The 113,939-nt window shown below is 72.4% G+C and carries 105 protein-coding genes and 6 pseudogenes (1 of these 111 running past the window's edge); 66 read left to right on the forward strand and 45 right to left on the reverse strand.

The genetic code is table 11. The features are described from left to right. Positions 1–137: 137 nt before the first annotated feature. Positions 138–809, reverse strand: coding sequence for a hypothetical protein (locus tag AB0I11_RS16955; protein WP_357320492.1), 672 nt, complete (start codon positions 807–809; stop codon positions 138–140). Positions 810–963: 154 nt separating this feature from the next. Further along, on the reverse strand, positions 964–2,340 hold the full coding sequence (locus tag AB0I11_RS16960) for a hypothetical protein (RefSeq protein WP_357320495.1): 1,377 nt from the start codon (positions 2,338–2,340) through the stop codon (positions 964–966). A gap of 147 nt (positions 2,341–2,487) precedes the next feature. On the opposite strand from AB0I11_RS16960, the gene AB0I11_RS16965 reads away from it, so the two are divergent. The 5 genes from AB0I11_RS16965 to AB0I11_RS16985 all read left to right on the forward strand — a co-directional run bounded on the left by AB0I11_RS16965 (position 2,488) and on the right by AB0I11_RS16985 (position 6,920). Next, positions 2,488–3,423 (forward strand): diacylglycerol kinase family protein, encoded by a 936-nt coding sequence (locus AB0I11_RS16965; RefSeq protein WP_357320499.1) that lies wholly within the window; start codon positions 2,488–2,490, stop codon positions 3,421–3,423. 43 nt (positions 3,424–3,466) lie between these two features. Continuing rightward, a complete protein-coding gene (locus tag AB0I11_RS16970; protein ID WP_357320503.1) occupies positions 3,467–4,234 on the forward strand; it encodes a nucleotidyltransferase domain-containing protein in 768 nt (255 codons plus the stop codon). A 54-nt stretch (positions 4,235–4,288) separates the two neighbouring features. Then, positions 4,289–5,395 (forward strand): hypothetical protein, encoded by a 1,107-nt coding sequence (locus AB0I11_RS16975; RefSeq protein WP_357320506.1) that lies wholly within the window; start codon positions 4,289–4,291, stop codon positions 5,393–5,395. A gap of 147 nt (positions 5,396–5,542) precedes the next feature. Further along, the gene (locus tag AB0I11_RS16980; RefSeq protein ID WP_357320509.1) at positions 5,543–6,196 is read left to right on the forward strand and encodes a response regulator transcription factor; all 654 of its coding nucleotides are present in this window, start codon (positions 5,543–5,545) and stop codon (positions 6,194–6,196) included. Between the two features lie 115 nt (positions 6,197–6,311). Beyond that, positions 6,312–6,920, forward strand: a complete 609-nt coding sequence (locus AB0I11_RS16985; RefSeq protein WP_357320512.1) for a response regulator transcription factor — start codon at positions 6,312–6,314, stop codon at positions 6,918–6,920. Here the strand turns inward: AB0I11_RS16985 and AB0I11_RS16990 are convergent. The 6 genes from AB0I11_RS16990 to AB0I11_RS17015 all read right to left on the reverse strand — a co-directional run bounded on the left by AB0I11_RS16990 (position 6,850) and on the right by AB0I11_RS17015 (position 14,474). Beyond that, the gene (locus AB0I11_RS16990; RefSeq protein ID WP_357320515.1) at positions 6,850–8,634 is read right to left on the reverse strand and encodes an ABC transporter ATP-binding protein; all 1,785 of its coding nucleotides are present in this window, start codon (positions 8,632–8,634) and stop codon (positions 6,850–6,852) included. The two genes, AB0I11_RS16985 and AB0I11_RS16990, sit on opposite strands and share 71 nt — an antisense overlap. After that, positions 8,631–10,298 (reverse strand): ABC transporter ATP-binding protein, encoded by a 1,668-nt coding sequence (locus tag AB0I11_RS16995; protein WP_357320518.1) that lies wholly within the window; start codon positions 10,296–10,298, stop codon positions 8,631–8,633. The genes AB0I11_RS16990 and AB0I11_RS16995 overlap by 4 nt, the downstream gene beginning before the upstream one ends. 65 nt (positions 10,299–10,363) lie before the next feature. Further along, positions 10,364–10,483, reverse strand: a complete 120-nt coding sequence (locus AB0I11_RS17000) for a SapB/AmfS family lanthipeptide (protein ID WP_046569449.1) — start codon at positions 10,481–10,483, stop codon at positions 10,364–10,366. Positions 10,484–10,554: 71 nt separating this feature from the next. Then, complete coding sequence (locus AB0I11_RS17005) at positions 10,555–10,674, reverse strand: SapB/AmfS family lanthipeptide (RefSeq protein WP_357320521.1); 120 nt, start codon at positions 10,672–10,674, stop codon at positions 10,555–10,557. Between the two features lie 72 nt (positions 10,675–10,746). Beyond that, on the reverse strand, positions 10,747–13,380 hold the full coding sequence (gene lanKC, locus AB0I11_RS17010; RefSeq protein ID WP_357320523.1) for a class III lanthionine synthetase LanKC: 2,634 nt from the start codon (positions 13,378–13,380) through the stop codon (positions 10,747–10,749). Positions 13,381–13,622: 242 nt separating this feature from the next. Continuing rightward, positions 13,623–14,474: a S1 family peptidase gene (locus AB0I11_RS17015; RefSeq protein ID WP_357320525.1), complete on the reverse strand. Its 852-nt coding sequence runs from the start codon at positions 14,472–14,474 to the stop codon at positions 13,623–13,625. A 188-nt stretch (positions 14,475–14,662) separates the two neighbouring features. On the opposite strand from AB0I11_RS17015, the gene AB0I11_RS17020 reads away from it, so the two are divergent. The 3 genes from AB0I11_RS17020 to AB0I11_RS17030 all read left to right on the forward strand — a co-directional run bounded on the left by AB0I11_RS17020 (position 14,663) and on the right by AB0I11_RS17030 (position 18,554). After that, complete coding sequence (locus tag AB0I11_RS17020; protein WP_357320528.1) at positions 14,663–17,455, forward strand: FAD-binding and (Fe-S)-binding domain-containing protein; 2,793 nt, start codon at positions 14,663–14,665, stop codon at positions 17,453–17,455. A gap of 25 nt (positions 17,456–17,480) precedes the next feature. Beyond that, positions 17,481–17,903: a glutaredoxin domain-containing protein gene (locus tag AB0I11_RS17025; protein WP_357320531.1), complete on the forward strand. Its 423-nt coding sequence runs from the start codon at positions 17,481–17,483 to the stop codon at positions 17,901–17,903. Between the two features lie 135 nt (positions 17,904–18,038). Then, positions 18,039–18,554 carry a nitroreductase/quinone reductase family protein gene (locus AB0I11_RS17030; RefSeq protein WP_357320534.1) on the forward strand — a complete coding sequence of 172 codons (516 nt, stop codon included), beginning with the start codon at positions 18,039–18,041 and terminating at the stop codon, positions 18,552–18,554. Positions 18,555–18,662: 108 nt separating this feature from the next. Here AB0I11_RS17030 and AB0I11_RS17035 read toward each other — a convergent pair whose 3' ends face one another. Further along, positions 18,663–19,040, reverse strand: coding sequence for a VOC family protein (locus AB0I11_RS17035; RefSeq protein WP_357320537.1), 378 nt, complete (start codon positions 19,038–19,040; stop codon positions 18,663–18,665). Between the two features lie 50 nt (positions 19,041–19,090). Between AB0I11_RS17035 and AB0I11_RS17040 the strand changes: the two genes are divergently transcribed. From AB0I11_RS17040 to AB0I11_RS17050, 3 genes are all read left to right on the forward strand, one after another. Next, the gene (locus tag AB0I11_RS17040; protein WP_357320540.1) at positions 19,091–19,651 is read left to right on the forward strand and encodes a hypothetical protein; all 561 of its coding nucleotides are present in this window, start codon (positions 19,091–19,093) and stop codon (positions 19,649–19,651) included. A gap of 154 nt (positions 19,652–19,805) precedes the next feature. Further along, on the forward strand, positions 19,806–20,339 hold the full coding sequence (locus AB0I11_RS17045; protein ID WP_357320543.1) for a toxin-antitoxin system HicB family antitoxin: 534 nt from the start codon (positions 19,806–19,808) through the stop codon (positions 20,337–20,339). 29 nt (positions 20,340–20,368) lie between these two features. Beyond that, the gene (locus AB0I11_RS17050; protein WP_357320546.1) at positions 20,369–21,214 is read left to right on the forward strand and encodes a DUF4097 family beta strand repeat-containing protein; all 846 of its coding nucleotides are present in this window, start codon (positions 20,369–20,371) and stop codon (positions 21,212–21,214) included. A gap of 55 nt (positions 21,215–21,269) precedes the next feature. Here the strand turns inward: AB0I11_RS17050 and AB0I11_RS17055 are convergent, their stop codons facing one another. The 6 genes from AB0I11_RS17055 to AB0I11_RS17080 all read right to left on the reverse strand — a co-directional run bounded on the left by AB0I11_RS17055 (position 21,270) and on the right by AB0I11_RS17080 (position 33,266). Further along, positions 21,270–25,097 carry a S8 family serine peptidase gene (locus AB0I11_RS17055; RefSeq protein ID WP_357320549.1) on the reverse strand — a complete coding sequence of 1,276 codons (3,828 nt, stop codon included), beginning with the start codon at positions 25,095–25,097 and terminating at the stop codon, positions 21,270–21,272. 149 nt (positions 25,098–25,246) lie between these two features. Continuing rightward, positions 25,247–26,497, reverse strand: coding sequence for an MFS transporter (locus tag AB0I11_RS17060; protein WP_357320552.1), 1,251 nt, complete (start codon positions 26,495–26,497; stop codon positions 25,247–25,249). A 31-nt stretch (positions 26,498–26,528) separates the two neighbouring features. Continuing rightward, entirely contained in the window at positions 26,529–27,290 is a 762-nt protein-coding gene (gene narI / locus AB0I11_RS17065) for a respiratory nitrate reductase subunit gamma (protein ID WP_357320555.1), read from the reverse strand. Beyond that, positions 27,287–27,907, reverse strand: a complete 621-nt coding sequence (gene narJ, locus AB0I11_RS17070) for a nitrate reductase molybdenum cofactor assembly chaperone (RefSeq protein WP_357320557.1) — start codon at positions 27,905–27,907, stop codon at positions 27,287–27,289. The genes narI and narJ overlap by 4 nt, the downstream gene beginning before the upstream one ends. Continuing rightward, the gene (narH, locus tag AB0I11_RS17075; RefSeq protein ID WP_357320560.1) at positions 27,904–29,601 is read right to left on the reverse strand and encodes a nitrate reductase subunit beta; all 1,698 of its coding nucleotides are present in this window, start codon (positions 29,599–29,601) and stop codon (positions 27,904–27,906) included. The genes narJ and narH overlap by 4 nt, the downstream gene beginning before the upstream one ends. After that, positions 29,601–33,266, reverse strand: coding sequence for a nitrate reductase subunit alpha (locus AB0I11_RS17080; protein WP_357320563.1), 3,666 nt, complete (start codon positions 33,264–33,266; stop codon positions 29,601–29,603). The genes narH and AB0I11_RS17080 overlap by 1 nt, the downstream gene beginning before the upstream one ends. Positions 33,267–33,667: 401 nt before the next feature. Here AB0I11_RS17080 and AB0I11_RS17085 point away from each other — a divergent pair, with 401 nt between their 5' ends. Then, a complete protein-coding gene (locus AB0I11_RS17085; protein WP_357320566.1) occupies positions 33,668–33,979 on the forward strand; it encodes a hypothetical protein in 312 nt (103 codons plus the stop codon). 282 nt (positions 33,980–34,261) lie between these two features. Here AB0I11_RS17085 and AB0I11_RS17090 read toward each other — a convergent pair whose 3' ends face one another. The 4 genes and pseudogenes from AB0I11_RS17090 to AB0I11_RS17105 all read right to left on the reverse strand — a co-directional run bounded on the left by AB0I11_RS17090 (position 34,262) and on the right by AB0I11_RS17105 (position 36,424). After that, entirely contained in the window at positions 34,262–34,618 is a 357-nt protein-coding gene (locus tag AB0I11_RS17090) for a nuclear transport factor 2 family protein (RefSeq protein ID WP_357320569.1), read from the reverse strand. 115 nt (positions 34,619–34,733) lie between these two features. Next, a pseudogene (locus AB0I11_RS17095) lies at positions 34,734–34,903 on the reverse strand (IS256 family transposase); the annotation flags it as partial. A gap of 376 nt (positions 34,904–35,279) precedes the next feature. After that, positions 35,280–35,525: a DUF397 domain-containing protein gene (locus AB0I11_RS17100; RefSeq protein ID WP_357320572.1), complete on the reverse strand. Its 246-nt coding sequence runs from the start codon at positions 35,523–35,525 to the stop codon at positions 35,280–35,282. Positions 35,526–35,911: 386 nt separating this feature from the next. Then, entirely contained in the window at positions 35,912–36,424 is a 513-nt protein-coding gene (locus AB0I11_RS17105; protein ID WP_357320575.1) for a DinB family protein, read from the reverse strand. A 99-nt stretch (positions 36,425–36,523) separates the two neighbouring features. On the opposite strand from AB0I11_RS17105, the pseudogene AB0I11_RS17110 reads away from it, so the two are divergent. The 11 genes and pseudogenes from AB0I11_RS17110 to AB0I11_RS17160 all read left to right on the forward strand — a co-directional run. Then, a pseudogene (locus AB0I11_RS17110) lies at positions 36,524–36,697 on the forward strand (XRE family transcriptional regulator); the annotation flags it as partial. An 18-nt stretch (positions 36,698–36,715) separates the two neighbouring features. After that, on the forward strand, positions 36,716–36,937 hold the full coding sequence (locus AB0I11_RS17115) for a hypothetical protein (RefSeq protein WP_357320849.1): 222 nt from the start codon (positions 36,716–36,718) through the stop codon (positions 36,935–36,937). A gap of 434 nt (positions 36,938–37,371) precedes the next feature. Then, a pseudogene (locus AB0I11_RS17120) lies at positions 37,372–37,602 on the forward strand (hypothetical protein); the annotation flags it as partial. A gap of 57 nt (positions 37,603–37,659) precedes the next feature. Continuing rightward, complete coding sequence (locus AB0I11_RS17125; protein WP_357320578.1) at positions 37,660–38,712, forward strand: copper oxidase; 1,053 nt, start codon at positions 37,660–37,662, stop codon at positions 38,710–38,712. Between the two features lie 186 nt (positions 38,713–38,898). Further along, complete coding sequence (locus AB0I11_RS17130) at positions 38,899–40,251, forward strand: multicopper oxidase domain-containing protein (RefSeq protein WP_357320580.1); 1,353 nt, start codon at positions 38,899–38,901, stop codon at positions 40,249–40,251. Further along, positions 40,248–40,706, forward strand: a complete 459-nt coding sequence (locus AB0I11_RS17135) for a hypothetical protein (protein ID WP_357320581.1) — start codon at positions 40,248–40,250, stop codon at positions 40,704–40,706. The genes AB0I11_RS17130 and AB0I11_RS17135 overlap by 4 nt, the downstream gene beginning before the upstream one ends. A gap of 218 nt (positions 40,707–40,924) precedes the next feature. Continuing rightward, the gene (locus tag AB0I11_RS17140) at positions 40,925–41,710 is read left to right on the forward strand and encodes a helix-turn-helix domain-containing protein (protein ID WP_357320583.1); all 786 of its coding nucleotides are present in this window, start codon (positions 40,925–40,927) and stop codon (positions 41,708–41,710) included. A 68-nt stretch (positions 41,711–41,778) separates the two neighbouring features. Then, positions 41,779–42,054, forward strand: a complete 276-nt coding sequence (locus AB0I11_RS17145; protein WP_357320585.1) for a hypothetical protein — start codon at positions 41,779–41,781, stop codon at positions 42,052–42,054. Positions 42,055–42,397: 343 nt separating this feature from the next. Continuing rightward, the gene (locus AB0I11_RS17150) at positions 42,398–43,231 is read left to right on the forward strand and encodes a type II CAAX endopeptidase family protein (protein WP_357320587.1); all 834 of its coding nucleotides are present in this window, start codon (positions 42,398–42,400) and stop codon (positions 43,229–43,231) included. After that, positions 43,228–44,403 (forward strand): histidine kinase, encoded by a 1,176-nt coding sequence (locus AB0I11_RS17155; RefSeq protein ID WP_357320589.1) that lies wholly within the window; start codon positions 43,228–43,230, stop codon positions 44,401–44,403. The genes AB0I11_RS17150 and AB0I11_RS17155 overlap by 4 nt, the downstream gene beginning before the upstream one ends. Further along, positions 44,400–45,056, forward strand: coding sequence for a response regulator transcription factor (locus tag AB0I11_RS17160; protein WP_357320592.1), 657 nt, complete (start codon positions 44,400–44,402; stop codon positions 45,054–45,056). Before AB0I11_RS17155 ends, AB0I11_RS17160 begins: the two co-directional genes overlap by 4 nt. Positions 45,057–45,128: 72 nt before the next feature. Here AB0I11_RS17160 and AB0I11_RS17165 read toward each other — a convergent pair. From AB0I11_RS17165 to AB0I11_RS17205, 9 genes and pseudogenes are all read right to left on the reverse strand, one after another. Continuing rightward, positions 45,129–45,431 (reverse strand): annotated as a pseudogene (locus tag AB0I11_RS17165) (ABC transporter permease); the annotation flags it as partial. Positions 45,432–45,914: 483 nt separating this feature from the next. Further along, positions 45,915–46,583 carry an NAD(P)-binding domain-containing protein gene (locus tag AB0I11_RS17170; RefSeq protein WP_357320595.1) on the reverse strand — a complete coding sequence of 223 codons (669 nt, stop codon included), beginning with the start codon at positions 46,581–46,583 and terminating at the stop codon, positions 45,915–45,917. Positions 46,584–46,653: 70 nt separating this feature from the next. Next, positions 46,654–47,598, reverse strand: coding sequence for an SDR family oxidoreductase (locus AB0I11_RS17175; protein WP_357320598.1), 945 nt, complete (start codon positions 47,596–47,598; stop codon positions 46,654–46,656). Positions 47,599–47,666: 68 nt separating this feature from the next. Beyond that, positions 47,667–48,290, reverse strand: coding sequence for an NAD(P)-binding domain-containing protein (locus AB0I11_RS17180; RefSeq protein ID WP_357320601.1), 624 nt, complete (start codon positions 48,288–48,290; stop codon positions 47,667–47,669). A gap of 92 nt (positions 48,291–48,382) precedes the next feature. Continuing rightward, complete coding sequence (locus AB0I11_RS17185) at positions 48,383–48,556, reverse strand: hypothetical protein (RefSeq protein ID WP_357320604.1); 174 nt, start codon at positions 48,554–48,556, stop codon at positions 48,383–48,385. An 88-nt stretch (positions 48,557–48,644) separates the two neighbouring features. Continuing rightward, positions 48,645–48,779 carry a hypothetical protein gene (locus tag AB0I11_RS17190; protein WP_357320607.1) on the reverse strand — a complete coding sequence of 45 codons (135 nt, stop codon included), beginning with the start codon at positions 48,777–48,779 and terminating at the stop codon, positions 48,645–48,647. Further along, positions 48,776–48,967 (reverse strand): LLM class flavin-dependent oxidoreductase, encoded by a 192-nt coding sequence (locus tag AB0I11_RS17195; protein ID WP_357320610.1) that lies wholly within the window; start codon positions 48,965–48,967, stop codon positions 48,776–48,778. The genes AB0I11_RS17190 and AB0I11_RS17195 overlap by 4 nt, the downstream gene beginning before the upstream one ends. A gap of 238 nt (positions 48,968–49,205) precedes the next feature. Next, positions 49,206–49,829, reverse strand: coding sequence for an NAD(P)-binding domain-containing protein (locus AB0I11_RS17200; RefSeq protein WP_357320613.1), 624 nt, complete (start codon positions 49,827–49,829; stop codon positions 49,206–49,208). Between the two features lie 71 nt (positions 49,830–49,900). After that, a complete protein-coding gene (locus tag AB0I11_RS17205; RefSeq protein ID WP_357320616.1) occupies positions 49,901–50,635 on the reverse strand; it encodes an SDR family oxidoreductase in 735 nt (244 codons plus the stop codon). Positions 50,636–50,856: 221 nt separating this feature from the next. On the opposite strand from AB0I11_RS17205, the gene AB0I11_RS17210 reads away from it, so the two are divergent. The 4 genes and pseudogenes from AB0I11_RS17210 to AB0I11_RS17225 form a co-directional block, all read left to right on the forward strand. Then, on the forward strand, positions 50,857–51,768 hold the full coding sequence (locus AB0I11_RS17210; protein ID WP_357320619.1) for a LysR substrate-binding domain-containing protein: 912 nt from the start codon (positions 50,857–50,859) through the stop codon (positions 51,766–51,768). 99 nt (positions 51,769–51,867) lie between these two features. Further along, on the forward strand, positions 51,868–52,014 hold the full coding sequence (locus tag AB0I11_RS17215; protein WP_357320622.1) for a hypothetical protein: 147 nt from the start codon (positions 51,868–51,870) through the stop codon (positions 52,012–52,014). Positions 52,015–52,134: 120 nt separating this feature from the next. Next, positions 52,135–53,533: pseudogene (locus tag AB0I11_RS17220) on the forward strand (IS1380 family transposase). Between the two features lie 145 nt (positions 53,534–53,678). After that, positions 53,679–54,047, forward strand: a pseudogene (locus AB0I11_RS17225) (HAD family hydrolase); the annotation flags it as partial. Here the strand turns inward: AB0I11_RS17225 and AB0I11_RS17230 are convergent. The 5 genes from AB0I11_RS17230 to AB0I11_RS17250 all read right to left on the reverse strand — a co-directional run bounded on the left by AB0I11_RS17230 (position 54,044) and on the right by AB0I11_RS17250 (position 59,103). After that, entirely contained in the window at positions 54,044–54,307 is a 264-nt protein-coding gene (locus AB0I11_RS17230) for a hypothetical protein (RefSeq protein WP_357320625.1), read from the reverse strand. The pseudogene AB0I11_RS17225 and the gene AB0I11_RS17230 overlap by 4 nt on opposite strands. A gap of 221 nt (positions 54,308–54,528) precedes the next feature. Then, complete coding sequence (locus AB0I11_RS17235) at positions 54,529–55,431, reverse strand: PfkB family carbohydrate kinase (protein WP_357320628.1); 903 nt, start codon at positions 55,429–55,431, stop codon at positions 54,529–54,531. Continuing rightward, a complete protein-coding gene (locus AB0I11_RS17240) occupies positions 55,428–56,807 on the reverse strand; it encodes a helix-turn-helix transcriptional regulator (protein ID WP_357320630.1) in 1,380 nt (459 codons plus the stop codon). Before AB0I11_RS17240 ends, AB0I11_RS17235 begins: the two co-directional genes overlap by 4 nt. 740 nt (positions 56,808–57,547) lie before the next feature. Beyond that, positions 57,548–58,519 carry an aminoglycoside phosphotransferase gene (locus AB0I11_RS17245; protein WP_357320633.1) on the reverse strand — a complete coding sequence of 324 codons (972 nt, stop codon included), beginning with the start codon at positions 58,517–58,519 and terminating at the stop codon, positions 57,548–57,550. Then, the gene (locus tag AB0I11_RS17250; protein ID WP_357320636.1) at positions 58,516–59,103 is read right to left on the reverse strand and encodes an HD domain-containing protein; all 588 of its coding nucleotides are present in this window, start codon (positions 59,101–59,103) and stop codon (positions 58,516–58,518) included. Before AB0I11_RS17250 ends, AB0I11_RS17245 begins: the two co-directional genes overlap by 4 nt. A 36-nt stretch (positions 59,104–59,139) precedes the next feature. Between AB0I11_RS17250 and AB0I11_RS17255 the strand changes: the two genes are divergently transcribed. Next, positions 59,140–59,586: a hypothetical protein gene (locus AB0I11_RS17255; protein WP_357320639.1), complete on the forward strand. Its 447-nt coding sequence runs from the start codon at positions 59,140–59,142 to the stop codon at positions 59,584–59,586. On the opposite strand, the gene AB0I11_RS17260 is transcribed toward AB0I11_RS17255, so the two are convergent. Beyond that, on the reverse strand, positions 59,576–60,187 hold the full coding sequence (locus AB0I11_RS17260) for a hypothetical protein (RefSeq protein WP_357320642.1): 612 nt from the start codon (positions 60,185–60,187) through the stop codon (positions 59,576–59,578). The genes AB0I11_RS17255 and AB0I11_RS17260 overlap by 11 nt on opposite strands. A 506-nt stretch (positions 60,188–60,693) precedes the next feature. Here AB0I11_RS17260 and AB0I11_RS17265 point away from each other — a divergent pair. The 7 genes from AB0I11_RS17265 (at position 60,694) to AB0I11_RS17295 (ending at position 65,877) form a co-directional block, all read left to right on the forward strand. Further along, the gene (locus tag AB0I11_RS17265; protein WP_357320644.1) at positions 60,694–60,909 is read left to right on the forward strand and encodes a hypothetical protein; all 216 of its coding nucleotides are present in this window, start codon (positions 60,694–60,696) and stop codon (positions 60,907–60,909) included. Then, a complete protein-coding gene (locus AB0I11_RS17270; protein WP_357320647.1) occupies positions 60,906–61,142 on the forward strand; it encodes a hypothetical protein in 237 nt (78 codons plus the stop codon). Before AB0I11_RS17265 ends, AB0I11_RS17270 begins: the two co-directional genes overlap by 4 nt. Positions 61,143–61,180: 38 nt before the next feature. Beyond that, positions 61,181–61,885 (forward strand): GPP34 family phosphoprotein, encoded by a 705-nt coding sequence (locus AB0I11_RS17275; protein ID WP_357320650.1) that lies wholly within the window; start codon positions 61,181–61,183, stop codon positions 61,883–61,885. A 66-nt stretch (positions 61,886–61,951) separates the two neighbouring features. Beyond that, a complete protein-coding gene (locus AB0I11_RS17280; RefSeq protein ID WP_357320652.1) occupies positions 61,952–63,442 on the forward strand; it encodes an APC family permease in 1,491 nt (496 codons plus the stop codon). Between the two features lie 10 nt (positions 63,443–63,452). Then, positions 63,453–64,109: a GNAT family N-acetyltransferase gene (locus tag AB0I11_RS17285; protein ID WP_357320655.1), complete on the forward strand. Its 657-nt coding sequence runs from the start codon at positions 63,453–63,455 to the stop codon at positions 64,107–64,109. Further along, positions 64,106–64,717, forward strand: a complete 612-nt coding sequence (locus tag AB0I11_RS17290; RefSeq protein ID WP_357320657.1) for a hypothetical protein — start codon at positions 64,106–64,108, stop codon at positions 64,715–64,717. Before AB0I11_RS17285 ends, AB0I11_RS17290 begins: the two co-directional genes overlap by 4 nt. A gap of 533 nt (positions 64,718–65,250) precedes the next feature. Continuing rightward, entirely contained in the window at positions 65,251–65,877 is a 627-nt protein-coding gene (locus AB0I11_RS17295) for a response regulator transcription factor (protein ID WP_357320660.1), read from the forward strand. 104 nt (positions 65,878–65,981) lie between these two features. Here AB0I11_RS17295 and AB0I11_RS17300 read toward each other — a convergent pair whose 3' ends face one another. Next, positions 65,982–66,305, reverse strand: coding sequence for a hypothetical protein (locus tag AB0I11_RS17300; protein ID WP_357320663.1), 324 nt, complete (start codon positions 66,303–66,305; stop codon positions 65,982–65,984). Positions 66,306–66,379: 74 nt separating this feature from the next. Further along, positions 66,380–66,577: a hypothetical protein gene (locus AB0I11_RS17305; RefSeq protein WP_357320666.1), complete on the reverse strand. Its 198-nt coding sequence runs from the start codon at positions 66,575–66,577 to the stop codon at positions 66,380–66,382. 92 nt (positions 66,578–66,669) lie between these two features. Here AB0I11_RS17305 and AB0I11_RS17310 point away from each other — a divergent pair, with 92 nt between their 5' ends. Both AB0I11_RS17310 and AB0I11_RS17315 read left to right on the forward strand, forming a co-directional pair. Further along, a complete protein-coding gene (locus AB0I11_RS17310; RefSeq protein WP_357320669.1) occupies positions 66,670–66,975 on the forward strand; it encodes a hypothetical protein in 306 nt (101 codons plus the stop codon). 145 nt (positions 66,976–67,120) lie between these two features. Further along, positions 67,121–68,731, forward strand: coding sequence for an FAD-dependent monooxygenase (locus AB0I11_RS17315; protein ID WP_357320672.1), 1,611 nt, complete (start codon positions 67,121–67,123; stop codon positions 68,729–68,731). Between the two features lie 306 nt (positions 68,732–69,037). Here the strand turns inward: AB0I11_RS17315 and AB0I11_RS17320 are convergent, their stop codons facing one another. The 3 genes from AB0I11_RS17320 to AB0I11_RS17330 form a co-directional block, all read right to left on the reverse strand. After that, positions 69,038–70,285 (reverse strand): MFS transporter, encoded by a 1,248-nt coding sequence (locus AB0I11_RS17320; RefSeq protein WP_357320675.1) that lies wholly within the window; start codon positions 70,283–70,285, stop codon positions 69,038–69,040. Further along, complete coding sequence (locus AB0I11_RS17325) at positions 70,282–71,646, reverse strand: rhodanese-like domain-containing protein (RefSeq protein WP_357320678.1); 1,365 nt, start codon at positions 71,644–71,646, stop codon at positions 70,282–70,284. Before AB0I11_RS17325 ends, AB0I11_RS17320 begins: the two co-directional genes overlap by 4 nt. Before the next feature lie 144 nt (positions 71,647–71,790). Next, positions 71,791–73,263, reverse strand: a complete 1,473-nt coding sequence (locus AB0I11_RS17330) for a hypothetical protein (protein ID WP_357320681.1) — start codon at positions 73,261–73,263, stop codon at positions 71,791–71,793. Positions 73,264–73,702: 439 nt separating this feature from the next. Between AB0I11_RS17330 and AB0I11_RS17335 the strand changes: the two genes are divergently transcribed. After that, positions 73,703–74,383: a metalloregulator ArsR/SmtB family transcription factor gene (locus tag AB0I11_RS17335; RefSeq protein ID WP_357320684.1), complete on the forward strand. Its 681-nt coding sequence runs from the start codon at positions 73,703–73,705 to the stop codon at positions 74,381–74,383. A gap of 14 nt (positions 74,384–74,397) precedes the next feature. On the opposite strand, the gene AB0I11_RS17340 is transcribed toward AB0I11_RS17335, so the two are convergent. Next, positions 74,398–75,363 (reverse strand): AraC family transcriptional regulator, encoded by a 966-nt coding sequence (locus tag AB0I11_RS17340; RefSeq protein WP_357320687.1) that lies wholly within the window; start codon positions 75,361–75,363, stop codon positions 74,398–74,400. A gap of 5 nt (positions 75,364–75,368) precedes the next feature. Beyond that, positions 75,369–76,319, reverse strand: a complete 951-nt coding sequence (locus AB0I11_RS17345) for a phosphate/phosphite/phosphonate ABC transporter substrate-binding protein (protein ID WP_357320690.1) — start codon at positions 76,317–76,319, stop codon at positions 75,369–75,371. A gap of 298 nt (positions 76,320–76,617) precedes the next feature. On the opposite strand from AB0I11_RS17345, the gene AB0I11_RS17350 reads away from it, so the two are divergent. The 9 genes from AB0I11_RS17350 (at position 76,618) to AB0I11_RS17390 (ending at position 89,705) form a co-directional block, all read left to right on the forward strand. Further along, positions 76,618–77,280: a metalloregulator ArsR/SmtB family transcription factor gene (locus AB0I11_RS17350; RefSeq protein WP_357320693.1), complete on the forward strand. Its 663-nt coding sequence runs from the start codon at positions 76,618–76,620 to the stop codon at positions 77,278–77,280. Positions 77,281–77,588: 308 nt separating this feature from the next. Next, the gene (locus AB0I11_RS17355) at positions 77,589–78,527 is read left to right on the forward strand and encodes a DUF1702 family protein (RefSeq protein ID WP_357320696.1); all 939 of its coding nucleotides are present in this window, start codon (positions 77,589–77,591) and stop codon (positions 78,525–78,527) included. Next, a complete protein-coding gene (locus AB0I11_RS17360) occupies positions 78,524–80,479 on the forward strand; it encodes a CRTAC1 family protein (RefSeq protein ID WP_357320699.1) in 1,956 nt (651 codons plus the stop codon). The genes AB0I11_RS17355 and AB0I11_RS17360 overlap by 4 nt, the downstream gene beginning before the upstream one ends. Further along, on the forward strand, positions 80,476–81,456 hold the full coding sequence (locus tag AB0I11_RS17365; RefSeq protein ID WP_357320702.1) for an enediyne biosynthesis protein: 981 nt from the start codon (positions 80,476–80,478) through the stop codon (positions 81,454–81,456). Before AB0I11_RS17360 ends, AB0I11_RS17365 begins: the two co-directional genes overlap by 4 nt. Next, positions 81,453–87,215 (forward strand): type I polyketide synthase, encoded by a 5,763-nt coding sequence (locus tag AB0I11_RS17370; RefSeq protein WP_357320705.1) that lies wholly within the window; start codon positions 81,453–81,455, stop codon positions 87,213–87,215. Before AB0I11_RS17365 ends, AB0I11_RS17370 begins: the two co-directional genes overlap by 4 nt. 1 nt (position 87,216) lies before the next feature. Continuing rightward, entirely contained in the window at positions 87,217–87,666 is a 450-nt protein-coding gene (locus AB0I11_RS17375) for an acyl-CoA thioesterase (RefSeq protein ID WP_357320708.1), read from the forward strand. A 23-nt stretch (positions 87,667–87,689) separates the two neighbouring features. Beyond that, complete coding sequence (locus AB0I11_RS17380) at positions 87,690–88,265, forward strand: hypothetical protein (protein ID WP_357320711.1); 576 nt, start codon at positions 87,690–87,692, stop codon at positions 88,263–88,265. After that, positions 88,262–88,849 carry a copper resistance CopC family protein gene (locus tag AB0I11_RS17385; RefSeq protein WP_357320714.1) on the forward strand — a complete coding sequence of 196 codons (588 nt, stop codon included), beginning with the start codon at positions 88,262–88,264 and terminating at the stop codon, positions 88,847–88,849. Before AB0I11_RS17380 ends, AB0I11_RS17385 begins: the two co-directional genes overlap by 4 nt. A 172-nt stretch (positions 88,850–89,021) precedes the next feature. Then, positions 89,022–89,705 carry a winged helix-turn-helix transcriptional regulator gene (locus AB0I11_RS17390; RefSeq protein WP_357320717.1) on the forward strand — a complete coding sequence of 228 codons (684 nt, stop codon included), beginning with the start codon at positions 89,022–89,024 and terminating at the stop codon, positions 89,703–89,705. Between the two features lie 86 nt (positions 89,706–89,791). On the opposite strand, the gene AB0I11_RS17395 is transcribed toward AB0I11_RS17390, so the two are convergent. Further along, entirely contained in the window at positions 89,792–91,231 is a 1,440-nt protein-coding gene (locus tag AB0I11_RS17395; RefSeq protein ID WP_357320720.1) for a DHA2 family efflux MFS transporter permease subunit, read from the reverse strand. 535 nt (positions 91,232–91,766) lie between these two features. Between AB0I11_RS17395 and AB0I11_RS17400 the strand changes: the two genes are divergently transcribed. The 11 genes from AB0I11_RS17400 (at position 91,767) to AB0I11_RS17450 (ending at position 104,934) form a co-directional block, all read left to right on the forward strand. Continuing rightward, complete coding sequence (locus AB0I11_RS17400) at positions 91,767–93,236, forward strand: DUF6851 domain-containing protein (protein WP_357320723.1); 1,470 nt, start codon at positions 91,767–91,769, stop codon at positions 93,234–93,236. 53 nt (positions 93,237–93,289) lie between these two features. After that, positions 93,290–95,482, forward strand: coding sequence for a CRTAC1 family protein (locus tag AB0I11_RS17405; protein ID WP_357320726.1), 2,193 nt, complete (start codon positions 93,290–93,292; stop codon positions 95,480–95,482). Positions 95,483–95,559: 77 nt separating this feature from the next. After that, complete coding sequence (locus tag AB0I11_RS17410) at positions 95,560–96,579, forward strand: lipase (protein ID WP_357320729.1); 1,020 nt, start codon at positions 95,560–95,562, stop codon at positions 96,577–96,579. 143 nt (positions 96,580–96,722) lie between these two features. Then, positions 96,723–97,472 carry an ATP-binding cassette domain-containing protein gene (locus AB0I11_RS17415; RefSeq protein WP_357320732.1) on the forward strand — a complete coding sequence of 250 codons (750 nt, stop codon included), beginning with the start codon at positions 96,723–96,725 and terminating at the stop codon, positions 97,470–97,472. Continuing rightward, on the forward strand, positions 97,469–98,356 hold the full coding sequence (gene phnE / locus AB0I11_RS17420) for a phosphonate ABC transporter, permease protein PhnE (protein ID WP_357320735.1): 888 nt from the start codon (positions 97,469–97,471) through the stop codon (positions 98,354–98,356). The genes AB0I11_RS17415 and phnE overlap by 4 nt, the downstream gene beginning before the upstream one ends. Next, entirely contained in the window at positions 98,353–98,706 is a 354-nt protein-coding gene (locus tag AB0I11_RS17425; protein ID WP_357320738.1) for a DsrE family protein, read from the forward strand. The genes phnE and AB0I11_RS17425 overlap by 4 nt, the downstream gene beginning before the upstream one ends. A gap of 13 nt (positions 98,707–98,719) precedes the next feature. After that, positions 98,720–99,880 carry an FAD/NAD(P)-binding oxidoreductase gene (locus AB0I11_RS17430; RefSeq protein WP_357320741.1) on the forward strand — a complete coding sequence of 387 codons (1,161 nt, stop codon included), beginning with the start codon at positions 98,720–98,722 and terminating at the stop codon, positions 99,878–99,880. Positions 99,881–100,008: 128 nt separating this feature from the next. Then, positions 100,009–100,575 (forward strand): 4Fe-4S dicluster domain-containing protein, encoded by a 567-nt coding sequence (locus tag AB0I11_RS17435; RefSeq protein ID WP_357320744.1) that lies wholly within the window; start codon positions 100,009–100,011, stop codon positions 100,573–100,575. After that, positions 100,572–101,750: an NrfD/PsrC family molybdoenzyme membrane anchor subunit gene (gene nrfD, locus AB0I11_RS17440; protein ID WP_357320747.1), complete on the forward strand. Its 1,179-nt coding sequence runs from the start codon at positions 100,572–100,574 to the stop codon at positions 101,748–101,750. Before AB0I11_RS17435 ends, nrfD begins: the two co-directional genes overlap by 4 nt. Positions 101,751–101,755: 5 nt before the next feature. After that, a complete protein-coding gene (locus AB0I11_RS17445) occupies positions 101,756–104,335 on the forward strand; it encodes a molybdopterin-dependent oxidoreductase (RefSeq protein ID WP_357320750.1) in 2,580 nt (859 codons plus the stop codon). Further along, positions 104,332–104,934, forward strand: coding sequence for a molecular chaperone TorD family protein (locus tag AB0I11_RS17450; RefSeq protein WP_357320754.1), 603 nt, complete (start codon positions 104,332–104,334; stop codon positions 104,932–104,934). The genes AB0I11_RS17445 and AB0I11_RS17450 overlap by 4 nt, the downstream gene beginning before the upstream one ends. A 54-nt stretch (positions 104,935–104,988) precedes the next feature. Here AB0I11_RS17450 and AB0I11_RS17455 read toward each other — a convergent pair whose 3' ends face one another. Together AB0I11_RS17455 and AB0I11_RS17460 are read right to left on the reverse strand one after the other, a co-directional pair. Then, positions 104,989–106,206 (reverse strand): acyl-CoA dehydrogenase family protein, encoded by a 1,218-nt coding sequence (locus tag AB0I11_RS17455; RefSeq protein ID WP_357320757.1) that lies wholly within the window; start codon positions 106,204–106,206, stop codon positions 104,989–104,991. A 53-nt stretch (positions 106,207–106,259) separates the two neighbouring features. Next, a complete protein-coding gene (locus AB0I11_RS17460; protein ID WP_357320760.1) occupies positions 106,260–106,928 on the reverse strand; it encodes a class I SAM-dependent methyltransferase in 669 nt (222 codons plus the stop codon). A 287-nt stretch (positions 106,929–107,215) separates the two neighbouring features. On the opposite strand from AB0I11_RS17460, the gene AB0I11_RS17465 reads away from it, so the two are divergent. The 4 genes from AB0I11_RS17465 (at position 107,216) to AB0I11_RS17480 (ending at position 109,488) form a co-directional block, all read left to right on the forward strand. Then, positions 107,216–107,566: a VOC family protein gene (locus AB0I11_RS17465; RefSeq protein ID WP_357320763.1), complete on the forward strand. Its 351-nt coding sequence runs from the start codon at positions 107,216–107,218 to the stop codon at positions 107,564–107,566. Positions 107,567–107,588: 22 nt separating this feature from the next. Beyond that, positions 107,589–107,942 (forward strand): metalloregulator ArsR/SmtB family transcription factor, encoded by a 354-nt coding sequence (locus tag AB0I11_RS17470; RefSeq protein ID WP_357320766.1) that lies wholly within the window; start codon positions 107,589–107,591, stop codon positions 107,940–107,942. A gap of 22 nt (positions 107,943–107,964) precedes the next feature. Continuing rightward, positions 107,965–108,486, forward strand: coding sequence for an SRPBCC domain-containing protein (locus tag AB0I11_RS17475; protein ID WP_357320769.1), 522 nt, complete (start codon positions 107,965–107,967; stop codon positions 108,484–108,486). A gap of 126 nt (positions 108,487–108,612) precedes the next feature. Further along, entirely contained in the window at positions 108,613–109,488 is an 876-nt protein-coding gene (locus AB0I11_RS17480) for an NAD(P)-binding domain-containing protein (protein ID WP_357320772.1), read from the forward strand. A gap of 56 nt (positions 109,489–109,544) precedes the next feature. On the opposite strand, the gene AB0I11_RS17485 is transcribed toward AB0I11_RS17480, so the two are convergent. Further along, entirely contained in the window at positions 109,545–110,876 is a 1,332-nt protein-coding gene (locus AB0I11_RS17485; RefSeq protein ID WP_357320775.1) for an aminotransferase class V-fold PLP-dependent enzyme, read from the reverse strand. Positions 110,877–111,071: 195 nt separating this feature from the next. Here AB0I11_RS17485 and AB0I11_RS17490 point away from each other — a divergent pair, with 195 nt between their 5' ends. From AB0I11_RS17490 to AB0I11_RS17505, 4 genes are all read left to right on the forward strand, one after another. Next, positions 111,072–111,623, forward strand: a complete 552-nt coding sequence (locus AB0I11_RS17490; protein WP_357320778.1) for a carboxymuconolactone decarboxylase family protein — start codon at positions 111,072–111,074, stop codon at positions 111,621–111,623. Positions 111,624–112,060: 437 nt separating this feature from the next. Beyond that, on the forward strand, positions 112,061–112,498 hold the full coding sequence (locus AB0I11_RS17495) for a hypothetical protein (RefSeq protein WP_357320781.1): 438 nt from the start codon (positions 112,061–112,063) through the stop codon (positions 112,496–112,498). Between the two features lie 51 nt (positions 112,499–112,549). Further along, positions 112,550–113,284: a DUF6073 family protein gene (locus AB0I11_RS17500; protein ID WP_357320784.1), complete on the forward strand. Its 735-nt coding sequence runs from the start codon at positions 112,550–112,552 to the stop codon at positions 113,282–113,284. Positions 113,285–113,370: 86 nt separating this feature from the next. After that, a protein-coding gene (locus AB0I11_RS17505; RefSeq protein WP_357320787.1) for a hypothetical protein crosses the window boundary here: on the forward strand, positions 113,371–113,939 show its 5' portion. The gene runs 91 nt beyond the window's last position; 569 of the gene's 660 nt are visible here — the first part of the coding sequence; it begins with the start codon at positions 113,371–113,373; its stop codon lies beyond the right edge, outside the window.

Below are 113,939 nucleotides of genomic sequence, written 5' to 3' on the forward strand. Positions count from 1 at the left end.
CCCACCGCCCCGCGGGGGGGCGGGCCGTTGTCCGGCGCCGGGGGGGGGGGTCGTGGGGCCCGCCCCCCCCCCGGGCGGGGGGCGCCCGGGCCGGGGCGGCGGGGGCGGGCGGCCCCCCCCCCGGCGCCGGGCATCGCTCAGCGCAGCGCCCACCCGGTGGCCCGGCCGTTGCGGGTCCGGGCGGTGCGCCGCCGCGCCGGCCAGCGGGCGTTGCCGCCGGCCGACACCGGGGCCGGCCGCCACATGGCGTGCAGGGTGGTGTCCCCGGGCACCGGGAACGCGTCCCGGTCGGTGTAACCGAGCCGCCGGTACAGGTCCCGGTCGGCTTCTGTGAGCGCCTCGACGTAGCTCGGCAGGTTCAGCGTGTCCATCCACCGCTGCGCGCCGGTGACCAGGGCGAGCGCGCGATGGCCGGCGTGCGGCCCGGGCACGGCCAGCAGCGCCAGGTGGTTGTGCGCCTCGGTCGGCCGCCGGTCGGCCAGCGACCGGTCCAGGCGGCGGAACCGGTCGTGCTGCGCGCCGCAGGCCTCGGCTAGCCGGGCGGCGTACCGGTGCGGTGGTGGCAGCGGCCGGTAGCGGTGGAACCACACGGTCGCCGCCGAGCCGTCCTGGAGCAGGAACACGTCGCCGAAGAGCAGCGCGTGCTCCACCCAGATCCGGGTCACGGCGGCGAGCACCTGCGGCCGGCGCGGCTCGTCGGGAACCAGCCAGGCGGCGAGAGCGGTTGGGGCGAGGGCCTCGCTGACGAGGTCGACGATCCGGCCGGTGTCGCACCACCGGGCCCGGACCACGGGCAGGTTGACGTTCATGGGTGACTCCTGGTCACTCGGTGATCGGGTACGTCGCGGGTGCCGGCGGGACGGGAGGCGTCCGGGCCGGCGGGCCACCAGGGGCCGTCAGGCTGACGGGTACGCGCAGCGGCCGGCGCGGTCCGCGCGGAGCGGACGGCCCGGCGTGTGCCGGTCAGGCGGGACGGGTGCCCGGTCGGGGCGAGCGGGAGGAGAGGGCCGCGCCGGCGCCCGGCAGGTGACGGCGGACGTCCGGGGCGGGCGGCGCCCAGCCGGTGCCGGCGGCGTCGGCCGGATCGCCGTGGGCCGGGCCGGCGGAGCCGGTGCCGCCGGGGCCGGTCGTGGCGGCGCCGGCCGGGGCGTGCCCGGTCGGCGCCGGTCGGTGCGGGTGCGGCGGGGCCGACGCCCGCGCCGCGGCCGGCGCCGCCCGGGTCGGCGTGCCGGCCGGCTGGGCGTCGGCGAGTGGGCCACCCGGGGCGTGGTCGCCGGTTCGGAGGGCGGGGTCGGGCCGACCTTCCGGGCTCGGAGCGGCCGGTGCGTCGGCCGGCGCGGCCACGGGCGGCGCGGCGGGCGGTGGGTCGGTGCCCGGGTCGGGGGCGGCGGGATCGGCCGGGGCAGGGTCGGCCGGGGCAGGGTCGGTCGGGGCCGGCGTGAGCACCTCGGCCAGCCCATGCGTGATCGGGGCCAGCACCCGGCCGACCGGGGCCAGCACCGGGGCGAGCGCCCGGGTCACCGGGGCCAGCACGCCGGCCACCGGGGTGAGCAGGTGGCCGTGGACCGGCCCGAGCACGGGCTCCAGCAGGCGGGCCACCGGCGCCAGCAACCCGCCAGGCGGGCTGCCCGCCGCCCGCCGCCCGGCGTCCGCCCCGGCCTGGCCCGTGGCCGCCCCGGCCTGGCCCGTGGCCGCGCCGCCCTGGCCCGTGGCCGCGCCGGCCTGGTCCGCAGCCGCGACGGGCGGTGTCGCGGCCCGGCTGGTGGCTCCGCCGGGCGGCGGCCCGGTCCGGTTGATGGCCGCGCCGGCCGGGGTGAGGGCCCGGTCGGTGGCCGCGCCAGGCGGTGTCGCGGTTCGGTCGGTGGGCTCGCCGGACGGTGTCCCGGCCCGGGCGGGGGTCGAGCGGGGCCGCGCCGGGCGGGGGTGCGTGGTAGCGGTCCGGCCACCGTCCGGCGCGGTCCTGCCATCCGGTCCGGTGGCGTCCTGGCGTGGCGGGTCAGCCGATGGGGCCGTGCCGGAACGGCTGGTCGGGTCGGTCGCCGCCGGCGGTGCTCCGCCACTGGCCGGCTCCGCGGGGGGCGGCGCGGAGCGGTCCTGCGGCGTCGCGGCGCCGGTGTCGGGCCGGGTCGCGCCGCTGTCGGGCGCCCCGCCCAGGACCGGGCCGAGCACGCTCCGGACCAGGTGGACGGTCGCCACGACCGGGCTCGGAGGCGGCCGGTCGGCGGCGTGCGCGGGCGTCGAGGTGGCGATCTCGTGACCGGCCCAGGCGGCGACGACACCGCCGAGCAGGAGCCCCAGGCGCAGCGTGCACCGCGTCAGCGCCCTGCCCCGTCGAGTCATCCCGGCACCCCTCCGGCAGCCGGCCAGCGCCGGCGCCCGTACTCTACCGAAAGCAGCGCTCCGATCACAGAGCGGCGCTGATCGGATTCGGCCGTGTCGCCGACGGGGCAGGCGTGGCCGATCCGGCGACGGGGTACCAGCCGGAGCATGAGCACACCCACCGTTGCCCGGCCGGCCGGCGCCGCCCCCGCCCGCCCGGCCGGCGTCGTCGCGGTCGTCGCGCACCGGAAGAAGACGTTCGGCGGCGGCCTCGACGAGTTGCGCGCGACCCTGGTCGCCGCCGGGGTCGGCACCCTCCTGTGGTACGAGGTGCCGAAGAGCCGCAAGGCCCCGAAGAAGGTGCGCAAGGCGCTCGACCGGGGCGCCGAGCTGATCCTGGTCTGGGGCGGCGACGGGATGGTGCAGCGCTGCGCCGACACGCTGGCCGGATCGGACGTGCCGATGGGCATCCTGCCCGCCGGCACCGCCAACCTCTTCGCCACCAACCTCGGCATCCCGGCCGACCTGCCTGAGGCGGTCCGGATCGCGTTGCACGGCCGGCGGCGCCGGCTGGACCTGGGCCGGCTCAACGGGGAGCACTTCGCGGTGATGGCCGGCGCCGGCTTCGACGGGGACCTGATCCGGGAGGCCGACCGCAAGCTCAAGGGCCGGCTCGGCCGGGTCGCGTACGTCTGGACCGGGCTGCGCCACGTCCGGGGCGAGTGCGTCCGGACCCGGATCCGGGTCGACGGCGCCGACTGGTTCGACGGTGACGCGAGCTGCGTGCTCTTCGGCAACGTCGGCACGATCACCGGCGGCATCCCGGCGTTCGACGACGCCCGCCCCGACGACGGGGCCCTCGAGATCGGGGTCTCCACCGCCAGCGACGCCGTCGACTGGGCCCGCACGCTGAGCCGGATGGCCGCCGGCCGGTCCGACGAGTCGCCGTTCGTCCGGATCACCCGCGGCCGCAAGGTGACCGTCCGATTCGCCGAACCCAAGACGTACGAGCTGGACGGCGGGGCGCGCACGACGGCCCGGCGGCTCAAGGTGAAGGCGGTGCCGGCCGCGCTCACCGTCTGCTGCCCCGAACCGGCCGGCTGACCCGCGGCGGGGTGCCCGGCGGCCGGACGGCAGGATGGCCGGCATGCACGAGCGGCTGCGCGACTACCTGACCGAACTGGTCGACCGGGCCCGGACGGTGCTCGGCGACAACCTGGTCGGGGCGTACGCGGCCGGCTCGGTGGGGCTCGGCGCGTACCAGCCGGGGCGCAGCGACGTGGACGTGGCGCTGGTGGTCGCCGGCCCGGTGGACCCGGCGGCGAAGCGTGCCCTGGTCGACCGGTTGCGGCACGAGGCGCTGCCCTGCCCGGCGCGCGGCCTGGAGCTGGTCGGCTACCGGCGGGACGTGGCGGCCAGCGGCACCGCCGAGCCCGGCTTCGAGGTCGAGCTGAACACGGGCGCCACCATGCCGTTCCGGGCCACCTACGACCCGGCCGACCGGCCGGTGGCCGACGGGCGGTTCTGGTACGCCCTCGACCGCAGCATCCTGCGCCAGTCCGGCCTGGCCCTGCTCGGCCCGCCCGCCGCCGAGGTGTTCGCCGATCCCGAGCCGGCCGCGCTGCGCCGGCTGATCTGCACCGCGCTGGACTGGTGGCTGACCCTGCCCGCCCCGGACGGGCCGGCCCCGGGCAGCGAGGACGCGGTGCTGGGCGCCTGCCGGTCGCTGGCCCGGGTCCGGTCCGGGACCTGGCTGTCGAAGGTGGACGCCGGCCGCTGGGTGCTCGGGCAGGGCTGGCACGCCGACCTGGTGGGCCGGGCCATCGCGGCCCGGCATGGCGGCCCGCCGCCGACCGGCCGGGAGGCCCGCGCCTTCCAGCGCTGGGTCCGTGCGGAGGTCGCCGGGATGCATTGACGCCGATTGGCATCAGACTGTAAACAAGGCGTACTGATTGATCGGGAGGTCATCATGCGTCGCTCCCTACCCCTGGCCGCCGCACTCCTGCTCACCCTCGCCACCACCGCCCCGGCCGCCGCCGCGCCACCGCCCGGCCCGGCCCCGACCCCGCTGGCCGCCACCCCGATCCAGGTCTACGGCGCCTGGCACTGCGGCAACGACTTCTGCACCTGGAGCACGCCGCGCACGGTCGCGGAGTTCGACAGCCAGAACCACTGGCTCGTCGACCGGGGCGACGGCCGGCCCTCGGTCAACCTGGTGGTGCTGAGCTTCGTCAACCCGCTCGACCTGCTGCACCAGACCACCGACGCGGCCACCCTCGACGGCGTGCCGCGCGGGATGACCCCCGAGATCGTGCAGTACTTCACCGCGCGCGGCGTGCGGGTGATGCTCTCCATCGGCGGCATCACCTACACCGACGACTGGGACGCCGCCCTCGCCGAGAACGCCACCCTGCTCGGCCAGCGCGCCGCCGCCGCGGCCACCCGGCTCGGCGTCGGCATCGAGATCGACTACGAGCAGAACACCGACCCGAACCTGGCCGGCCTGCAGGCCTTCATCGACGCCTACCGGGCGGTCCACCCGTACGACGCCACCGGCGCCCGACCGCAGGCCCGGCTCACCATCGACGTGGCCGCCGGCGACCGCTGGCTGATCGCCCTCAACCGCAAGGCCACCGCCGACTGGTTGCGCACCGGCAGCCCGGTCCTGGACTACGCCAACGCCATGGTGTCGGCCCGGCCCGCCTCGGCCAGCACGGCCCAGGCGAACTGGCAGGAGCACATCGACGGCAAGGCGCAGTACAGCCCGCCGGTGCCGCCGCTGGCGCCCGCCAAGTTCACCGGCGGCATCTATCTCGCCTACGGTGGCAAGCCGCTGCCGGAGTGCGTCGACTACGCCACCTCGGTGCAGAAGGCCGCCGCCCCGTACGTGCAGAGCGTCGCGCCGAACGGCGCGGGCACCAGTGCCGGCCTGCTCGGCTTCATGTTCTGGGCCGCCGAACGCCCCGCCACCCGGGGCATCGGCACGGTGCCGCCGAACACCTGCGAGAAGGGCGCGGGCGCCGGAGCGACCGCCCTGGCCGTCCCGGTGCCGATGCCGGCGCTGCGCCAGAGCTGACCGGCCACCGTCGCCGGCCCGCGGCGGCGGGCTCCGAGGAGCGGGTGGGGTGCCTGTCCATGGCGGTCCCGCCGCGCTGGTGTCCGCACTGCGGGAGGTTCCCGAGCAGGTCGACTAGCGGCTCGTGTCGCGGGGCAAGGTGTGGGCGTGGAAGAGGTACGCGATCAGATGTGGTCCGTGCCCGGGACGGGTTGTGCGCAGCCGGCGGCGGTGCGCGTCGCGGTGGTCGCGGAACCGGGCCTGCTGCGCACCGCCGTGGTGGCGGTGCTGGCCGCCGCGCCGGACTTCGAGGTGGTCGGCCAGACCGAGCCGGGTGGGAACGTGCCGGAGCTGCTGGCCGCCTGCCGTCCGGCGCTGCTGCTGGTGGACCTCGACGCGGTGGACGACCCGGCCGTGGTCACCGGACCGGATGTCGAGGGTTGCGCCGTCGTCGTGCTGACCGCCCGCCGGACCGCCCGAGCGCTGCGCCGGGCTCTCGGCGCGCGGGTGCGCGGGGTGCTCGCCACGGACGTCCCCCCGGAGGAGCTGGTCGAGCTGTTGCGGACGATCGCCGGCGGGCAGCGGATGATCGATCCGCTGACGGCACTGGCCGCCCTCGACGCGGCGGTGAACCCGCTGAGCGAACGGGAGCGTGAGGTGGCCGCGGCGGCGGCGAAAGGCCTGCCGACCGGAGAGATCGCCAAGCTGCTCCACCTCGCGCCGGGAACCGTGCGCAACCACGTGTCCAGCCTGTTGCGCAAGACCGGCGCGCGGAACCGCTGGGAGGCCGTCGAGCGGGCCCGCGAGGCGTGCTGGATCTGACGACACGCGGGACAGGGGTGTCGCGCAGCGGTCATCTTCGATTAGGTTCGTGACGGTCCGTCATCAGACGCCGACGTCTGGTCAGAATCGGGGGGGGTCGTGTCCGGGAGTCGCCATGATACGAACGCTGCTCGCGCTCAAGGGTCGACTGGTCCGGGGGGCCCTCGCCCAGCTGCTGGCCGCCGAGGGCGACATCGACATCATCGGTGAGGCAGCCACCGTTCACGCGTTGCGTGACGCGCTGCGGGATGACCGCCCGGACGTCGCGGTCGTCGACGCCGACCTCGTGCCCCTGCACCAGCTCGCCCGGATCACCGCCGCCCGACCCGCCGGCGGCGGCCGGCTGCTGATCCTGGTCGAACAGCGCCGCGCCGGCCGGGTCCGCCCGGTCCTCGCCGAGCACGGACGCCGGGTCGGCTTCCTCAGCCGCGACGTGCCGCCACAGCGGATCGCCGAGGGGGTACGGCAGCTCGCCGACGGGCAGATGGTGCTCGACCCGGAGCTGGTGGTCGCGGCGCTGGAGGTCGCCGACAGCCCGCTGACCCATCGCGAGCGGGACGTGCTCGACGTGGCGGCCGAGGGGCATCCCGTCCGCGAGATCGCCGAGAAGCTGGCGGTCTCGCCGGGCACGGTGCGCAACCACCTGTCCCGGATCATGGCGAAGTGCGGCGCGCGGACCCGGTTGGAAGCGGTGCGGATCGCTCGCGAGTCGGGCTGGATCTGACCGGCTCCGTCCCGCCCTCCCAGTAGCCCACGAGCTCGCGGTACGCCGCCGAACGGGCCAGCAGCCCCGGATGGCTGTCGAGCAGCGCGCGGTGGCCGTCGAGCAGCAGCACCCGGCGGGCGCGCAGCGCGGAGCTGACCCGGTGCGCGATCACCACGAGCGTGCCGGCACGCTCGGCGAACGCGGTCTCCAGCCGCGCCTCGGTGGCCGGGTCGAGGTGACAGGTGGCCTCGTCGAGGATCACCAGGGCAGCCGGCGAGAGCCAGGCGCGCAGCAGGGCCAACTGCTGACGCTCCCCGGCGGACAGACCGGCCGGGCGCAGCGTCGCCGCCAGCCCGCCGAGCCGGTCCACCAGGTCGGACAGACCCAGCCGGGCCGCCGCCCGGACGATCTCTGGGTCCGCCAGGTCGGGCCGCAGGTAGCGCAGGTTGTCCCGGAGGCTGCCGGTGAAGACGTAGGCCTCCTGCGGGATCAGGACCCGGCGCCGGGCCAGCTCGGCGGCCGCCGCGCCGGCCACCGGCAGTCCGGCCACCTCGACCGTGCCGGACTGCGGGCGCAGCACCCCGGCGATCAACGCGGCCAGGGTCGATTTGCCGATCCCGCTGGCGCCCACCACCACCAGGTGGTCGCCGTCGGGCACGTCGAGGTCGAAACCGTCGAGCACCGGGTCGGCGTGCGGCCCGTACCGGAACGTCACACCCCGCAGGCACAGCGCGGGCGGGTCGGGTCGCCCGGCCCGCCCCGCCCGGGCCGGGCCGGTCGGCTCGGACGTCGGTACGCAGCTGCCCAGCAGCCGGTCCAGCGTGATGGTGAACCGCAGCCCGCCGGCGGCCACCCCCTGGACGAGGGTGTGCAGGGCCGGCTGCACGCCGCGGACGACGTAGACCAGGGCGCCCAGCACGGCGCCCGGCCCGAGGCCCTGCCGGACCAGCCACGGCGTCGCCAGCAGCACCACCGGCACCGGCAGCCAGCCGCCGACGGCCAGGCTCAACCCACGGGTGACGGCCATCGTGGCCAGTCGCCGCTCCACCCGGGCCTGGGCGTCGACCTGTCGGCCCAGCCACCGGGTCACCTGGTCGCCGGTGCCGCCGGCCGCGACGTCGCGGTGGCCGGCGATCGCGGTGACCGCGGCCCGGGTGAGGCGTTCGTCGGTGTGCACGTACTCCCGCTGGCGGGCGATCATCGCCGGCACGGCCAGCGCGAACAGGCCGAGACCGGCCACGACCGGCACGGCGACGAGCAGGGCGACCGGGGCGGCGAGGGAGCACAGCCCGATGATCGCGGCGCAGGCGGCGAAGAGGAAGCCGCGGACCACCGTGAGCAGCCCGGCCCAGGTGTCCCGGACGATCTCCACCTGGTGGGTCAGCCGGCCCACCGCGGCGTCGTCGACCCGGCCGTCGGCCGCGCCGGCCAGCGCGCCGGCCACCACCCGGCGCAGCAGGTCGTCGCGGAACGGCTCGACCACGTCGCCGAGGCAGGCGTACGCCCGGTTGGTGCCGACCGCGCCGACGAGCACGGCGGCGCCGAGCAGGCCCAGCCACAGCAGCCCGACCGCCGGGCGACCGGCCAGGAAGCCGGCGTCCACGGCCCGCGCGGTCAGCAGTCCGGTCAACGCCGCCGGCAGCGCCTCGGCCGCGGACCAGGCGGCCAGCCGCGCCAGCCCCGCCCGCCGCTCCCACAGCGTGGCCCGCAGCAGCGCACCGACCGTGGTCACGACCGGAACACCGCCCGGTAGCCGGGGTCGTCCCAGAGCACGGCGTGCGGTCCGACCGCGCGGATCCGCCCGCCGGCCACCCAGGCCACCACGTCGGCCCGGGCCGCCGTGCCGATCCGGTGGCTCACCACCACCCGGGTACGCCCGTCCGACCGGTCGGTCAGCGCCCGGCTCACCCGGTACTCGGTCACGGTGTCCAGGCTGGACGTCGCGTCGTCGAGGACGAGCAGCCGCTCGGCCCGCAGCGCACGGGCCAGGCCGAGTCGCTGGCGCTCCCCGCCCGACATGGCGACCTCGGTCAACGGCGTGCCGTACCGGTCGGGCAGCCGCTCGACGAAGTCGTCGATGGCCGCGGCCCGGGCCAGCGGCACGGGGTCGGCCCCGCCGCCCACCGCCGCTCCCACCGTCTCGCCGACCAGCACCGGCCGTTCGAACCCGTAGCCGACCGCCGCGTGCAGCGCTGCCGCGGACAGCTCGGGCAGTGGGACGCCGTCGAGGAGTACCTGCCCGGCGTCCGGGTCACGCAGCCGGCCGGCGACGGCGGCGAGCAGCGACTTGCCGGCGCCGGACGGGCCGACCACGGCGAGCAGGGCGCCGCCGGGCACCCGCAGGTCCACCCCGTCGAGCAGCGTCCGGCCGTCGTCGGCCAGCACGCTCACCCCGCGCAGCTCCAGGCAGCCGGGACCGGGCGGCAGGGTGCGCTCGCCGTAGCGGCGGGCTGGTTCGGTGAGCACCTCGGCGGCGCGGCGGCAACCGGCGCGCACCCGGACGGCCTTGTTGAGGGCGCTCACCACGGTGCCCAGGCCCGCGCCGAGCGCGGCGTACTGGAGCGCGGCCAGCAGGTCTCCCGGCGTCAGCCGCCCGGCGGCCAGGGAGAGGCCGCCGACCGCGGCGACCGCCAGTTGCAGCATCGGGCTGAGCACCGCGCCCCGGGTCGCCGCCCCGGCCAACACGGTCCACGTGCGGGTGCCGTGGCGCCGCAGCTCGGCGACCGGGGTCAGGACCCGGTCGACCTCCCGCCCGGCGGTGCCGGCGGCGGCGATGGTCCGGGCGCCGGCGAGCGCCTCGACCAGCAGCCCGGCAAGGTGCCCCTGGGCCCGCTGGTAACCGGCGACCGCCGCGGACGCGTCGGCGACGAACCCGCGCAGCAGCACGCCGAGCAGCACCAACCCGACCACGAAGGTCGCGCCGAGCCAGGGATCGATCATGGTGAGGGCCACCAGGCTGCCCACCGGGGGCAGCAGCACGGTGCCCGCCAGGACGATGGTCGGGGCCGCCTGCCCGGCGTCGGCCACCTGGCCGACCAGTCGACCGACCAGGTCGCCCACCGGGTGGCGGGCCGCGGCCCGGGGATCGAGGGCGAGGATGTGGCGGGTCAGCGTGTGGCGTAGGTCGGCGACGGACCGGGCGCTCGCCGCGCCGGTGCCGTAGTCCCGCACCGCACCGGCGCAGACCAGCAGGACGACCAGTCCACCCACGGCGGCCAGCCAGCGGGTGGCGGACTCCCCGGCGGTGGCGCCGACAGCGGCATCGACCGCCCGGCCCAGCGCCGCGGGCAGCGCCAGTTCGGCCGCCGCCACGGTCACGGTGGCCAGCGCCAGCACCGGGGTCCACCAGCCGGCGGACCCGACGGCCCGCCAGAGGAGCCGGTCGGCCGGGGTCATCGCACCTCCACGCAGGGCGCGGCCCCGGACCGGCGTGAGCCGGCCCGGGGCCAGGCGAACCGAGGTCAGTTGCAGGTGGTGATGCTCAGCGAGCTGTCGCCGCAGAGCAGCAGGCTGGCCTGGCTGCCCCCGCCGTTGCGCTCGATGGCCGGCAGTTCCATGCCCTGGAGGTCGAGCAGTGCCATGATGTTCCCCTTTTCTCTCGTGTCGACTGCTGGTCGGATCTGGTGGCGTGGCCATCACGGTGGCCACCGGGTCAGTTGCAGGTGGTGATGCTCAGCGAGCTGTCGCCGCAGAGCAGCAGGCTCGCCTGGCTGCCCCCGCCGTGGCGCTCGGCGGCCGGCAGCTCCATCCCCTGGAGGTCGAGCAGGGCCATGTCGTTCACCTCCTTCCGTACGCGTCGGGTCGGATTGCCCCGGAGTGACCCCCGGGGAGCTGGGTGGGCCGGTCAGCCGCCGGCCGGTGGGGTGGGCCCGACCGGCGTGGCGCCGGGCAGGGGCGACAGGAACGGCAGGCCGGTGCCCGCCGGCTGGGTGGTCGCGAGGGCGTGCAGCACGCCGGCGGTGCCGGTGGCCAGGTCCATGGAGAGCCGCAGCAACTGGTCGCCGGGGAAGGCGGTCGCCCCCCGGAACGGCAGCGCGTGCCAGCTCAGCAGCCGAGCCTGCCGGCGCGCCGCCTCGACCTCACCGCGTGCGGCCAGGTAGGTCACCATGCCGGCGCGGCCCGCGAAGAGTCCGGACTGGGCGTAGAACGGGAAGTCGGCGCAGCGGCGGATCGCCTCGGCCGCGGTGCGCAGGCCCTCGTCGTCGCGGTGGCGCAGGTACTGGTCGAGGACCAGGCCGATGCCCACGCTGCCCTCGCCGAGGTAGGGCATGGTCCGCCAGCCCTCGTTGACCTCCAGGTGGCCGGCGTCGCGCCGGACGCACCGGCGCAGGTCCTGCCGCAGCGCGGTCTCCGCGTGCTCGAGCAGGCTCCGGTCCTGGTCGAGCTCGTACATCCGCAGCAGCATCAGCGCCACGCCCGCACCACCCCGGAGCAGCCCCGCGTACGGGTACTGGCCGCCGCTGACCTCGGCCACCGACTCGACGTCGCCGAGCCGGTCGACGACCAGGCCGACCGCCCGGCGCGCCGCGTCGGCGTACCGCCTGTCGCCGGTGCGGCCGGCGAAGTGGGCCAGGTTGAGCGCGACACCGGACAGGCCGCTCATCAGGTCGTCGCCGAGTTCGGTCCACGGCTCGTCGAGGCAGCGGTCCAGCAGCCGCACCGCCTCGGTGCGGTGCCCGAGCAGGTCCAGCACGTACGCGACGCCGTGCAGCCCGTCGTAGAAGCCGAGCCGGCTGCCGGACGCCGGTTCCCGTACCCGGTCGAGCAACCATTGCTCGTGCCGGGGGTCGGTGCCGGCGCCGCCGGCGTGCAGCGCCCAGAGCACCCCGGCCGCGCCGTGGGCCAGGTTGAGCCCGCCGTCGGCCCCGGCGAACTGCCGGATGTCGCCGGGGAAGAGGCGGTCGTCGCGGTGCGGGGTGGCGCTCGCGGTGATCGCGGTGGCCAGCCGGTCCCGCAGCGCCGGCCAGTCGTCCGGGTCGATCCGTGGCCGGTCCGGGTAGCGGCCAACGGCCCCGGCTTCCGTCTCCGCCCGGGTTTCGGTCTCGGCCCGGGTCGCGGTCTCGGTCCTGACCTCGGTCGCGGTCCGGCCGAGGATCACGGCCACCGCCTCGTCGAGCAGGTCCCGGGGCACCGGGAAGTGCTCCGCCACCACCTCGGCCAGGTGGGCCGCCTTCTCCGGCGCCAGCCGCAGCATCGCGGTCAGCGGCAGGAAGAGGGCCAGCCGCAGGCACGCCAGGGCGTACCGGTCCACCTCGAAGCCGGTCCGGTCGCGGGGCGCGGCGAATGCCTGGTTGCGCAGCGCCGGCCGGGTGGCCGCCGCGGCGGGGGTCGCCACCTCGAAGTCGATCAGCGTGACGTCCCCGTCGTCGCCGACCATGATGTTGAACATGTGCAGGTCGCCGTAGACCACGCCGTGGGCATGGATGGCCTCCACCGCCTCGGCGACCTGCCGGTGCACCTCGAGGGCCCACCGGGTGTACGCGTCCGGGTCGGCGTCGAGGTGGACCAGCGGGTAACGCTCCACCACGAGTTGGTTCAGCGGGCGGCCCGCGACGAAGGTCAGCGCCAGGAACTCGTGCCCGCCGAAGCTGAACTCGTCGTGCACCCGCACCAGGTGCGGCACGTCGGCGAGCCGGCGCAGCGTCTCGGCCTCCCGGCGCAGCCGGGTGACCGCGTCCGCGCCGGTGGCGTCCAGCCCGGCGTGCGGGCGGGCCTCCTTCAGCACCACCCGGTCCCCGGTGCGGGTGTCCCGGGCCTCGTAGAGACCGCCGCCGTTGGAGAAGTGGATGACCTTGTCGATCCGATAGGGCAGGTCGGTGGTGGTGGCGGCGTTCCGGGCGGCCAGGTGCGGGGCGAGGAAGTCCGGGAGGGTGACCCAGTCGGGCAGGTGGAAGACCGGGTCGCGTCGGTCGGGCACCAGGGTGCCGGTGGCGTCCTCGATCGCCGGCACGACCTGGCCCTCGGGGGAGAGGCAGTACCGGGCGGCGAAACCGCCGTAGCGCAGGTACACCGGGCCGTCGCCGTAGCGGAGGTCGCTCAGGATGTACGGCCCGGTCTCCCCGTCGAGCAGCGCGGCGAGCTCCTTGGCGGTCAGCTCCAGCTCCGCGTCGTCACGGGGGTAGACGGTGATGAACTTGCCGCTGGCCGCCCGGCGGGCGTACTTGCTGTTGCGCATGAGCAGCATCCGCGGCCCGCGCAGGTGCTTGAACGGGATGCCGCGGGGCCGGCAGTAGTCCATCACCCGGGCCAGCACCCGCTCCGCGTTGTCCAACCGGGCCGACACGTGGATCTTCCACCCCTGGGGCGGAAGGGAGCCGCCGACCGGCGCGTGGATCAGCCAGTCATCCTTGATCTCGTGCTCCCAACCGGGCGCCGACCGGCGGTCCGTCAGGTAGCCGGGTGCCTCGGCGGCGGAGCTGGCGAGCGAGTCGTAGAACAGCGGGTCGACCGCGCAGTACGAGTCGTACCGTTCGTCCATGTCGTCTGCCTCCACCGGCTGATCGGGTGAGGTCAATCCTGCGGACGGCGGAGGACGGAGCAAAGTGTGATCGGTCATGACCGGCGCGTGATATTCACACCCCGAATTCGTGACAATGGCGGAGTTTAAAATCGCGAATGCTGCGTCAGCAGTGCGTCGGAGTCCCTCCTGGACACGCGAAGACCCGCACCGGCACGGGGCTGGTGCGGGTCTCGCGGGCCGGCCGCTCGCCGGCGGTGGACTCAGTAGACGGTCACGCCGTAGGCGCTCGCCGCCTCGGTGACCGGCTGGAAGAACGTGGTGCCGCCGCGCTTGCAGTCACCGCTGCCGCCCGAGGTGATGCCGAGCGCCTTGGTGCCGTCGTAGAGCGCGCCGCCGGAGTCGCCGGGCTCGGCGCAGACGGTGGTCTGGATCATGCCCTTGACGGTGCCGCTGCCCTGGTAGCGGACGGTCACGTTGAGCGCGGTCACGGTGCCGCTGTGGGTGCCCGTGGTGGAGCCGGTCCGCTTGACCGCCTCACCCACGAACGCGTTGGCGGCGGTGTAGCCGCCGGGGTGGCTCAGCCCGGCGTTGTCATAGCGGACCAGGGCGTAGTCGTTGCCCGGGAAGCTGGACCCGACCGTCGGGCCGATCAACGTGGACTGGCTGGAGTTGGTGTACCAGGTGTTGGCGACGTCGCCACAGTGCCCGGCGGTGAGGAAGTAGTACACCCCGCCCTTGACCACGTTGAACCCGAGCGAGCAGCGGTAGCCGCCGCCGTAGATGGCGTCACCGGCGGAGAGCAGCGGCCGGAAGACGCCCTTGGCCCGGTCCACCCGGATCGCACCGGCCGTGGCGCCGGCGCTCTTCTTGAGCGTGGCCAGCTCGGCGGCGGAGACGCTCTCGTCGGCGGTCACCACCACCCGCTTGGTGGCGGCGTCCACCCGCCAGGCGATGCCGTCGACACCGGAGGCCGTGACGGCGGCGTCGACCTGGGCGAGCTGGCCGGCGGTGTAGCTCGGAGCGGCCGAGGCCGGTCCGGTGAACGCGCCGGCGGCCACCAGGCCGACGGTCGCGGCGAGCAGGGGAGTCAGTCGGCTGCGGCGGATTCTCACGGTCTTCTCCTCGGACGGTGAAGGCCGCCGGTTGCGTCGGCGTCCATGCCGTGTCGCCGGGATCCGTTCGGGGTGTGACCTCGGCGAACGCTGTAGCCGCGAGTATCCACCAGGGTCGATGTGGGGACAAGGGGTGAGCGGCGTGTCGGCCGGGAGCTGACTAGGGTGGCAGCGCGGGAGGTGGCGACATGGCGGAGCTGAGCGGACCGGCCCGGGCCGGACTGGAGTCGGCGGTGCCGGGCGGGGTGGCGACCGGGGCCGCGGACCGGCTGCGGCTGGCCCACGACGCCTCGCACTACCTGCTGCACCCGAGCGCGGTGGTCACCCCCGCCGACGCCGGGCAGGTCGCCGCGCTGCTGCGGCACAGCCACCGCACCGGCACCCCGCTGACCTTCCGCTCCGGCGGCACCAGCCTCAGCGGGCAGGCGGTCACCGACCAGCTCCTGGTCGACACCCGCCGGCACTTCCGCGACCTCGAGGTGCTCGACGAGGGCCGGCGCGTGCGGGTGCAGCCGGGAGTGGTGCTGCGGCAGGTCAACGCCCGGCTCGCCCGGTACGGCCGCAAGCTCGGCCCGGACCCGGCCAGCGAGTCCGCCTGCACGGTCGGCGGGGTGGTGGCCAACAACTCCAGCGGGATGACCTGCGGCACCGAGTTCAACACCTACCGCACCCTGGAGTCGGTGCTGCTGGTGCTGCCGGGCGGCACCGTGCTGGACACCGGCGCCCCGGACGCCGACGACCGGCTGCGGGCGGCCGAGCCGGAGCTGCACGCCGGGCTGCTGCGGCTGCGTGACCGGGTCCGCGGCAACCCGGACTCGGTGCGCCGGATCCGCGCCCAGTACGCCATGAAGAACACCATGGGGTACGGGGTGAACGCCTTCCTCGACCACGACACGCCCGCCGACCTGCTCACCCGCCTCGTGGTGGGCAGCGAGGGCACGCTCGCCTTCGTGGCGGCGGCGACGTTCCGTACCGTGCCGGTGCACCGGCACGCCGCGACCGGCCTGCTGGTCTTCGACACCCTGGGCGCGGCGATGGCCGCCATGCCGGCCCTGGTGGCCGCCGGGCCGGCGGCGGTCGAACTGCTCGACGCCGCCGCCCTGCGGGTGGCTCAGACCGACCCGAAGGCGGACGCCGCGCTGCGCGGCCTCGCGGTGCGCGAGCACGCCGCCCTGCTGATCGAGTGGCAGGAGTCCGACCCGGAGGCGCTCGCCGCGCGAGTCGCGGCGGCCCGGCCGGTGCTCGCCGACCTGCCGCTGACCGCGCCGGCCCGGCTCAGCGGGGAGCCGGCCGCGCGGGCCGCGCTGTGGCACATCCGCAAGGGGTTGTACGCCGCCGTGGCCGGCGCCCGGCCGTCCGGCACCACCGCGCTGCTGGAGGACATCGCCGTCCCGGTGGGCGCGCTCGCCGACACCTGCGCGGCCCTCGCCGACCTGTTCGCCCGGCACCGGTACGAGCAGAGCGTCATCTTCGGCCACGCCAAGGACGGCAACCTGCACTTCATGCTCAACGAGCGGTTCTCCCACGGCGCGGCGCCGGCCCGGTACGCCGACTTCACCGAGGAGATGGTCGACCTGGTGCTCGGCCACGGCGGCACGCTCAAGGCCGAGCACGGCACCGGCCGGGTGATGGCCCCGTACGTGCGCCGCCAGTTCGGCGACGAGCTGTACGCCGTGATGCGCGAGCTCAAGACGCTCTGCGACCCGGCCGGCGTGCTCAACCCGGGCGTGCTGCTCAGCGACGACCCGGAGATCCACATGCGGCACCTGAAGACTGTGCCGACCGTGGAGGAGGAGGTGGACCGCTGCGTCGAGTGCGGCTACTGCGAGCCGGTCTGCCCCAGCCGCGATCTCACCACCACGCCCCGGCAGCGGATCGTGCTGCGCCGGGAGATCGCCGCCGCCCGCGCCGACGGTGACCTGGCCCTGGCCCGCGAGCTGGAGCGGGCGTACGACTACGACGCGGTGCAGACCTGCGCGGTCGACGGGATGTGCGCCACCGCCTGCCCCGTGCTGATCAACACCGGTGACCTGGTGAAGCGGCTGCGTGCCGAGGGGAACGGCCCGGTGGCGCAGGCCGGCTGGCGGGGCGCGGCCCGGCGCTGGGGTGCGGCGACCCGCGGCCTGGCCCGCGGCCTCGACCTGGCCGGCGCGGTGCCCCCCGCGCTGCCCGAGACCGCGACCCGGGCCGCCCGCGCGGTGCTCGGCGCCGACCGGGTGCCGCAGTGGCGCCGCGACCTGCCGGCCGGCGGCGCGGTCCGGCGTCCGCACCCGGTCGACGACCCGGACGCGGTGTTCGTGCCGTCCTGCCTGGGCACGCTCTTCGCGCCGGCCGAGGGCGGCTCCGGGGTGGCGGCCGCGCTGCTGACCCTCGCCGAGCGGGCCGGGGTGCGGCTGCTCGTGCCGGACGGCATCGCCGCGACCTGCTGCGGCACCCCGTGGTCGTCCAAGGGCCTCACCGCCGGCTACCGCGCGGTCCACGACCGGGTCGCGCCGGCGCTGCGGGCGGCCAGCCGGGCCGGGGCGCTGCCCCTGGTCAGCGACGCCGCGTCGTGCACCGAGGGGTTCGCCCGGCTGCTGGCCGACGCCGGTGACCTGCGGGTGGTCGACGCCGTCGGGTTCGCCGCCACCGACCTGCTGCCCCGGCTCACCGTTCGGCGCCGGCTGGGTTCGCTCGCCCTGCACCCGACCTGCTCGTCCACCCGGCTCGGGCTGGACGAGGCGCTGCTCGCGGTGGCCGGGGCGATCGCCGACGAGGTGGTGGTGCCGGACGGCTGGCAGTGCTGCGGCTTCGCCGGCGACCGGGGCCTGCTGCACCCGGAGCTGACCGCCTCGGCCACCCGGGCGGAGGCCGCCGCCGTCGCCGGGCGCCCCTTCGACGGGTACGCCTCGGTGAACCGCACCTGCGAGATCGGCCTGGCCCGGGCCACCGGGCAGCCGTACCGGCACCTGCTGGAGCTGCTGGCCGACGCGACCGCCTGACCGCCGGCGGGTAGCATTCGCCGGCGTGTGGCGTAGCTGGTGGTTCGCGGGTCTGCTGGTGGCGTGCGGTCTGTTCGTCGCGGCGGTCCAGGACGACCGGCGGGTCGGCGTCGTCGAGCTGATCGTCTTCCTGGTGCTGGCGGTCCTGGCGTCGCCGCTGGTGTTCCCCCGCTCGCTGACCGCCGCGCAGGCGCAGGAGCGCAGCGCCCGCGACGGGCGGCCGGTCGTCTACTGGCGGCCCGGCTGCCGGTACTGCCTGCGCCTGCGCCGTCGGCTCGGCCGCCGGGCCGGCCAGGTGTACTGGGTGAACATCTGGCGCGATCCGGCCGGGGCGGCGGCGGTCCGGGCCGTCACGGGCGGGGACGAGACGGTGCCGACGGTGGTCGCCGGCGGCGAGGCCGTGGTGAATCCGGAGCCGGCCTGGCTGCTGCGCCGGCTCACCCCCTGACACCCCTCGGCGTCCGCCACCGGTCCGGTGGGCCGCGCGGCCGGGCCGGGTCCCGGGACGTTGGGCTCTGCCGCCCCGGCCGCACCTCGGGTTCGATGAACTCCGACGGGTTCGGTGTGGACGTTGGAGGTCGCGATGGGAAGCTGGCCGTACTCGGACGACGACCTGCGCCGGATGTACGCGGGCGGGCGCGCCGACGCCACCGCCCGGCGCTTCGCCCGGGTGTGGGCGGTGGTGCAAGGAGCCGGGCTGCTGCCCCGGCGCTGGGTGACGCTCGAGGTCCGTGGCCGCCGCACCGGGCGACGTACCCGCTTCCCGCTGGGGATGGCCGACTGGCAGGGGGAGTGGTACCTGGTCCCGATGCTGGGCGAGGACTGCAACTGGGTCCGCAACGTCCGCGCGGCCGGGGGCCGGGCCACGATCCGGCACGGCCGGGCCCGGGCCTGCCGGCTGATCGAGGTCCCCGTCGCGGAGCGGGCGCCGATCCTCAAGCGCTACCTGCAGAAGGTGCCCGGGGCGCGACCGCACATGCCCGTCGACCGGCACGCGCCGCTGGCCGAGTTCGCCGCGATCGCGCCGCGCTACCCCGCCTTCCGGGTGGTCCTCGAGCCGCGGGCCGGCGCGCCGGCCGGTCGAGGGGAAGCCGCCTGACGGGGTACCGGTCAGAAGCGTGCCACCAGATCCAAACGGCGTCTCCACCCGCGACCAGGACCCCAGCTCGACAACACCGTGGCTGTCGTCTGTGCGCCAGAGTTCTCGTCAGACCGTCGGGGCTTCCCAGGTGGTCAGGCAGAAGGGGTGGCCGGCCGGGTCAGCGTAGACGAAGCATTGATTACTGTTGGGCTGGAAGTCGTATTTCGTTGCGCCGGCGGCGAGCACGCGCGCCTCGGCGGCGTCTCGGTCCTCGACCATGAAGTCGAGGTGCATCATGCTCGACGCGGTGGGGTCGGGCCAGGTAGGAGGCGTGTATCCGGGCACGGTCTGGAAATTGAGTCGCCCGGCCGGGCTCTGCACGCATGCCCATTCATCGCCGAACTGCGTCATCGTCCCGCCGGTGATGTCGGCGTAGAACTCCGCCAGGCGGATGGCGTCCGAACTGTCCAGAGTGACCGCGCTGAGCCGGATCTTGTCGGACATGTTGCCTTCTTCTGGTCCAGGCCGCCAGTAGCCCCACCGACAGCATTGGCATGACGGACAGCACCTTATCGAAGTCGACAGAACCGGCACTCGAAGGTGCCTTCTGGCGAGCTCTCTCGCGGGATCAAGACGCGGCGATCACCGCCGGCATTCGATGTTCGGCGATACGGCTCGTGCGCAGACCATGGCGGGTGACCGAGACTGTAGCGATGTCGCAAGATGTCGGGGGCGCGCCGCGCACCCAGGTAGCAATCACCGCCCTGCTCATCCTCGCCGGCGTGCTCATCCTCTTCGTCCCCGCCGGTGCCGAGGGCAAGGTCCTCGTGCCCGTCAGCGAAGGTCACGGACTGTCCGCCATGGACGGGGTCGGCGCGGCACTGCTGGCGGTGGGCGGTACCTGGCTGGAAGTGCTCGTGGTACGGCGCCTGCCGTACCTCGCCCTGCCCCCACGGGCCTTGTTCGCCCTCGGCCTGCTGGCCGGCCTCGGCATTGGGCTCCTGATCGCCTCGGTCTTTTCGGGATTCTTCTGGTGGTGGGCTGTCGGCGCCGCCGCACTGGGCCTTGCCGTCCTCGTCCTCGTGCCCCTCACCGCGCGCCGTGGAGATCGCTGACCGAACGTCCGCTTCCGCCGCAGACACGGCGCGCCCGGCTACTGCTGCGCTAGTCACTGTCCATCACCCTTCGCGATCCGTCAGCCGGCGCGGTGCGCCAGAGTGGCATCACTGGCCCTTGCGCATGGCATCATCATGGTGCCATGATGGCGTCATGGAACTCCGCACCTACGTCGACGCGATCCGCCAGCAGCTCGCCGTGGCCGCCGCGGCCGGCGGCGACGACGCCCGGGACCTGGCCGAGCGGCTCACCGCGCCGCTCGAGTCCGCGGTCCGGCTCGCCCTGCTGGACGCGCTCTCCGAGGCGGCCACGGAGATCACGCGTGATCTCGCCCCCGGCTCGGTCGACCTGCGGCTGCGCGACCGGGAGCCCAGCTTCGTGGTGACGCCACCGCCGGCCGAGCAGTACGCCGACGAGGCGGCGGCAGCGGCGGCCCCGCCGAACCCGCTGCCGACGCCCGCCGAGGGCGAGGACGAGGCGACCGTGCGGATCAGCCTGCGCCTGCCGGAGCACCTCAAGGCGCGCGTCGAGCAGGCCGCCGCCCGCGCCGGCGTCTCGATCAACACCTGGCTGATCCGGGCCGCGGCCGCCGCCGTCGACACCGACAACCAGCAGCACCGTCCCGACGCCCCCCGCCGGTCCGGCATCGCCACCGGCGGCCAGCGCTTCACCGGCTGGGTGCGCTAGCCCCACCGACATCCCGAAAGGGGAGCAACATGCCATCCTTCGACACCCCCACCCCGATCACCGCGTCGGTCGAACTCGTCGCCGGCGACGTACGGATCGTCGCCGCCGCGCGCACCGACACCGTCGTCCAGGTGCGCCCGGCCGACGGCGCCGAGGAGCGCGACGTGCGCGCCGCCGCGCAGACCCGGGTGGAATACGCCGCCGGCCGCCTCGTGATCCGCGGGACCAAGCAGCCCGGCTTCGGCGTCTTCGGCAGGACCGGTTCGGTCGAGGTGACCATCGAGCTGCCGGCCGGCTCCAGCGTGGAAGGCAAGCTGGGCGCCGGCACGGTCACCTGTTCCGGCGAGCTGGCCGACTGCCGGCTCAAGACCGGCGCCGGGGACCTGCAGGTCGAGGACGCCGGGACGCTCACCCTGCACACCGGCTTCGGCGCGGCCATCGCGCAGAACGTGGCCGGCAACGCCGACGTCACCACCGGCTCCGGCAAGGTCAGCCTCCGCACCGTCGGCGGGCACGCCGTGCTGAAGAACGGCAACGGCGAGACGTGGATCGGCGACGCGCGTGGCGAGCTGCGGATCAACGCCGCGAACGGCGACGTCTCCGCTGAGCACGCGGCCGGCTCCGTGGCGGCGACCACCGCCAACGGCAGCATCCGCATCGGTGAGCTGGTGCGCGGCCACGCGAGCCTGCGCACCGCGGCGGGGCGGATCGAGATCGGCATCCGGCGCGGCACGGCCGCCCGGCTCGACCTGCACACCCAGTTCGGCAAGGTGCGCAACGGCCTGGACGCCGCCGCCGGACCCGCCGACAGCGACGAGAAGGCCGAGGTGCGGGCCCGCACCGCGTTCGGCGACATCCTGATCCACCGCGCCTGACACCCCGCGGCGGCCCGCCTCCCGCCTTGGCAGGCGGGCCGCCGCGTAGGTTGCGTCAGCCGACCCGGCCGCACCACTCCTCGACGCAGCCGACCTCGAACGCCTTGAGGATCGTCTCGGTCACCTCGCTGCCGTCGAGGGCCACCGCCCGAGTCCGGAGCGCGACCCGGCCCTGCTCCAGCGCCGGGAGCCGCACCGACCAGTGGTCCCCGTCTGCCGCCACCGCGGCGGCGAGCCAGCTCCGGCCGCCGTCGACGGAGTACTCGACGGCGACCTCCCGCACCGGCCCGCCGGTGGCGCCGGCCTGCCGGGCGACGGACACCTCGAAGCTGATCGGCTTACCGACCGCGACCTCCTCCAACCCGTTGAGCGGCAGGTCGTACCGGAGGTCCAGCAACTCCTCGGCCCGCGGCCGGTTGCCGGTCGTGTGCCCGGAGCGGAACCGCCACTCGTCGGTGACCGTGTCGGACATCGGCCAGTTGCTGCCCAGCTCCGGGCCGCCGTCGCGGTGCGCGGTGACCGTCAACCGGTACCAGCCGTCGCCCGGCGGCAGCCGGAACTCGCCCCGACCGGGCACGTCGTTGGCCCCGACGGCGGTGCCGTCGTCCCTGGTCAGCACGGTGCTGCCGGCGTCCATGCCGGGGATCCACTCGGCGCGGTGCCCGGCCGCGTCGGAGAACATCGGCAGCGCGATCGTCAGGTCGTCGCCGGAGCGGGCCACCTGCGGCACCCCGGTCGGGCCGGGCACGGCAAGCGACGGGTTGAACGGCGCCTTCAGCCAGCCGTCGGCGTAGCTGCGCCCCGCCCGGTACACCGTCGGCCCGGCGTACTGGGCCCCCACCACTTGGTCCTCGCCGCTGAGGATGTGGAAGGTCGCCGTGGTCCACGGCACGTCCGGGGTCAGGAAGACGTCGGCCTCGGCGGGTGTCCGGGTGACCGTGTGCTGCTGGAGCCAGACCAGGCCGTCGTGCTCGATCCAGCCGTACAGTGCCTTGATGTCGTTCGGGTAGCCCGGCGCCCAGTGCGTGGTCCGGAGTTTGGCCAGGTCGGCGGACCGGTCCGTCCACCGCACGCCGGCCGGCACCCGGCCGTCGACCTGGTGGAAGGTCAGGTAGTGGTAGGCGCTCGCCCGGGTCCCGGTCACCCGCAGCGTCAGCGGACCGGCGGCCAGCAGGGCCCGCAGCCGCTTGGTGTTGGGGGTGTCGACGCTGAGGATCGGGTCGGTGGGCTGGGAGCCCTGGATGTAGCCGCTGATGATGATCAGCCCCGCCTTGGCCGCCTTGAGGGCCTGGTAGCGGGCGGTCCGCTCGGCCGCGGGCGCGGTCCAGCCGGGCTCGAAGAGGACCAGCTTGCCGGCGAGGTCCCGGCCGGTGAGGTCGGCGCCGTCGCCCACGTCGACGACCGTGCCGGTGACGTCGCCGTACCAACCGGCGAAGTAGTACGGCCGAATCGTGACGTCGATCGGGGTGCCGGTCGAGGTGTCCCGGGCGGTGATCCAGTCCTGCTGGAAGCTGCCCGCGCCGAAGAAGGTGAGGCCGGGCATCTCGGCGCTGCCGACCGCGTACACGGAGTGGGCGGCGGCGTTCAGCGGCGCGACCAGGCCGGTGGTGCCGGCGTCGCCGCCGGCGACGCGGGACACCAGCCCGGTGCCGGCGTACTCGCTGGAGACCGCGTCGTCGCGGTCGACCGCCAGGGTCACCGGTTTCGCGGCGCCGACGTCGATGGTCTGCTCGCGGTCGGCGTCCAGCCGCACCTCGTACGCGTAGTGCACGGCGGCCGAGGCGACCTCGGTGGTGCCGCTGAGCTGCTGCTCCCAGACGACCCCGAAGATCCGGTACGAGCCGTCGGCGAGCACCAGCTTCCGGGTCCTGCCCGGGCCGACGGAGGTCCGCACGGCGGCACCGGTGCCGGTTTCCTGGACCACGACGGTGGCCAGGGAGTTGTCCACCCCGGGGCGGTTGGGGCCGCCGACGAGGGTGAGGGTGTGGGTGGCCGGCTTGACCGTGAGGGCGTACGGGGTGCGGATGCTCTGCCCGGTGCCGGCGGCGGTGACGACGCCACTGTAGACGCCGCTGCCCGGCGCGGCGGCCGGGGTCACGGTGAGATCGACGGTGGCGCTGCCGTGCGCCGGGACGGTCACGTGCGTCCGGTCGAGGGCGGCGAGGGCAGCCGGCGCCCGGGTGCCGCCGGGGCCGGTGGTGTCGGCCCGGACCTGCAGTTGGACGGCGCGGTCGGAGCTGTTGGCGTATGTGATCCGACGCACGGTCGGCTCGGTGCCGGCGACCGGCTGGGCGGCCTGCACGGTGGGCAGCACGGCCGGCTCCGCGGTGACCTGCTGGGCGAGGGCGGCGGGCACGTCGACCAGCCCCGCGCCGACGTCGAAGACGCCCGCCTGCTTGACCGGCCCGGCCGAGGCGACGAGGGCCGCCTTCAGTTGCTCGCCGGTCCAGTCCGGGTGCGCCTGCTTGAGGATCGCGGCGGCGCCGGCGACGTGCGGCGTCGCCATCGAGGTGCCGGAGAGCCGGGCGTACGCGCTGCTGACCGCCTGCTGGCTGAGCGTGCCGGCGGCGCGGGCGGCGACGATGTCGCTGCCCGGGGCGGCGATCTCCGGCTTGACCGCGTCGTCGCCGACCCGGGGACCGCGCGAGGAGAACGCGGACATCGTGGACTGTTTGGTGACCGACCCGACGGTCAGCGCCGCGTCGGCGGCGCCGGGTGCGCCGACGGTGTACGCGGCGCCCTCGTTGCCGGCGGCGACCACGAAGAGGCTGTCCGACTGCGCGGAGAGCCGGTTCACGGCGGCGGAGAGCACATCGGTGCCGTCGGTGGCGGTGCTGCCGAGGCTCATGCTGACCACGTCGGCGCCCTGCGCGACGGCCCAGTCCATGCCGGCCAGGATCCAGTCGAAGTAGCCGCTGCCGCCGTCGTCGAGGACCTTGCCCTCGATCAGCGACACGTCGGGGGCGACGCCGGTGAACCGGCCCGCGGAGGCGGCGCCGGAGCCGGCGATGGTCGAGGAGACGTGGGTGCCGTGGCCGTTGCCGTCCTGCACGCCCGGCGCCCAGGTGAAGTTCTTCGCCTCGGTGACCCGGCCCGCCAGGTCGGGGTGCCCGGTGTCGTAGCCGGTGTCGAGCACCGCCACCGTGACGCCCTTGCCGGTCAGCCCGGCCCGCCACGCCTCGGGCGCGCCGATCTGCGGGACGCTCACGTCGAGCGTCGCCCGTACCTTGCCGTTGAGCCAGAGCCGCCCGGCCGCGGCGGTCGCGGTTCGGGCCGTCCCGGCGCCGCTGCCGGTGAGCCGCTGCCAGGCGGTCGCCGCCCGGTCCTTCTGCACCTGCAGCGCGGTGAGCCCGAGCCCGGGCAGCGAGCGGGTGAGTTTGGTGCCGTCGGGGGTGGACCGCAGGGCGGCGCCGCCCAGGCCGTCGGCGGCCGCGCCGGGCCCGGCCGCGAGGACCGGCACCACGGCGCTGTGCCGGTCGTCGTAGCCGAGCGCGACCAGGCCGGTGACGTCGAAGAGCGCTTCGTCCACCGCGCCCTCGTCGACCAGTTCCTGGGCGTCGGTCGGCAGCACGTACTCGTGGCCGTTGAGGCGGTAGCGGGTGAAGCCGACGTGTTCCCGCTCCGGTGCCGGGACCACGCCGGTCACCTGGACGTTCGCGCCACCGCCGGTGACGGCGACCCGGTCGCCGGTGACCAGGGTGACGGTGGAGGAGCCCGGGCCGGCGGCGGCGCCGGTGGCGGCCAGGGCGCCGGCCCTCGGGCCGGCGGGTGTCGGATCGGTGCCGGCCAGGGCCGGCGGGGATGCGGCGGCGACCACGGCTGCGGCCACCAGCGCGGTGACCAGGCGGCCGGGTGGCCGGAGTGAGGGGCGAGAATTGATCATGCCCGGGACTCTTGCACCGTCGTCCACAGCGGACCACAGGTCGTGGCTGGCGGTTACCGGTCACGACGGTGATCCGCCATTCGCCGTGGTCCATGGGTTGCCCGGGCGGCCGTCGCCCGGCCCTGGTCGTCGCCCGCCCTGGCGCCGGGTCAGGTGTCGCGTGCCACCAGCCGGCCCATCCGCACCGCGGTGAAGACGGCGGCGGCCAGCGCGACGTCGGAGAGCAGCATGAGGCCGATCGCGTAGGAGCCCTGCGATCCGTAGACCCAGCCCATCACCAGCGGCGGGACGAAGCCGCCGAGGCCACCGGCGGCGCCCACCAGGCCGGTGACGGCACCCACCTGGTCGGCCGGGGCGACCTTGCCGACCAGCGCGAACACCGCACCGCTGGCCGCGCCGAGCAGGACCGCCATGCCGAGCAGCGCGACCGTCGCCACCGGCACCAGGGTGGGCTGGAACGCCTGGACCACCGCGAACGCGGCGACCCCACCGAAGCACCACACCAGCACCGGCACCGGGTGCAGCCGGTCGGAGAGCCAGCCACCCAGCGGCCGGGCGGCCACCGCGAGGACCACGAAGCCGGCGGTACGCAACGCGCCGTCGGCGGCGTCGAGACCGTAGGCGGTGCGCAGGTAGGCGGGCAGGTACACGCTGAACGCCACGAAACCGCCGAAGCCCACCGCGTACAGGAAACAGAGCTGCCAGGTGACGGTCAGCCGGCCGACCGCGCGGAGCCGTCGCCACGCCGAGCCGGTCGGCCGGGCCCGCTGCGGCGCGTCGCGCAGCAGCAGGACCGACAGCACCGCGTATCCGGCCAGGATCGCGGCGACGAGCAGGAACGGCGCCCGGGGGCCGTAGGCGTCGGCGAGCCGGACGGTGGTGAAGTTGGCGATCGCGGTGCCGCCCATGCCGACGCCGAACACACCGATGGCGAAGCCCCGCCGGGCCGGCGGGTACCAGCCGGACACCAGGGGCACGCCGACGGCGAAGGCGGTGCCGCCGATGCCGAGGAAGAAGCCGGTGATGATCAGCGCGGGGTAGCTGGAGACCACGCTCAGGGTCAGCACCGGCCCGATGGTGGCGACCGTGACCAGCGGGAACACCACGCGCGCCCCGTACCGGTCGGTGAGCGCGCCGACCGGGATGCGTCCCAGCGAGCCGACCACCACCGGCACGGCCACCAGCAGGGACTGGGCGGCGAAGCTGAGGTCGAGGCGCTCCTTGATGCCCGGGCCGAGCGGGCCCAGCAGCGCCCACGCCCAGAAGTTGACCAGGAACCCGAGGGTCGCCAGGGCCAGCTGCACGGTGGCGCCGGACCGGGCCGGTCCGGGCGGGCCGGCGTCGGCGCTGCCGGGCGCGGGCGTGCTGCCGGGCGCCGGGCTGTCGCGGGCGGTGCTCATCGCTGCTCTCCGGGGGGCGTCGTCGTGCGGGTCAGCGGCGGGTGCGGCGGCGGTCGCCGCTCGGGGCGGGCAGCTGGGGCGGGCCCTCCCAGCCGGGCCGGGCCGGCCGCAGCCCGGGCCGGTCGTCGCGGCTGCGGTAGACGACGTACGGGCGGGTGGCGTAGCCGACCGGGGCGCTGAACGCGTGCACGAGCCGGGTGAACGGCCAGAACGCGAAGAGCGCGAAGGCGGCCACGACGTGGATCTGGAAGCCGACCGGCACGCCGGCCATGACCTCCGGGTCGGGGCTGAGGTAGAACAGCGACCGGAACCACGGGGACACCGTCTCCCGGTAGTCGTAGCCGTCGCCGACCACGTTGGCCCGCACCGTGGCCAGCAGCCCCAGCACGATCACCCCGGCGAGCACCACGTACATCGCCTTGTCGTTGCGGGTGGTGGCGGCGAAGACCGGCCCGGTCAGCCGCCGGCGGACGATCAGGATGGCCAGTCCGATCAGCGTGCAGAGGCCGGCCACCGTGCCGATGAACACGGCCATCAGGTGGTACGTGTGCTCGGTGACGCCGACCGCCTCGGTCCAGGACTTCGGCACCACCAGGCCGCCGACGTGGCCGACCAGCACCATCAGCACGCCGAAGTGGAACAGCGGGCTGCCCCAGCGCAGGATGTTGCTCTCGTAGAGCTGCGACGAGCGGGTGGTCCAGCCGAACTTGTCGTACCGGTGCCGCCAGATCAGGCCGCCGACCAGCACGGCCAGCGCCAGGTACGGGTACACGACCCAGAGCAGGATGTTCATCGGCGGCCTCCCGAGGTGTCCACGAGTCCGAACGGTTCCAGGCCGACCTGCTCCGCCGGTGGTCCGGTGCGGGCCAGCCGGGCCGCGGCGGCCAGGTCCGCGGGCTGGGCCGGCGGCAGCATCTCGCGTACCGCGGCCACCGCGTGCCGGTAGACCGACCGCTCCCGGCCCAGCGCCTCGACCAGCAGGTCCAGGCCGACCCGGTGGTCCCGGAGCAGCCGCCACCCGCCGTCGTCGGCGGCGGCCAGGTCGAGCACCGCCGGCAGGAAGTCGGGCAGCTCACCGTCGACGACGGCCAGCCCGGCCCGCCGGTACGCGCCGGAGAAGCCGACCAGCGCCTCGCCGCGGCGGCGGGTGTCGCCGCAGGTGTAGTACGTCAGGTGCAGGCAGCAGCGGCGGCGGAAGTCGAACAGCTCCACATACCCGGCCCGCAGCTCGCCCGCGGTGCCCGCCGCCCGGTGGGCGACCACCTCGTGCAGCGGCCCGGCCACCGGGGCCGGTACGCCGTCGAGGGCGGCGCGCACGGTGGGCAGCGCGGCGAGCACCTCGTCGTCGGGATAGCGCAGCAGCAGGGACGCCGCGCGGGCGGCCACCCGCCGCCAGGTCGGCTGGCTCACCGGTCACCTCCGTCGGTGCGCTCGGACTCGGGATGGCGGGGCGGGAAGAGCCCTCGGGGGGTGCCCTTGCCGTCCCAGTTGAGCAGGTTGACCCGGCGCGGCTCGTCGCCCGGGTCGGTGAAGCCGTCGGCGGTCTGCCGGTCGCGCAGCATGTGGAAGGTCTCCACCTGCACCGGCACCGGTGTGCCGGAGGACTCCCCGAAGGGTCCCTGGCCGTACGGGCCGCCGCCGCCCATGCCGGGGCCGCCCTCGTAGTCGAGGCTGCACTCGGTGGCGACCTTCTCCAGCCGGTGGGCGTCCTCGGCGTGCGCGGCGGGGATGACGTAGCGCTGCTCGTACTTGGCGATGGCGAGCAGCCGGTACATCTCGTCCATCTCGGCGCCGGTCATCCCGACGGCGGCGGCGATGGACTCGTCGCGGGTCTCACCCAGGTTGATCCGGCGCTGGTAGGCGCGCATCGCGGCGAGCCGGTTCAACACCGCGCGCACCGGCTCGGGGTCGCCGGCGGTGAACAGCTCGGCGAGGTACTCCACCGGGATGCGCAGCGCGTCGATGGCGCCGAACAGGTTGCCGGCCTGCTCCGCGTCGTGGCCGGTGTCCCGCAGCACGTCCGCCACCGGCGACAGCGGCGGGATGTACCAGACCATCGGCATGGTCCGGTACTCCGGGTGCAGGGGCAGCGCCACCTCGTACCGCATGACCAGGTCCCAGACCGGCGAGCGCTGGGCCGCGTCGATCCAGTCGTCGGGGATGCCGGCCTCCCGGGCGGCGGCGACCACCCCGGGGTCGTGCGGGTCGAGGAAGACCGACCGCTGGGCGTCGTAGAGGTCGTGCTCGTCCTCGACCGCGGCGGCCTCGGCGACCCGGTCGGCGTCGTAGAGCATCAGCCCCAGGTAGCGCAGCCGGCCGACGCAGGTCTCCGAGCAGATGGTCGGCTGGCCGATCTCGATGCGCGGGAAGCAGAAGGTGCACTTCTCCGCCTTGCCGGTGCGGTGATTGAAGTACACCTTCTTGTACGGGCAGCCGGTCACGCACATCCGCCAGCCCCGGCAGCGGTCCTGGTCGACCAGCACGATGCCGTCCTCGGCCCGCTTGTAGATCGCGCCCGAGGGGCAGGAGGCGGCGCAGGACGGGTTGAGGCAGTGCTCGCAGATGCGCGGCAGGAAGAACATGAACGTCTTCTCGAACTCCTGCTTCACCTGGTCGGACACCTTGGCCAGCACCGGGTCGCCGGCGGCGATCTCGTTGCCGCCGGCCAGCGAGTCGTCCCAGTTGGCGCTCCAGGAGATCTTCGTGTCCTTGCCGGTGAGCAGGGACTTCGGCCGGGCCACCGGGGTGTCGTCGCCGGCCGGGGCGGTGAGCAGGTGCTCGTAGTCGTAGGTCCAGGGCTCGTAGTAGTCCTGCATGGACGGCAGCTTCGGGTTGGCGAAGATGCTGAACAGCTTCTTCACCCGGCCGCCGGCGCGCGGCTTGAGCCGGCCGGAGCGGGTCCGGGTCCAGCCGCCCTGCCACCGCTGCTGGTCCTCGTAGGTGCGCGGGTAGCCCTGCCCGGGCCGGGTCTCCACGTTGTTGAACCAGACGTACTCGACGCCGGACCGGTTCGTCCACGCCTGCTTGCAGGTGACCGAGCAGGTGTGGCACCCGATGCACTTGTCGAGGTTCATCACCATCGCCATCTGCGCCATGACCCGCATCAGTACTGCACCTCCTGGGAGCGGCGGCGGATCACGGTGACCTCGTCGCGCTGGTTGCCGGTCGGACCGAGGTAGTTGAAGGCGAAGGAGAGCTGGGCGTACCCGCCGATCAGGTGGGTGGGCTTGACCAGCAGCCGGGTCAGCGAGTTGTGGATGCCGCCGCGCCGGCCGTTGACCTCCGCCTTCGGCACGTCGATCACCCGCTCCTGGGCGTGGTACATGTACACGGTGCCCTCGGGCATCTTGTGCGTCACCACCGCCCGGCAGACCACCACGCCGTTGCGGTTGACCGCCTCGATCCACTCGTTGTCCCGTACGCCGATCTTCGCGGCGTCGGCCTCGCTCATCCACATCGTCGGCCCGCCCCGGGACAGCGTCAGCATGATCAGGTTGTCCTGGTACTCGGAGTGGATGGACCACTTCGAGTGCGGGGTGAGGTACCGGACGGTGATCTCCAGCTCCCCGTTGGCGCCCAACCGAGGCTCGCCGAAGAGCTTGTGCATGTCCAGCGGCGGCCGGAAGATCGGCAACGCCTCGCCGGCCTCGTGCATCCAGTCGTGGTCGAGGAAGAAGTGCTGCCGGCCGGTCAGCGTGTGCCACGGCTTGAGCCGCTCGGTGTTGATGGTGAACGGCGAGTACCGCCGCCCACCGTGCTCGCTGCCCGACCACTCCGGACTGGTGATCACCGGCACCGGGCGGGACTGGGTGTCGGCGAAGGTGATCTGCTTGCCCTCGTGCTCGGCGGCCAGGTCGGCCAGGCGTACCCCGGTGCGCTTCTCCACGTCGTGGAACCCGGCGGTGGCCACCCGGCCGTTGGTGGTGCCGGAGAGCGCGAGGATCGCCTCGCAGGCGTGCACGTCGGTGGCGAGCGACGGCCGCCCGTCGGCCACGCCGCCGCGCACCGCGCCGTTCTTGTGCCGCAGGTAGTCCACCTCCGGCCGGACGTCCACCGACACGCCCTTGCCGGTGGTGCCGAGGGAGTCCAGCAGCGGCCCGAGGGCGGCCATCTGGTCGGCCACCGCGGCGTAGTCGCGCTCGACCACCAGCAGTTTCGGCATGGTGCGGCCCGGCACCGGCGCCGTACCCTCGGCCGCCCAGTCGTGGACCCGCCCGTACGGGGTGGCCATCGCGTCCGGCGTGTCGTGCAGCAGCGGCGCCGCGACCAGGTCCCGGCGTACGCCCAGGTGGGTCGCCGCCAGCGCGGAGAACGCCTGGGCGATGCCGTGGAAGGCCTGGAAGTCGGTCCGGGTCTGCCACGGCGGGTTGATCGCCGGGGTGAACGCGTGCACGAACGGGTGCATGTCGGTGCTGCTCAGGTCGTGCTTCTCGTACCAGGTGGCGGCCGGCAGCACGATGTCGGAGAACAGGGTCGTGGAGGTCATCCGGAAGTCCAGCGACACCAGCAGGTCCAGCTTGCCCTCGGGCGCCTCGTCCCGCCAGGTCACGTCCTTCGGGCGCAGCTCGGCGGGCGCCTCCGTCGCGCGCAGGTTGGCGTCGGTGCCGAGCAGGTGGCGCAGGAAGTACTCGTTGCCCTTGGCCGACGAGCCGAGCAGGTTGGCCCGCCACACGGTGAGCACCCGGGGCCAGTTCTCCGGCGCGTCCGGGTCGGTGCAGGCGAACCGCACCGCGCCCGCGCCGACCTGCTCGGCGACCCAGCCGCCCGGGTCGTCGGGCCGGGCCGCGAGGGCCTCGTCGGCCAGGTCCAGGGGGCTGCGGTCGAAGGTGGGTGCCGACGGCATCCAGCCCGACCGGGCGGACTGGGCCAGCAGGTCCATGGTGTGCTTGCCGGCGAACGCGCCGGTGCCGGTCGGCGAGGCCACCACGTCGGCGGAGTAGGTGTCGTAGCGCCACTGGTCGGTGTGCACGTACCAGAACGCGGTGCCGATCATCTGCCGGGGCGGGCGCACCCAGTCCAGCCCGAACGCGAGCTGCTGCCAGCCGGTCACCGGCCGGCACTTCTCCTGCCCGACGTAGTGCGCCCAGCCGCCGCCGTTGACCCCCTGACAGCCGGTGAGCGTGACCAGCGCCAGGATCGCCCGGTAGGTCGCGTCGGAGTGGAACCAGTGGTTGGTGCCCGCGCCGAGCAGGATCATCGACCGGCCGCCGGAGCGCTCGGCGTTGTCGGCGAACTCCCGGGCCACCCGGGCCACCTGCGCGGCCGGCACCCCGGTGATCGGCTCCTGCCACGCCGGCGTGTACGGCGCCGCGACGTCGTCGTAGCCGGCCGGCCACTGCCCGGGCAGCCCGTCGCGGGCCACCCCGTACTGGGCCAGCAGCAGGTCGAACACGCTGGTCACGAGCTGGCCGGCCACCGTCCGGGTGGGCACGCCGCGGCGCAGCACCTGCGGGGTGTCGGTGTCGAAGCGGGGCAGCTCCACCTCCACCGGGTCGCCGGCGCCGAGGCAGGTCAGCGCCGGCTCCAGCGCACCGAGGTCGAGGTTCCACTGGCCCGGCTGCTCGCCCCAGCGGTGCCCGAGGCTGCCGCGCGGCACGGCCGGCGCGCCGGCCGCCGAGTCCCACAGCACCGTCTTGAACGCCGCCTCCGTCCCGGTCTCGCCGAGCTCCGCGGCGGTGAGGAACTTCCCCGGCCGGTACGCGCCGTCGGCGCCCGGCTCCAGGGTGACCAGGAACGGCAGGTCGGTGAAGCGGCGCACGTAGTCCACGAACCGCGGGGTGCGCCGGTCGACGAAGAACTCCTTGAGGACCACGTGCCCCATCGCCATGGCGAGCGCGCCGTCGGTGCCGGGCTGGGCGGGCATCCACTCGTCGGCGAACTTCACGTTGTCGGCGAAGTCGGGGCTGACCACCACCACCTTCTGACCCCGGTAGCGCGCCTCGGCCATCCAGTGCGCGTCCGGCGTACGGGTCACCGGGACGTTGGAACCCCACATGACGAAGTACGACGCGTCCCACCAGTCCCCGGACTCGGGCACGTCGGTCTGGTCGCCGAACACCTGCGGGGAGGCCACCGGCAGGTCGGCGTACCAGTCGTAGAAGGAGAGCATCGAGCCGCCGAGCAGCGACACGAAACGCGCGCCGACGGCGTGCGACACCATCGACATCGCCGGGATGGGGGAGAAGCCGGCGATCCGGTCCGGGCCGTGCTCGGCGATCGTGTGCACGTGGGCCGCGGCGATCATCTCCTGCGCCTCGTCCCAGCCGATCCGCACCAGGCCGCCCTTGCCGCGCGCCTTCTGGTAGCGGCGGCGGCGCTCCGGGTCGGCCTGGATGTCGGCCCAGGCCGCGACCGGGTCACCGAGCCGCCGCTTCGCCTCCCGGTACAGCTCCACCAGCACCCCCCGGGCGTACGGGTAGCGCACCCGGGTGGGGGAGTAGGTGTACCAGGAGAAGGCGGCGCCCCGGGGGCAGCCGCGCGGCTCGTACTCCGGCCGGTCCGGCCCGACGCTCGGGTAGTCGGTCTGCTGCTGCTCCCAGGTGATGATGCCGTCCTTGACGTACACCTTCCAGGAGCACGAGCCGGTGCAGTTGACCCCGTGCGTGGAGCGCACCACCTTGTCGTAGGACCAGCGGTCGCGGTAGAAGGCGTCCGCCTCCCGCCCGCCGATCTGGTGCAGCGTCCGGCCGTCGGCGGAGACCTCCGCGCGGCGGACCAGTCCGCCCACCGCCAGCAGCGCCCGTCCCGCACTCTCGGTCGCTCGCGACATACGCCTCATTCCCTCGATAACTTCTGCCGTAGTGCCCCACCCTCGTGGCAGGCGTGCCGGAGCGCAACACCGAACCGCCCCGTCGCGACGATCCTGACCGGAGACCACCTGCCGGGACCCGGGCCGAAAGTCCCGAGATCACCGCCGGCACCGACCGGCGAGCGGGGCGGCCGGCACCCGCTCGTCGTCCGGCCCGTGCTGGCTCCCCTCGCCGCGAGGGCTCCCGGCCACCGTTCAGTGGAGCAGTCCGGTCACCGCTCCGGAGCGCGAAGCCGAGCCCGACAATCGCTACTCAGACTGTTCGACAACGTCCTGCGCGTCGTCCTGGCCCGGTCGGTAGCGGCACGCACCGTCGGCGGCAGATCAGGACGCCGGCCCGGTGACTCGACCAAGATGGTGGTGTGAAGGCGATCTACCCAGACAACGGTGATGGCGACCGGCCGGCTGACTCGGAGGCTGTGCCCGGCCTACGTGCCGACGTCGAAGGCGCCTCTGACGTCGCATCGCTCACGCTCGAGGTCGACGGAGAGGTGTTCGCCTGCCGCCCGAACGAGTTCGGCGGCACCGACTACACGTGGATCAGCGGGCCGAACCCCGGCTACGGATTCGGGGTGAGTCCGACCCCGAACCCGTCGCTCGACGATCACGTGGAGAACATCCGTGGCTTCCTGGGCGTCGTTGACCCCGCCACGGGATATATCGAAGCCGAATGAGCATTGCGGCGTTCGCGGTCTGCTAAGCCCTGGAGTCGACGGCCTTCGACCTCTCGAGCTGCGGATGCCTGACAAGTGCCTACCCGCACCGCCGCTCCGCGGGTCGGGTCGCGGGGCCTGGCATAACGCCGCCAGTGGATCTGGGAGGCACCGCTTCCCAGCCGGTGCTACAGCCCTTTCCGTTCGGGATGCATCCCGGCGACCATCTCATGGCCCGGCATGCGGACGCAGTGCGACCCTGGCTCGGCGCGCTGCGCCTGTCAATACCCGTGGATGAAGTCTTCAACGTGATGGTTGGTTCTGTTGGTAGGTCCACATCTCGGCCATGAGACCGTCGACGAGGCGGATCAACCAGATGAGGTGGCCGGGCGAGTTGGTGCGGTGTGGCGGCTGGCCGACGGAGCCGATGACGGCGACGAGGTCGTTGTTGCTCAGGATGGTGTCGACGGTGAAGTGCAGGTCCGGGCGGGCGGCCCGGGTGGTCTGCACGGCGTGCTTGACGGCGCTGGGCCCGGTGATCTCGGGGTGGGCGTGGTCGACCCAGTCGGGGTGCAGGATCTGGTCAGCGATCGCGGTGTCGCCGGTGTTCCACATGTCGAAGTAGCGCGTGACGATGGTGCCGGCTGGTCCGTTAGTCATCGGCGTGACCCCGTATCTGATGCTGATGGCGTTGACTGGTTGATCATGCCGCGTTGACGTCGGTCGTGTGGGGGTGGGTGGGTGGACGTTCGACGAAGCTTGCCGCATTCGGGCGTGGTGCGTTGACTGCCCGCCACCGTTGGTGGGTGGCTTCGATCAGCTTGAATGCCGTCGCGGGCCGCCGCCTTCGAACCGGGCCGTTTGGTGACCTTGATTCGGTGCCGGGCCGTGGCGAACGTCGACTCGATCGGGTTTCGTGGTGCGCAGATGCACCCAGTGCTCGGCCGTCGTTCTTCCAACTCCAGGCCGTCCGCTGATCCGCGCGGGCACCCACTACCGGGTGCCAACCCCGCCGATCCTCACCGCGCTACACCTCACCCACAACGCCCCCACCGAGGAAGACGCCGACCCCGACACCGTGAGCCTGCCACCGCCTCAGCCACGCCAACCGGCCGCGCCCGAGCATCGATGACATCGCCCAGAGCACTGTGGCCGCTCTCGTGAGACGCACGGGCGGTTGGCTGGCAGGCGGGTCGGCCGCTGGGATTGGGGTATGTCGGGCTGGGCTTCGACTGCCGTCCCGCCAGGGCGCTCTAATTCTGCAAGATGGAGGAGCGGCCCGTCTTCCATGAGTCCCCGGGCCGCCCCGCCACCCATCCGCTCAGAGGCTCTGGCCAGCCTTCACAGAGTCGACGAAGGTCGACCACTCCTGCGCATCAACCCTGATCGTGACCTCCGGCCGCTGGGAGTTCCGCAGCACCCGGCCTCCGTCGGGTGTGACGGCAACCTCGAGACAGTTCGGGCCAGAGTTATCGCATCGGTTCGGGCGAATCCACTGCATACGGATTTCTCCTTCGGTCGGTTGGACGGCACGTATAGGCCGGCACCACAACAGATGGTCGGCCATCCCGTTCAAGCGACAGAGCCGAGTAAGGCGTCACAAGGAGGGCCGCAACCCCTGGTGAGAAGCGTGGTTAGCTACCTGGCGGCGTCACCCTGGCCCTGCATCGCCGCACCGCATCCAATAGGCTCTCGCGACAGAGCGGCCGTTCCCCCGTGACGGCCGCTCCTTCACCCCTCCCGCCCTGGACCTCCCGCTTACAAGCCCTGTGCGTCCCGTCCGCACGCGTCCGGCAACGGCTGCACGCTCGCAGCTTCGTCCTGCCCGCGCTCGTCAGCGTGCTGCCGTCCGGCGACGTTGCTGTCGACAGCCGTTCCGCCGGCGCGCCAGGCCGACCCCGTTGGCGGAGCCTGGTCGGCGTTGTCGGCCAAGTCGCGGCGAGGGCGCTGAGGTTACGCGGAGTTGACCAGCCAGGTCCGGCCGTCGATGAGTTCCCGGACCGCGTCCAGGTGGCCGGCGTGGCAGGCGGTCTCGCTGATCATGTGCAGGAGCACCTCCCGCACGCTGTCCAGCCGCCAGTCGCCGAACTGGTCCGGCGGCCACCAGGCCGGCCCGGCGTCCAGCGGGGTGGCGGCGATGACGGCGTTGGCGTGGTCGATCTCCTGCCGGTAGCGGTCCAGCACCACGGCGGCCGGGACGTCGGGGTCGACCTGCCAGGCGTTGGCGGTCCGGCTCAGCGTGGCGATGATCTCCGACTCGCCGTGGACGACGCAGCGGAACCAGAACCGCTCGTCGTTCTCGGTGAGGTGACGCACCAGGCCGAGGCAGGACCACCCCGACGGCAGTACCGGCCGGCGGAGGGCGCCCTCGTCGAGGCCCTCCAGGATGCCCAGCACGTGCCGGCGTTGACCGTCCAGGTGCTTGATGAGCAGTTCGTTCTCCGCCGGCATGGCTGGTCGTGACACAGGATCCTCCTCATCTCGCGGTGACGCGCCGTCCATCGCGCGTCTGCCGCTGGGTCGACTCGATACAGCTGACGATCGGCGGCGCCGGTTCCGGACAGCCGGCGCGGAAGCTGTTGGGCGGCGCACCTGCTCGGCCGGGCACTGCGCGAAAGCGTGGACACGGTGCGACACCTGCCGTTCGCCGGCACGGTTGCGCTGGAGTTGGCGAACCGGCCGGGCACCGTCGGAGAGGACGCGCGGAAGTTGGCTCTCGCGATCGGAGTGCGCGGGTAGCCCTCCCTCGGGCACGAACTGTCCCCGCCGCCACCCCCGGCCACGGGGCAGCGGTACCAGGCGCGCGAGCAGGCAGCGGCGCAGCGGCGGCTGCTCGACCAGGCTGAGCGGTTGCGCGGGGACCGGTGGCACCGCGGGCCGACGCAGACCGTGCCGACGGCTCCGGCGGGGAGCAACCGGCCTGCCCGCCACCGCTTCCCAATCAGCCGTGACCACTGGCCGGCGGGGGAGGAGCGGTGAACCAGGAGCAGCAGATCCTTGGCGTGTGTCGGCGTACAGGTTCAAGTGCACAGGCGCGTACGGCTGAATGTGCAGAGATCGCCGTACCCACCCGAATCCGAGAAGATCAGCCAGGCCATCGACGTTCATCAAGTGCGATCACTGACCGTGCCCTACTCGGTCCAGTGGGCGTGGAGTGCGTCCTCGCGGACAGGCTCGCCTGATCCGCCCGGGTGCCGTGAGCGTGCTGCAGCAAATCGGGACCAAGCCGACCCGCACCGCAGCCGCGCAGCGGCGAGGAGCGGAAGCGGCGCGGTAGAGCCTTTCTGGGCCATGCGACTGCAGCGGGTAGGCACTGCGTGCGCCGCGGTCGCGATCTTGAGTAGCAACCTCTGCAAGATCAGCTGTACGCAGCTCTGCACTCCAACGAGTACCCCGACAGCGTGCATCGGTGAGGTCTCGACGGCATGTGCGTCGGGTGGGCGAGGCTCATCCCGTACCCGTGTTGGCAGGTGGAGTGGGCGACCAGCCAGCAGGCGCGGGCGAGCTGCGGTGGCCGCGCCGTGCCGCGCACGGTCCGGCGCAGCTCGGTGCGCACGGCAGGGTCGCCAGCGCTACCGCCGCGAGTACGCGACGTGTTGGCCGTCGGGTTTTCGTGTGGCGACCGTCCCATTCACTTTTACTAACGATGGTAGTAAAAACTAGTGGACTAGTTTTTAAGCGCCCCCAGAGAGGGTGTCATGTTGAGAAAGCAGCTTCTGACGATGGCGGTGGCCTTCGCAACCGCCCTCGCGGTCCCCGTCTGGCTCGCCCCGGCCGGGGCATCGGTCCCGGCCGGGACCACCGACGCCCACGACGCCCACGATGCCCACGGCAGCGCGACCACGTCGCCCTCGACGTCGGAATCGGACCACGGCGCAGCGGTGGACTGGAAGACCATGGACGAGCAGATGGCCAAGCGGGACAAGTCGTTCCCGGCCGCCACCAAGGGCGAAGGTGGCAAGGACCTCGCGCCCACCGTGCTCGCCGACGGGACCAAGGAGTTCCACCTCACCGCCGCGCCGACGAAGTGGGAGGTCGAGCCGGGCAAGATTGTCGACGCCTTCGCATTCAACGGAACGGTACCGGGCCCGACGATCCACGTGAACGTCGGCGACAAGGTCAAGATCGTGGTCGAGAACCACCTCCCCGAGTCGACCAGCGTGCACTGGCACGGCATCCAGCTGCCCAACAACATGGATGGCGTGCCCGACGTGACCCAGGACCCGATCCAACCGGGCAAGAGCTTCACGTACACCTGGGACGCGACGCGCCCGATGGTCACCTGGTACCACTCGCACCACAACGGCACCAAGCAGGTGACCAGCGGTCTGTACGGCGGCATCGAGGTGGGTGACATCCCGACGCCGAACAACATCAAGCCGAGCCAGGTCGTGCTGATGCAGGTGCAGGACGCCGGCACCGTCGGCATGACGATCAACGGGAAGTCGTTCCCCGCCACCAAGCCGATCGATGCGCACCTCGGCGACTGGGTCGAGATCACGTACATCAACGTCGGCACCATGGAGCACCCGATGCACCTGCACGGGGTGGACCAACTGGTGATCGCCAAGGACGGGTTCCCGTTGCCCGCGCCGTACACGGCCGACACCGTCCCGGTGTCGCCCGGCGAGCGCTACACCGTCCTGGTGCACGCCAACGCCAAGGGCGCCTGGGCGTTCCACTGCCACATCTTCCCGCACTCCGAAGGATCGCAGGGGATGTTCGGCCTGTTCACCTTGATGCGCATCTCCTGACCGGGCAGGGACCCTCGCTCGGAGACCAGCTTCCACCATCCCCGCTGTGGCATGTCATGCGACTTGGAGGTTCCTGCCGTGCCCCTCAACTCATCAAGTCCCCCGGTACCAAACTTCCCGGACCCACCGTCTTCGAACCCGACCGGTCGCAGCAGGGCCGCGGCATGGCTCGGCGACCTGTTCCCGATGCTCACCAGCGGTGTCGCGCTGGGCCTACTCATCGGATTCGTCTTTGTCGGGCTCGCGCAGCCGCACAGCGCCCTGGACCTGTCCGCCTCGGGAGCGATGTCCGCCGCGACCGCGGGCGAGTCCGCCCCGGGCGTCGGCAAGAAGCTCAGCTTCGACATCGAACTGGGCGACATGTACGTCAAGCCCGCCTCGATCAGCGTGCCGCGCGGGGCCGATGTGACGGTCAACGTCACCAACAAGGGCAATCAGCAGCACACCCTCTCGCTGGAGGGCGTGGACACCCCGTTGCTCGACCCGGGCAAGTCATCGACCGTCCACTGGGGCGTGATCAGCAAGTCGACCCAGGCGTGGTGCCTGGTGTCGGGCCACAAGGACGCCGGCATGCTGCTGGCGATCAATGTCGAGGGTGAGCAGGCGCAGGCCGCGACGGGCGGCGCCGCGGACACCGCCGGTGGGGGCAACGACGCGACGATCGACGCCAGCGCCAAGCCGTCCGCCGACTGGAAGCCGGTCGACCCGACGCTCCAGCCCGTCGAGGGCGGCACGACGCACAACGTCACGCTGCACGTCCAGGAGAAGACCATGGAGGTCGCGCCGGGCGTCAAGCAGGTCCGGTGGACGTACAACGGCACCGCTCCCGGGCCGGTCCTGCACGGCAAGGTCGGCGACGTGTTCAACGTCCGCCTCGTCAACGACGGCACGATGGAGCACTCCATCGACTTCCATGCCTCGAAGGTGGCGCCCAACATCCAGATGCGGACGATCAAGCCCGGCGAGTCGCTGGACTACCAGTTCAAGGCCCAGTTCGCCGGCATCTTCACCTACCACTGCGGGGCCGACCCGATGATCTACCACATGGGCAACGGCATGTACGGCGCCGTGGTCGTCGACCCGCCGAACCTCCCCAAGGTGGACAAAGAGATCGTTCTCGTCCAGTCCGAGTTGAACCTCGGACCGCTGGGCCAGCCCGGTGACCTGAAGAAGATGATGGCGGGCACGGACGACGCGGTCGTCTTCAACGGGTACTACAACCAGTACGCCTTCGCCCCGATCAAGGTCGCTCCCGGTGCGCGCGTCCGGGTATGGCTCGACAACGCCGGCCCCAACCAGAACATGGCCTTCCATGTCGTCGGCACGATCTTCGACACGGTGTGGAAGGAAGGCGCGTACCGGTTGCAGCCCGGCAACGCGGAGCAAGGCGGATCGCAGACCCTCGACCTGCTGCCCACCCAGGGTGGCTTCGTCGAGTTCACCCTGCCCGACGCGGGGACGTACCCATTCATCACGCACAAGATGATGAACATGTCCCGCGGCGCGCTCGGCATCTTCCAGGTAGGAGACAACAAGTGACCGCCACGACCGACGCCACCGTAACCACCGGCGCAACTTCTCCGGCCGCCCCGGCCGGCACGGTCTCGGCAGTGCGGAACACCGCGCTGCTTGCCATCGCCGCCGGCTGCTCCGTGCTGGCTGGCCTGATCCACTACGGCGTGGTACCGGAGCACCGGAGCGAGTGGGTCGGTTATGGGGTGTTCTTCACGCTGATCGGGGCGTTCCAGCTGATCTGGGCCGCCGCGGTCTGGACCGTCCGACGTCCGTGGCTGGTCAGCCTCGGTGTGGTGGTCAACGCCGCCGCGATCGCCCTGTGGGCGGTCAGCCGCACGGCCGGCCTTCCCTTCGGCCCGGAGACGGGCGAACCTGAGGCGGTTGGTGTCATCGACACGCTCTGCGTTCTCGCCGAGGGGGTGGCCCTCACCGTCGCGGTCGCGATGCTGTGGGGTGCGATCCGCCGACGGCCCAGCTGACCGACAGCACCGGGGGCCGCGGACCACCTCCGCGGCCCCCGGTGCTGTCGCCGCCCGTGTCGACCCATGGATCGCCCGAAGCCCGAAGGGCGGCCTGGCCTGGCCGCGCCGATGCCGGCGGGTCGCGGTGTGTCCTCCGCCACGTGATTTCTACTAGTAGATTCGGCTAAACTCGCTGTGTGCTAGGGCAGCCGTTGACTGACTCGGATCCGGCTACCGTGCTGGGTGCGAGCCGCAGTCGGGTTCTGGAGGTGCTGCGGGCGGCGGCCGAGCCGGTCGCGGTGCAGGATGTTGCGGAGCGTAGCGGGCTGCATCGGAACACCGCCCGCTTTCACCTGGACGGGCTGGTCGATGCGGGTCTTGCCGCGCGGGAGGCCGAGGACCGCAGCATGCCTGGTCGTCCCCGGATCGTGTATCGCGCGCTCGTCAGCCAGGTCCCGGCCGGGCAGCGCAACTATCGGCTGCTGGCCGAGATGTTGACCAGCGTCGTCGCCGACACGCTGCCCGAGCCTGACCGGGCCGCGGTGACAGCCGGCGAGGCATGGGGCCGCTATCTGGCAGACCGGCCGGCGCCGTCGCAGCGGATCGATGCGGCAGAGGCAGTGCGTCGCCTTTCCACCGTGCTGGCCGATGCCGGGTTCGCGCCCGGTGCGGCAGAGGGCGCGGCGGATCCGGTGATCCCGTTGCGGCACTGCCCGTTCCGTGAAATCGCCGAGCAACACCGTGAGGTGGTGTGCTCGTTGCACCTGGGCCTGATGCGAGGGGTGCTCGCGGAGATACGGGCGCCGTTGGCCGCCGACCGGCTGGAACCGTTTGTGCAACCATCCCTGTGCCTGGCTTATCTGGCTCGCGCCCCGCGCTTGCCGGTCGACCCGGCCGGCACGACCCTCTCACCGGTCACGAGCGGGCGAGCCAGCCGGCGACGGTCAGGCCGGGCCGGCCAGGTCGAAGGTGGTCAGGACGGTCACCCGGACGGCGGAGCCGGCCGCCCGGGCCCGCCTTGAGGACGAAGCGGGCAAGGTCGTCGGACCCGTCAGGCAGGATGACGGCATCAGGGCCGCCTGTCGCATCGGTGGCGCTGGCAGAGCGGCCGCCGGAGTGGGAGCTCAACGTGTTCGGGTCGAACATGGCGACGATCAGCCGCTACCGCGACGGTGCACTGCTGATCAACGGTATCGACGTCGCGCCGCTCGTCGAGGCCGAACTCAACCGGCGGCTTCCGGGCCGCGAGCTGAGGCATGCCGCGGATCCCGTTGGCCTGCGCACGGTGTGGGCGGCGCTCGAACGGGCGTGGGCGGCCGCGGTGGACCGGGTTCGAGCCATGCCCGAAGGCACCGTGTTGCGGTAGCCTTCACCCAGCAAGCGCCTTCCGTGACAGGAACATGGGACCTTCGACAAGTCCCATTTTTCCTGATCAGAAGGCGCTTCTTTGTTCCGTGCCCACCCTGTGGCCCGCCCTTGACGAAGGGCCGAGGCTAGTGGTCCGCGTATGGGTCGCAGAACTGCTCGTCGTCGACGCCGAGCCAGTACGTCTGCTGACGTTCGGGCCGTGCTGCCCGGTGCAGCCCAGTCGGTCCCCCGTGCGAGCTACCTGCGAATGTCCACCGCGCGGTGACTACTTTGGGCGGGTAAATCCATAGCGTTCGGGGTACCCCGCGACGCTTCCGCCGCGGCTTCTCAAAGGAGTCATCGTGCGTCTGGTATGGCAGCTCTTGGCGGTTGCGGCGGTCTGGGTCCTCGGCAATCTGGGCACGGCGGCGGTGAAGGACACCCCCTGGCTGGCGCTCGTCGTCGGCCTGCTGACGGCCGTCGTCGGGGTCCTGGTCTACGGCTGGGTGGTGCGGCGAACCGAGCACCGGGCCCCCCTCGAGGTGTCGCTGAAGGGAGCAGGTGCCGGGATCAGCTGGGGCACGCTGCTCGGCATTGCGCTGTTCGGGGCAGTTATCGCGAACATCGCCTTCTTCGGTGACTACACGATCAACGGCCTGGGCTCGCCGGCGAGCGCCGTCAGCCTGCTCGGGATCATGGCGGGTGCCGCTGTGGCCGAGGAACTGGTCTTCCGCGGTGTCCTGTTCCGCAACATCGAGCGCTGGACCGGAACCTGGATCGCGCTCGCGCTGACCGGCTCGCTGTTCGGCCTGATCCACCTGGCCAACGCGAACGCGACCCTGTTGGGTGCCGTCGCTATCGCCATCGAGGCAGGCGGGATGCTGACCGCCGCGTACATCGCCACCCGCAAGCTGTGGGTGCCGATCGGTCTGCACTTCGGCTGGAACATCGCCGCGAGCGCCATCTTCAGCACCGAGGTGTCCGGCAGCAACACCGCGCAGGGCCTGCTGGACGCGACGATCTCGGGTCCCGTGCTGGTCACGGGCGGCGACTTCGGACCGGAGGCCAGTATCTACGCGGTGGGGTTCGGCGTGCTGGCCACCGGCGTGTTCATGTGGCTCGCCTACCGGCGTGGTCACGTGGTCCCCGTCCGTCGCTCGGCCCGGGCGGACGTGGCCGCTAGGCTCTCCCGGTGATCGCTCTCCGGCGGGTCCTGGACCGGTGGCGGCAGCTCGATGTCACGGTCCGGGACCTGCCGCTCGCGTTGCTGCCGGCGGTCGCATCGATCGTGCCGGCGTTGCACGGGCTGGGGACGGAGGTCGGCGCGCTGCCGACCCGTCCCTTCGACGCGCTGGCCGTCGTGGCGATCGTCCTTCAGTGCTTCCCGCTCGCCGTTCGCCGGCGGTGGCCGGCCGCCTGCGTCGTCCTGGTGTTCCTCGGCTTCGCCCTCGACCAGCTCCGGGGTTACCACACGCTCGCGGGCGCCGGGCTCGCTATCGCGCTGCTGAGCGCGGGTGCCTACCTGGAACACCGTCGCCGCACGGTCGCGATCCTCCTCTCGGGTGCCTATGTGGTGCTGGCGCTCGCGATCGACCTGGTCGGCGGTGCCGAGCGGGCGGGCGGGTACCTGACGTTCTACCTGGCGCTGGTCCTCGTGTGGGCCGTCGGCTCCTGGCTGCGCTCCACCCGGGTCGCCGAGACCGAACGGCGCCTCCGGGTCGCCGAGGAGACCCGCACCGCGGAACGCACGCGGATCGCCCGCGAGCTGCACGACGTCGTGACGCACCACGTGACGGCGATGGTCGTGCAGACGGAGGCTGCCAGGTACCTGACAGGCGCCCCCGATCGTCTCGACGAGACACTGAATGCGGTCACCGACACGGGCCGGCGGGCGATCGGCGACCTCCGAAACCTCCTGGACCTGCTCGACCCGGGCCACGACGGCGCGGCCCGGGCACCGTTCCTCCGGGACCTGCACACGCTCGTCGAGCAGGCCCGTCAGGCCGGGCAGCCGGTAGAGCTCACCGAGGAGGGCACGCAGTCGGAATCCGCCGGGAGCGCCGAGCTGGTCGCCCACCGGGTGGTGCAGGAGTCCCTGACCAACGCCCTCAAGCACGCCCACGGCAGCCCGACGGCGGTCGGCGTGCGCTACGACGAACGGGAGATCACCGTGCAGATCAGCACTGCCGGGACCGGACCTGAGCAGGCCCTCGCCGGCGCCCGCCCGCGGTCTCCCGGCGGGAGCGGTCGGGGGCTCGTCGGGCTGCGGGGAAGGGTGGAAGCCCTGGGTGGCGAGTTCAGCGCGGACCGCGGGGCCGACGGCGGATTCGTCGTCCTGGCGCGCATCCCCACCGGGAGCCGGTCGTGAGTGCGATCCGGGTCCTGGTGTGCGACGACCAGGCGCTGATCCGCACCGGGTTCGCGACGATCATCGACGCCCAGCCCGACCTCGAGGTGGTCGGCGAGTGCGAGGACGGGCGGGCCGCCGTCGACCTCGCTGGGCGACTGAACCCGGACGTCGTGGTGATGGACGTCCGGATGCCGGTGCTCGACGGTATCGAGGCGACCCGCCTGCTGGCCGGCGCCGGGGTAGCGCGTCCCGTCAAGGTGCTCGTGGTGACCACGTTCAACCTGGACGAGTACGTCTACGAGGCGCTGCGCGCCGGGGCGAGCGGGTTCCTGCTCAAGGACGCCCCGGCGGCGCAGCTGCTGAACGGCATCCGCACGGTCGCCTCCGGGGCGGCGCTGCTGGCGCCCGAGGTGACCAGGCAGCTCGTCGGCAGGTACGCGACGCGGATCCGGCCCACCGAGGGCGCCCCCGGCGACACGGCGCTGACCCGGCGCGAGCTGGAGGTGCTGCGTCTGATCGCCGACGGCCTGTCGAACGGCGAGATCGCCGCGGCCCTGGTGATCAGCCAGGAGACGGTCAAGACGTACGTGTCGCGCCTCCTGGCCAAGCTCGGTCTGCGCGACCGCGTGCAGGCGGTGGTCTACGCCTACCGCAACGGGCTGGTGACCTGAGGGTGGCGCACGGCGACGCCCGTGCCCAGGCTGTGCACGGGCGTCGCCGTCAGCGTCAGCGACGGGCGGTCGTCACTCCGCCCCAAGCGCTGCCACGGGTGAGGTGCGGGCCGCGGCCCGCGCCGGTAGCACCGAGGCGAGGAGCCCAGCGAGGAGGGCGATGGCCAGGACCGCCGCGAGGTCCGTCCACGGGACGGTGTACCGCACGTCGCCCACGAGGGACAGCGCCGTAACCGCGCCGGCCCAGCCGAACACGAGCCCGAGCACGATGCCGAGGATCGGGCCGACGCCGGCGATGAGCACGCCCTCGACGGCGAGCATGCCGGGTAGCTGTTCCCTGCTCAGGCCGATGGCCCGCAGGGTCGCGGACTCGCGGGTGCTCTGCTGGTGCTGGTAGCCGCCGTCCTCGGCGCTCCAGGGGCGACCTGATCGAGGTAGGCCTGTTCGTCCGGGGTGAGGCTCGCCGGGTCGTACTCCTGGGGTGCGGCGACGGCGAGCAGATGGATACCCACCAGCGCATCCTGATTGGCTTCTTCGAGGCGCGAGGTGATTCCGGCGCCAAGGTCGCCGCGTGGGCTGCGTACCGGTCGAAGCCGAGCTCGACGCTCATGAGCCGGTGCCAGATCTCGTGCGTCTGGTGCCCGGGCGGGAGGGTCGGACGCTGCGGTGAGAACGCATACCAGGCAGCGAGGGAACGATGACCGTGAACGCGTCGGCCGGGTCACGACCGTGCTTCGACGGTTCCGCGAGACGCCGGCCGAGGTCGGCGAGCTCCAGGAAGGTGCTGGGCCAGCCGTGGGTCAGCGGACGGGGCCACAACACGGCCAGGGTCATACTGCGGCCCGCGCCAGCTTGCGGTTATCGCGTTGCGGTGGCCAGTGCCGCGCGGATGGCGTCCGCGCCGGCTGGTTGGCCCTTCTCGTTCGAGGGCGGCCCGTACGGGGTTCCCCACACAGGCGTGCCCGTCGCCTGCCGCCAACTGTCGGCCAGCGGTCCCGCGTCCACCACGCCGTACCCGATGGAGGCGATGAAGTCGGTCACCGCTGCCTTCGCGGGTGCGGAGTCGCCGGCGATCGGCAGGTATGAGCGGTCGGCCACCCCCGCCGGGCGGGCGAGTGAGAGCAGGTGCTTGAAATAGATGGTGTTGAACGCCTTGACGAGCTCGGCGTCCGGGGCGTACCGCAGCAGCAGCTCGCTCGAGGTGAGCGACGTGCCGTCGAGCTCGGGGATATGCCCGTCACGATCGGGGCCGTAGTTGCAGCTGTCGATGACCGTCTTCCCCGCCAGCGGCGCGGCGGGGACGTCGGGGAAAGCCGTGACCGGCACCGTGACCACGACGATGCCACCGGCCGCCGCGGCTTCCTCGCGCGTCGCCGCGGAGGCCCGCGGCCCCAGTTCCGCGACCGTGTTCGCGAGCGTCTCGGGACCGCGTGAGTTGCTGAGCACGACCTGGTGGCCGGCCGCGACGGCGAGCCGCGCGATGATGCTGCCGATGGATCCGCTTCCGATGAACCCCACGGTTGTCATGTTCTCGATGTCCTTCCAGTAGGGCCTTGTCCTTGTCATGCCGGACGCGTTTCGATGGGGGTTCCTGCTGTCAGGTAGCGGAGAAGTAGTGGCCGTTGTCCAGATCGGCGAGGAGGCGGGGCTGAGCGGGTTCCCAGCCGAGGGTGCGGCGGGTGATGAGGTTGGACGTCGGGTAGCTCTGCGTGGCGACGTTCGTGAGGAACCCGAAGTATCCCGGCAGCATCAGCTCGTCCAGGGGGACGCTCGCGGCGGGCACGCCCAGGCGGCTGCCGATGGCCTCGGCGATCTCGCGGAACGGGATGCCTCCGTCCTCGACCGCGTGCCAGTAGCTGCCAGCCGGGCCCTTCTCCAGCGCCAGGCGGAACAAGGAGGCGGCGTCACGGGCGTGCACGGCGTTCCACCGGTTCTCGCCGTCTCCGGGGTAGCCGGCGAAGCCCCTCTCCTTCGCGAGCGCGATCAGGGTGGGGAGGAAGCCCCCCTGGTCGGTCGTGCTGTGCGCGATGTTGGCGATCCGCACGACCGAGGACCGCACGTTCTGCTCGGCGAGCCCGATGACGGCGGCCTCCACGACGTTACGGGCCCGCAGGGTGCCCTTGTGCTCGTCGCCGACGGGAAGGGCCAGGTCGTCCTCGGTGCTCGGACGGCCCAGGTCCCTCCCGCTGCCGGGCGAGCCGATGCTCCCCGCCGCGACCAGCGGCTTTCCGGTCCCCGCGAGAGCCTCGCCGTACGCGAGCATGACCGGAAGCTCCGCGGCGGCGACGGCGGCCACCCCGCCGGACGGGAGCAGGTCCTGCCGGTGCGCGACGTGGATGACGCCGTCGGAGTCCGCAGCAGCCTCCTTGAGCCCCTCGAGGTCCTGGAGGTCGCCGCGGCGTACCTTCGCGCCGAGCGCGGATAGCGCCGCCGCTGCGGTGTCCGAGCGGGCCAGGCCGGTGACCTCGTGCCCGGCGGTGACGAGCTCCGGGATGATGTACGAACCGGAATGGCCGGTCCCGCCAGTGACGAAGACGCGCACGGTACTACTCCTTGTGAGTGATGCGGGGGAGGCGTTGGTGGTGCGGGGTGGGCTCAGCCGGGGTGGGCTCAGCGGGGGAAGTCGACGCCGAGAGCGACGTCGAAGGTCCCCGCGCCGTTCCGGGCCAGGCCCATCAGCAGCGGCCCGACCCCTTCCAGCCAGCGGGCCATCTCCAGGCCGCCGACATCGAGGGGACGCAGCCCGAGGCTCTCGATGAACGCCGACACGCTCGCCTTGGCCCGTGCGTCGTCTCCGGCGAAGAACACGTCCAACGGACGCTCCTGGACCAGGACGTGGCCGAAGACGGTGTTGAACGCCTTCACGACGTGCGCGCTCGCCGGGGCCGCCTTGACGATCTCCTGCGCGCCGGACGTGCCCTCAGGAGTGACAAGCCCGGTGGCGTCGGCGTTGAAGGTGTTGGAGATGTCGATGATGACCTTGCCGGCCAAGGCATCCCCGTACTGGGCGATGACCGGCACGGCGCTGGCGTACGGCACGGCGAGGACGACGATGTCGCCCACCGGGACGGCGCCGAAGGACCCCGCCGTGGCCCCGACGCCGAGCTCGGCGGCAAGGCCTTTGGCCTTGGCCAGGTCGCGGCCGATGAGTTGGACGGAGTGGCCGCGCGATACCGCGCGTGAGGCGATGGCGTGGGCCATGGCCCCCAGGCCGATGAAACTGATGCTGCTCATGATGAATACTCTTTCCTCTGGTCTGAATCGAACGGCTTGCCCGTCCGTCGTTTCTTAGGTGGTCGTTTATTGGCTGGTCGCTTCTTAGGTGGTCACAACCGGCCGGTACGCGCGATCACCTCGCCGGCGAAGTCGAGCAGCTGGTCAAGGCTGGTGAACATCGCGAAGGCATCGAAGTACGCCTCATCAACACCGAACTCGGCGTACCGCTTCAGCTGGTCCGCGACCGAGTCCACGGACTTGCCCGGATCGAGGTTGATCCGCACGGCCGTCTTGAGTGCGTCGGGATCGCGACCGGCGTCCTGCGCCGCTCGACGCGCGATCGACCACAGGCGGCCGGCACCCTCGTCCTGACTACTGATCGACGCAGCTGTCCCAGGACACGGGACTGGTCGTCCACCACGCCTGCAGGAACGCCAGCATGTCATCGAGCATCCTGCCGCGCCGGCTCCAGTCCGCGTTGCGGGCCACGTCGTACTCCTGCTTCATCCACCCCACCCCACCTCGACTCCGACGCCAAGGCGTCCGCCGCTGAGCACGTCGAGCGTGGTCAGCTGCCGGGCCAGGTGCGGCGGCTCGTAGTAGAACGTGCTGAGCGTGCTGGTGTTCAGGCGCACCCGGCTGGTCGCCGCCGCAGCGACGGTCAACAGCAGCATCGGATCGAGGAAGCGGGTCATCTGCGGCCCTCGGTCCAGATCCTCGAGTCCGCGGACGAAAGCGCTCAGGGCGGGGGCGTCGCTGACGGCGGGCCGACAACAGGAATCACGAAACCGAGCTGCATTGCGTTGAGCCTCCTCGGGCGAATTCCTTCGCCACTGTTGATGTCTGACAGCGGCGAGCCGGTGGTCCATCAACCAACCAGAGCGCAGGCATTCTGTTCGCCGACTGCTTGTTGATCCCCAGGGGGCAGCTGGGTCAGCTCGTGAACTCGTTGACGCCTAGGGCGAAGTTCCCGTGGCCGATCCCGTTGCCGGCGAGGCCTACCGTGAGCACTCCCGCTCCTTCGAGCCAGTGCGCCATCTTCAGGCCGCCGACGTCCAGCGGGCGCAGGCCGAGGCTCTCGATGAATGCCGCCACGTCCGCCTTGGCCCGCGGGTCGTCACCGGCGAGGAAGACGTCGGGCCGGCCGTTCTCCAGAACGCCACGGAAGATGGTGTTGAAGGCCTTGAACACGCTGGCGCTGGCCGGGGCCACCTTGGCGACCTCCTGCGCGATCGAGGTCGCCTCGCTGTGGGCCAGGCCGTCGAACGCGGCGTTGAAGGGGTTGCTGATGTCGACGATGGTCTTGCCCGCGAGGGCGTCTCCGTACTGGGCGACGGTCGGAACGACACCGGCGTACAGCACGGCAGTGATGACGATGTCCCCGGCCGGGACGGCGCCCCACTCGCCCGTCGTCGTGCCGCCGCCCAAAGCCTTGGCCAGGCCCTCGGCCTTGGAGCGATCACGTGCCATGATCTCGACGGAGTTGCCGCCCGCCACAGCGAGCGTGCCGATCGTGCGGGCCATGTTCCCCGCACCGATGAACGTGATGCTGCTCATGAGGTGTGCCTCTTTCTCTGTGCTCGAGGCGCCTGTTCTCCAGGCGCCGCTCTGACTTGTTCGTGCGTGGTTCAGATAGCGGTGGTGCCCCCGTCGGCGACCAGTTCCAGACCGTTGACATAGCTGGAGTCGTCGGAGGCGAGGAACAGGGCGATGCTGGCTATCTCTTCGGGACGGCCCATCGTTCCGCGGGGGATGAGGGACTCGAATGCGGCCCTCGTCGCCTCGTCGAACAGCTCTTCCTGCTTGGCGGTGCCGACCTGGCCGGGGGTCAGGACGTTCACCCGGATCTTGCGGTCGCGCAGCTCGTTGAGCCAGACACGGGCCCATGCCTGCTGGACGGCTTTGCTTCCCGCGTAGAGGCTCCAGCCGGGGAAGGCGCCGAGGGACGCGTTGGAACCGGTCATGAGGATCGAGCCGTGGTCGTTGATCAGTGGCAGGGCCTTCTGCACGGTGAACAGGGTTCCGCGTGCGTTGAGCGAGAAGGAGCGTTCGAACTGTTCCTCGGTGATCTCGCCGAGGACACTAGGTTCGCCGAACCCGGCGCTGGCCCACAGCACGTCGATCGAGCCCTTTTCCCGCTTGACGGTGTCGTACATGCGCTCCAGGTCGTCCAGGTCGGACGCGTCACCCTGGACGGCGATCACGTTGCGGCCGATCAGCCTGACGGCGTCGTCCAGCGCTTCCTGCCGCCGGGCCCGGATGAAGACATACGCTCCGTCCTCGACGAACAGCTTGGCCCCGGCCAGCGCCAGGCCGGTGGATCCACCGGTGATCACCGCGACCTTGCCATCGAGCTTTCCCACGGTCACTCCTTTGAATTGATGGGTTTCCGAAACGGGAACGGAAGAGGACCAATTATTGATATGCTCATCCTGGGTTTGGGCCCTGCCATCAAATGCCGATCCCAAATTCCTGTACACATTTCTCTCGGCTGTCATGAACGATGCCATTGGCCGGATCGGGTGTCCAAGACCTGTTTCAGCCGTGGTGATAACCTCGAGGCATTGCCGGACCTGGAGGGCCCATGGATCTGGACCTGCGCAAGCTGCGCTACTTCGTCGCCGTCGCCAACAGGCTGCACTTCGGCCGCGCCGCCGACGATCTGCACATCGCGCAGCCGGCGCTTAGCCGGCAGATCCGCGCGCTCGAACAGGATCTCGGCGCCTCCCTGTTCACCAGGGACAGCCACGGCGTCACGCTGACCGACGCGGGCCGACAACTTCTGGACGACGCCGGTCCGCTGCTCGCCTCCGCGCACGCGGTCCGGCGCCGGGTGTCCGCGACCGCCCGTGGCGGCCAGCGGCTGGTGATCGGTTTTCGGTCCGGCATCCCGGTCATTCCCGCGGCGCGGGAGTTCGGTGGCCGCCATCCGGACGTAATCGTGGACGTGCAGCGCATGGAATGGGACGACCAGGTGCCGATGCTGCTCGACGGCCGCGTCGACCTCGGCTATGTACGGCTGCCCATCGACGAGACCGGCCTGCGCCTGACTCCCCTCTACACCGAGCCGCTCATGGTGGCGCTGCCCGCCGATCACCGGTTGGCCGGAAAGGAGGAGGTCACCGAGGCCGACCTGGCCGGTGAGCCGCTGATCTGGCATGCCGACGCGAGCACGCAGCCCACCAGGCGCCCGCACCCCGACTCCGGGCTCCGGGTGCGCGGGGTGGAGGAGAAGCTCGAGCACGTCGCGGCCGGCCGCGGCATCTCGTTCGTGGGGCGTTCGGAAACCGTGTTCTACTCACGGCCGGACATCAGCTACGTGCCCGTCTCGGACTTGGCGCCTGACCAGGTACTCATCGCGATGGCGGCGTCACGCACCTCGCCGATGGCTGACGACTTCTTCGCCGCGGCTCAGGCGACGGCTGAGATCACTGCACAATGCGGGAACTACGAGATGTGGCAGATTGTTACCGATGCCGCTTCAAAGCGCGGTTGAGCAGCTCGGCTGACATCAGGTTCCTCACTCGACCGGTTGCTTTGTGCTCTGGAGGCCTGCGGGCTACTGCGATCGCCGTGCGGACGGTCACCTACCTGCGTGCTCAAGCCCGAGAAGTGGAAAATGAGCGACGCAGATCGTGTGATGGACGGCGCGGAGCGGTTCGAGGCGGACGCGGTCGCGCGCGGACTCGACGTTGAGATCGTCGAGCATCCGAAGGCGCAGAGTCTCGCAGAGGTAGCCTAGCCTCGGCCCTTCGTTAAGGGCCGTCCCGCTCCTTGATCGAAATGAAGGAAGTGCCCTCTGATCTGGGATGATCCGGCTTGTCGAAGGCCCTGATCGCCCGTCTCGGAAGGCACTTGCCAGGTGAAGAGTACCGGAGCACGCCCGAAGATCATTGTGAGCGGCGATGGGAGGGGCGTGGTCGGTCACGCCGGTGCCCGGTTGCTGGCTGATGTCGCCGACGCCACCGGCCTGACCGGCGCGTTCAGCGAGACCTTGGCCGGGCTGCGGCAGCGGCGGGGCGGCCACGACCCGGGCCGGATCGCGGTCGACCTCGCGGTGATGATCGCCGACGGGGGTGAGGCGATCGCTGACCTGGCGGTGTTGCGGGACCAGGCGGACCTGTTCGGTGCGGTGGCCTCGGACCCGACCGCCTGGCGGCTGCTGTCGACGTTGGACGGTGAGATGCTCGCCGCGCTGGGCGCGGCCCGGGGCCCGTGCCCGCCAGGTGGCTTGGGCGCAGGCGGCAGAGACCCGTGGTGGGCTGCCTCCGGTGACGGCGGCCGGGCAGCAGGTGCCCGGCCTGGTCCTGGACGTGGACGCCTCCATCGTGATCTGCCATTCGGAGAAGGAGTCCGCCACCCGCACGTGGAAAAAGACCTTCGGCTACCACCCGCTGTTCTGCTTCCTGGACAACACCAGGGAGGCCCTCGCCGGGCTGCTGCGCGAGGGCCGGGCCGGATCGAACACCACCGCCGACCACATCCACGTGCTCGACGCCGCCCTGGCGCAGATCCCGGACGTGCACCGGCACGGCACCCCGATCCTCATCCGCAGCGACTCGGCCGGCTGCACGCAGGGGTTCCTGGCCCACATCCGCAGCCTGCGCACCCAGCACCTGGACACTTCCTTCTCCGTCGGTGTCGCGATCACCGAGCCGGTCCGTGACGCGATCCGGCACGCCACCGACTGGATCCCTGCCCTCAACGCCGACGGCGAACCACGCGACGGCGCCGAGATCTGCGAACTCACCGGCCTGGTCCCGGACGACGGCTACCCGGCCGGAACCCGGTTCATCGCCCGCCGGGAACGCCCACACCCCGGCGCGCAACTGTCCCTGTTCGACACCATCGAGGGCATGCGCCACCAGGTCATGGCCACCGACACCCCACCCGGCCACGGCAGCATCCAATTCCTGGAGGCCCGCCACCGCGGCCACGCCCGCGTCGAGGACCGCATCCGCACCGGCAAGGACACCGGCTTCGGCCGCTTCCCGTCCCGAGTGTTCGCCATCAACGCCGCCTGGCTGCAACTCGCACTGACCGGCATCGACCTGCTCGCCTGGACCCAAATGCTGCTACTGGACGGCGACCTCGCCGCCGCCGAACCCAAGAAGCTGCGCTACCGGCTGCTGCACGTGCCGGCCCGCATCACCCGCTCCGCCCGCCGCACCCGACTGCGCATCGCCGAACACTGGCCCTGGGTCGAACACCTGGTCACCGCGTTCACCCACCTCGCCGCGCTACCCCGACCCATCACCTGAACCCCGCCACCCCGCACCAACGAGCACCCGGAGGGACCCGGCCACACGCCGGGCCACAACCATGACCGCACCCGACGGACCGCCAATAAAGATCAACTAACGTTGGAACGATCCATGATCAACCACCGGCGAAAGACCGAGGTTAGGCGTGAGGGTTGGCCTGGCTGGTAACCAGACGGCACGGGCCGAGACGATCCTGCGCGCGCTGCACCTGCCGGTGGATGTCATCGGTACGTCGGACGGTTGGGGCGTGGAGAAGCCGTCGGCTGCATTCTTCGAACGGGTGGTGGCAGAGGCCGGTTGTCCAACCGATCAGGTGCTGTACGTCGGGGATCGGCTGGACAACGACATCCGGCCCGCCCAGGAGGCCGGGATTGCAACGGCGCTGGTGCGGCGCGGCCCGTGGGGACACATCCTCGACGACAAGGCCGTCAGCGAGCGCTGCTTGTTCCGGCTCGACTCGCTGGCTGAGCTGCCCGAACTGGTACGCAAGCACAACGAGGCGGCGGCTTAGCCGCCGGGTAGGGCGGCCCGGCTGGCCGCGAGTGCGGCTATCCGTTCGTCGAGCTGCCTGCCCTGCCGGCTGCCGCCCAGCAAGGGCCAGACTTCCCTGACCCGCTCCAGGCCGGTGCCGTACCAGTCGCTATGTAGGGCGTCCATCGCCTGGTTCAGATATTCGGCGGCGTGGTCACCGTCGCTGCCGTGTGCAGAGGCTAGGTCGGCGAGGATAACGCTGCGTTGCTTGCCCGCCGTGGCCCACGACGCCGTCCTCAACGGCCTGACTCTGCCGAACAGCTCCAGCGTTGTCGAAGGCCACGTCAACCCCCCCCCGACTCAAAATGATCAAACGACGGCTGTGCGGCCGGGCAAACCTCGACCTACTCCGCAAGCGAGTCGAGCCGTTCACGGTCGACTCTCCCGTCAGCAGCGGGTACCGGGTCCATCTGCGGTCGTCCTCTACTTCCATCTCGACTGCCGAGGTCGAGCCCTTGTTTCTATTTGAGGATCTGGTTTGTGGGGGTGTGGGCACCACTGTGCCCGACGGTGTGGGAGCCGGCGTGGACGGCGGTGGTGATGGCGTCGGAAAGCGGGGTGTGGTGAGCGAGGTCGACGGCGAGACAGCCGAGGAAGCTGTCGCCGGCTCCGGTGGTGTCGACGACCGGGACGGCAGGTGCGGGCACGGTGCCGGACCCGTGGGGGTCAGTAAAGGCGGCGCCGCTCGGGCCTGCGGTGACGACGACGATCCGGGGGCCGAGGCGTTGCAACGCGGCGGCGGCGTCGAGCGGGGTGCCGGCGGTGGTGCGCAGGATGGCGGCAGCTTCATGCTGGTTGACCACGAGGACGTCGAGTTCCGCCAACAGCCTGGGATCGAGGTCGGGGTGGGGGACGAGATTGCCAACGACGATCGGCGCGCGGCGGTGGCTCAGCAGTGTGGTCACGGGTTCGGGTGGTAGGTCGAGCTGCACGATCAGGGCCTCCGTGCCAAGGCCGCTGGTGGCGCGGTGGATGTCGTCGGTGGTGAGTTCGGTGGCGGGTGAGAGGGCGAGGGTGATGTAGCTTTCGCCGTCTGGGGTGACCTCGATGATGGCCGCGCCGGTGGTGGCGTCGGGTACGAGCCGGACATGGCGGGTGTCGACGCCCGCGTCGGTCAGCGCTGTGGTGATCTGGTGGGCCCAGGTGTCCGCGCCGACGTTGGCGATCAGGGCGGCGCGCCCGCCATGGCGGGCGGCGGCGAAGGCCTGGTTGAGGCTCTTGCCTCCAGCGCTGGTGGTCACGGGCGAGCCGATGGCGGTGCGGCCAGGTCGGGCGCGGTGAGGTACATGGATGGTCAGGTCGATGTTGGCCCGGCCGACGAAGGCGGCATCGACCCTGTCGCCGGCACCGCTGCTGTCGGTCACGAGGTCGCTGCGGAAGCGGCCAGGGCGGCATGCAACTGCTGCACTCCGGGCTCGGTGGGAAACGCCGCGAGCTGGCGGCCGGCGGTGGCAACCTCGCGTTGGATTCGTGCCGAGCGGGTGAGGTTGGCCAGGTTGAGCGCGGCGAGGGCGGCGGCAGCGGCCAAGCCGGGTTCATCGGCGGCGGCGTGGGCCACGGCGGTGCGTGCCAGATAGCGACCCCGTTCGCGTCGGTACGTTTCCGGCCACGCGTCGAGAGCCTCGCCGAAACACCGGACGGCGGCGCCGGGGCGGCCCAGCCGAAGCCAGCCCTCGCCCTCCTGCGCGCTGATGTATGCCGTGGTGCAGAACGCACCGAGCCCACCGCCCTCTGTTGCGGTGGCGGCAGCGAGGTGGTGGGCCTCGTCGATGGCGGCCCGGAACGAGCCGGCGTCACCTTCGACGGTGTGCCCGTGCGCGCGTTGCACCGCCGCGAACGCGCGCACCTGCTCCTGCGTGCTACCAGCGCGCTCGGCAGCACGGGCGAGCCCGAGTACGCGGTCCTGGTCGGCGGCGTCGCTGGCCCGCTGCGCCATGCGAGCGAAAACGTAGGCGGTGAACTCCATGTCGCCGGCTTCTTGGGCCATGGTCAACGCTTGGGCGAGCCACCATTCGCCGGCGTCGCGGTCGCCCATATCGTCGCTGAGCCAGCCGGCGAATTCCGCCCACCGGGCCTCGGCACTCAACAGCGCGTCGCGGAGGCTGCCTCGTGCGGCTCGGCGGTAGTCGGCGATGTGGCCGAGCTGTTGGCGGGCCGTGGGAAGGATCGCCGCGGCACCGACCCGGTTGTCGGACTCCACGAGCACCGACCGCAGTACCGCGAAGCGCTCCACAACAGCCGGATCAACCTGCGCCGTCCGTGTCGCCGCGACCAGCGGTTCCGCACTCGCGAGAGATGCCACCACACCGCCGGGGACAGCGTGTAGGAGCGCCCGGCGGCTGACCTGAACCTGCCGGCCTCGCCCGTCTGCCACAGTCGTCACGATATCCGTCTCCCTTGCGGGCTGGCCGTATGCGCCGACTACCAGGGCGGTGCCGGCTGTGGTCAGGGCGGTGGTGAATGCTGCTGTTCCCCTGGCCCGACGGTACTTCTGGTCAACAGCAACGACCTGGTCATACCCGGCGGTGAGAGCGCCGCCTGTGTCGAGAGCCTCGTCGCAGCGTTTCCAAAAGGCCCGGTCTGGATGCTGGCGTCCAACTTCGGTGTTCGCGATCGTGCTGCGGCCGGTGAGGATCCTGGGCGCCAGTGAGTGCTGGGTGTGGCCGGCCGCCTTGCGGTACGCAGCCAACTGCTGGCCAAGCGCGCGCCACGCTTCGCTCGCCTCGTTCGGATCTGCCACCGTCGCCTCCCCGGGGCCATCGTGCCTCGGACGGCTGAGTGAGATGACCGAGCGCCGGCCAGAGGCGTGCTTCGATGTGGATTGTTACCCTACCGTGCGGTCGTGGCTGCGTAGGTCGTCCACCCGCCGTTGCTGGTAGAGGCTTCCGTCGCGCGCAGTGGCCCGCCACGGCCGGGCGGCATGCAGGGCGATACGCAGCTCTGGCGCGTTGCGATTGAGGGTGACACGCGCGAGGTCGGTGCTGTCGTCGGTGGCACATCGGGTGGGCCAGGCGCCGTGAGGACCGATGACCCCGGCGGGCATGGCGGTGCTGCACTGGGCGGGGACGGAGACTGATCCACTGGTTCGTGGTGGCGGCGTGTCCGCGGGCGATCACGTCGAAGATCGGTTCGTCGGAGAAGGTGGAGAGCAGGACGCAATCGGCGCCTCGGCGGCCTGGTCGGCGGGTGGTGCCCTTGATCGGCCACCGCCTGGCACATGGCGATCAGGTTGGGATGGACGAAGGGCTCGCCCCCAGTGAGCGTGAGACGTTCGACTCGGGCGTCGAGCAGCCGCGGCAGCACCTGGGTGGTGAAGTCGCCCAGGGACAGGTCGGACCCGACTGTGGTGGAGGAGACAAAGCAGTGGGCGTAGTGCAGGTTGCACCGCTCGGTGATCTGCACCAACGCCTTGCGTCCATCCTCGCCGACGGAGGTTCGGAAGTAGCAGGACGAGGCGTGGGGTATCCACGATGAGGCGCTTCACGAGAATCTTTCCGCAGTAGTGGGTTGCCTGCTGCCTGCGGCGTGGGGTGCTGCCGTAAGCAGTTGCGCGGCTGCGTGCAGTTGGCGGTGTACGACCTGGGTGTGGTGGCTGTCGGTGTGGGGCTGGTGGTGCCCTGCGGTGGCTGTGGTCAGGAACCACCAGGCCGCCCATACGCGGTGCCACCCCAGCGCCCATTGAGCTGCCGGCAGACCGCCGCGGTCCGAGTGGGCGTCGGGACTGCCGCCGGCCGCGACGTAGGCGCGGATCAGGCTCGTGAGTTGGGCGGGGCGGGTGGTAGTGCGGGTGCCGAACCAGGTAGCGAGGTCGAGCAGGCCGGGGCCGGTGAACGCTTTCGCCCAGTCGACGAGACGGCATCCGGTGCGACGGACATGCAGCGAGCTGCGGTGGAACTCGCCGTGGCAGAGCCCGAAGGGCTCTCGTTCGGCGCCGTCGGCACGCCTGCCCGCCACAACTGCCAGCCGCCGCAGCAGTTCCCCGATCAGGCCCGCGTCGAGAAAACGGCCCTGGCGGTGTAGCGCGTCGAGTGCGGCGAGCGCCTGCTCAGGAAGGCGCGCCAGGGTCTGCTGGCCGAACGCGGGCAGCGTGGGCATCGGGGGGATGGCGTGGACCGCGCGGGCGGCGGCTGCGGCCTCGGCCGTGGTCGGTGGGCGGATGGGGTCGCCGAGGTCGTCCATCAGCATGCCCAGCGCCTGCGGACGTAGCGTGTAGCCATGCAGGTGAGGCACCGCGGCACCGTGTTCGTTGAGGGATCGCAGCACGGCGGCTTCGCCGGTGAACGGTGATGTGGCGAGCTTGCAGATCACGCTGCTGCCGTCGCTCAGGTACAGCCGCTGCACCGTCGACAGTTCCCACTCCTGGATGACCTGCCCACCGGTCCGTTGATGGCCGGCGGCAGTGAGCAGGTCGCGGCGTAGCTGGTCCGCCAACGCGGCATCTATGGCGATCACGGTTTGCTCGCCATCTGGATGCCGGTGGCGGCTCGCTCGAGCAGCGCCAGCGCGGTGTCGAGGCGTGCCGACATCCCCGCCGGCACCCGGGGGTGGGCTGCCTGGTGAAAGGCCCGGAAGTGCGGCAGCAGCGTGAGCAGCGCCGGACGCGTGCGGAGGAAGGCGGCGACGTCGCCGCTGGCGTGCGCCCGTCGCAGCAGCGATGTCAGCGCGACGATCTTGTCGGCGGTCGAGGCGAGCAGCACCGGCAGGTCGTCGACGGGGATGGGCGGGTCCGACGTGTCGAGGGCCTGGTGCTCGTCCTGCAAGGCGGCGATGATCCGCGACACCTGCGGGCCGTAGGCGGCGGCGAGGACCTGGTAGATGTCCGGCGTACGGGGCGCGAAGTCGGGGATGTCGTGCAGTAGCGCTGCCGCTATCAGATCCGGGTCCGGGTTGGGCACATGGTCGCCGATGGTCACCGCGACCCGGACCGCGTGGGCCAGTGCCGGGCGGCCGTCGATGGCCTGTCCGGAGCACCATCGCTGGGCATCGCGCAGGGCGCGGTCGACGGCGGCGGCCCGGGGAGGGGATAAGACGGTCATAGCCTGATACCTCCTGTTTGCCGTAGCATCGGCGCCATGTCCGGGCCGCTACCGCAGTGGTGTGAGCAAACGTGCGTCGTGTGCCCCGCTCAGCAGCTCGGGCCGGGCCAGTTCGACGTGGTCGACCGGCCCGGACCCGAGTTCGCCTACAACCCGGACATCGGATGGCGAGTCACCGTCGAGGGTGTCGCGGTGTGTGTGCACCCGTACCGGGTCGGACTGCCACCGGGCCGCTACGCCTCGCGCGGCGAGCCTGTCCCCGCCCGGACGTCACGGCCGGCGCCGACGCCTGCCTCGCTGGTGCTGCCTGCCGACCTGGTGGATCTGGAAGGCTGGCTCGTCGCCGTGCTGCGCGACGCCCCGTCGGAGCAGATCTTCGGCGCCGTCGCCCGCGCTGAGCGCCTCGCCGGCGAGAGGTTCGACCCGAAGCAGGTGGTGGCGGCCATGCGGCGGGTGCTGTCGGTGGAGCTGGCTAACCGCTGACCCCGACGGGCGCGGTCGCCGGGTCTGGCTGGTCGAAGGCGAAGTCGTGGCTGCGTCCGTCGCGTCCCAGGCCTGCGGCCTGGTAGTGGGCGTTGAGCTGGTTCAGCCGACGGGCCACCTCGGCGGAGTCCAGCCAGTACCGCAGCGGCTGGGGCCCCCAGCCGGCGGCGGCGTAGTACGCGTCGGTGAGGCAGCCGCGGGTGTAGGTGAATTCCTCCAACTCTGTGGCGTGCGGGAACGTGACCCCGAGGTCGCGCTGCATCCGGGACATGAGGGTGAACTGGGCCAGCACGGCGTGGATCATCTCGTCGACCGGCGCCGGCACCAGCAGCTCCGCGGCTTCCTCGTCGCCGTCGGAGAGCTCGAACACCGCGGCCTTGAGCGCCAGGACCCGCATCGCCTCGGTCAGCAACGGGCCCGCGTCCCGGTCGATGGACCACCGGCTGATTGCCGGGTACCCGGTGAACGTCGCCCAGCAGCTGGAGTACTTCATCGACGAGCTGCGTAGCCGTTCGGACGACGGGTGCTGCGTGATCAGGTCGAGGATCTCGGCGGCTCGGCGACCGACCGCAGCCGGTTCGGGCATGGTTCGTGGGGCCATGGCACATCCCTCCTACGGGAGCGTTGGGCACAGGCAGGCGAAACCAGCCGGCGGCTGGATCGCCCGTCACCGCGGTCCGCGCCGCTGGCGCTCACGGTGATGTCCCCATTAACGGCCGGGTGCACGGGTGTCGATAACCCATTGCTTTGAACTCTGACAAAGCGCCGACATTGATCGGCCCAGACCATTGACCGGCCCTGGCGGCCGCAAGCCGCGATGCAGCGTGTCAGTACGCGATGCGCGCCGCCCGCTCGACGCGTGGTAGCCGCCATCGGAAGGCGGATTGTCGGCGGATTGTCAGACGTAGACGGGGAGCCTTACCGACATCGACGGTCTTCGCCTTTAGTCACTCTCGTCGCGTGCCGTACCCCGGCCCGTCGCAGACCGCAGCGCGGACTACCGCGCCAATTCGCCGGATTGTGGGAAGGACTGTTGTGCCTGTTGCTCGGAGGCTCGCGCTCCTGCTGATCCCATTGGCGGCGACTCCGGTCTTCGCCTTGTGGGGTGTGGCATCGACGAACCGTCAGGCCCGCAGTGCCGACCGCCCGCAGTCGCTGGTGGCGGTGTCGGCCACGCAGGGCCGGAGCGCCATCGTCAAGCCCGGCGACGAGTGGTTGTGGGTCCTTGGATGCCGCTCGAGCGAGTACCTGGCCGTTGACCAGCACCCGCCCTGCATCGAGCTGCGCGTCAAACTGCCGCGTCACACCGCGAGGCTGCGATGAGCCCTATCGATGACAGCGACCACCCCGTCGATGTTTTCGACTCGGCCCGCCGGACGGCGATCCAGCACGCTGCCGGCGGCACCTGTTTCAACTGCACGGACAGCAAGGACTGCAAGCAGTACGCGTGGGCCTTGGCTCAGCTTCGCCGGAGTCGCGGCGGTCTGCTTGTCCTCACCGAGCTCAACATTCCCGTACCCGCGGACGCCGTGATCGAGGAAGGCCAGCAGCGGTGACCATGACACCTCCTGGCGCAGAGGATGACCGCCCGACCATGTACATCAACCTGGAACCGGCTCCCGCCCAGACCCGGCTGGCGCGGGCTGCCGTCCCGGACGCTGCGGTGTTTCTGGCTGATGAGTTCTTCTTGATCGCTCATCATGACCAGTCTGGCCGGCGCCGGCTGCACCATACGGCGGTCACTCATGGGTTGGCTGCGGCGCTGCTGGGGGAGTTGGCTTTCGCTGGCCGGTTGACCTTCGACGGGGGGCATGTTCGGGTTCTCGACCGCCGGCCGCCGGGGGATCCGTTGCAGCATCTCGTGCTGGATCGGCTGGTCGCTGAGTCGCAGTACACGGCCACCCGTACCTGGCTGGCGTACCTCGCGGCGGACGCCTACGAGCAGGTCGCGCGGCGGCTGTGGCAGGTCGGCAAGGTCCGCCCCCACCAGCAGCGTCGGGTGCTCGGCATGTTCGGCACCGTCACGGTGCACGTGCCGACGGACATGAACGTGGCCGCCTGGTCGTGGGCCAGGTTGTCGACCAAGCTACGCCAGTACGAGGAGTTGAGCCCGTTCGATCTCGCGCTGGCCGGCATAGCGGTGTCGTGCCGGCTGGACCGGTTCATCCTCGACGGCGCCCCCTACGCGGTCGGCGCTCACCTGCGTCGCCTCCTGGCCGCCGCTCCGAAGCCCTTGCACGAGTTACGCGCTGACCTGGACACGGCGATCGGCCACGCCGTTCTGAGTCACCGCACCTGAGTAACAGGCTGAGGCCAACACCCACCCTTTTCGCCCCTTCAATCCCTGAGAGGGGATCGAGTTCCCATGTCCTCATCTCGTCCTGACACCGTGTCCACGGTGCTGGCCCGCGGCCGACTCGGCATACCCGCGGTCGTCTTCTTCGTCGTCGCGGCTGCCGCCCCGTTGACAGCCGTCGCTGGCGGCGCGAGCACCGGGTACGCCGTCACCGGCGTGCGCGGTATTCCGTTGGCGTACCTCGTGGTCGCTGGAGTGCTCGCCCTGTTCGCCGTCGGCTACGTGGCCATGTCCCGCCGCATCGTCAACGCCGGCGCGTTCTACACCTACGTCACCCGAGGTCTCGGAAAGCCGGCCGGCGTGGCCACGGCGCTGGTGGCGCTGGTGGGCTACAACGCCATGCAGATCGGCCTGTACGGGGCTTTCGGCGCGGTCCTGTCCCAGTTCCTCAACACCCGGTACGGCTGGGACACCACCTGGTGGTTGTGCGCGTTCGTTGCGTGGGCGGTGGTCGCCGTGCTCGGCGTGCTGCGCATCGATCTCAACGGCAAGGTCCTCGCCGTTCTGCTCATCGCCGAGTGCGTCATCGCCCTGGTCTACGACGGGGTGATGGTCACCCACCCGGCCGGCGGCCAGATTCGCTTCGACACCCTCGCCCCCTCGCATCTAATCGGCGCCGGCCTCGGCGCGGCCCTCGTGACCGGCATCGCCGGCTTCGTGGGCTTCGAAGGCACAGTCGTGTTCTCGGAAGAGACAAAGGACCCGCGGCGGACGGTGCCCCGCGCGACGTACATCGCCGTGGCGGTCACGGGCCTGCTGTACGGGGTGTCGGCGTGGGCGATGTCCGTGGCCACCGGCCCGGACAAGATCATCGACAGTGCGCGCTCCGACGGCACCGACCTGATCTTCAACCTGGTGTCCCCGCACCTGGCAGCCGGCATCGTCACCGCCGGCCGGCTGCTGTTCATCACCAGCCTGTTCGCCGCCCTGCTCAGCTTCCACCACACGGTCGCGAGGTACTTGTTCGCGCTCGGCCGGGAACGGGTCATGCCGGCCGCGCTCGGCCGCACCAGCTGGCGCACCGGCGCGCCGCAGGCCGGCTCGATCACGCAGACCGCCCTCGCCGGCGTAGTCCTCGCCGGATACGTCATCACCGACGCGGACCCGATCGTGCACCTGTTCTTCTGGCTGACCAGCCTCGGCGCCCTCGGGGTGCTGATCCTGATGACGCTCACCTCCGTCGCCGTGGTCGCCTTCTTCGCCCGCACCGCCCATCGCGACGGCGTGTGGCGCACGACGGTCGCGCCGGCCCTGGCCGCTCTCGCCCTGGGAGCGATCCTCGTGGTCACCGTCGAGCAGTTCGACACCCTCCTCGGTGTCGAGCCAACCTCTCCGCTGCGGTGGCTGTTCCCCGCCGGCTACGCCGTCGCCGCCCTGGCCGGGCTGACGTGGGCACTCGCCCTACGCGCCTGGCGGCCCGACGCCTACCAGGCGATCGGCCTTGGCGCGAACACCGCGGCGGTGCTGCGCACCGTTGACCCTGTCCGACAGCCCATCTGAGGAGGCCCGCATGTCGACGACCCGCACCGACCTCAACATCCGCCCGGCCACCGCCGAGGACCTGCCACGGCTGGTGTCCGTGATGGCCGCCGCGTTCTCGACCGGACCGGTCGCCGAGTGGGTGGCGCCCGAACCCGCCGACCGGCTGGCCGTCTTCACCGGCTACATGAAACTGATGCTCAACCTCGGGATCCGCTACGGCTGGGTCGACGTCACCGACGACCTGTCCGGCGCGGCGATCTGGTACCGACGCGACGACACCCCCTCACACGTGCCAGACCACGTCTACGGCCTGCAGGAGGCCACCGGCCGACACGCGGCGCGGTTCCTGCTGCTCGACGCCATGTTCCAGGCGCGCCACCCCCACGTTCCGCACTGGTACCTCGCCTACATCGGCGTCCACCCGGCCGCGCAGAGCCGACGCATCGGCTCCGCGCTCCTCGCCCACGCCCACGAGGCCCTGGACCGGGAGAACATGCCGGCGTATCTGGAGGCCAGCGACCCACGAAACCGGGACCTGTACGCACGCCACGGATACAAGGCGGAGACCCCCATGCTGCCGACGCCCACGGGGCCTCCCTTCTGGCCGATGTGGCGCGGACAGCTCAACGGCGGCCTCCGCACACCGTTCCCGGCCGTGAGCCCACCGCGCCGGCGGTCGCTGTGAACACCGCCCCCGCCGCCAGCCGCGTACGGCGCGCCGGTCCGAGCGACGTCGCCGCCGTCACCGCCCTGGTCGTCGACGCACTGTCCCGGGACCCGGTCGCGCAGTGGCTGGTACCGGACCCCGCCGAGCGGCCCGACGTACTACACCGGCTCCTCGCGGTCGAGGTCGACCACGCTGTCGAAACCGGCTACGTCTACGTGAGCGTGGACTGGTCGGCCGCCGCGGTGTGGCAGCGCCACGACCTCAACGCGCAACGGTGGGCCCTCGGCGACTACCACCTGACCACGTTCGCTGGCCGCGCCGTTCCCCGCTTCGACGACCTGAACGCCGCCACCCGCAGCTACCGGCCGAACGCGCCGCACCACTGGCTGTCCTGGCTTGCCGTGCAACCCGACTACGGCTGGCACGTCGCCGGTGACCTACTACGCGCCCACCACCAGGTCATCGACCAGACCGGCGACCCGGCGTACGCCGTCGTCACCACCGACGGCGCCCGACACCTGCTGCGCGCGAACGGCTACCGGGAGGACCTGCCGCTGCACCTGCCCAGCGGGCCACGCCTGTGGCCCCTGCGCCGCAGCGGCCGGCCCACCCCACGCAACCCGTGACCACCCCCGGCGTCGTGGCCGCCCCAACGACGCGGCAGCCACGACGCCGGCCTACCGCAGCTCTACCGAGAAATCGACAGGCACATGCCCCGACCACGCCCCACCGTCCGAGTGCTGGCAGCCGCCGACATCGCCGCACTCGCCACCACCCTCACCACAGCCGCCCTACCCGCCACACCCCGCCTGTCGATGCCCGAGCCACTCGACCTCACCGATAGCGGCCGCGCCGCACCAGCCCCGCTACCGCCATCCGAACTCGCCGGCACCCTCACCACGACCGCGACTACCCTCGCCTACCCGCGGCCAGCCGGGAACCGTCCTGAGCACATCGCACCCGCCGAGTGCGACCACGTCAGCGGCCGGTTCGACACGGTTGTGCCACCGCGCCCGCTACGTCGCAGACGGCGGGGAGCAGACGACGCGGGATGTCGTGCGCTGGCATCGCGACGACGTTTCCGCAGCGGAGCCAACCAGCGAGCACCAGCAGGCAACCCTCACCCGCGATCACCAGACACCCGAGCACGGAAGCCCTCATGCCCCGTACCCCGATCAGTCTGATCTCCACCGACGCCATCACCCGCGTCGGCCTGCTCAGCCAGCTGCGCCCCCGCCCAGAGGTGCTGCTACTCGACGACGTCGAAGCCGACCAAGCCGAGGTGACGCTTGTCGTCTGCGACAGCGTCAACGAGCCAACCCTGCGAACCCTCCGCGCGCTGCGCCGCCGGACGGCGGCCCCCGCACTCGTGCTGGTGGTGACCCACGTCGACGACGCCGGGCTGGTCACCGCAGCCGAACACGGTGTCGCCGGGATCGTCCGCCGCTGCGACGCCGACGCGGACCGCCTCGTCACGGTCATCCGCGCCGCCGCAGCCGGCGAGGGCAGCCTCCCACCAGACCTGCTCGGCCGACTACTCCAACACGTCGGAGCGCTGCACCGAGACGTGCTCACGCCACGCGGCCTGACCATCACCGCACTACGCGACCGCGAGATCGAGGTGCTGCGGCTCCTCGCCGACGGCTTCGACACCGCCGACATCGCCGCTAAACTCTCCTACTCCCCACGGACGATCAAGACCATCCTCCACGACATAACCAACCGCTTCCACCTACGCAACCGCTGCCACGCCGTGGCATACGCGCTGCGCAACGGCCTCATCTGACACCGCCACGACCCAGCCGCAGATCTCCGGGCAGCGGCTTGCCTGCCACTGCTCAGCCGAACACCGGCCCGCGTCGACCTCGGGCCTGAGCCGGCGGCTGAAGCTTAAGAGGAGTACCGCCGTCGGGCGCTCCTGTCGGCTGGTGACTCCTGGGCGGGCTCCTGCCGCGCCTCCCCGGCGCCAGAAGCTGGCGGGGGAGTACTGCGGTCCTGCTCCCGCCACTGGCCGGCGGTGTCGGCGCGCAGCAGGCGGTCAACCATCTCCAGGGCTTGGGGCTCCGAGTCGAACTCCCAGCGCAGCACCTTTCCGGACTCCGTGTCCCCGGCCCGGGCCATCACCGTCCAGCGCGTTTCGCGGACCAGCCATACGTCGCGTCGGGTCAGGCGTCCCCAGACGCCGTTACACCAGCGCCGTACCACTTCCTGCACCCCGTGATCGTACATACGTTCGATCTGGTGTGCGGCTCGGATAGCGAGTGTGTCTCGCGCGCCCGTACGAAGGGTTACTCGCAGCGGTCCTCAGCGCCTCGTCCGTAGGGCTCGCAGCAATCCGCGCGGTGCCGGTACACCCGAAGATCACGCCCGCCGCGGCGGGCGAACTCCGGCGTGATCTCGTACAAGCAGGCCTGCCATACGACAGTTTCCCCGCCGCCGGACACCACTTGGCCGTCACCCGGCCCGCCGCGCAGCAGCACCTCCACCTCTCCGACGCTAGGTGATCGACGAGAGCCGGGCACGAACTCGACCGATCACCCCGCCTTGCCTGGGTCGAGAAGGAGCGGGTCCCCGCAGCGTGACGTTCACGCTGCGGGGCCCGGATGTCGGCGGCCTGCTGCCGGGGCTGCTCCACCTGCACGTCGGCCCCCGTGTTGCCGACCGGTACGGCACCACCGCCTACGCCACCATCGCCGGACGACTTACCGCCCCCTTCACCACCGCCAAAGCCGTTGCACCCCTGCTTGCCGCCACGCTCCTAGCGCACGGCGGCTACCACCTACTACTCGCCGCGGTCACTCACGCATGCCTTCTGGCCGCCGCCGGAATGCACTCTATGGGGAGCAGAAGTGGCCGGGACGAGCGCGACGGCAAACGCAGCTGACCGTCCCAATAGCCTGCAGCGTCCCGGCTCGATCATGAGCAGCCCCCGGCTTCGAGCCGCTGACGTTCGTCCCGCCACAACACGCCTGGCGCTACCCTGACCCCGACAGGCGCTGCATCCCAAACCGCTGATGAGGGAGCTGCCGATGACCGGCGCTGCGGGCTCGGACACCGGTGTGCTGGTGGTCGGTGCGGGGCCGACCGGCCTCACCATGGCCGGGCAGCTCGCCCGGCACGGCGTAAAGGTGCGGCTGGTCGACCGGGCACTCGACCGGGTGCACGAGTCGCGAGCGCTCGCGGTCCAGCCCCGTACGTTGGAGGTCCTCGCCGGGTTCGGCTTGGCCGACAAGATGGTGGCCGCCGGCAACAGAGCGGTCCGGCTGATCGTTCACGCGGGACGGCGGCAGCGTTCCGTGCCGCTGTTCGACCTGGGCCTGCCCGACACCGCGTACCCGTATCTGTTGTTTCTGTCGCAGGCGGAGACCGAGCGGCTGCTCGGCGAGCACCTCGCCACGCTCGGGGTGGGTGTCGAGCGCGGTGTCGAACTGGTCGGCCTGGACCGTACCGATCAGGCCGTCGTTGGGACGCTGCGCGACCGCGACGGCCGCGTCGCGCGGGTGTCGGCGCGGTACGTGGTGGGTTGCGACGGCGCGCACAGCGCGGTGCGGCAGTTCACCGGGATCGGCTTCGAGGGGGGCGCCTACCCGCAGACGTTCGTGTTGGCCGACCTGGAGGTCGACGGCGTCGAACCGGGCGCGGCACACGCCTTCCTCGCCGGGCGAGGGCTGCTGTTCCTCTTCCCGCTCGGAAGCCCGGCCAGTTGGCGGATGGTCGCGATGCGACCCGCCAACGACGCGACCCCGCCGACCGCGCCGGTCCGCCTGGCCGAGCTGCAGGCGCTGGCCGACGCGTACGCGGGCGGCGCGCTGCGGCTGCACGACCCGGTGTGGGCGACGAACTTTCGGCTGCACCACCGGGCCGCCACCGCCTACCGGGCCGGACCGGTTTTCCTGGCCGGCGATGCCGCGCACATCCACAGCCCGGCCGGCGCGCAGGGCATGAACACCGGCATCCAGGACGCGGTGAACCTCGGCTGGAAACTCGCCCAGGCCCTGCAGGGCGACGCCGAGCCGGCGCTGCTGGACAGCTACCATGCGGAGCGGGCACCGGTCGGCCGGATGGTGCTCCGGTTCAGCGACCGGGCCTTCACCGTCGCCACGACCACCAACCCGCTGGTCCGCTTCGCCCGCACCCGGCTCGCGCCCACTCTGCTGCCGGCGGTCCTCGCGCCCCGGTTCGTGCGAGCTACGGCGTTCCGCACGGTCGCTCAGCTTGCCATCCGCTACCGCCGCAGCCCGCTGTCCACCGAGGGCCGGCAGGCGCCGCGAACGGGTCCGCGAGCCGGGGACCGGCTGCCCGACGCCTCTCTTGCCGGCGGCGGCTCGCTGCACCGGCTCACCGCCGCTCCCGGCTGGCACCTGCTGCTCTGCGGCCCACCCGAGGGCTGGCCCGCGGACGAGATCGACGACCTGACCCGGCGCCACCGCGGGCGGCTCACCGCACATCACCTCGCCGGCCCGGCGGGGGCGGCGCTTGAGGCCGACGACCAGGTGCTGCGCCGGCTGGGCGTTACTCCCGGCACGCCGGCCGCTTATCTGGTGCGACCGGACGGGCACGTCGGCTACCGCGCGGGCGGCACCGACCTGACCGGTCTACGTGCCTACCTGCGCCGCTGGTTCGGACCCCCGAATGCTTGAGGACGTGCGGGACACCCCTCTACGACGCAAGCGCCGATACTGACCCGGAACTTGCCGTTGCCGGAGCTGGCGAGGCCGGAATGGCACTGGACGCAGCGGGAGGCTGGACGCCGTGTAATCGGCGTGACTGCGCGCTGAACGGTCGAGCGGGACACCGACACCGCCAACCGCTGCGCCAACCGACTGCCCGGTCGGCCGCCCAACGCCACCGCGACCGCTTCCAGGTCACCCGCCGCCAAGACGGTGTGACACGCAGGTCAGAGTCGTTGCGGGGCCCCGCTGGGCGTTGACGGCCCCGCCGCAGGTTTAGGCCGGCCTGCGCGGGTGCGTCTCGTACATCCGGACCCAGGTGAGCAGGCCGGCGGCGGCGGTGAGGGCGGCGACGACCCAGACGGCGGCCCGGATGCCGGCCAGGTCGGCGACCACCCCGGCGAGCAGGGCGCCGATCGCGAAGCCGCCGTCGCGCCAGAGCCGGTAGACGCCGACGGCGCGGGCGCGCCAACTCGGATGGGCGACGTCCCCGACGACGGCGAGCAGCGCCGGGTAGACGGCGGCGGTGCCCGTGCCGAGCAGCACCGCCGCGACCGCCCACCCCCCGAAACTGTCGACCACAGCGACCAGCGCCAGGGCGACGCCCTGGGCCAGCATGCCGACGACGATGAAGGGCTTGCGGCCGTACGTGTCCGAGGCCGGGCCGGTCACGAGCTGGCCGAGCCCCCAGACGGCGGGGTAGAGGGCGCTGAGCACCCCGATCTCGGTCAGTGAGAGGCCGGCGGCGGCGAAGAGGATGGGAAAGAGGCCCCAGGCCAAGCCGTCGTTGAGGTTGTTCACCATCCCGGCGTGGCTGGCCGAGGCGAGCGCTGGCTCCCGCCACGAGGTCAGGGTGACGATCCGGCTGGTCGTCAAACCCTGCTCGTGCGCGCCGCGATGGGTGGCTGCCTCGAACCGGGCGTACCCGTGGGTCTCACGCACGAACGCCAGGGACAGGCCGAGGCCGAGGACCGCGTACGCCAGGGCGAGCAGGAACGGCGCGGGGCGCAGGCCGTGGGCGGCGGCCAGCCATCCGGTGACCAGCGCGGTGGTGGCCACCGCGCAGTAGCCCGCCGCCTCGTTGAGCCCCATCGCCAGGCCACGCCGCGCCGGACCGGCCAGGTCGATCTTCATGATGACGGTGGTGGACCAGGCCAGGCCCTGGCTGACCCCGAGCAGCACGTTCGCGGTGACCACCCACCCCCAGGCGGGCGCCCAGATGATCAGCAGCGGCACCGGCAGCCCGGCCAGCCACCCGGCGACGAGGACCGGTTTGCGGCCGTACCGGTCCGACAGCGTGCCGGCGAAGAAGTTGGTCACCGCCTTGGTGAGCCCGAAGGCGACGATGTACGTCAGCGCGGCCGTGTACGCGGCGAGCCGGAACTCCTGCTCGGCGATCAGCGGCAGCACCGTACGCTCCGAGCCGAGCAGCCCGCCCACCAGGGCGTTGACGACGACGAGCAGGGTGAACTGGACGGCGTTGGCGCGGAGTCCGAGCCGCAGCGGGGCCGCGGCGGCGATCACTTCCCCTCCTCGAGAAGCCGGCCGGTGGCGGCCGCCCAGTCCTGCGGGCCGCCGACCAGCACCGCCAGGTCGGTACGGCCCGCGCGTTCGAGCAGAGTGGCGGCGGTCATGGCGCGCTCACCGTGGCCGCACATCAGCACGGCCGGGCCGGTGGGGGCGAGTTCGGGCGCGCCGGCCAGCTCGCCGAGTTCGAGGTGTGCCGCGCCGGGGAGGTGGCCGCTCGCGTACTCGGCGGCCTGCCGGATGTCGAGCACCGCCGGGCCCACCTCGTGCGGCCGGACCAACGGGGTGCGACTGACCGGGCCGCCGTCGGCGACCCAGGCGGCCATCCCGCCGCCGAGTTCACCGGCGAAGCGCTCGATCCCCACGGTCAGCGCGGGCCAGAGGATGTCCTCCATCGGCTGGTCGGGGTTGCGCACGACCACCACTGGCTGCTCCGGCGCGACCAGCCAGCCCAGCCAGGTGGCAAACTGCTCCCGCAGCGGGATGGCGAGCGTGCCGGGCACGTGCCCTCGCGCCACGTCCGCCACCGGCCGTACGTCCACCAGCACCGCGCCCTCGGCGAGCAGCCGCCGCACTTCGTCGACGGAGCGCTCGGCCAGGGCGGGCCGGCTGGTCACCACCGCCGGGCCGCGCCGGTTCAGCTCCGCCAGCCAGCGGAAGTACGCCGGGTAGGAGCCGAGTGAGGCGAGCAGGCGCTCGGTGAAGGTGTCGACGTCCGGCGCACGCAGCAGCGGGTTCGCGCTCTTCTCGGCGCCGATAGTGGTGGTCCGCGCCGTGCCGGGCGGCGCCGAGCAGAACGACCCGCTGCCGTGGGTCGGCCAGACCGCCGTCGGGTCGGGAAGCCCGGCGAGGCGGTGCAGCGACGCGTACTGGGCGTGCGCGAGCTCCACCGTCCGGTCGTCGCCGAGCAGGTCGGTGCGGGCGACGGACCCGACGATCAGCGACCCGCCTGTGAAGACTCCCACCGGGGTCGACCCGTCGCGCAGCAGGTAGGACAGGTGCTCGTCGGTGTGCCCGGGCGTCGACCACGCCTGCAGGGTCAGCCCGCCCAGGTCGATCTCGTCGCCGTCGGCGAGGCCGCGGTGCGGGAACCCCCGTCGCCCGGCGGCGGAGGCCAGGATCGTCGCGCCGTCGGTGGCGGCCAGCTGCACAGCCCCGGAGAGGAAGTCCGCGTGCAGGTGGGTCTCCGCCGCCCAAGCGACCGTCAGACCTCGCCGGCGGGCGGCGGCGCGCAGCGCCCGCAGGTCCCGGGGGGCGTCGACGGCCAGCGCCCGGCCGTCCCCGACGTCGAGCAGGTACGCGCTATTGCCCAGCCCGTCGTTGACCAGTGGCACCAGCCGGTCCGCTTCGACACCCATCGCAACCTCTCCCGGGTCGCCGCCCTCGCCAGGGTCTCACAGTATTCCATGAAAGCCTGGAGGATGGGGCTGGGTGCCACGGCATCCACCGTGGATCGGCCGGCGCCCGCCGGCCGATCCACGGCGGTCACGTCCGCACCGGGCTCACCGGTGGTAGTCCGGCTGGGTCTGCGCGTTGAACTCGGTCAGCCGCACCGCCGCCGCCGACGCAATGCGCCGGTCCTCGATGGCCAGCACGTCGAGGCCCTTCTGCAGATCACTCGAGTAGATGTAACCGTTGTAGTAGTAGGCCGACCAGGAGCCGCCGGCCGGCAGCCCGCCGGGCGGCAGCGGGCCCCGCTCGAAGTAGCCGATCTCGCGCGGGTGGCGCGAGTTGGTGAAGTCCCAGACGGTGACGCCGCCCTGGTAGAACGCCTGCACCATGATGTCGCGGCCACGGGCCGGGATGAGCGAGCCGTTGTGCGCGACGCAGTTCTCCTCCGGGCCCTGGGCGCGGGGGATCTTGAAGTACGAGGCGAACCGCAGCCGCCGGTGGTCGCCGCTGCCAACGATGTCGTAGACGGCGCTGGCCCCGTACTCCGGCCCCACCTGGGGGTTGCAGGTGGCCGCCATGCCGCCGCCCAGCTCGTCGACGAACACCACCTTGCGTCCGGTGGCGTTGAAGGTGGCCGAGTGCCAGAACGAGAAGTGCTGGTCGTCGCGGACCCGCTGGATCACCCGCGGGCGGTACGGGTCGGCGATGTCCAGCAGCACGCCGTCGCCCATGCACGCGGCGGCGGCCAGGTGCTGCGACGGCAGCACGGTGATGTCGTGGCACCCGGTGGTCTCCGCGACGGGAAAGTCCCCGGGCTGGCCGGGGTTGCCGCCGTCGGGGAAGAGCACCGGCTTGGCGACGACGGCCGCGGCGGCCGGGTTGCGCAGCGGGACCCGGATGACGCTGATGCTGTCGTGCGGCGGCTGGCAGTCCGGAAAGCTCGGATCCGGGCCGTACGAGGAGACGTAGATCAGCACGGCGTCCCGCCGTCGGTCGGGTACCAGCGTGTGGGTGTGCGAGCCGCAGTCCGTCTCCACGGCGGCGACGTACCGGGGCGCGGCCTTGTCGCGGATGTCGAAGATCTTGATGCCCTCCCACGCCTCCTTCCGGCTGGCGCTGAGCGGCGTGCTGGAGCAGGAGTCGTCGCTGCGGGACAGATCCGTGGAGAGGAAGAGCAGGTCACCCCAGACCGCGACGTCGTTCTGCCCGCCGGGGCAGAGCACCTGGCTCACCACCCGGGGCGCCCTGGGCTGCGCGATGTCGTAGACGGTGAAGCCGTCGTAGTTGCCGCTGATCGCGTAGTGGCCGGTGAAGGCCAGATCGGTGCCGATGGAGAAGGATGAGGCGAAAGGCCCCTGCTTCGGCACGTTAGCCACCGGCCGGATGTTGTCGCTGTGCCGGATCTCATCGGGACCCGGGAGGTTCGATCCGGTCACGACCCGGCCGTCGGCCGCGGTCTCCGCGGTGCCGCCGGCCGGGGCCGCGCCGCCGGCGGAGCCGGTGAGCACGACCGCGAGGCCGACCGCCAGCCCCGCGATGACGATGCGGGGCGCGAGCCGCCCCCTGCTGCCGTGTCGTGTCATCGTATCGATCCTTCCTGTGGCTCCGTTCGCCCGATGGCGGCACGACGTCGCCCGTGGCGGATCGGGAGGTGGCCGGGGGCCCGGCCCGGCGGGTGCGTCGGGCGCGGCGCGCGATGCTTCCGAAATAGATGGTGGACTAGCTGTCACGATAGGTGCGCCTCGATCGGCCGGTCAAGCGGGCGAGTCCTGTTCCGCAAGGGGAAAGGAGTCTGGACGGGGGTGCTGGAAAGGCAGCTTTCTTCGGGAGCCGGACTACAGGAAGTTTAAGCGATCCGGCGCGCCGGCGTGCCGCCTCGACCGGACGGCGGAGCCGCCGCTCGCCCCGGCTCCCGGTGTACCTCCGGCTGTTTCCCCGATCCGCCTGCTAGGTGCCCTGGTGGGGGTGGCATGGTGATCCGATAGTTTCTACACTCTTCCGTGGAATTTGGGAGGTCCCGGCATGGCTGATCCGGCCGCCAAGGCGCAGCTGTTGACGTCCGTGGAACGGGTGGGCAAGGCCCTGGGCAGCAGCCGGCGCCTGGAACTGATCGACCTGCTGGCCCAGGGCGAACGCACCGTTGAGTCCCTGGCCCGGGAGGCGGCGCTCGGCGTCACCACCTGCTCGGCGCACCTGCAGATCCTGCGGCTGGCGGGGCTGGTGGCGACCAGGCGGGAGGGCAACCGGATCCACTACCGACTGTCCGGCCCGGAGGTGGCGGCCGCGTACGTCCTGCTGTTCAACCTCACCACTGCCTACAGCGCGGAGGCGGCGGCGGCCCGCGACCGCTACCTCGGACTGCCGGACGTGCCGCAGATTTACCAGGACGACCTGCTCGGCCGGCTGGACGGCGGCCGGACGCTGGTGGTCGACGTCCGCCCCGCGGAGGAGTACGCCGCCGGGCACATCCGCAGCGCGATCTCCATACCCCTGGACCAGATGCCGGCGCGACTGGCCGAGCTGCGCCGCGACGCCGACGTGGTCGTCTACTGCCGCGGCCGTTATTCCACACTCTCCTCCGAGGCGGTACGCCTGCTGCGCGCCGACGGTCGCCGGGCGGCCCGGCTGGCCGACGGCATGACCGAGTGGCGCCTGGCGGGACGGCCGCTCTCGCCCTCCCGTCCAGCGGAGGGCGAGAGCTGACCGGGCACACCCGCTCAGGCGGGCACGCCGAGCAGCAGGTCGAGGCCGGCGCGCCGGGCGCCCGGCGCCTGCCGGGCCGGCCAGCGGTGTGGCGCCGGGTCGCGCAGCCGGGACGCCACCTCGCAGACCCAGTTCAACGGCGTCGCCGCCAGCAGCGGCAGGTCCGTCGCCTGCGGTGGGCGCAGGTACAACTCCGCCGGGCCGCGCAAGTGGCCGGAGGACTCGACCCGGATGCGGGCGGTCCCGGTGAGGAAGCTGCCGGGCAGGTGGTCCACGAGCGCCTCCGCCGCCGTGGCCGCCGGATTCACCAGCACCAGCCGTACCTCGTAGTCGCCGGGAGCCGTCGGCGCGCGCAGGTGCACCGCATGCCCGAGGCTCACGCCGCACGAGTCCGGCGGGTCCGCCCGGTCGTGGCTGCGGCGCAGCTCCCCGGCGAGCAGCCCGGCCGGTGGTGGCGCCCCCGGGCCGCCGCGCGGCAGCTCCCGGACCGGCCGGTCGGTCAACCGCAGCGCCAGGGCGCGGAAGCGCCGCGGCGCGGTGCCGACCAGCCGGCTGAATTGAGTGCCGAAGGTGCCCGAGCTGGTGTAGCCGACCCGGTTGCCGATCGCGGCGACGGACAGATCCGAGTGCAGCAGCAGTCGCCGGGCCTGCGCCATCCGGAGGGTGGCCAGGAACCGCGCCGGGGTGGTCGCGGTGATGCCGCGGAAGATCCGGTGGAAGTGGTACGGGCTGAACGAGCCCGTCGTGGCCAGATCGGTCAGCGACAGCGGGCCGGCCAGCTCCTGCCGCATCCGTCCGATCGCCCGGACCACCGCGACGGTGTGGTCGTGATCGACCTCCGAGCGTTCGACGCCGCGCCGTTCCGCGGTGGGGCGGACCCGCATGCTGAGCGGATGGGCCCCGGCGACGATCACCTCCAGCGCGGGTTGCGGACGGCCGGTGCGCAGCACCGGTCGGTCACCGTGCACGGCGTGTTCCACGTCGCTCACCGTCCCTTGGCCGTGAGCAGGCCGAGCTTCGTGGCCTCGTCGCGCAGCGACGCGTAGTCGGCCTCGGTGACCGGCACGTACCGCTTCGCCCGCATCAGGGACAGCAGGCTGGGGTCGGTGATCGAGGTGAACGCCTCGGTGAGGGTCGTACGCGCCTGGGCGGACAGGTCCGCCCGGGCCACCCACGGATAGCCCATCACCTCGTGGGTCTGCACGACCCGCAGCGCCCCGGTGGGCACGGTGCCCTGCCGTTCGAGGCGGTGCAGGATGCGCAGTTCGAGGCCGGCGGCGTCGGCGCTGCCGTTGAGGACGGCCTGGGCGGCGGCGTCGTGGCCGCCGGTGAAGACCACCCGCGACAGCGGTGGGCAGCTGGCCAGGTCGTCGGGCTGGCAACGGGCGCCCGCGCCGACCAGCATGACCCGGGGGTACAGGCTGCCGGAGGTGGAGCTGACGTCGCCGAAGGCGAACCTTCCCCCCGCGTCCACCACGTCCTTGACGGACTGGTGCGGGGAGTCCTTCTTGACCGCCACGGCGGAGAGGTACTTCGGGGTGCCGGTCTCCTCGTCGACCTCGGTGACCATAGGGGTGACGTCGGTCTGTTCGTCGGCCTGCACGTACGTCAGGCCGCCCAGGTATGCGACGTCCACCTTCTCGGAGACCAACGCCGCCACCACACCCGCGTAGTCGGTCGCGACGAACAGCTCCACGTCGACGTGGAGCCGGTCGGCGAGGTACTTGCGGAACGGCTCGTACTGGGCCTGTTGTTTCTCCGGTGAGATGTTGGGAATGATGCCCACCCGCAGGTGCTGCGGAATGCCCTGACTGTTGCTGTCCGACTCGCTCGAACAACCGGCCGTTCCCAGTGCGGCCAGTGCCCCCGCGAGGCCCATTGCCAACAGTGCCCGTCGTCGGTTCATGCCACCGTCCCCTCCCCAGTTGAAAAGCATGAAACATCGCGCGCACCCGGTCTGCTGAACGGCTGCGCGTCATTTCCCATGGGCCTGACCGAAATCGGCTACGAATCGGTCACGTTCGACTTGCCTGTACGACGAATTCCGTCCATTTCCGGTTCAATGTCGGTCATAGACGTCCTATGCGGAGGGAGGGCTCGCCCGCCTCGGGCCATCGCCCGGTGGGCGCTGGCGGTCGACCTGCTGCCACGTCTGGATCACGAGCGTCCCCCCGACCGTAGCGGTCCTACAGTATTCCTATGATCATCTATTCCGAGAACCTTTGGAGAAGTATATGAGCGGTCACGCTCCGCGCAAGTTCCATGTCTACGACGAGACAGCGCGAGTGGCGAGAGCCCTGGCCAACGGCAAGCGACTGGAGCTGCTCGACCTGCTCGGACAGGCGGAACGGACGGTGGAGGGCGTCGCCCGGACCGCCGATCTGGGCACCGCCCTGGCCTCGGCCCACCTCAAGACGCTCAGGCAGGGCGGCCTGGTCGCCGTCCGCCGCGACGGCGCCCGGGCCTACCACCGCCTCGCCGGCGACGACGTCGCCGACCTGTACCTGCGTCTGCGCACGGTCGCCGTCGCCCACCTCGCCGACGCGGCCGCCGCCGTCGCCGAGTACCTCACCCCCGAGGCCACCCCGCTGCCGCACCCCGACGTGTCGCGCCGGGCCCGCGCCGGCGAGCTCCTCCTGCTGGACGTACGGCCCGAGGCCGAGTACCGGGCCGGACACGTCCCCGGCGCGAGCTCCCTGCCCCTGGAACTGCTTCCCGACCGGCTCGACGAATTTCCCGTCGCCCGGGAGATCGTCGCCTACGGCCGGGACGCCTTCTGCGGCCTCGCCCCGGAGGCCGTCCGGATCCTGGCCGACCACCGACACACCGCCCGCCGCATGGACATCGGGATGCTGGAGTGGCGGCTGGCCCGGCTGCCCGTGGAACGGCCCGACTGATCCGCCGGCCGCCGCCACCTCGCAATTTCCGGCAGCTGACGGCCCGCGCCGCAGAATGCGTCCGCAGCCTCACCACCCGACCCAAACAGGGCCCCGGGCCGACGCAGCAAGGTGAGAGTGGAAATGCGCGCATGACGTCGGTGAGGATGAATGGCGACGGGACCCGAATCGGTTCCCGTGCACCATTCTCGACCCACGCCGACGGGCTGCGCAAAATGCCCGTTCCGCTATCCCGGGTCGTGCCGTGACATCTCGCGTGGGGGTGGGCCGTGTCCAGTGCATTGCGATGGATCCGCCGCTGGGTGCTCATGCCGGATCATTCGGAGACCACCCTGGCGAGACGCGGATTCACCCCGAAAGACGCGCCGTCGCGGGAACTGCTGGAGACGGTCGGCCGGTACTTCCTCACCGGATTCGGCCACGCCCTGGACGCCCGGGACCCGCTCGAGGCCGAGCATCCGCTCGAGCGGACACCCGCCGAGTACCGCGGCTTCGCCTACGAGGGCGCCGCCATGGCCCTCGCGGTCCTCGACGGCCTCGGGCCCGGACGGCCGACCCGGATCCGGCGGTTCCTGCGGGGACGCGCCGACGCGCACGTCTACATGGTGCACGTCGGCGTGGGATGGGCCCTCGCCCGGCTGCCCCGCTGGCGGTGGCGCCGGGTACTGCCCGACGACCCGCTGCTGCGCTGGTTGACCCTCGACGGCTACGGCTTCCACCAGGCCTACTTCCACACCGGACGGTACGTCCGGGCCCAGCACCGGGACCCGGTGCACCGCTGGCCGTCCTGGACCCGCCAGCCGTACACGCCCCGGGCGATCGACCAGGGCATCGGACGGGCCGTCTGGTTCGTCGAGGGGACCGACGCGCGGCGGGTGGTCGAGACCCTCGAACGCTTCCCCGCCGATCGTCACTCGGACCTCTTCGCCGGTGCCGGCCTGGCCGCCACGTACGCCGGCGGGGCCGACCGGGCGGAGCTGGAGTGGTTCGCCCACCGGGTCGGCCCGCACCGACCCGCCGTCGCCCAGGCCGCGGCCTTCGCCGCCCAGGCCCGGGTCCGGGCCGGCCTGGTGACCCCGCACACCCACCTGGCGACCGCGGTCCTCTGCGACGCCGACCCGATGGTGGCGGCCTCGCTCACCGACCGCGCCCTGGTGAAGTTGCCCCCGGACGGGTCGCAGCCGGCCTTCGAGGTGTGGCGGCGCCGCATAGCCGACGAATTCGTGACCCAGGGGAGGCATCAGTGACCGCGATCGTCCGTTGGGGGCGCCGGCAGATATCCGGCGTCATCGCCCTCGTGCTGCTCACCGGTCTGTTCCTGATGGCCCGGCTGCCCGAGGCGTCCGCCGCCGAGCGGGCGGAACTGGCCCGGCCCTACCGCTTCACCCCGCTGTCGATCTCCATCCCGGGCGGCTTCCCGCAGCAGGACATCCGCCGGGTCAACAAGGACTACGAGCACATCCGCGCCTGGATCTCCTCGGTCGGCGCGGGCATCGCCATGAACGACTTCGACGGGGACGGCCTCGCCAACGACCTGTGCCTGGTCGACGTCCGCATCGACCGGGTCGTCGTGGCGCCCACCCCCGGCGCCGGGGAGGACCGCTATCGCTCCTTCGTCCTCGACCCCGCCCCGCTGCCGATGAACCCGCACATCGCCCCGATGGGCTGCGTGCCCGGTGACTTCAACGGCGACGGCCGTACCGACCTGCTCGTCTACTGGTGGGGCCGGACCCCGGTGGTCTACCTCGCCCGGGCCGGCGTCACCGGCCTGTCCCCGGACAGCTACCAGCCGGTCGAACTCGTCCCCGGCGCCGGTGCCGGCGGCCGCTACGACGGTCCGCAGTGGAACACCAACACGGTGGCGGTGGCCGACTTCGACGGCGACGGCCACGACGACGTTTTCGTCGGCAACTACTTCCCGGACGGACCGGTCGTCGACGACACCGTCCGCGGCGGCGTGTCGATGAACCACTCCATGTCCACCGCGTACAACGGTGGCCGCGACCACATCCTGCGCTGGACCGGCGGGACCGGCGGGGCCACCCCCACCGTCGCCTTCGCCGCGGCCCCCGGCGTCTTCCCCGACCACGTCTCCCGCGGCTGGGCCCTCGCCGCCGGCGGCAACGACCTCGACGGGGACCAGCTGCCCGAGCTGTACGTCGCCAACGACTTCGGGCCGGACCACCTGCTGCACAACCGCTCGACCCCCGGACACATCAGCTTCGCGGAGGTGAGCGGCACCGGCAGTCGAGCGGTGGTGCCCAAGTCCAAGGTGCTCGGCCACGACTCCTTCAAGGGCATGGGCGTCGACTACGGCGACCTCAACGGCGACGGCGTCTACGACATGTACGTCGGCAACATCACCACCACCTTCGGCCTCCAGGAGAGCAACTTCGCCTTCGTCAGCACCACCGACGACCGCGCCGAGCTGCGCCGTCGACTCCGCGCCGGCGAGGCGCCCTGGCAGGACCGCAGCGCCCCCCTCGGCCTGGCCTGGAGCGGCTGGAGCTGGGACGTCAAGCTGGGCGACTTCGACAACAGCGGCCACCCGGCCATCGTGCAGACCGCCGGCTTCGTCAAGGGCGACGTCAACCGTTGGGCGCAGCTGCAGGAACTCGCCACCAGCAACGACGAGTTGCTCGCCCACCCGGCCTGGTGGCCGAACGTCCGGCAGGGCGACGACATCGCCGGCGGGCAGCACCTGGCCTTCCACGTCCGGGGCCCCGACGGGCGGTACGAGGACGTGAGCCACGAACTCGGCCTCGACGTACCGGTCCCCACCCGCGGCATCGCCACCGGAGACGCCGACGGCGACGGCCGGCTGGACTTCGCCGTCGCCCGACAGTGGGCCGCCCCGGTCTTCTACCACAACGACAGCCCCGCGCCCGGCGCGTTCCTCGGACTGCGGCTCCGCCACGACGGCCCGGCCGGCACGCCCGGCTCACCGGCCGTCGGCACCCAGGTCACCGTCACCATGCCGGACGGCCGCCGGCAGCTCGCCCGGGTGGACGGCGGCAGCGGGCACTCCGGCAAGCGCAGCTTCGACGTCCTCGTCGGGCTCGGCGACGTGCGCACCGCCGTCGCCGTCCACCTCGCCTGGCGGGACCGCGCGGGAGCCACCCACGAAGAAGAGCTGACCCTCGCGCCCGGCTGGCACACCGTCCGGCTCGGCGCGCACGCCCAGGAGGCCCAGTCATGACCACCAGCGCACCGCCCCGGCCGACCAAGGACCCGCGGCTGGCCGCCCTCCGCCGGTTCGCCCTCTCGATCACCGTCTTCAACCTCGTCGGGTACGCGTTCCTCGGCTTCGAGCAACCCTGGACCTGGCCGATCGTGGCGGTGGCCACCGCGTACGCCACCGAACTCCTGCTGGAGGTCGCCGCTGCGCGCGCCGAGGACCGCCCGCCCCGGTTCCGTGGCGAGGGCGCGCGCGGGCTGATGGACTTCCTACTGCCCGCCCACATCAGCGGCGTCGCCGTGAACATGCTGCTCTACGTCAACGACCAGGTCCTGGTCATGATGTTCGGCGTCGTCGCCGCGATCAGCGGCAAGTGGCTGCTGAAGGCGCCGGTACGCGGCCGGATCCGGCACTTCATGAACCCGTCCAACCTTGGCATCACCGTGGTACTGCTGCTCTTCCCCTGGGTGAGCGTGGCCCCGCCGTACCACTTCACCGAGAACGTCAGCGGGGTGGTCGACTGGCTCATCCCGGCGGTCATCCTGGTCACCGGCACCATGCTGAACGCCAAGCTCACCCGCCGGTCCTGGCTGATCATCGGTTGGGTCGGCATGTTCGTCGTCCAGGCCGTCCTGCGCGGCGTGCTCCTCGACACCTCGATCCCGGCGGCCCTGGCCACCATGACCGGCGTCGCCTTCATCCTCTTCACCAACTACATGATCACCGACCCGGGCACCACCCCGACCGCACCGGCGTCACAACTCGCCTTCGGCGCCTCCGTGGCCGTCGTGTACGGCATCCTCACCGCGGTGTCCGTGGTGTACGGGCTCTTCTTCGCCACCGCCACCGTCTGCCTCCTCCGGGGCGGGTTCCTCTGGGCGCTGCACCTCATCCAGCAGGCGCAGCAACGCCGCGAGACCACACCGGCCCAGCGGGCCGCGCCGGTGTCCCCGGCGGTCGTCGCGCCGGCCCCGGAACCGGAGGTCGTACGGGCATGACCGAGAAGATCGCGGTCGTCGGCCTCGCCTGCCGATATCCCGACGCCGCGTCCCCCCGCGAACTCTGGGAGAACGCGCTCGCCGGACGCCGCGCGTTCCGACAGCTGCCCGACGAACGCACCCGCCTGGCCGACTACTGGGCCGCCGACCCGGCCACCCCGGACCGCTTCTACAGCCGGATGGCCGCCGTCATCCAGGGCTACGAGTTCGACCGGCTCACGTTCCGTGTGGCGGGCAGCACCTACCGGGCCGCCGACCTGACGCACTGGCTCGCCCTGGACGTCGCCGCCCGCGCGTTCGCCGACGCCGGCTTTCCCGACGGGGACGGACTGCCCCGGGAACGGACCACCGTGGTCGTCGGCAACACCCTGACCGGCGAGTTCACCCGGGCAAACGTGATGCGGCTGCGCTGGCCGTACGTGCGCCGCACCGTCGCCGCCGCGCTCACCGCCCACGGCTGGACCGGCGACCAGCTGGCCGGTTTCCTCGCCGACCTGGAAGCGAGCTACAAGAGCCCCTTCCCGCCGATCGACGAGGACACCCTCTCCGGTGGCCTGTCGAACACCATCGCCGGCCGGGTCTGCAACCACTTCGACCTCGGCGGTGGCGGCTACAGCGTGGACGGCGCCTGCTCCTCCTCGCTGCTGTCCGTCGTCACCGCGGCGAACAGCCTGGTCAGCGGCGACGCCGACGTCGCCCTGGCCGGCGGTGTCGACCTCTCCCTGGACCCGTTCGAACTGGTCGGCTTCGCCAAGACCGGCGCGCTGGCCCGCGGCGAGATGCGGGTGTACGACCGGGATTCCAACGGATTCTGGCCCGGCGAGGGCTGCGGCATGGTGGTCCTGATGCGCGAGGCCGACGCCCGGCGCGCCGGACGGCGCGTCTACGCGCTGCTGAGCGGCTGGGGGATCTCCTCCGACGGCCGGGGCGGCATCACCCGGCCCGACGCCCTCGGCTACCAGCGCGCGCTGCGCCGCGCGTACCGGCGGGCCGGGTTCGGCATCGAGACAGTGGCGCTGTTCGAGGGCCACGGCACCGGCACTGCAGTCGGCGACGCGACCGAACTGCGGGCGCTCTCGGCGGCCCGCCGCAGCGCCGACCCCACCGCGCCACCGGCCGCCATCGGCAGCATCAAGGCGATGATCGGACACACCAAGGCGGCGGCCGGCGTGGCCGGCCTGATCAAGGCCGCCCTGGCCGTGCACCACGAGGTGGTGCCGCCCACCGTGGGCTGTCTCGACCCGCACCCCGAGCTCGACGGCGAGCAGCCGGCGCTGCGGGTGACCCGTACCGCCGAGGAGTGGCCGGCCCACACCGAGGTCCGGGCGGGCGTCACCGCGATGGGCTTCGGCGGCATCAACACCCACGTCGTCCTGGAACGCGGCGCCGGCCCCCGGCGGTCGCTCAACGCCCGGGCCCGGGCGCTCTCCTCGTCCGCCCAGGACGCCGAACTGCTGCTCTTGGACGCCGCGAGCGCCCCGGAACTGCGGCAGCGGCTGGACACCCTCCTCGGGCTCGCGCCCCGGCTGGCGTACGCCGAGCTCACCGACGTCGCCAGCACGCTCCAGCGCGACCTGCGGGACCGGCCCCACCGGGCCGCCCTCGTGGTGCGCGACCCCGCCGGCGCCGCGCGCGCGATCACCGCCGCCCGGGACGCTCTCGACGCCGGCGAGACCCTTCTGGTCGACCCCACCGCCGGCGTCTTCCTCGGTCACCCCACCCGGCCCGGCCGGGCCGGATTCCTCTTCCCCGGCCAGGGCTCCGGCCGCGGCGCCGGCGGCGCCTTCCGGCGGCGGTTCCCCGCCGTGGAGGACGTGTACGTCCGGCTCGCGCTCGCGCCCGGCGACGACGTGGTGGACACCGCCGTCGCCCAGCCGCGGATCGTCACCGGTTCGGCCGCCGCCCTGCGCGTGCTGGCCGAGCTGGACCTGGACGCGGCCGTCGCGGTCGGGCACAGCCTCGGCGAACTGACCGCGCTGCACTGGGCCGGCGCGATGGACGAGGAGACCCTCTGGCGGATGGCCGCCGTGCGCGGCACCACCATGGCGAAGACCGCCGAGGCCGGGGTGATGGCCGGCGTCGGCGCCGGCGCCGACGTGGTCGGGCGGCTGCTCACCGGCACCCCGGTCGTGATCGCCGGCTACAACGGGCCACGCCAGACGGTCGTCGCCGGCCCGCCGGACGCGGTACGGGAGGTGTTCCGGGCGGCCACGGACGCCGGACTCACCTGCGCCATGCTCGCCGTGTCGCACGCCTTCCACTCGCCCCTGATGGCGGCCGCCGCCGAGGCGTTCGGTGAGTGGCTCACCGACATGCCGTTCCACCCGGTGCGACGCCGGGTGGTCTCGACCGTCACCGGCGCACCCCTGGACCCGGGCACCGACCTCGGCGCGCTGCTGCGCCGGCAGATCCTCGAACCGGTCCGCTTCGCCTCGGCGGTCGCCACGGCCGCCGCCGAGGTGGACCTGTTCATCGAGGTCGGCCCCGGCCAAGTGCTGACCCGGATGGCCCGGGACGTCACCGACGTCCCGGCCGTCGCCGTGGACACCGACCACGAGTCGCTCGCGCCGCTGCTCTCGGTGGTCGCGGCCGCGCACGTCACCGGCGTACCGATCGCCCTCGGACCGCTGTTCGAGGGCCGGCTGGCCCGACCGCTCCCACTCGACGCCGAACTGACCTTCTTCAGCAACCCGTGCGAGGCGGCCCCGCAGCACGCCGAGGAGGCCCCGTCGGCCGCCGCGGCGCCGGACGCGCCGGCCGCCGTCGTCGCCGACCCGTCGACCGGCGCCCGGGACGATGCCCTCGGCACGCTGCGCCGGCTCGCCGCCGAACGCGCCGAACTCCCGGCCGACCTGGTCCATGCCGACAGCCGGCTCCTCGACGACCTGCACCTGAGCTCCATCACGGTCGCGCAGGTAGTCAACCAGGCGGCCCGCGAACTCGGCCTGCCGGCAGCGGAGGCGCCGACGAACTTCGCGACCGCCACCGTACGGGAACTCGCCGAGGCCCTCGACGAACTCGGCCGCCCGGGCAGCGATTCCGCCCCGCCGCCGCTCGTGCACGGCGTCGACACCTGGGTGCGGCCCTTCGTGGTGGACCTCGACCCCGCGCCGCCGCCGGAGCCCGGCCCCACCGAGGAGGACGGCGTCTGGCAGGTGCACGCGCCGGACGGGCATCCCCTCGCCGAACCGCTCCGGCAGGCGCTGCAGCGCGGCGGCGTCGGCGCGGGTGTGCTGGTCTGCCTGCCCGACGGCTGTCCGGAGGACGCCCTGGAACCCGCCCTCGCGGGGGTCCGGCACGCCGTCCGGCAGCCGGACGGCGCCCGCCTCGTGCTCGTGCACTGCGGTCGCGGGGCCGCCGGACTGGCCAAGACCGCGCACCTCGAGGCCCCGGCCCTGCGTACCACGGTGGTCCGGGCGCCGCTCGCGCCGGACACCATCGCCCGGGTCCTCGCCGAGGTCCGGGCCACCATCGGGTTCACCGAGGTCGACTACGACCACGCCGGCGCCCGCCGGGTCCCCGTGCTGCGGCCCGCGCCGCTGGCACCGGCCGCCGGACCACTGCCGCTGGACCGCGGCGACGTCCTGCTGGTCACGGGCGGCGGGAAGGGCATCACCGCCGAGTGCGCCCGGGCCCTCGCCGCCGACACCGACGCCCGCCTGGCGATCCTCGGCCGCTCCGACCCGGCCACCGACGCCGCGCTCGCCGCGAACCTGGACCGGCTGCGCGACGCCTGCCCGGCGCTGACGTACGTCCGCGCGGACGTCACCGACCCGGCCGCCGTGCGCGCCGCCGTGGCCCGCGTCGAGGCCGCCCTGGGACCGGTGACCGCGATCCTGCACGGGGCCGGTCGCAACGAGCCGACCGCGCTCGCCGACCTGGACGTGGCCGCCCTGCGGCGTACCCTCGCCCCCAAGGTCGACGGCCTGCGGGCGGTGCTCGACGCGGTCGACCTGGACCGACTGCGGCTGCTGGTCACCTTCGGCAGCGTTATCGGCCGCGCCGGCCTGCGCGGCGAGGCCCACTACGCCCTGGCCAACGAGTGGCTGGCCGAGCTGACCCGGGAGGTCGGCCGCACCCGGCCCCACTGCCGCGCCGTGTGCCTCGAATGGTCCGTCTGGTCCGGCGTGGGCATGGGGGAGCGGCTCTCGGTGGTCGAGTCCCTGCTGCGCACCGGGGTCACCCCGATCGGGCCGGACGCCGGCGTCGAGGTGCTGCGGCGCGTCCTCGCCGACCCGCAGCTGCCGCCCGTGCTCGTCGTGACCGGACGCACCGGAGATCTCGACACCGTCCGGTACGACCGGCCGGACCTGCCGGTCCTGCGGTTCCTCGAACGGCCCCTGGTGCACTACCCGGGGGTCGAACTGGTCACCGAGGTCGACCTGAACCCGGGCGCCGACCATTACCTGCCGGACCACCGCCTCGACCGCGACCTGCTCTTCCCCGCGGTCCTTGGGTTGGAGGCAATGGCACAGGTCGCCGGCGCGGTGACCGGCGACCAGGACATCCCGCTGATCGAACGCGCGGAGTTCACCCGGCCGATCGTCGTACCCGCCGAGGGGCGCACCACCGTCCGCCTCGCCGCGCTGGTCACCTCGCCCGACACAGTGGAGGTGAGCATCCGCAGCGCGGAGACCGGCTTCGGCGTGGACCACTTCCGGGCCACGCTGCGCCGGGGCGGCGGCGAGCAGCCCTCGGACGCCCCCCGTCCGCTCCCCGGTGAGCTGGGGTGGAGCGCGCTGGACCCGGCCATCGACCTGTACGGCGACACCCTGTTCCAGTCCGGACGCTTCCGCCGGCTGCGCCGGTACCGGCGGATCGCCGCCCGCGCCACGGAGGCGGAGGTCACCACCGACCAGAGCACGGGCTGGTTCAGTGCCTACCTCCCCGGGCAGCTCCTGCTTGGCGACCCCGGCGCCCGCGACGCCTTCATGCACGGGCTGCAGGTGTGCGTCCCCGACGCCACCCTGCTGCCCATCGGCGTCGACCGGCTCCACTGCGCCGGGCCGAAGCTCGCCGCCGCCGGCGAGGTGACCCTCACCGCCGTGGAACGGGCCCAGGACGGCGACACCTACGTCTACGACGTCGCCGTCCGCGACCGCTCCGGGCAGGTCGTGGAGTCCTGGCAGGGGCTGCGGCTGCGCGCGGTGCGCCGGCGGGGCGGCGCCGGCCCTTGGTCGCCCGCCCTGCTCGGACCGTACGTGGAACGCCGCCTGGACGACCTGCTCGGCCGCGGCACCGCGGTGGCCGTCGAGCCGCACCAGGGGACGCGACCGGCGACTGCCGTGCAGCTCTCCCGGTTGCTCGGCCGCCCGGTCCGGCTGCGGCACCGGCCCGACGGCCGTCCCGAACTGGTCGGTGACACCACCGACGAACCCGTGGTCTCCGTCGCGCACGGCCGGACGGTCAGCCTCGCCGTCGCCGCCGCGGGCGACGTCAGCTGTGACCTCGAGGAGGTCTCACCGCGGTCCGAGTCGGCCTGGGCGGACCTGCTGGGCGGGCACGCGGCACTGGCCCGGCTGGTGGCGGCCGAGACCGGGGAGCCCGCCGACGTGGCAGCCACCCGGGTGTGGAGCGCCGTCGAGTGCCTGCAGAAGGTCGGCCGGCCCGCGGTCGGGCCACTCACCCTGCACCGGGTCGTCGACCCGTGCTGGGTGGTGCTGGCCGTCGGCGACCTGCGGGTCGCCACGCTGGCCACCACGCTGCGCGACACCGATGCGCCGGTCGTCGTGGCCGTCCTGAGACGCCGGGAGGCATGACGTGACCCCCTACTACGAGTACCGGCACGTGGTCGGCTTCGAGGAGACCAACCTCGTCGGCAACGTCTACTACGTCAATTACCTGCGCTGGCAGGGCCGCTGCCGGGAGCTTTTCCTGCGGGACCACGCCCCGGAGGTCCTGGCCGAGCTGCGCGCCGACCTGAAGCTGTTCACCCTACGGGTCGACTGCGAGTTCGTCGCCGAGGCGAGCGCCTTCGACGAACTGGCCATCCGGATGCGGCTGGCCGAACTCACCCAGACCCAGCTGGAACTGGCCTTCGACTACCTGCGCGTGGGCGCCGACGGCGAACAGCTCATCGCCCGCGGCCGCCAGCGCGTCGCCTGCATGCGCGGGCCCAACGGACAGACCGTCCCGGACCGTGTGCCGGCCGCGTTGGTCCGCGCACTCCGACCGTACGGCGCGTCGCTCGACGTCCGCGCCGCCGCTTGATCCCATCCCTTCCTGGAGGCACCGTGACCACGGACGAGACCACCACCGCGCCGCCCACCGGCTGGGTCGGCAGCTGGAACGGCCCGCACCACCGAGCCGCGCTGAACCTGTTCATGCTGGTCGTGCTCGGGCACTGGGCCGAACATGTCGTGCAGGCGGTGCAGATCTGGGTGCTGCACATGCCCCGGCCGCAGGCCCGGGGCATCCTCGGCATGCCGTTCCCCTGGCTCATCGAGCAGGAATGGCTGCACTACGGCTACGCCCTGGTCATGCTGGTCGGGCTCTGGGTGCTCCGGCACGGCTTCGTCGGCCGGGCCCGGCACTGGTGGCTGGCGGCCCTCGCGGTGCAGGTGTGGCACCACTTCGAACACCTGCTGCTGCTGATCCAGGCGCTGACCGGCTGGCACCTGGCCAATCGTCCGGCGCCGACCAGCATCGTCCAGCTCGTCGCCCCCCGCGTCGAGCTGCACCTGTTCTACAACGCGGTGGTGTTCGTGCCGATGGTGGTCGCCATGTACCTGCACCTGCGCCCGACCGCCTCGGAACTCGAACAGATGTGGTGCAGCTGCCGGACCGCCGTACCCGCCCCGGTCCGATGACCGGTCGACGCCGGCCGCGTACCTCGTCGCTGGTCGGCGGCGCGGTCGCGCTGCTCGCGGTCTCCGTGGTGGTCCTCGCCGCGCTGGCCGGTTCCGCGCCGCCCCGGCTCACTGCGGCCACCCCGGGCGACGGCGCCCGGCTGGCCCAGGCCCCCGGCACGGTGACGCTCACCTTTTCCGGGCAGCTCGACGCGCGGGACACTCACGCCTCGGTGGTCGACCTGGCGTCCGGGCGGCGGATCAACGACGCCACCCGGGTCGACGGGACGACCGTGCGCCTGCCGATCACCGCCGCCCGGGCGGGGGAGTACCGGACCGCCTACCACGTGACCCTGGTGGACGGTCGGGAACTCACCGGTCAGCTCGGCTTTGCGGTCACCGCCGGAGGCGGCGCCCCGGACCCGGCCGCCGCCTCCGCGCCGTCGCCCGGGACGGGCTCCGGCCTGCACCGCCACGGCGCGGTCGACGGACTCAGCGGCGTCCTGATCGGCGTCGACGTGCTGGTGATGGCCGGTCTACTGCTGTTCGCCCTGACCCGCCGCCGGGCCCGCCGGTCGACCGGCAGGTGGGCGTACCGACCGTGACCGTTGACGGAGCCCGCTGACCCCACTTCCCGGAGGCCGCGCCGACAGTTGCCCACGGACCACCGCTGACCAGCGGATACGTCGGCCCTCCCGGGGCCGCCGGATCCGCTGGCCCGTCGGGTTGCCCGACCGCCGACACTATCGGTTAATATAGTGCGGTGGAGGCACTGTCATGACCAAGAGGCGGACCTACAACCAGTACTGCGGCCTCGCGGCCGCCCTCGACGTGCTGGGTGAGCGCTGGACCCTGCTGATCGTCCGCGAGCTCATGATGGGCCCCCGACGCTACGGCAACCTGCTGGCCGACCTGCCCGGCGTGGGCACCAACCTGCTCGCTGAACGCTTGAAATTCCTGGTGGAGCAGGGTGTGGTGCGCCAGGTCGAGGCCCCGGGCTCCGCGGTCCGGCAGGCGTACGAGCTGACCGAGAGTGGCGAGCAGTTGCGCCCGCTCGTCCTCGGCCTCGCCCGGTGGGGGATGGACCACCTGGGCAACCTCTCCGCCGACGACACCGTCCGGCCGCACTGGGGCTTCCTGGCGATCGAGGCGATGATCGACGATGCGAAGGTGTCCGACCTCGACGAGCAGTACGAGTTCCGCGTCGCCGACGAGGTCTTCCACATCGACGTGCGGGACGGGGCGGCGCGGACGGTCAAGGGTCCCGCCCCGGACCCGGCGATGACCGCCACCACGGACGCCGCCACCTTCGTGCAGATCGGAGCCGGCCGGTTGACGCCGCTGGCGGCGATGGTGACCGGCAAGCTGGCGATGGACGGCGACATGGAGGCGGTCCTGCGGGCCTGCCTGCTGCTGGGCCTCGACGCCGGCCCGGTGGCGTCCGTGGCGCGCGCCGCGTAGCTGGCTCCCGCGTACGCCGCAACGAATGACGGGACCCCGGTCGGGGCGCTCCTCGCGCCCGGCCGGGTCCCGTCGTCCGTAAGGTCTCAGCCGCGCATGACGTCGGCGTCCTGCTGCCGGCCCGACACGGCCGGCGACGCCTCGGTGGCCGGCGGCCGGATGATGAGCGCCGGGATCAGGCCGACCAGGGTGATCACCGCCAGCACGATCAGGGCCGGGCCGAAGCCGTCGGCGAACTGCTGCGGCGAGCGGTAGCCGCCGAAGGTGGAGAAGACGGCCGCAGCGACGGCCACCCCGAAGACGGCGCCGACGTGTCGGCTGGTGTTGCTGATCCCCGAGGCGATGCCGACGTGCGCCGGCTCGACCGAGCGCATCACCGCGGAGGCGATGGTCGGGAAGGCGGTCGCCACACCGACGCCGGCGATGAAGAGCGGCAGCATGATCTTGCCGTACCCGTCCTGCGCGGTCGCCCGGGTGCCGATCAGCAGGAAGCCGACGGCGAAGAGGAACAGACCGAGCGCGACCAGCGGGCGCTCGCCGATCCGGTCGGCGACCCGCCCGGCGATGGGGGAGACTAGCGGGGCCAGCGCCACCCACGGCAGCAGCCGGATGCCCACCTCGAGCGGGTCGTAGCCGAGCGCGAGCTGGAGGTACTGGGCGAGCAGGAAGCCGCCGCCGTACAGGGCCGCGCCGAGGGCGAAGCTGGCGCCGGAGCCGCCGGCGAGGCTGAGGTTGCGGAAGATGCCCAGCGGCATCATCGGCGCCGCCGCCCGCCGCTGCCAGAGCAGGAAGGCGACGATGAGGACCACGCCGACCACCAGGCCGGCGATCACCGAGGGCTTGGTCCAGCCGATGTCGCCCGCGCGGATCAGGGCGTGGGCCAGTACGATCACGCCGGCGGTGGAGAGCACCAGGCCGAGGATGTCGACCGGCTTGGACTCCCCCCGGGACTCGCTGATCTTCACCAGGCTCAGGCCGATGAGCAGGAGTCCGACCGGCACGTTGAGCCAGAAGATCCACTGCCAGTCGAAGCCCTCGATCACCGCACCGCCGACCAGGGGGCCGACCGCCACGGCGAGGCCCGTGATGGCCCCCCAGATGCCGAACGCCGCGCCGCGCCTGGCCGGGGGGGTCGCCGCCGCGATGACCGCCAGCGCCAGCGCGGTGGCGATCCCGCCACCGATGCCCTGCAGGGCGCGGGCCGCGATCAGCATGCCGATGGTGGAGCTGAGCGCGCACCACACCGAGCCGACCGTGAAGATGGCGACGCCGATCAGGAACCACAGGCGCCGTCCGTACCGGTCGCCGAGGGCGGCGCCGGTGAGGATCAGCGCGGCGAAGCCGATCTCGTACGCGTTGATGGTCCAGCCGAGCGCGGCGGTGTCGGCGGCCAGCTCCTGGTGCAGGGTGGGCAGCGCGGTCGTGATGACCAGCACGTCCAAGCCGACCATGAACGAGGCGACCGAGGCGAGGACCAGGGTCCATCGCTGCCGCGCCGGTGAGTAACTTGCGTCGTCGAGCGCCATGATCACTCCGTCTAGGAGGGTCAGATTGTCGAAGCGGTGACGGCGGACTCCGGTCGGGGCGTCGGTCAAGCGCCCGCCCACACGTCGCTTCCGGGACGAACCGAACGTTAGTAGACGCTTTCGAAAGCGTCAACCGAACAACGCCGATCGGTGGATGTTCTGCCTGGCGGGATGTCACTTCCTTGCGAAGTGGTACCGCAACTACTAAGAAAATAGGTAGTGCTATATAGACGGCCCCGGACCCCGGAGCTAGTCTGCTTCACGTACGTATAGCTGGCCGAGGTCAGTGTTGTCGTCGCAGGTCATCGGGGACGAGGGTCCGCGCCGACGCCACCCGGCCCTCCGGTCCGGTACAGACACCCCCGATCCGTCGGCTCCCTCGACGGAAGGTCCGTCGATCCTCCGCACCCGCCGCACCCTCCGTCCTGCGCCTCGTGGGGCGGTCGCGGCGCGCCCGATCGACGGCGATCGCCAACTGGAGGCCAAGGTGAAACTCCGAAACAAAGGCGTCGGTGCCGCTGCGGCACTGACCGCGGTGACACTCGTGCTGTCCGCCACCCCGACGCCCGCGTCGGCCCGACCGGACGAAGCGCGTCCGGCTCCGGCGGACACCGTCGTGGTGCGGTGGGACAACCTGGCGCTGGACGCGGTGACCGACGCGGTGATGGGCCCGCCCGTGGCGGCGCGCGCCCTCGCGATCATCCACACCTGCATCTACGACGCCTGGGCCGCCTACGACGGCCGCGCCGCCGGCACCCGTTTCGGGACCCTGCTGCGCCGCCCTCCGGCGGAGCGGACGACGCGCAACAAGGAGGAGGCGATCAGCTACGCCGCCTTCACCGCCGCCGTCGACCTGTGGCCGGCGTCGCGCGCCCGGGCCGAGGCGGTGATGGCCGAGCTGGGCTATCCCCTCACCGGCGGCTCCACGGCCAGCACGACCGGCGTCCGCGCGTGCCAGGCGGTGCTCGACTACCGCCACCACGACGGCGCCAACCAGCTCGGCGACCTCGCCCCGGGGGCTTACAACGACTACACCGGCTACCAGCCCGTCAACAAGCCGATGGTGATGGACCAGCCGATGGGCGACGACACCATGCAGGACCCCAACCACTGGCAGCCCTTGATGTGGAAGGTCATCGGCACTCCCGAGCCGCAGACCTTCATCGCCCCGCACTGGGGCGAGGTGACGCCCTTCGCCGGCCGGACCAAGGTGACCGTGCCCGAGCAGACGCCGCCGCGGTACGGCAGCAAGGGGTACGTCGACCAGGCCCGCGAGCTGGTCGCCATCTCGGCCCACCTGACGGACCGGGAGAAGGCCACCGCCGAGTACTGGGCCGACGAGGGCACCGGCTACGCCATGCCCCCCGGCACCTGGGCCCGGGTAGCGCAGTTCGTCTCCCACCGGGACCACCACTCCGTCGACCAGGACGCCAAGCTCTTCTTCGCGATGACCAACGCCGTGTTCGAGGCGAGCATCGACGCCTGGGGCCGCAAGGCCCGCTACGACTACGTCCGCCCGATCAGCGCTGTCCGCTACGTCTTCCGCGGCAAGCACATCCCGACCTGGACGCCGAACGGCCAGGGCTCCCGGGTGATCGACGGCGCCACCTGGATGCCGTACCAGCCGGCCGCGTTCGGCACGCCGCCGTTCGCCGAGTTCCCCTCCGGCCACAGCACCTTCGGCGCCGCCGCCACCGAGGTGCTGCGCTCCTTCACCGGCAGCGACGCGTACGGCGGATCGGCCGTCGTCCACGCCGGATCGTCCCGGGTCGAGCCGGGCGTGGCGCCGCGCACCGACGTCACGCTCTCCTGGGCCACCTTCTCCGACGCCGACGAGCAGAACAGCGCGTCCCGCCTGATCGGCGGCATCCACTTCGGTCCCACTGTCCGCTACAGCCGCACCCTCGGGCACGCGGCGGGTGTCTCCGCCTGGCGCGAGGCGAGCCTCTACTTCGCCGGCGTCGCCGACCCGGCGGTCCAGACCGACGGCACGGGGGCCCCGTGAACCCCGCCGCCACACCGCATCCCGATCAGCCGACAACACCGAATGGAGACCTGATGAAACCCAGAAGACGCGTACGACGCGACGCGCTCGCCGTCGCCGTGGTGTCCGTCCTGGCCGTTTCCGGCGCCGCCGTGGCACCGGGCGTGGCGACGGCCGACGACGCAGGAGCGGGGGTGAGCTTCCGGGAGATCGCGCTGCCCGGCACGAGCCTCGGCGGGTACGTCCGGGCCTCCTCCCCGGAGCAGGCGATCCGCGACGCCAACCTCAAGCGGCCGATCGTCACCCTGCAGGACTTCGCCCAGGAGCCGATCCACAGCCGCGGCATCGCCGGCGTGGTGCTCCTCGACTACGACGGCGACCACGACCTGGACATGTACGTCACCAACGGTCCCGGCCGGGCGAACAGCCTGTTCCAGAACCGGCTGCGCCGCGACCATCAGGTCAACTTCGTCGACGTGGCGCAGAGCGCCGGCGCGGCATTGACCGACGTGGACAGCAACGGTGCCTGTGCCGGGGACGTCGACAACGACGGCGACACCGACCTGTACGTGCTCGGCCGGCACGCCTCGAACCACCTGCTGCGCAACGACGGCAACGGCACCTTCGCCGACATCACCGCAAGCAGCGGGGCCGGCGCCGGTACGCTGAGCCACCCGAGCTGCACGATGGCCGACTTCGACAGCGACGGCCTGCTCGACATCGCCATCGCCAACTCCTTCGACATGCACAAGGCGCTGGCCATCGTCGCCGTCCCGTACGCGCTCAACCAGCGCAACCAGCTGCTGCACAACGTCGACGGCCGGCGGTTCACCGACGTCAGCGACAGCTCCGGCTTCACCAATACCGTGGTGAAGGAGCCGCCGCCGGGGGACACGGCTCCGTTCGCCGACCCCTCCTGGGCTATCGCCGCCGTCGACTACGACCAGGACGGTGACGCGGACATCATGGTCGGCAACGACCAGGGCGCGATCCCGATGAAGAAGTACGGCGGCATTGACCGCGGCTTCATCCGCACCTACCAGAACGACGGCCACGGCCGGTTCACCGACGTTACCTACGACATCGGGATGGAGCCCGGCGCCTGGATGGGCATGTCCTACGGCGACTTCAACTTCGACGGCACGCTGGACGTCTTCGGCACCAACGGCGGCGACTACATGATGATCCCGCTCGCCGGGGTGCAGAACCAGCTCGGTGACCTGAGCAGCCGGTGGCTGCTGCAACGCCCGGACGGCACCTTCGCCGACCCGCGGCGCTCCTCCATCCAGGAGCCGGCGAAGAACGGGGCGGACCCGGACCTCGGCGGCCTGGGCGCCACCCCGTGGGGCTGGGGCACCTCCGCTTTCGACTACGACAACGACGGGGCCACCGACATCCTCTACCAGGGTGGCCTGGACGCCGTCTTCTTCGGCGCGACCGCCGACAACCCGGCGGCCCTGCTCCGGAACAAGGGCCCGCAGGCGCTGCGCAAGGGCTTCTACCCGTCGTTCGAGTACGACCCGGCGATCAGCGACGCCGGTGCCGACGAGCGGCGTCGTCTGGTCGTCGGCGTGGCCGCCGGTGACCTCAACCGCGACGGCTTCACCGACGTGGTGAGCGTGGCCCAGTCCCGCAAGGTCGGCGACCTGACCCGTTACGGCGACGTCAAGCCCTTCGACTACGACTCGCCGTTCGACCAGGGCGCCAGCTACCTGCAGGTGTACGCGCCGATCCCGGAGAACCCGGGCACCTTCCGCCCGACCGGGAACCACACCGAGCCCGGCAGCCTGTCGGTGAAGCTGAACAGCGGCAACGGCAACCTGTCGGCCACCGTGCGGACCCGCGGAAGCGTGGGCGTCACCACCGGCGGCAGCGTCAACCGCGACGGCGTCGGCGCCGTCGTCAAGTTCACCCCGCACAACGGCCTCACCGCCATCCGCCCGGTGATGGCCGGGTCCAGCATGTCCTCCCAGGACGCCCTGGACGGCGTCTTCGGGATGGGCCGGGCGCGCACCGGCACGGTCGAGGTGCTCTGGCCGGGCGGGGTCCGCAACAAGCTCTACGGGGTGCAGGCCGGCAAGCAGGTGGACTTCCCGGAGATCCCGTGCAGCTTCGCCGACACGTCGATGTCGGTGCAGACGTACACCGCCTGCGTGCAGCGGTCGCTGCGTGAGCTGGTCGCCGCCGGGCAGCTGAGCCGGACCGAGCAGGGCCGGTTCTTCGCCAGCGCCGTCCAGGCGTACCACGAGGCGCACCACACCTCGTGACCCGCGACCCGGTCGCCCGCCGGTCCTCCGGCGGGCGACCAGGCCCATCCGTCGGAATCTGTGAAAGGAGTCACCCGATGCGTCTGGGAACCCGGGCCGTCGCCATGGCGGCCTGCGCCGCCACCGCGCTGGCCGTGTCCGCGCCGGCCCGCGCCACCGAGGGCAACGCCGTGTCGCACCGCACGGGCTCGCCGCTGAGCGTGCCCGCCGACCGGCTGGCCGCGAGCCTGACCTGCAGTCCCGGGGTGACGCACGCCCGCCGCGCGCCGGTGCTGCTGCTCGCGTCCACCGCGCTCAACACCGGCGAGAACTACGCCTGGAACTGGCAGCGGACGCTGACCCGGGAGGGCATTCCCTGGTGCGCCAGCGATCCCGCCGGCAGCGAGTGGGCGAACCACAACATGGAGGACATCCAGGTCCGGGCCGAGTACGTGGTGTACGCGATCCGGACGATGAACCGGCTCTCCGGCCACCGGGTCAGCGTCATGGGGCACAGCCAGGGCGGCATGGTCGCCCGCTGGGCCCTGCGGTTCTGGCCCGACACCCGGCAGCGGGTGGACGACGTGATCGGCCTGGCGCCGACGAACCACGGCACCGCCCTGGGCACCGCCCTGTGCGCGGACTACTGCGCCCCGGCCGGCTGGCAGCAGCGGGTCGGCTCCCGGTTCTACGCCGCGCTGAACTCCGGGCAGGAGACCTTTCCCGGGATCTCGTACACGGTGATCCGCTCCGACGCGGACCCGCTGGTCCCGCCGGAGACGGCGGACTTGACCGGGCCGGGCCGGATCGCGAACGTGCGGCTGCAGGACCGTTGCCCCGGCGACACCTCCGACCACCTCACGGTGGGCACGATCGACCCTGTGGCCGAGGCGGTCGCCTTGGACGCGCTGCGCCACCCCGGGCCGGCGCGCTGGCAGCGGGTCGACCCGGCGGTCTGCGAGCGCACCCTGATGACCGGCATCGACCCGCGGACCTTCCCGGACGACGTGGCCCGGATGGGCGGGGTCTTCAACCACTACTTCGACACCGCCCCGAAGGTGACGGCGGAGCCGCCGCTGGCCTGGTACGCCAGCTCGGCGGCCGGTTCCGGGAGCTGAGCCACCGTCCGGCGGCGTCCCGGGCGGTGGAACATCCACGGGAAGGTCTTGCGCAGAGCGTGACCATTCGGATACACCTCCAATAGTCGTTGGAATAGATAACCTGCGAGACGACAACCGTACGGAAGGCGGCGGCGAGCACAATGGAGATTCGACTGACCGAGGTCACCGTCGCCCTGTCCGCCCACCGCCCGCCCGTGCTCGACGGGATCGACCTGACCGTCACCGACGGCCAGCAGGTGGCCCTGCTCGGCCCTTCCGGAGCGGGGAAAAGCACCCTGCTGCGGGTGGTCCTCGGCGCCGTACGCCCGCTCGCCGGCCAGGTCCGGGTGGACGGTCTCGACCCGTACGGACGCGGCGGCGAGGTGACCCGCATCCGGCGCGCCACCGGGATCGTCCGCCAGCGCGACGACCTCGTCCGCGGGCTCAGCGCTCGCGCCAACGTCCTGATGGGCCAGAGCCACCACTGGCGGCTGACCGACTGGCTCGTCGTGCTCCGCGGCCGGGTGCCGCACCGGCACGCCGCCCGGCTGCAGGCGCTGGCCCGGCGGCACGAGGTCGACGCCTTCCTCGACGTACCGATCGAGAACCTGTCCGGCGGGCAACGCCAGCGGGTCGCACTGGTCCGGGCGCTGCTGTCCGCCCCCCGGCTGCTGCTCGCCGACGAGAGCACCAGCGGGCTGGACCCGCGCCGGGCCGAGGAGGCCTTGGCGGACCTGCGGCGCGCGGACGGCGCCACCCTGGTGGTGACCACCCACGACCTCGCCGTGGCCCGCCAGTTCCCGCGGATCATCGCCCTGCGGGAGGGGAGCGTCGTCTTCGACGGCGCCGCCCTGACCGACGACACGGTCCACGAGATCTACGGACGCCGGCCGGTGGGGGTCGGGTCATGACCGCCACCGCCGACATCCCCACCCGTACCGCCCCCGAGCCGCCCGACCGGCGGCGCCGGCGGCGGCCGACGCGCTCGCTGCTGGCCGCCGCTGCTGCCGCCGCCGTGCTGTGGTCGCTGCTCAACACCGACGTCGGCGTTGCGTCCCTCGTCCGCGGCCGGGCCGGCGCCGCCCGGCTGCTCCGCGGGATGTTCCCGCCCGAACTGGACCACGAGCTGCTGTCGCGCGTGGTCACCGCGGTGGTCGAGACACTGCAGATCTCCGTCGCCGCGCTCTTCCTCGGCGCCGTGCTCGGCCTGCCGCTCGCTGTCCTGATGGCGGCGAACGTGCAGACCGCCCGCTGGCTCTCCGCCGGCGCGCGGGCGGTGGCCACCGTCCTGCGGGCGGTGCCGGAGCTGCTCTGGGCCCTGCTGTTCGTGGCGACCGTCGGGCTCGGCCCGGCCGCCGGCGTGTACGCGATCAGCCTGCACGCCGCCGGTCTGCTCGCCAAGCTCTGCTCCGAACAGCTGGAGGCGGTCGACCCGGGCCCGGTGGAGGCGATGCGGCTGACCGGCGCCACCCGCACCGCCACCGCCCTCTTTAGCATCTTCCCCCAGGCCCGGGCGAACGTCGCCTCCCAGCTGCTCTACCAGTGGGAGTGCAACATCCGCAGCTCGGTGGTGATCGGCTTCGTCGGTGCCGGCGGCATCGGCCAGGCCCTCGGCATCGCCATGAACCTCTTCCGTTACCAGCAGATGGCGACCCTGATGGTCGCCGTGGTGGTCCTCGTCGTCGGGGTGGACCGCCTGTCCCGTGCCGTCCGTGGCCGTCTCGGCGCGGCGGCCCCGAACCGTGACCTGCGCTGCAGCATCCGGTTCCCCCAGTCCCTCAGGAGGCAGTCATGAAGATCCTGTTCGTCCTGCACGACCCGCCCTACGGCACCGAGCGCACCTACAACGGCATCCGCTGGGCCCGTCAGATGGTGGACGCCGACGGCGCCAACGAGGTCCGGGTGTTCATGTTCGGCGACGCCGTGGCGGCCACCGCGAGCGGGCAGAAGGTGCCGAACGGCTACTACAACCTGGACAAAATGATCACCGCCTTTACCGACAAGGGCGGCGTGGTTGGCAACTGCGGCGCCTGCATGGACGCCCGCGGCATGGCCGAGGACCGCATCGTGCCGGGCACCCACCGCTCCTCGATGGTCGAACTGGCCGAGTGGACCGCCTGGGCCGACAAGGTCATCAACGTCTGAGGAGGTGCCGACCATGGCGAACACCGTTGTCGTGCTCGGCGCCGGGGTCGGTGGGCTCACCGCCGCCACCCGGCTGCGCGAGCTGCTGCCCGACGACGACCGGGTGGTGCTCGTCGACCGCTCCTTCGACGGCGTGCTCGGCCTGTCCCTGCTCTGGGTCATGCGCGGCTGGCGCGACGCCGAGGAGGTCCGGGTCAAGCCCCGCGAGCTGCCCGGCATCGAGATGCGGCTGGGCACCGTCGAGTCCATCGACGTCACCTCCCGCGCCGTGCTCACCGACCGGGGGGTGCTCACGTACGACGCGCTCGTCATCGCGCTCGGCGCGCAGCTGGCGCCGAGCCGGATCCCGAACCTGACGACCGCCGTCGACGCCGGCTGCGCCGGGGAGTTCTACACCCTCTCCGGGGCCGCCCACCTGAAGGACCGTTTCCTCGACGTGGACACCGGCCGGGTGGCCGTGCTCGTGGCCGGCGTGCCGTTCAAGTGCCCGGCCGCCCCCTTCGAGGGCGCGTTCCTCATCGCCGACCTCCTCCGCGAACGGGGTGTGCGGGACGCGGTCACCATCGACACCTTCACCCCCGACCCGCTGCCCATGGCGGTGGCGGGCCCCGACGTCGGCAAGGCGCTGGTCGGAATGATGGAGGAGCAGGGGATCGGGTTCCACCCCGGCCGCACCATCGACCGCATCGACCTCGCCGGGCAGCGGATGCTCTTCACCGACGACACCGCGGAGCCGTTCGACTTCCTCGTCGCCGTACCGCCGCACCGGCCGTCGGCCGCCGTCGTCTCCACCGGCCTCGGCCCGAACGGCTGGATCCCCGTCGACCCGCGCACGCTGGGCACCGCCGTACCCGGCGTCTGGGCCATCGGGGACACCTCCGCGCTCACCCTGCCCAACGGCAAGCCGCTGCCCAAGGCCGCCGTCTTCGCCGAGGCCGAGGCGGAGGCCGCCGCCGCCGGCGTCGCCCGGCACCTCGGCTACGACGGGCCGGAGCCCTGGTTCACCGGCGAGGGCTCCTGCTACGTCGAGATCGGTGGGCACCGCGCCGCCAAGGGCGCCGGCAACTTCCTCGACCCGCCCGCCCCCGCCGTCACCCTGTACGAACCCTCGACCGCCTACCACCAGGAGAAGCAGCAGCAGGAACGGGACTGGCTGGCCCGCTGGAATACCTGACCACCCCCGGGTACCCGCCGTGCCCGACCAGCGGCACGGCGGCGCCCCACCCACCGCGGAGGTTGACCTTGGCACGACTGGGCATGCTCATCGACCTGAGTACCTGCATCGGATGTCACGCCTGTTCCGTGGCGTGCAAGGCGGAGTTCGACGTGCCGCTCGGCGCGTTCCGCGACACCGTCCACTACGTCGAGTCCGGCACCTATCCCACGGTCACCCGGCACTTCGTCCCGGTGCTCTGCAACCACTGCGAGGACGCCCCCTGCCTGAACGCCTGCCCCACCGACGCGATCAGCCGCCTGCCGGACGGCCAGGTGGTCATCTCGGAGGGCGACTGCAACGTCAACCGGTACTGCATGTCGGCGTGCCCGTACGACGCCATCTACATCGACGAGGACAAGGGCGCGGCGCAGAAGTGCACGTTCTGTGCGCACCGTACGGCCGAGGGGCGGGAACCGGCCTGCGTGTCCGCCTGCCCCACGGGTTGCCGGGTCTTCGGCGACCTCGACGACCCGGACAGCGAGATCTCCCGACGGACGGCGGCGAACCCGACCACCGTCTGGAAGGAGTCCGCCGGCACCTCGCCCCGGGTGCACTACGTCGACCCGCGCAACGCCCTGCCGCTGATCGCCGTCAACGGGGTGCAGGTCGACACCGGCCGGGACCTGTCCGGCCGGCCGGAGGGGCGCCGATGACCGCACCGCTCACCGCCGACCGGCCCTGGGGCGCCCTCGTCGCCGCGTACTTCGTGCTCCTCGGCGTGCCCGCCGGCCTGGGCCTGGTCAGCTGGTGGCTGCGGCGGGCCGGCGGGCCGGGCGGCCGCCTCGGTCGCTACGCCGACCGGGTGTCCGCCGCCGCCCTGGTCGTGATCTCCGTGCTGCTCGTGGTCGATCTCGGCCGGCCCGACCGGTTCTTCCTGATGCTGACCCGCTTCGACAACCTCGGCTCGCCGATCGCGGTGGGCGCCAAGCTCATCGCGGTCGAGTTCGCCCTGCTGGTCGTCGCCGTCTGGGCCGTCGAGCGGCACCGGCGGCTCACTGCCGCCGCACCATCCGTCGACCCGGACGTCGCCGACGCCCCCATGGTCCGGCCGTCGGTCGTCCCGGCACCTCGCGACCGGGACGGCGCATCAGCGGCCCCCGGGAGCGGCGGGACGCCCACCGGCGCCGCCCTGGCCACCACGGCCGGCGTCGCGACCTCCACCGGCGTCGCGACCTCGGCCCGCGTGGTCACGGCAGCCGACGCAGTCGGGGCCCGGCCCGTCGCCGACTCCGCCGGGGCCCGGCCTATCGCTGACTCCGCCGAGGCCCGGCCTGTGGCGGACTCCGCCGGGCTCCGGCCGGTCGGCGGCAGCACCGTCGGGGCCGCCCTGGAGCCGGTGGTCCGCGGGGGGTTGCTCGCCACCAGCTTCGCCCTCGCCCTCTACCCGGCCGCAGTGCTCTCCCGTACCTGGTCCGCGCCGTTGGCCGGCACCAGCGGCGGGGCGCTGCTGTTCCTGCTGACCGCGCTGCTGCTCGGCGCCTCCGTGGTCGGTGTACTGGCGGCCGCCGCGCCGGCGCGGCTGGGCCTCGCCGGCCTGCTGCCCCCGGTCCGCCGGCTGCTGCTCGTCCTGCTCGGCGCGTACGCCGTCGCGCTGGCCTTCGAAGCGCTGAGCCTGCTCGGCGACCCGCGCCGGGCCGGGTCGGTCGACGACCTGACCACCGGGGTCGACGCCGTCTCCTGGTGGGTGGCCGTCGTGGCGGTGGGCCTCGTCGCCCCCGCCGCCGCGCTGCTGGCGGACGGCCGTCGGGCCGTGGTCGGCGGCGCCGCCGTCGCGGTCGCCGTGGGCGCCTGCGCCGCCCGTCTGCTGCTGTTCTACGTCGGAGGGTGACCGTCATGCCGGAAGAAGTCGCAACCGTCCCGACCCCGTCGGCAGAACCCGGGCCACCCCCGGACGGCTGGGCACTCACCCGCCGGGACCTGCTGGTGCTCGGCGGTGTGGCGGCCGGGGCGCTCGCCGGGCTGGCCGGTGCCGAACTGGTCGCCGCCGCCGGCCCGGACGGCGGCGCCGCCGCCTCGTCTCCCGCCGAGCCGGTACGCCGGGTCCCGTCGATGTGCCAGATGTGCACCACCGCCTGCGGCATCATCGGGCACGTCCGGGACGGGCGGCTGGTCGGGGTGGAGGGCAATCCCGAGGACCCGAACAGCCGGGGCGCGGTGTGCGCCAAGGGGGTGGCCGGTCCCTCTGTGCTCTACGACCCGTACCGGCTGCTCTATCCGATGCGGCGGGTCGGCGCGCGGGGCGAGGGACGGTGGCGGCGGATCAGCTGGGAGGAGGCGTACGCCGAGATCGCGGACCGGCTGCGGCCGCTGCGCGAGCAGGGCCGCCCCGAGGAGTTCTTCTTCCAGCAGGGCCGCAACCGCTCCACCGACGCGGTGAACCGGTTCCTCAACGCCTACGGCACCCCGTCCTTCTTCAACCACCGGGCGCTCTGCTCGCTGAACCGCCGCGCCGCCATCCTGGCCACCATCGGCGAGTCGGACTGGGACCTCGGTGACTACGAGAACAGCCGGTACGTCCTCAACTTCGGCAGCAACTGGGCCGAGGCCCACCAGGGACACATCCCGGTCGCCACCCGGATGATGCGAGCCCGGTCGACCAACGGGGCCAAGATCGTCACCTTCGACGCCCGGCTGTCCAACACGGCGGCCCTCTCCGACGAGTGGTTCTGCGTCAAGCCCGGCACCGACGGCCTGATCGCGCTGGCCATGAGCAACGTCATCTGCGCGGAGGAGCTGTGGGACCGGGAGTGGTTCGACCGCTGGTCCAACGTCCCCGCCCAGGAGTACGCCCGCCACGTCGCCCGGTACACCCCGGAGTACGCGGAGGCGGAGAGCGGCGTACCGGCGACGGCGATCCGGCGGATCGCCCGGGAGTTCGCCGCCGCGGCGCCCCGCTGCACCACCATCTGCAACCGGGGCTCGGCGGCGCACCGCAACGGCTTCTACAACGACCGCGCGATCACTGTGCTGAACGCGCTGGTGGGCAACATGGGCCAGGTCGGCGGTTGGTGCTGGCACCCGAAGGCGGCCTGGGACACCAAGGCGCTGCCGGAACCGGAGCCGGTCCCGCCCAAGCCGTCCGGGCGCAGCCTGATCGCCGAGGCGAAGGGCTGGCCGCTGGCGAACGCCTGGAAGAAGAACCAGATGAAGGTCGCCGAGATCGTCTACCTGTGGATCAAGGAGGGGCGGCAGAAGGCCTCGGCGCTGATGACCTACAACTGCGACCAGGCCTGGTCCTTCCCGGACACCCGGCTGATCCGGGAGGTCCTCACCGACACCGACCTGATCCCGTTCCACGTCTGCATCGACGTGATGTACTCGGATACCGCCGACCTCGCCGACATCGTGCTGCCCTGGACCACCTACTTGGAACGGTGGGACATCGACTCCCGCCCGCCGCAGAGCCTGGTGGACTACGTCGGGCTGCGCCAGCCCATGGTGGCCCCGCTGGGGGAGGCCAAGGACATCCGGGAGATCTTCCCCGAGCTGGCCCGCCGCCTCGGCGGCGGGATGGAGAAGTACTACCCGTGGAACTCCGTCGAGGAGTACCTGACCGAGTACTTCGCCCCGGTGCCCGGCGGTCTGGACCACATGCGCCGGCACGGCGTCTGGCAGGACCCGGCCAAGCAACCCGCGTACCGGCCGTACGAGCGGGAACTCGCCGCCGACGAGCTGGCGGGATCGCGGACCGACCCGAAGACCGGCATCATCCACCAGGGCACCGACCCGAAGACCGGGAAGCCGGTCGCGATCGGCATTATGGTCGACGGCGTGCCCCGCCGCGGGTTCCCCACCCCGTCGCGGAAGGTCGAGGTGCGCAGCGCCTTCGTCGCCGACCGGGGCGACGAGGTCGGCGTGCCGGTCCAGCCGCTGCCGGTGTACGAGCCGATTCCGGCCCACCAGCGGGACTTCGCCCCCGACGAGCTCATCATGATCAGCTTCAAGTGGAACGTGCACAACGCCCACAGGACGAGCCAGTCCAAGTGGCTCCAGGAGATCGTGCACACCAACCCGGCGTGGCTCAACCCCGCCACCGCGCAGCGCCTGGGCCTGCGCGAGGGGGACTGGATCGAGGCCACCGGGCACCGCCCCGACGACCGGCAGGTGCCCGGCGGCGACGGGGGAGCGGTGGGCAGCATCCGCACCCGGGTGCACCTGACCCACGGGGTGCACCCGCAGGTCATCGCGATCTCGCACAACGCCGGCCGGCGTCAGGGCGGCGCGTTCGCCACCAACGGCGCCGACCGGATCGGCCAACCCGGCTACGGGCGCAGCGCCGACCCGGATCAGGGCCGGGTCTGGTGGAGCGGCGCCCTGTCGGTCGCGCAGAACACCATCATGCCGATCTACCCGGACCCGGTCTCTGGCCAGCAGGCGTACCACGACACCATCGTCACGGTGCGGCGGGTATGAGCGCCCCCGTCGACGCCGCCGTCCAGCGGGCGGTCGCGGCGAGCTGGCGGCTCGCCACCCGGACCTTCGCCGTCGAGGTCGACCCGCCGTTCTACACGGCCCTGCTGCGGCTCTCCGCCGAGGCCGGCCTGCGCGACACGGGGCTGGACCTGGTGGACGACCGGCTGCGCGCGCTGCCCCAAGAGCGCGCGCTGGAGGACCTTGCCGTGGAGTACGTCCGGCTCTTCGTCGGTCCGCGTCCGCTGGTGCCGCCGTACGCCTCCGCCCGGTCGGGCCGGGCGCTGGGCGTCGGCGCCCGGCAGGCGCTGGAGGGGTTCCTCGCCGCGTACCGGCTGCGGCCCGCCCTTCCCGCCGGGGCGCCGATCGTCGCCGTGGACCACGTGGCCGTCGTGTGCGGGCTGTTGGACCGACTGCACAGCGCGGCGGCGGGCGACCCCGAGGGGGCACTGGACCGGGCCGCCGCCCACGCGGCGATCGAGGAGCTGCACCGGAGCGCCTTGCTGAGCTGGGTGCCGGAGCTGCTCACCGACGTGGCCGCGGGCGCCCGGTGTGGCCCGTACGCGCCGGTGGCCCGGATCGTCCTGCCGCTGCTGCCCTGACGCAGACGTGGAACGGGGTGCCGACGGTCCGCGCCGGCACCCCGGGTCTGCGAGTCAGGTGTAATAGGACGGCTGCGGCAGCTCGCCGAGGAGCGCGTAGCGGCCGACCTCCCGCCGCTTGTACGCCGCCGGATCGTGCAGGCTGTGGGTACGCAGGTTGCGCCAGAACCGGTCGTGGCCGTACCGGGCGGCGGTGGCCCGGGCGCCCATCACGTCGAACATCCGGGAGCAGACGTCCAGCCCGTCCTGGATGATGCGCTGCTTCGCCGCCGAGATCCGGACCGCCGTCTCCCCGCGCTGCTGCCAGGTCACCGCCTCGCGCGGGCCGTGCAGGAGGGTGGCGAGCTCCTCGTTCACCGTGTCGATCAACGACTCCGTCGCCCACAGCCGGGACCGGAAGTCGCCGTACGTCTCGAGGATGTACCACTCGTCGGTCGCCGACTCCTTGTCGTCCCCGCCGTACGGCCAGGGCCGGGTCGTGGTGCGGGTGTACTCGGCGGCGGTCGCCAGGGCGCCCTCGGCGATGCCCTGGTACAGGTTGGTCATGATCAGCTGCAGGGTGAGCAGCGAGAGGCTGTTGTACGGCATCGGGTGCGCCATCTTGTCGACGTAGCCGATCGCCGCGCTCCACGGCAGCCGCACACCGCTGACCGTTACGGTGCCAGACTCGGTCAGCCGCTGGCCCATGTTGTCCCAGTCCTGGTGGTAGACCAGGGACTTGGCGTCGACGATGACGAAGACGGGCCGGCCGTCGGGCAGGCTGCCGGCGAGGCAGGTCCGGTCGGAGACCCCGCTGCCGGAGGCGAAGGTCTTACGCCCGTCGAGCCGGATGGTGTCACCCTCGTCGGTGACGACCAGGTCCTTGTCCCGCGGGTTGATCGCGCCACTGTAGAAGTGACAGTTGCGGGTGTACCTCTCCTCCTCCTCGGCGATCTGCTCCTGGGTGCCGAAGAAGCGGACGGCCCACGACCAGAGGTAGTGGTAGCCGAGCAGCTGGCCGATCGAACCGTCCGCCCTGGACACCTCCCGGCAGACGCGTAGCGCGGTCGTCCACGCCTCGCCGCCGCCGTGCTCCCGGGGCCCGAGGAGGGTGACCAGCCCGGAGTCCTTCAGCAACTGGACCTCCGCGTGCGGCGGCCGGCCCAGCCGGTCCCGCTCGGCCGCGTCGAGGGACAACATCCGGGCCACCTCACGGGCGCGGACGAGCCATTCGTCCGGGGTACGGGGAGTGACGTCGAACCGGTTGGTGGTCGGGTTCTGTGTGGTGGTCATCGCTCTCGGCTCCTGTCCGTCTCAGGATGTGTCGGGCGTGGACGGCGCGAGCGTCAGCGCTGCTCGGCCGGGCGGCGGGTGGCGGTGGCCAGCCAGGCCGGCACCTCGACCAGGTCGCCTGGCGACGCCCGCAGGACCCGGCCGACGGTCTCGTTGGGCACCCGTTCGAGCAGGGTCTCCCGGTCGAGGTCACGTACCTGCCAGCCGGCCGCGGCCAGCTCGGCGGTGAGGGTCTCCGGGCTGAGGCCCTCCGGACCGAACCGGGGCGCGTCCGCGGAGAGCGCCAGGACGTGCAGGGTCGCGTCCCGGAGGGTGAGCTCGTGCAGCGAGCGCAGGTAGCGGCCGCGGTCCGGGGCGTCGAGCACGTGCAGGGCGCCGCAGTCCACCACGGCGTCGAACCAGCCGGCGAAGCGGGTGAGCGCGGTTAGGTCGGCGACCTCGAACCGGACCGGCAGCGCGCGGCTGGCGGCCTTGCGGCGGGCCTGATCGACGGCGGCCGGGGAGAGGTCGCAACCCACCACCTCCACCACGTGGCCGGCGAGGTAGAGGGCGAGGTCACCGGTGCCGCAGCCGGCGTCGAGGACCCGCCCGTACCGCAGCTCGCCGCGCTCGTACAGTCGGACGAAGGCGGGCTGCGGGACACCGACGTCCCAGGGCGGGAAGTCCAACGGGCCCTCGCCCCGGTAGACGGCGTCGAACCAGTCCAATGTAAACGCGCTCATCGGGGCGTGACCTCCTGCGACGGCGGGAACGGGCTCGTCAGGTGAGTATTGGTTGAAAAAGCTATAGCGATCTGAAGCTAACCCTAGGGATGCCGTGCGCCGGGCGTCAAGCGTCCCGGCGCAGGTCAGCAAGATCCGAGGGTGCGGCGTGTGGGCGGCGGCTCGGCGGGAAAGCAAGTCTCGTGCCGAGACTTTCCGACAGTGATCGCTTCCGAAAGCTGGCGCTAACGTAAGCCGGCACCTAGACTTGGCCGGGCAGCCGAACCGAAACCCTGTGAGGAGTGGTCATGGGACAGCCAGTCGCCTGGTTCGAGATCGCCGTCAAGGACGGTGCCAAGTCGCGCCAGTTCTACGCCGATCTCTTCGATTGGAAGCTCAACTACGTCGAGCAGATGAACTACGCGATGATCGACACCGGGGGCGAGGGCATTCCGGGCGGCATCGGGACGGCCGGCGACGGCCGTACCTCGGGCGTACTGATCTACGTGGTCGTCGACGACATTAACGCCGCGTTGAAGAAGGTGGGGTCCCTCGGCGGCAAGACCGAGGTAAAGCCCTACGAGATCCCCGGCACCGGCCACCTCGCCGTCTTCAGCGACGTGGAGGGCAACCGGATGGGTCTCTGGCAGCGCGTCTGACCCGCGGGCTAGGGTTTCCGTGATGCCCAGTCAAGGACCCGCTCAGGACGTCGACGCCGTGTTCCGTGCCATCGGGGAGCCGCGCCGTCGGGCCATCCTGGCTCTGGTCGCGCCGACCGAGCTGTCGGCCGGGGAGATCGCTCAGCAGTTCGAGGTCACCCGGGCGGCGGTGTCGCAGCACCTCCAGGTGCTCAAGGAGGCTCGGCTGGTGACCGAGCGGCGGGAGGGGACCCGGCGTCTCTACCGGGCCAGCGAGACCGGGCTTTCGGAACTGCGGGCCTTCCTCGAGGCGCTGTGGCGCCAGCGGATGGAGGCGGCCCGCGACATCGTGGAGGACACCGGCCGCGAAGAGGGCGGCGTGGCGGCTGCCAGCTAGGAATTCTGGCAAACTGATCGGCATGGCCGCCGCCGATGCCGTGAGATGCCCCGCCGATGACACCGTCGAGCCGATCCGGCAGGCGGTGATGGTCGAGGCGACGCAGGAACGGACCTTCAACACCTTCGTCGGGCAGCTCGCCGAGTGGTGGCCGATCCAGACCCGGGTCCTGTCGCCGGGCGCGGTGCGCGACGTGGTCGTCGAGACCCGCCTCGACGGGCGCATTTACGAGGTTCGTGAGGACGGCAGTCAGTCCGACTGGGGACGGATCACGTCCTGGCGCCCACCGGAGTCGCTCTCCTTCACCTGGGAGGTGACTCCCGGGCCGGAGTTCACCGAGGTGGAGATCCGCTTCCAGCGGCTCGGTCCGGCCCTGACCCGCGTCACGGTGACCCACCACGGCTGGGAACGCCTCGGCCCGGCCCTGTCCGACAGGTACGACAAGTTCGCCAACGGCTGGCCAGGCATCCTGCGCCGGTTCGCGGCGTTCGTCGAGGGCAGCACCTCCGGCAGTCCCGCACTGCCGGAGGTGCCGCCCTGCTGAGCGCCCCCGGTCCCGACGCCGGCCGGCGCACACTCCTCGCAGCCTGCCGCGTCGCTTGACAGTCTCCGATCGTCACTGAATACGATCGATATCTCAAGCGACGCAGACGGCGGGGGTTGAGGCGTGATGCCCGATGACGAGCCGTGGCGGCTGACCGCTCCACCGGGGTGCGGGTCGACGCTCGGGATCCCCGACGACGTGGGACCACTGCGGTCGCGGGCGTCTCACGAGCCGTTCCCGGATCAGCGTCCGGAGGACCCGCTGTCGGTGCCCGAGTCGACCGGCGAGGCATCCGGCCGGCGAGAGGACCGGGTGGTCCCGCGGCCGCGCGCGACCACCAGGCCGACGATCGGCATCGTGGGCTGCGGGGCGATGGGTTCCGCCCTGGCACGGCTCTTCGCCGCCGGCGCCTTCCCGGTCCGCCTCACCAGCCGGCGGCCCAGCAGCGCCCGTCGGCTCGCCGACGCCGTGCCGGGCGCCCGCGCCGGTGATCCCCGCTGGCTCGCCGCCCGGGCCGACGTGATCCTGCTGGCCACCCCGGTTCTCGCCGACTACCGGCAGCTCGCCCGCGACCTCGGACCGGCGCTGGCCGGCACCCCGGTCATCGACATGTCCAACCCAGGGCTGAGCCGGGGCGGAACGCCCGCCGGCGTCTGCTCGGGAGCCGAGTTCGTCGCCTCGGCGTTCCCGCCCCGCACCGTGGTGAAGGCGCTCAACTGCCTGTCGCCGCGGCAGATCGCCGGGCTCGACCAGGGCGGTCGGGTGGTGGTGCCGGTCGCCGGCGACGACGGCGCCCCCAAGCGGCGGGCGATGGCCGTCCTGACCGAGGCCGGGTTCGAGGTGGCCGACACCGGCCCGCTCTCCAACAGCAGGTGGATCGAGGCGTTGACCGAGATCCTGGTCAAGGTGGGCCGGACGGAGGGGGTCGGGCAGGCGGTGGTGTCCCTGCTCGGCCAGCTGCACGCCTACGACGCGGCGGGGAAGAACATCTCCGGCGGGTGAACCCGACGACGACGCCGCCCGGCCGATCGGCCGGGCGGCGTCGCCGTCGACGGGGTTCAGCGCAGCGCGGCGACCGCTCGGACGACCCGGGCCACCTCCTGCGGGGTGGTCACCAGGCTCGGCCCGAACCGGACGTACGACTCCCGGTACGGCGTGGTGCCGGCCAGGATGCGGTGCTCCTCCCGCAGCCGGGTGACCGCGTCCTCGGCGCCGAATCCGTCGATCGCGCAGCAGACGATCCCCGAGGAGAGCTCCGGGGCGCGCGGGGTGACCAACCGGACGTGGGGCAGCGTGGCGAGCCCCTCCTTGAGCTGAGTGGCCTGCGCGTGGGTGTACGCGACGATCCGGTCCCGGCCCACCGCCTGGTGGAACGCGACCGCCTCGGGCAGCGCCCACCGGTGCTCGAAGGAGTGGTAGCCGCCGGGGCTGTGCAGGTCACCCGGCGCCCCCACGGGTGGCTGCCCGGTCAGCCAACCGACGAACGCCGGGATCGAGAAGCTGGGGATGGTCGTCCGCAGCCGGGCCCAGGCGGCCGGCGTGCCCCAGACGAAACCGGTGCCACGCGGCCCGAACAGCCATTTGTGCGTCGCGGTCATGAAGAAGTCGACGCCCAGCGCCGGCACGTCGACGTCCTCCACCGCGAACCCGTGCACCGCGTCGAGGCAGATCAGGATCCGGTCCTCGGCGTCCCGGTCGGCGTTCACGGCGGCGATCGCGTCGGCGATCCGCCGGATCGGGAGCTTCACCCCGGTGCTCGAATGCACCCAAGTCAGCGCCAGCACCCGGGTGCGCGCGGTGACGGCCGCCAGTAACCGGGACACGATCTGGTCGGCGCGCGCCGCGGCGGGATCGGTGTAGAGGGCTACCTCCCGGACCACCACGCCGTCGGACTCGCGGCGCAGCCGCAGCGCCTCGTACGTCGAGTAGAAGTCGTGGGTGGTGGTGACCACCTCGTCGCCGGGCCGCAACCGCAGGCCGGCGTAGACCAGGCCGATGCCCATCGTGGTGCTGTCGGTGAGCGCGATCTCCGCTGGATCGGCCCCGATGTAGCCGGCCAGGGCGGCGCGGGAGCGCGCGCCCAGGCCGATGTCGGCGACCCCCATCTGGTGCTGCTCCGGGTAGCTGTCGAGCTGCTCGCGAAAGCTCGCGATCGCGGCCCGTACGGGGGCCGGGTGGGACGCCAGCATGAAGGCCGAGAAGTGGGCGTGCTGTCGGGTGAGGAGGAACTGGTCCCGCACCGAGCGCCAGTTGTGCGGGTCAAAACGCGGTGCGGCGGCCGCCGGGGTGGCGGCGGGGAGCAGCGCGGCCGCCGGGGCGGCCAGCGCCGCGCCGCGCAGCAGGGACCGTCGACCGACCCCACCCTGATTCGTCTCTGTCGATGCGGACATCGTGCCTCCTCGTCACCGCACATCGGCTCGCCGGGCGGTTGCTGGGATCGGAGCGTATCGCTTGACTACATGGTTCTAAAGCAGAACACTGGCCGACGTGGCCCCGGAGGGGGAAACCCCGCAAGAATTCGAGTGTTGCGGGAATGGCCCGATCTCACCGGTGCCCGAGACACCCATCCAGCAAGGGAGTTCGCCATGCCCCACGTCACCATGCCCGCCGGCCTCATGCCGGGCACGCCGGGCCTGATGCAGTACCGGCAGGAGACGGGTCGCCCGCTCAGCGAGCTGGCCGAGGTGCTCCTGCGGGACGAGCACTCGCTCACCCGTGCCGAGCGCGAGCTGATCGCCGCGTACGTGTCGGTGCTCAACGAGTGCCGGTTCTGTACCAACACCCACAGCGAGATGAGCGCCCAGCAGCACCCCGAGGGCCGGTCCCTGGTAGACAAGGTGCTCGCCGACCACATGAGCGCCCCGATCGGCCCCAAGCTCAAGGCCCTGCTCACCATCGCCGGCGCGGTGCAGGAGAGCGGGCACGCCGTCACCGAGCGGATGGTCGAGGCGGCCCGGGCCGAGGGCGCGACCGACATCGAGATCCACGACACCGTCCTGATCTCGGCGGCCTTCTGCATGTACAACCGCTACTGCGACGGCTTGGCGGTGGTGGTTCCGGAGGATCCGGCCACGTACGTGCCGATGGCCGCGACGATCATCCGGGAGGGCTACAGCATGTGCGCCCGCGGCCACTGAGGCCGCGGAGCGAGGTCGGCCCGGTCGCCTGGCGGCCGGCCGGAGTGGTCGACGGGTCACGCCCGTCGGCGGACGGACGACGGTCAGCACCGGGTACGCGCCCGGCTGCTGGCCGTCTTTCGTGCGGCCCGCCGGCCGGGTCGCCCGGGATCGGCGGTCGCCAGATTCGGCGGAAAAAATCCATCCAAGACCGTTGACTATATTTTTCTAAAGTGATTGGCTGTTGATGGCGCAAGGCTGGTCAGTTGCCTCGCCGCCACCCCCACCGATGCGGCGCACCGCACCACTTCCCGGTTACGCCCTCCGCCGCCGCACCGGCCGCCCCGACACCCCGACGCACGCCGATGGCGCACGTCGCGCGGTATCCCGGCGGCGGGGCCGACCGCCTCTCTTGCCCGACCATCCGCCACCGCTTCAACTCAGGATCGGAGAACGCCATGACGACCGCCGGCAGCACCCTCGCCTCTCCGGACATCAACACCTTGCTCAGCGAGTACCGCAAGGTCTTCGTGCCCGCGGCCATCGACTACCTCGAGGAGAAGATCTCCGCCAACGAGCTGCGGGAGCGCTGGCGTCCCTACTACGACCAGACCTTCTACCGCTACGACCTCTCCGTCGAGCAGGCGTGGCGGCAGTCGTCCGGTTCCGAGGGCCGGCTCGAGTCCGGCGAGCCCCAGGCGGACCCGGTGCACGCCGTACCCCTCATGCACTTCCCGGTGAGCATCGCTCACAACAACCTTGACCGGCTGATCATGGTGCTCGTGGCCGAACTGGGCGACCAGACGGTGGCCAAGACCGCGATCCCCGCGCGCAAGGTCGACTTCGCGCACGTCGTCGACAGGCTGGATGCCTTGATGGCGTCACTGGCCGACTAGCCGGTGCCGCCGCACCCGTCCAGGACATCGCAGGAGCGAAAGGACAAGGTCATGAGTCAACCACTGAACATCGTCAAGATGCTGCAGGAAAGGGGCGTCGCCGTCGGCATCGACGGCGAGAGCCTCGCCCCGGCGAAGGTCGTCGAGGGGCACGAGGCGGCGTGGGGAGGGCCGGGCAACCTGTACCCGATCCGCCCGTACACGCTGACCCCGTCGGCCCTGGAGGCCTTCACCGTCCGCGAGCGGATCCACGTCCGCATCGACGGCCTGGGTGAGGACGTCGTCGACCTGCACGGCATGGCGATCTACCGTCGCCACGACCCGCACGCCGCGGAGGGTCGGGAGCTCGACTGGGCCAGCGCCACCATCACCGCCCAGTTCCTCTCCCTCCAGGTGACCGGCCACAGCGAGATCTTCGGCCAGGTCAAGGTCATGAACACCCCGGCGAAGCCGGAGGGCGCGCGGGTCAAGCCCAGCCCCTCCCACTTCACCACCCCCATGCCGATCAAGGACTGCGTCACCGCGATCTACCCCCAGTTCGAGGTGGAGCAGCTCGGCCGGACCGTGACCACCGGCGAGCAGATCGTCCGGCTCGAGTCCCGGGTGGCCATGGTCCCCCCGATCGGCGACGTTTCCCGTACCTCCATGAGGTACCCGCTGTACGACGGTGAGAACCGTCAGGTCGGCGAGCTCATCGCGGCGGACATCGAGATCGGTGCGCTCCTGCACCACGTCCCGATCGACAGCGCGGTGATCCCGGAGTACCTTGCCGGCGTGCTCGCCTAAGCGCTGAGCACATGGACGACGTGCGTGTTGCGGGGCCGGTCCGTCCGAACCTTCGGGCGGGCCGGCTCACGGCCTACACCTTCAGCGTGGAGACGGCGATCGGCCGCAACCCGATGCGGTACCTGCTCGCCCGCCGCTTCGACGGCGACCGTCCCACCCGGGCCACCACGGTGCTGTTCGTCGTGCGGCCGTCCGTGCTGTCCGGCACGTACGTGCAGATCGAGGAGGACACCCGGGCGGGCCGCTGTCAGGTCCACACGTTCCTGCCGACCATGGCCGCGCCGATGCCGGTGGCCGAGCCGCTGACGTTCGACTGCCTGCCCCTGACCGACGTCAGCTACCTCGACCTGATGGCGTGGCCGCACCCGGCGTTGCGCCCGGCCGACCCGGCCGACGTACGGGACGCGGACCCCGCCGGCCGGTCCGCGCCCGGCAGCCGGCGCTACCTCGGCCCGGCCAGCCTGCCGACGCTGGAGGTCACCGAGGTCGTCGACCCGGAACGCGACATCGTGGCCCGGCGGCTGCTGAGCCGGGACGGCGAGCCGTTGCGCACCTGGGAGATCACCGAGCACGACGACGCCGGGGGAGCGGAACCGCCCCGGCGGATTGAGGTGGCCCGGCTGCGTACGGGCCACCGCACCGAATTCATCCGGAC

This window comes from Micromonospora sp. NPDC050495 (assembly GCF_040655175.1).
GTDB lineage: Bacteria > Actinomycetota > Actinomycetes > Mycobacteriales > Micromonosporaceae > Micromonospora.

Coding starts and splice junctions, on each gene's coding strand:
- AB0I11_RS17250 (WP_357320636.1), bottom strand. CDS start 59,103: ATGACCGTCTTATCCCCTCCCCGGGCCGCCGCCGTCGACCGCGCCCTG.
- AB0I11_RS17180 (WP_357320601.1), bottom strand. CDS start 48,290: ATGAGCAGCATCAGTTTCATCGGCCTGGGGGCCATGGCCCACGCCATC.
- AB0I11_RS17430 (WP_357320741.1), top strand. CDS start 98,720: ATGGCGAACACCGTTGTCGTGCTCGGCGCCGGGGTCGGTGGGCTCACC.
- AB0I11_RS17060 (WP_357320552.1), bottom strand. CDS start 26,497: ATGAGCACCGCCCGCGACAGCCCGGCGCCCGGCAGCACGCCCGCGCCC.
- AB0I11_RS17040 (WP_357320540.1), top strand. CDS start 19,091: ATGACGGACAGCACCTTATCGAAGTCGACAGAACCGGCACTCGAAGGT.
- AB0I11_RS17295 (WP_357320660.1), top strand. CDS start 65,251: ATGCCCCGTACCCCGATCAGTCTGATCTCCACCGACGCCATCACCCGC.
- AB0I11_RS17415 (WP_357320732.1), top strand. CDS start 96,723: ATGGAGATTCGACTGACCGAGGTCACCGTCGCCCTGTCCGCCCACCGC.
- AB0I11_RS17325 (WP_357320678.1), bottom strand. CDS start 71,646: ATGGGTGTCGAAGCGGACCGGCTGGTGCCACTGGTCAACGACGGGCTG.
- AB0I11_RS17335 (WP_357320684.1), top strand. CDS start 73,703: ATGGCTGATCCGGCCGCCAAGGCGCAGCTGTTGACGTCCGTGGAACGG.
- AB0I11_RS17200 (WP_357320613.1), bottom strand. CDS start 49,829: ATGAGCAGCATCACGTTCATCGGTGCGGGGAACATGGCCCGCACGATC.
- AB0I11_RS17460 (WP_357320760.1), bottom strand. CDS start 106,928: ATGAGCGCGTTTACATTGGACTGGTTCGACGCCGTCTACCGGGGCGAG.
- narI (WP_357320555.1), bottom strand. CDS start 27,290: ATGAACATCCTGCTCTGGGTCGTGTACCCGTACCTGGCGCTGGCCGTG.
- AB0I11_RS17100 (WP_357320572.1), bottom strand. CDS start 35,525: ATGGCCGACCATCTGTTGTGGTGCCGGCCTATACGTGCCGTCCAACCG.
- AB0I11_RS16960 (WP_357320495.1), bottom strand. CDS start 2,340: ATGACTCGACGGGGCAGGGCGCTGACGCGGTGCACGCTGCGCCTGGGG.
- AB0I11_RS17130 (WP_357320580.1), top strand. CDS start 38,899: ATGCTCACCAGCGGTGTCGCGCTGGGCCTACTCATCGGATTCGTCTTT.
- AB0I11_RS17170 (WP_357320595.1), bottom strand. CDS start 46,583: ATGACAACCGTGGGGTTCATCGGAAGCGGATCCATCGGCAGCATCATC.
- AB0I11_RS17285 (WP_357320655.1), top strand. CDS start 63,453: ATGTCGACGACCCGCACCGACCTCAACATCCGCCCGGCCACCGCCGAG.
- AB0I11_RS17370 (WP_357320705.1), top strand. CDS start 81,453: ATGACCGAGAAGATCGCGGTCGTCGGCCTCGCCTGCCGATATCCCGAC.
- AB0I11_RS17410 (WP_357320729.1), top strand. CDS start 95,560: ATGCGTCTGGGAACCCGGGCCGTCGCCATGGCGGCCTGCGCCGCCACC.
- AB0I11_RS17055 (WP_357320549.1), bottom strand. CDS start 25,097: ATGATCAATTCTCGCCCCTCACTCCGGCCACCCGGCCGCCTGGTCACC.
- narH (WP_357320560.1), bottom strand. CDS start 29,601: ATGCGGGTCATGGCGCAGATGGCGATGGTGATGAACCTCGACAAGTGC.
- AB0I11_RS17485 (WP_357320775.1), bottom strand. CDS start 110,876: ATGTCCGCATCGACAGAGACGAATCAGGGTGGGGTCGGTCGACGGTCC.
- AB0I11_RS16965 (WP_357320499.1), top strand. CDS start 2,488: ATGAGCACACCCACCGTTGCCCGGCCGGCCGGCGCCGCCCCCGCCCGC.
- AB0I11_RS17210 (WP_357320619.1), top strand. CDS start 50,857: ATGGATCTGGACCTGCGCAAGCTGCGCTACTTCGTCGCCGTCGCCAAC.
- AB0I11_RS17030 (WP_357320534.1), top strand. CDS start 18,039: ATGGGAAGCTGGCCGTACTCGGACGACGACCTGCGCCGGATGTACGCG.
- AB0I11_RS17195 (WP_357320610.1), bottom strand. CDS start 48,967: ATGACCCGCTTCCTCGATCCGATGCTGCTGTTGACCGTCGCTGCGGCG.
- AB0I11_RS17190 (WP_357320607.1), bottom strand. CDS start 48,779: ATGAAGCAGGAGTACGACGTGGCCCGCAACGCGGACTGGAGCCGGCGC.
- AB0I11_RS16985 (WP_357320512.1), top strand. CDS start 6,312: ATGATACGAACGCTGCTCGCGCTCAAGGGTCGACTGGTCCGGGGGGCC.
- AB0I11_RS17445 (WP_357320750.1), top strand. CDS start 101,756: ATGCCGGAAGAAGTCGCAACCGTCCCGACCCCGTCGGCAGAACCCGGG.
- AB0I11_RS17345 (WP_357320690.1), bottom strand. CDS start 76,319: ATGCTTTTCAACTGGGGAGGGGACGGTGGCATGAACCGACGACGGGCA.
- AB0I11_RS17275 (WP_357320650.1), top strand. CDS start 61,181: ATGTACATCAACCTGGAACCGGCTCCCGCCCAGACCCGGCTGGCGCGG.
- AB0I11_RS17465 (WP_357320763.1), top strand. CDS start 107,216: ATGGGACAGCCAGTCGCCTGGTTCGAGATCGCCGTCAAGGACGGTGCC.
- lanKC (WP_357320523.1), bottom strand. CDS start 13,380: ATGGACGAACGGTACGACTCGTACTGCGCGGTCGACCCGCTGTTCTAC.
- AB0I11_RS17315 (WP_357320672.1), top strand. CDS start 67,121: ATGACCGGCGCTGCGGGCTCGGACACCGGTGTGCTGGTGGTCGGTGCG.
- AB0I11_RS17495 (WP_357320781.1), top strand. CDS start 112,061: ATGACGACCGCCGGCAGCACCCTCGCCTCTCCGGACATCAACACCTTG.
- AB0I11_RS17425 (WP_357320738.1), top strand. CDS start 98,353: ATGAAGATCCTGTTCGTCCTGCACGACCCGCCCTACGGCACCGAGCGC.
- AB0I11_RS17490 (WP_357320778.1), top strand. CDS start 111,072: ATGCCCCACGTCACCATGCCCGCCGGCCTCATGCCGGGCACGCCGGGC.
- AB0I11_RS17090 (WP_357320569.1), bottom strand. CDS start 34,618: ATGACTAACGGACCAGCCGGCACCATCGTCACGCGCTACTTCGACATG.
- AB0I11_RS17035 (WP_357320537.1), bottom strand. CDS start 19,040: ATGTCCGACAAGATCCGGCTCAGCGCGGTCACTCTGGACAGTTCGGAC.
- AB0I11_RS17050 (WP_357320546.1), top strand. CDS start 20,369: ATGCCATCCTTCGACACCCCCACCCCGATCACCGCGTCGGTCGAACTC.
- AB0I11_RS17080 (WP_357320563.1), bottom strand. CDS start 33,266: ATGTCGCGAGCGACCGAGAGTGCGGGACGGGCGCTGCTGGCGGTGGGC.
- AB0I11_RS16975 (WP_357320506.1), top strand. CDS start 4,289: ATGCGTCGCTCCCTACCCCTGGCCGCCGCACTCCTGCTCACCCTCGCC.
- AB0I11_RS17270 (WP_357320647.1), top strand. CDS start 60,906: ATGAGCCCTATCGATGACAGCGACCACCCCGTCGATGTTTTCGACTCG.
- AB0I11_RS17470 (WP_357320766.1), top strand. CDS start 107,589: ATGCCCAGTCAAGGACCCGCTCAGGACGTCGACGCCGTGTTCCGTGCC.
- AB0I11_RS17450 (WP_357320754.1), top strand. CDS start 104,332: ATGAGCGCCCCCGTCGACGCCGCCGTCCAGCGGGCGGTCGCGGCGAGC.
- AB0I11_RS16955 (WP_357320492.1), bottom strand. CDS start 809: ATGAACGTCAACCTGCCCGTGGTCCGGGCCCGGTGGTGCGACACCGGC.
- AB0I11_RS17395 (WP_357320720.1), bottom strand. CDS start 91,231: ATGGCGCTCGACGACGCAAGTTACTCACCGGCGCGGCAGCGATGGACC.
- AB0I11_RS17475 (WP_357320769.1), top strand. CDS start 107,965: ATGGCCGCCGCCGATGCCGTGAGATGCCCCGCCGATGACACCGTCGAG.
- AB0I11_RS17355 (WP_357320696.1), top strand. CDS start 77,589: ATGCCGGATCATTCGGAGACCACCCTGGCGAGACGCGGATTCACCCCG.
- AB0I11_RS17350 (WP_357320693.1), top strand. CDS start 76,618: ATGAGCGGTCACGCTCCGCGCAAGTTCCATGTCTACGACGAGACAGCG.
- AB0I11_RS17405 (WP_357320726.1), top strand. CDS start 93,290: ATGAAACCCAGAAGACGCGTACGACGCGACGCGCTCGCCGTCGCCGTG.
- AB0I11_RS17455 (WP_357320757.1), bottom strand. CDS start 106,206: ATGACCACCACACAGAACCCGACCACCAACCGGTTCGACGTCACTCCC.
- AB0I11_RS17260 (WP_357320642.1), bottom strand. CDS start 60,187: ATGGCCCCACGAACCATGCCCGAACCGGCTGCGGTCGGTCGCCGAGCC.
- phnE (WP_357320735.1), top strand. CDS start 97,469: ATGACCGCCACCGCCGACATCCCCACCCGTACCGCCCCCGAGCCGCCC.
- AB0I11_RS17000 (WP_046569449.1), bottom strand. CDS start 10,483: ATGGCACTGCTCGACCTCCAGGGCATGGAACTGCCGGCCATCGAGCGC.
- AB0I11_RS17500 (WP_357320784.1), top strand. CDS start 112,550: ATGAGTCAACCACTGAACATCGTCAAGATGCTGCAGGAAAGGGGCGTC.
- AB0I11_RS17480 (WP_357320772.1), top strand. CDS start 108,613: ATGCCCGATGACGAGCCGTGGCGGCTGACCGCTCCACCGGGGTGCGGG.
- AB0I11_RS16970 (WP_357320503.1), top strand. CDS start 3,467: ATGCACGAGCGGCTGCGCGACTACCTGACCGAACTGGTCGACCGGGCC.
- AB0I11_RS17330 (WP_357320681.1), bottom strand. CDS start 73,263: ATGACACGACACGGCAGCAGGGGGCGGCTCGCGCCCCGCATCGTCATC.
- AB0I11_RS16995 (WP_357320518.1), bottom strand. CDS start 10,298: ATGACCCCGGCCGACCGGCTCCTCTGGCGGGCCGTCGGGTCCGCCGGC.
- AB0I11_RS17280 (WP_357320652.1), top strand. CDS start 61,952: ATGTCCTCATCTCGTCCTGACACCGTGTCCACGGTGCTGGCCCGCGGC.
- AB0I11_RS17020 (WP_357320528.1), top strand. CDS start 14,663: ATGGCGGAGCTGAGCGGACCGGCCCGGGCCGGACTGGAGTCGGCGGTG.
- AB0I11_RS17365 (WP_357320702.1), top strand. CDS start 80,476: ATGACCACCAGCGCACCGCCCCGGCCGACCAAGGACCCGCGGCTGGCC.
- AB0I11_RS17005 (WP_357320521.1), bottom strand. CDS start 10,674: ATGGCCCTGCTCGACCTCCAGGGGATGGAGCTGCCGGCCGCCGAGCGC.
- nrfD (WP_357320747.1), top strand. CDS start 100,572: ATGACCGCACCGCTCACCGCCGACCGGCCCTGGGGCGCCCTCGTCGCC.
- AB0I11_RS17045 (WP_357320543.1), top strand. CDS start 19,806: ATGGAACTCCGCACCTACGTCGACGCGATCCGCCAGCAGCTCGCCGTG.
- AB0I11_RS17385 (WP_357320714.1), top strand. CDS start 88,262: ATGACCGGTCGACGCCGGCCGCGTACCTCGTCGCTGGTCGGCGGCGCG.
- AB0I11_RS17255 (WP_357320639.1), top strand. CDS start 59,140: ATGTCCGGGCCGCTACCGCAGTGGTGTGAGCAAACGTGCGTCGTGTGC.
- AB0I11_RS17390 (WP_357320717.1), top strand. CDS start 89,022: ATGACCAAGAGGCGGACCTACAACCAGTACTGCGGCCTCGCGGCCGCC.